Origin of the sequence: Leptotrichia sp. HMT-225, from assembly GCF_030644325.1 — a bacterium.
Classification (GTDB): Bacteria; Fusobacteriota; Fusobacteriia; order Fusobacteriales; family Leptotrichiaceae; genus Leptotrichia; species Leptotrichia massiliensis.
This window is the reverse complement of the sequence record NZ_CP130323.1, coordinates 1,441,782-1,557,124: the sequence shown is the minus strand read 5'-3', so window position 1 is coordinate 1,557,124 and position 115,343 is coordinate 1,441,782. Positions and strand designations below refer to the sequence as shown.

Below are 115,343 nucleotides of genomic sequence, written 5' to 3'. Positions count from 1 at the left end.
TCTATTGATCCAAGCAATGGGTTTGTAAAAGCAATGGTTGGAGGAAAAAATTATAAAAAAGGTAATTTTAACCGTGCAATAAGTGCATTAAGACAGCCAGGATCATCTTACAAGCCAGTTGTTTATCTTGCGGCATTGCAAAAAAATATGGCGATGAACAGTGTTATGGAAGATTCCCCAGTAAAAATTGGAAACTGGAGTCCAAAGAATTATGATGGAGTTTTTAGAGACAGTATGACACTTGCTAAAGCGTTGGAAATTTCAAATAATATAATACCAGTAAAATTATTACAGCACGTTGGAATTAATGCTGCTGAAAAAGTGTGGCGAGATGCAGGAATTGTAGGAGGAGATTTTCCTAAAAACTATACATTGGCGCTTGGTTCAATTTCCACAAGACCAATAGATATGGCAATGTTTTACGCAGCACTTGCAAACGGAGGTTATCAGGTGGAACCTCAGTATATCTACAAAATTGAAAATAAATACGGTGAAGTTGTTTATGAAGCAAAACCAAAAATGAAAAAAGTTTACGATTCAAAAGATGTTGCAATCTTAACTTATATGCTTGAAAATGCTGTAAATTATGGAACTGGACAATCTGCAAAAGTATTTAAGGACGGACAGCTTATCCCAATGGCTGGAAAAACAGGAACAACTTCTGATTATGTTTCAGCGTGGTTTACAGGTTATACTCCAACTCTTGCGACTGTAGTATATGTTGGAAACGATGATAACAAGTCAATGGGAGTAGGAATGACCGGAGGAGCTGCGGCTGCACCAATTTGGAAAACTTATATGCAGACGGTAGTTGACTTGCCAAATTACAATGTTGGAGTTTTTGAATTTATAGATGATTATATTACAAGAAAAGATTTGACAACAAGAGATATTGATTTACAAATTGGATTACTGGACAGAGATGGAGTGAACAAGCGTACAGCATTGTTTAAGGCTGGAACAGAGCCAATTGAGTCGGAAGGTAAGTTTAGGAATGGGATCTTTTTCTAAAATTTTGTTATAAAAATTTAATATTTGAAACTACAAAAGATAGAGAATTAAAAATTAGTTCTCTATTTTTTTTGTAAATATAATTGACAATTTTCATTATATATTGTACAATAAATTGAACAAAGATTTAAAAGGAGTGAGAAATATGATAGCTACAAATTATTCTAATATTAGAAATAATTTTAAAAAGTATTGTGATAAGGCAACAAGAGATTATGAAACAATAATTGTAACTAGAAAAAATGATGAAAATGTGGTATTAATGAGTGAAGAAGAATACAATAATCTTATGGAAAATTTGTATATTATGTCTAATAAAGATTATTATAATGAATTATTGAAAAGCAAAAAGGAAGCAGAAACGGGGAAATTAGAAGTTCATGAGCTAATTGAGGAGGACTAAAGTGAATATTGTATGGACAAGTATAGCTTGGAAACAATATGTAGAAATGCAAGCTCAAGATAAAAAAGTTATAAAAAAGATAAATGAAATTATAAAAGATATTCAGAGAAATGGAAATGAAGGAATAGGTAAAGCAGAGGCTTTAAAGCATGAATTAAGTGGGTATTGGAGCAGAAGAATAACTGATAAGCACAGATTTATTTATAAATTGACTGAAAATGAAGTTATAATAATAGCTTGTGCTAATCATTACAAATAACTTTTTAAATTATTTTATGTAAAAGTAATAAAAAATATGATTTCAAATACAATTAATGTATAAGAGATCATATTTTTTGTTTATAAAAATTTATAAATTTTGATTAGGACATAAATAACAATTTAACTATAAATAATGCACCTAAAATAACCATTACCCATGAAACATGCCTTCTGTCTTCTTTTTTCGAGAATAAATTGTAAAATAGATTTATTAATACGTAAGATAAAATTCCTAGTGTTAATCCATCTCCGATACTATAAGTCAAAGCCATTGTTGTAATTGTAATGAAAGATGGAACACCTTCTAGAATATCGTGCAAGTCTATATTTTTAACTGAACTTAGCATTAAGTAACCAACGTAAATTAAGGCTGGAGCTGTAGCACATCCTGGTATTGAAATAAATATTGGTGAAAAAAACATTGATATTAAGAATAGGAAACCTGTCGTAATAGCAGTCCATCCTGTTCTTCCTCCTGCGATAACTCCTGTTGAGCTTTCTACATACGTTGTAACTGTTGAAACTCCAAGTGCGGCACCGGCTGTAGTTGCGATTGCATCTGCCATTAAAGCACGTCCTACGTTTGGTACGTTTCCATTTTCATCTAGCATATCTGCTTTTGAGCATACCCCTATCAATGTTCCGACAGTATCAAAGAAATCTACAAAGAGAAATGTACAAACTATAACAAATAAATTTCCAAATGTTTTAAAATCTGTAAATAGCTTAAAGTCTAATTTTCCCATAACAGGCATCATTGATTCATATTTAAAGACACCAGATGGCAAATAAATCCCTAATTCTTTTGCATGTGCAGGATTTATAAGAGCATATCCCCAAGCTAGAAGAGAACTTAAAACAATTCCATAAAGAATTGAGCCACGTACATTCTTTTTATCTAAAATTGCTATTAAAATTAATCCAATAAATGAAATAATAACGGCTGGAGAAAAATGCCCCATACTAACTTTTGTTGATTCATTTAAAACAATTAGTCCACTTCCTGAAAAACCGACAAATGCAATAAATACTCCGATTCCCCCAGTAACAGCGTGTTTCATATTTTCTGGAATGGAATTTACTACGGCTTCACGCACTTTAAAGAGCGTTAAGAAGATAAAGATAATTCCCTCACAAAATACTGCAGTCAGAGCAGTTTGCCAGCTAATACCGCCTTTTAGTACAACTGTAAATGCAAAAAATGCGTTTAATCCCATACCTGAAGCAAGGGCAAAAGGCAAGTTTGCGATAAGGCCCATAAGAAAACAGCCAAGTGCAGCGGAAAAACAAGTAGCTGTAACTAATGCACCTGCATCCATTCCTGTTTGTGATAAAATGTTTGGATTTACAGCAATTATGTACGCCATTGTAAGAAATGTTGTAATCCCTGCCATAATTTCCTTTTTCATATTGACATTTTCATTTGCTAGAAGCGGGAAAAGTCGTTTAAGCCCGCCTGTTTGTTGAACATTAGTGATGCCCATTTTGATTAATCAACTCCATTTCTATGTATTATTTATGTTGTTAGAAATATTATTCATCTTCATTCGATTTATTTTTAGCCTTTTCATCTTCTGTTTTATCTTTGTCAAAAGTCATAACAACTTTTTCAATTTTTTTATTTCTAACTCGCTGTGGCTTGAATACAACACCATTAATTGTAATTGGCTCAATATTTTCATTGTCTTCAGGAATATATCCTAAATTTTCAATTAAAATTCCACTCAAAGTGTCATAATATTTTGATTCAAGTTCAAAGTTAAAGTTATCATTCAAGTCATTTAACGAAACTTCTCCGCTAATTAAATATTTATTTCGTGACAATTGACGGATTGACAAGTCTTCATCATCAAATTCATCGGCAATATTTCCCATAACTTCTTCAATCAAGTCTTCAAGCGTAACAATTCCCGAAAAACCTCCGTATTCATCAATCAGTATAGTAATGTGCTTTTTCTCCAGCTGCATTTCGTTAAATAGTTCATTTACATTTTTTGTTTCAGGAACAAAATACGCTTCTTGCAGCAAATCAGCAACTTTTATGTTATCAAACCCTTTTTTGTAGGCTTCCATCATCAAGTCCTTGGTTAATAGCACACCAACAATATTGTCAGCTTCATTTTCATAAACAGGAATACGTGAATATTTTCCAATTTCCTTATTTTCAAAAAGTTCATGAATTGAGATATTTTTATCAATCAAAAATACTTTTGTTCTCGGAATCATTATTTCTCGTGCAATTTTTTCATCAAATTCAATAATATTTTCAATCATTTCCTGTTCAGCTTCATTTATAACACCGTGTTCCTTACCAACTTCCACAAGCGAACGCAGTTCCTCTTTAGAAACTTTTTCTTCAATATTGTCTTCTTTCATTTTCAAAATTGTAAGAACAAAATTTGTAGAAAATGTCAAAAATTTTACAAATGGAGAAAATAACCTTGAAATAAATACAACAACTCCGACTGATGATAAAGCAATCTTTTCTGAATTTCTAAGTGCAATTCTCTTTGGAATCAGTTCCCCAAAAACAAGAGTGATGTATGATAACAAAAAAGTTATTAAAATCATTGAAATTTGATTACTGTACGGAATATTCAAAGGTTGCAATGCACCAGATAAATATTGGGATAAACCAGTCGCTGCCGATGCTGATGCAAAAAAACCTGCCAAAGTAATCCCAACTTGAATAGTAGACAGGAATTTACTAGGTTCCTGCAGTAAATTGTCAAGTAAAATTGCTTTTTTATTTCCATCTTCAATTAATATTTTTAATTTATTTTTGTTTAACGAAACAATCGCCATTTCCGCACTCGAAAAGAAAGCGTTAATTCCCGTTAAAATTATTATTATTACAATCTGTAATAATAAACTGCCCTCAGACATTTTATTTTTCCTCCTAAATTTTTTAAATTTACTAACTTTTATAGTAACAAATTTTAAAACTGAATTTAAAAAATGTAACCATTTATTCAAACTCTAACTTTTTATTTTGTATTAATTTAAAGAGTTTAAGCATATTATAGCATATTTTTAAAAAATTTTAAAATTTTAATCTTAAATCTGTTTAATAGCTCATCTATATATTAAATAATAGAAAATTACAAAATTTCTTCAAAAACATACTTCTGAACTTTCATTCCTAATCTTTCATAAAATCTAACAGCTCCAGTATTCTTAGCCCAAGCATCCAATGTTAAATTGTAACAGCCTTCTTTTTTTGCAAAATCCAAAGCAAAATCGTATAATTTCTTTCCGATATTCTGCCCACGAGTGCTTTCATCAACACAAAGATCATCAATAAATAATGTCTTTATATCAGTTAGAATATTATGATTTGTTTGTTGCTCAAAAATACAGAAAATATATCCGATTACGTTATCATTTTCATCAGTTGCTACGAATATTGGCTTATTTGAATCATTTAACATTTCTGCTAATTCTTTTGCTGTGTATTTTTTTCCATTTGCCTTGAAAATGTCTGGACGACCTTCATGATGAACTAATAAAATTTGTTCCAGTAAATTTTCTATTTTTGGAATATCTTTTTCTTGTGCTAGTCTAATCTCTTTCATTGTAATAATTTTTCCTTTCATTTACATTTTTTTTTAATATTATTTCCTATTTAAATAGTGAATGTTTAATAAATTTTGAATTATATATCTTATCAAGGAATTAAAACTTCTTGTTCTTAAAATAGTTTCTATTTTTTAAATAGGGTTTAATAATGAAAACTCCATCAGTTTATTAAAATTTAAAAATTAGATATAATTTTATAATTATTTAATCAAAAGAAAAAGAGCAAGAATACATTCTCCTGAACGAGAAGCCTTACCCTTCTTATATAAATTCATCATTTCTTATTTTGTATCTTCGCAATAAAAATTACCATAACGGTCTCTGTAACATTTCTCTCCTCTTTCAGCTGCTTCTCTCTCTGCTTCTCTCCATTCATTTGGATTAAGCAGTTCACAACTAGAGATAGTCATAGCCAATATAACCAGCATAATAATCTTTTTCATAAATATTCATCTCCTTTTATATTGTCTTATCTAAGTTGAATATGTATTTCATTTTTTGTATTAATTAATTGTGTTCTTTTTATATTTTAATTATACAATATTTCAAGTTAAAATGCAATTTTTTTATATTTCTTCAAAAAATTTAATAGAAAATAAAATTATATCTAATACTAAATTCTATTTAAATAACGAATGTTTAATAAATTTTGAATTATATATCTTATTCAAGGAATTAAAACTTCTTGTTCTTAAAATAGTTTCTATTTTCTAAATAGGGTTTAATTAGGTTGTTTTATTTAATAATATCTTTTACTGCTTGCTCTGCTTTTTCTTTTTTTCGCAGGATTGCTCATTGCCGCAAATCCTGCACCTATGGCTAGACTACGACTTTTATTTGCCCAACTCCGAAACTCCTCCTTACAGTCGTCAAACAGTCGTAGTTGAACAAATAAAAGCTCCGTCGATTTATTAAATAATTATATTTTAATTATTACTCCTTTATTTATTGGAAAAGTTTGTAATAAAGAATATAAACCTTTATTGCAAGATAAAATTTCGTGGCAATGAGCAATCCTACAAAAATAAAAAATAAAAACTCCTATTATAAAGTTTCTAAAAATTTCTTTCCATTTTCAATTTGCATTTCAACATTTTTTATAGAGGTTCCACCAAATGAATTTCGTTTGTTTACGCAGTTTTCAATTGTGATTTCTGAAAGAATGTCATCTTTGAAAACGTCAGAAAATTTATGAAATTCTTCGAGTTTCATGTTGTCAATTGCGATTTTCTTATCTTCGCAGTAGGATACGATTTCTCCAACGATTTTATGTGCCTGTCTGAACGGAACGTTGTGTTTTGCAAGGTAATCGGCTACGTCTGTTGCGTTTAGGAATCCAGCTCGCATTGAAGCATAGATTTTTTTATTATTTACTGTTATTGTATCAAGCATTAGGTAGAAAATTTCGATGGATAATTTGATATTGTCAATAGAGTCAAAAATTCCTTCCTTGTCTTCCTGCATATCCTTATTATAAGCTAGTGGGAGTGCTTTCATTGTTGTTAAGATTCCCATAAGATTTCCGTAGATTCTGCCTGTTTTCCCTCTTACAAGTTCGGCAATGTCGGGATTTTTTTTCTGTGGCATAATTGAAGAGCCAGTTGCAAAGGCATCATCTAGATTTATAAATGAAAATTCGGATGTGCACCAGATAATAATTTCTTCTGAAAATCTTGATAAGTGCATTGAAATTACTGAAATAATCATTGCAAGCTCAATTATAAAATCTCTGTCGCTTACAGAATCAAGACTATTTTCCGTAGGCTTTGAAAATCCAAGTTCTTCTGCCACAAAATGTCTGTCAAGATTAAATGTAGTTCCAGCCAATGCCCCTGCTCCAAGTGGCATTTCATCACTTCTTTTGAGAAAGTCCTCAATTCTTGAAATATCCCTTTTAAACATTTGAAAGTAAGCCATCAGGTGATGAGAGAATAAAATCGGTTGAGCCCTTTGTAAATGAGTATATCCAGGAATAATAACATTTTTATATTTTTCAGCAAGTCCTAGCAGTACATTTTCCATTTTTACAAGCAAATTTGAGATTTCACGGGCTTCTTTTCGTACATACATTCGCACGTCAAGAGCCACCTGATCGTTTCGGCTTCTGGCAGTATGCAATTTCCCAGCCACAGCCCCGATAATCTGTGTCAACCTTTTCTCAATCGACATATGAATATCTTCATCTTCAATTCTAAACTCAAATTCTCCCTTTTCAATTTCATCCTTTATCTGAAGCAACCCATTTTCAATATCTTTTTGTTCATTTTCCGCAATAATCCCTTGTTTAGCAAGCATTCTACTATGTGCAATACTTCCTGTTATATCTTCCTCATACATTCTTTTATCAAATGTAATAGACGCATTAAATTTTTCTAACAATTTATTAGTTTCCTTATGAAATCGCCCTTCCCACATTTTTTTCATATTTTTCAGTCCTTTCTAAAAACATAATTTATTTGTATATTATATCAAATAAAACCTTATTTTTAAATAGTTTAGAAGTATAAATTAAAATTATGTATAAAAAAATTTTGGATAAAAAAACACAGTCAAAATAACTGTGATTTTATGAATTTTAAATACCTAATTCTTGTTTTAAAGCCTTTTGAAGAGTGTTTGAAAAATTTATATTATTTCTTTTTGCCATTTCATTTAGCCAGCTTGGAATTGATACATTTTTTCTTACGATTTGATTTTTGCTTTCTTTCACATATTTTTGCATATCTAAACTTACATATGATTTAAAACTTTGATTTGGAATATAAAATTCTTTTTCATCATTTCCAATCTTTATTTCAATATCGTCTATATTGCTGGCTTTAGGAAGTTCATTCTTATTTATAAAATCATCATATAAATAAGTCCCTATATAATCTTGAGCCATTTCCATTGCTTCCTCCAGTGTTTCTCCTTGAGTTGCACCATTGTCAAAATCTGGAAAAACAACTACAAAGCCACCTTCGCTGGCTTTGTGGAATATTGCTGGATATACTAGCATTTCGATACCTCCTGTTTTTTCTTTTTTAGAAACAAGGCTATTTTTTAAGCCCTGCTTGCGTTAAAATTGTATGTTCCATACCTTTTTTCAATTCTTTAGAATGATATGGAACTAAGGTTGTTCTGCCTGTACTTTGATTGAAAAATTTTCTATGAGAACCTTTACCGCCATTAATTTCAACAAAACCATTTCTCAATAAAAATTTAATCATTTCCTTTGGTTTCATTGGCATAGTATCACCTCAAATTCATTATACATAATATTGTGTAAAAAATCAATACTAAATTTTTAATAATCACTAATTTATATTATCGGACGTTTATGATTAATTGTATATTATAAAAACAAACAAACAATATTTATAATTAAATTTTATAATAATTTATACCAAAAAATTTTCTTCAAAAAATTAATAAACAAAATTTGATAAGAATATTGAAATTATGATATAATAGTTATAAGAAAATAAAATTTTAAATAAAAAATGGAGGAAAGAAATAAAATGAGTAAATATTTTGAAACTGTGGATTTTTGGGTTGAGAATTTATTGGATTCAACAGAAAGCTATACAATTGAAAGCAATGAAAAAGGGAAATTTGTAGATATAACGATTAATGTAATAAAAGATGATATGGGGAAAGTAATCGGGAAAAACGGAAGAATAATCACAGCACTTAGGGTTCTTATGTCTTCACTTGCAAAAAAAGATAGAAAAAGTGTAAAAATTGAAGTTAAGGAAATGTAATGAAAAAGAAGAGCTTTAAACTTAGAGTTTACTATTATGATACTGATAAAATGGGAGTTGTATACCATTCAAATTATCTAAAATGGATGGAAATGGCACGAACTGAATATTTTAGGGATGTTTTTCCATATAAGAATATGGAAGATATGGGATTTATTTTACCAGTAAAGACGCTAAATATTGAATATATTAATTCTGCAAAATACGATGAAGAAATCGAAATTTCTGTGAAAATTGAAGAAATAAACAATATTAAAATCAGATTTTCTTATGAAATGTACAATTCAGACGGAGTTTTAAAGGCAAAGGCTGAAACCGTAAATGTTTTTGTGGATGAAAATGGGAAATTGAAAAGAATTTCAAATGAGTTACTAGAAGAACTTATTAAATAACTTATTATTAAGAAGAAAAGAGGCTTTACAAATGAAAATAGCGATTGGAAATGATCATGCAGGGGTAGAATTTAAAAATAAAATGATGAAGGAGCTTAGAAGCAAGGGGTATGAAGTTATGAATGTCGGAACTGATACTTTAGATTCAATTGATTATCCTGATATTGCAAAAGAAGTTGGTGAAAAAGTTCTTGCTGTGGAAGTAGACTTTGGAATTTTAATCTGTGGAACTGGAATTGGAATTTCTATTGCTGCAAATAAAATAAAAGGAATTCGTGCGGCTCTTTGTCACAATGAATATACAGCAAAACTTTCAAGGCTTCATAATAATGCAAATATAATAGCGTTAGGAGCTAGAGTTTTAGGAGAAGATTTGGGATTAGCATGTGTTGAAGCGTTTGTAAATACAGAGTTTGAAGGTGGCAGACATGCTAAAAGAGTTGGGAAAATAGAATTATAATTTAGAAAATATCTTCAAAAATTCTAATTAAATTTATTACTAAATATTTATTAGACTTGTTCAGAAATTATTAGAATTTAATAAAATAAATATTATGAACCAAGGGGTCTTGACCCCTTATTAAAATAAAAAAACATTGAGTTTTTGAATACATCTATTTTAAAAAATATTTAAAAAATAAAATAAGGGAGTGATTTTTATGTCAACAATTTTTAAAAAGATAATAGATAAGGAAATACCAGCAAATATTGTATATGAAGATGAAGAGTTCTTGGCTTTTCATGATATAAATCCAGCGGCAAAAGTTCATGTGCTTGTAATTCCAAAAAAGGAAATTAAAAATTTGGATGCGGCGACTAAGGAAGATGTTTTACTGCTTGGTAAATTACAGTTGACTGTGGCAAAAGTGGCTAGAATTCTGGAATTAGATAAAGATGGTTATAGAGTTATAACTAACATTGGGGACAATGGTGGACAGGAAGTTTATCATATTCATTACCATATTTTAGGTGGAGAAAAATTACCAGTTACATTGAAATAGAAACAGTAAAATTTTCTAAAATTATGGAGGAAGTGCATGAAAAGCAGACTTTCTAAAATTGTAATTTTTGTCTTTCTTGTGGCAAATCTAGGAATGGCTGAATATATAAAAAAAGATAATGCTGTTTACTATAAGGATGAAATATGGCAGGCTGATGAGAATAAGGTAAATGATGCCGATTTTAAGACATTTGTAGAGCTGAATAGGATTTATGGGAAAGATAATAAAAATGTTTTTTATAGAGACGAAAAACTAGAAAATGCAGATTTTAAAACATTTCAGGCAGTTGGGGAAAATATTGGAAGAGATAAAGATAACTTTTATTGGTATAGCCAAAAAGTAAAAATAAATCCAAAAGATTTTAAATTTTATAAAAATAAGGATAAAATAGTATATTTTAGAAATAATGGTAAAATATATGATTTAGAAGGATTAGATGAACTTAATGGAATTAAAGATGTAGATACTTTTGAAGTACTGGATGATGAATATTCAAAAGATAAACATAATATTTATTATGATGGAGTAACTTTGTCTGATGTTGATATGGACACTTTTCAGATAATAATGCCAGATGCTTATGCAAAAGATAAAAACAAGGTGTACTATGGTTCAAGACCAATAAGGGAAGTGAATCCAAAAACAGTAAAAATTTTAAGTGAAATTTACTTGAAAGATGATAAAAGTGTATTTACAAAATATGGGAAAATTGAAAATGCTGATTTGGACAGTTTTGAAGTTTTAGGAGAAATGCATATTTACGCAAAAGATAATAAAAATGTTTATTTATTTGGGGAAATAATTAAAAAAGCAGATCCTAGAACTTTTGAAATAATTTCAGAAATAGCTTTTGCAACATATTCAAAAGATAAAGAAAAAGTTTATATTTCTGGAATGGAAATAAAAGGAGCAGATTCAAAAACATTTGAAAAATTAGAAAAATCAACTTTTTACTCAAAAGATAAAAATAACTTGTACTATCAAGAAGTAAAAATTGATAAAATTAGAGATAATTTAGAAAATATGAGTGCTGGAGTGCTTGATATTATAAAAAATGGAAATAGAATTTATGCTAATGGAAATAGTCTTGATATAGAAAATCCAGAAAATTTTAAAATAATAAAAAATGATTATTACAGTGATCCAAATATAATTTATGGAAAAAACAACAAAAATATATACGTAATTATAGGAAATGGACAAAAAATTCGTAGTAAAGTAATAAAAGATGCGGACATAAATTCTTTTGAAATAATGGAAATTGGTGCATATTCACGAGATAAAAATAATATTTATTTTACGTATTCTGATGTTGTGAAAATAAAAGATGTAGACAAAGACAGTTTTACTATTGGAGAACATGGCTTTTCACATGATAAGAACAGTGTTTATTTTTATGGGAAAAAGATAGATGGAATCAGTCCAAAAGGCTTTAAGATTGTTGATTTAGCTGTTAATTCTGGGGATTCTGTAACATTTGCACTATTGACAGACAGTAAAAATTTATATAAATTTATTTATGAATTTGATACTGAAACGTATAAATTGAAAAATACAAAATTGGTTACTGTAACGAATGTAAAAGTAGATGCTCCGAGTTTTGAGATTGTTAAAGAAGACACGGGAAGTTATTATAGGGATAATGACAGCGTTTTTTATTATGATATGAATAAAAATGAACTAAGAAAAGTCGAAGGTAGTAATAGCAAAAGCTTTGTTGAAATGGATAATTTTTTTGCAAAGGATAATAAAAATGTCTATTATCTTGGGAAGCAAATTAGGAATATCAGCTCAGAAGGGTTTAAATTTGTTGGTCCAGATATTGCAAAAAATAAAAATGGTGTATATTTTTTGAAAGATGAAACTGGAGAAGGAGATTATGAGATAGTACCTTTAAATTTTGACAGCGCTTCATTTGATATAGCGAATAAGGGTACGAGTAATTATTTTAAAGATAAAAATGGGATTTATTATCTTGATTACGGTAAACTGTTAAATTCAGAATTAAAGGATGTGCAGAATGCCTTCATTAAACTCAAAGGAGCAGATATTCCAACATTTAAAGCATTTGGATATGGGTATTCCAAAGATAAGAATAGAGTTTATTGTGAATATAAAGAATTTAAAGGGGTGGATGTACCAAGTTTTACTGTCGTGCTAGAAGATGAAGGAGTTGTAGTTAAGGATAAAAATAGGACTTATGAAAATGAATGTGAGTAATAAGTAAAAATTATTTTGAGTTATATTTTGGTAAGATTGCTTTAAAACATAATTTAGAAATCATAATTATCCTGCTAAAATTCTTTTTAATTATCTGATTTAATTTTGAAAAGTTTTAAATATTTTTAAATGTTTTTTGATAAATTGTTTATAAAAGGAGTTGGAGGAAATTTTATGAAAAGCAAACTTTCTAAAATTGTAATTCTTGTCTTTCTTGTGGCAAATCTGGGAATAGCTGAATATATAAAAAAGGATAACGCTGTTTACTATAAGGATGAAACAGAGCAAGCTGATGAGAGAAAAGTAGAAAATGCGGATTTTAAGACATTTGTAAAATTAAATGATGTTTATGGGAAAGATGGGAAAAGTGTTTTTTATCTTGATAAGAAGTTAATAGATGCTGATGTTAAGACTTTTCAGGTAATTGGGGAAGTCAATGGGAAAGATAAAAAATATATTTACAATTATGATGAAAAAATGGAGATAAATCCGAAAGATTTCAAACTTTATAAAAATAAGGACAAACTTTTGTATCTTAGAAATAATGGCAAATTGTATATTGGAGGAAGTTTTCTTGAAGTTGAATATGTTCAGGATTTGAATAGTTTTGAGGTAATTGATCAAGGTTATTCAAAGGACAAGTATAATATTTATTATGCTGGAACGCCGATATATGATGTTGATAAAAGCACATTTCAGATAATAATGCCTGATTATTACGCAAAAGACAAGAATAATGTGTACAGTGGCTCTGATAAAATAAAAGATGTGAATCCTGATACGATAAAAATATTAAATCAGGTTTATTTGAAGGATGATAAAAATGTATTTCTGAATTTTGGACAGAAGATAAAAAATGCCGATACGGCTACTTTTGAAGTAATAGGAGAAAATGGAGCTTATGGAAAAGATAAAAATAATGTCTACTATCTTGGTGAAAAAATAAAAGGAGCTGATGCAAAATCTTTTGAAGTCATTTTAGAGCCTAGCGATCTTGTTCAAATGTATTCAAAAGATAAAAATGGTATCTTTATTGGAGGCCGAAAAATAAAAGAGGCTGATTTGAAAACTTTTGAAAGGCTTTCTGGAACAACTTATTATTCAAAGGATAGAAATAATCTTTACTATCGGGAATTGAAAATTGATAAAATTGATAAGAAAAATCTTAAAATTTTGTATTCTGGTGGAATTGACGTGGTAAAAAATGGGAATAGAATTTTTTCAGAAGGGGAAAAACTGAATATAAAAAGTCCAGAAACTTTTGAAATAATTTTGAGCAAGTATTATAACGTTCCAAATTTAATTTACGGAAAAGACGATAAAAATGTGTATGTAATTTCAAAATCAACAAAATTTGATGAAACTTATTCAAGCAAAATAATAAAAAATGCAGATGCAAATTCTTTTGAAGTAATGAAAAATAATATGTATACAAAAGATAAAAATAATATTTATTTTACACGAAATGATGTTGTAAAGTTGGAAGGTGCTGACAAAGATAGTTTTGTTATTCAAGAAAATGAGAACGATTTTTCTTACGATAAAAATAGTGTATATTTTATGGGGAAAAAAATAAATGGAATAAGTTCTAGTGAGTTTAGAATTATAGATTTGAATAACAGAAATGAATCTTTTTATTTCCTGACTGACAATAAAAATTTATATAAATTGATTACTATTTTTGATGAAGATAGTGGTAAAATTGTAAAAACTAAGTTAGTTACCATAGAAAATCCAAAAGTGGATACTAAAAGTTTTGAAGTGATAAATAAAAACTTTGATACTTATTATAGAGATAAAGATACTGTTTATTATTATGATGCGGATTTTGGCAAAGAATTGAAAAAACTGGAAGCGGCTGACAATAACAGTTTTGTAAGTTTGGAAGCAGACTTTGGAAAAGATAACAGGAATATTTATTATAATGGAAATAAATTGGAAGGCGTAAATTCTGATGGATTTGAAATTTTAGATGAAAACGCTATAATTTTTAAAAATAAAAATAATGTATACTTTTTGAAAGCTGAAAATGAAGAAAAAAAATATCAGCTTATATCTTTAAATTTTGACAGCAGTTCCTTTAAGCCTGTTCATAAACGCAGTGAATATTTTAAAGATAAAAACGGAATTTATTATTTTGATTATTCAAATTTGGAAAAATTGGACACCGAGAAAACTGAGGATATCCAAAATAAACTATTTTTTAAAATAGAAGGCGTAGATGTTCCGACATTCAGGGAACTTCAATTTGGATATTCAAAAGATAGGAATAGAGTGTATTGTAAAAATAAGGAAGTTAAAGGTGCAGATGCAGAAAGTTTTATTATATTTTATGCAGATGAGGGAGTTGTAGTTAAGGATAAAAATAGGACTTATGAAAATGATTGTGAGTGACAAGTAAAAATTATTTTATTTATATTTTAGTAAGACTGCTTTGAAAAAGAATTTAGAAATCATAATTATTCTACTAAAATTCTTTTTAATTATCTAGTTCAATTTTGAAGAGTTTTAAATATTTTTAAGCATTTTTTGAATAAATTATTTAGAAAAGGATTTGGAGGAATTTTTATGAAAACTAAATTTTTTAAAGTTATATTAGGGGTGTTTATTTTAGCAAATTTTGGAATGGCGGAATATGTGAAAAAGGATAATGAAATTTATTATAAATATGGTAAAGAAGATAATTCAGGATTTAAAGTTGAAAATGTGGATTTGAAAACATTTAAAATATTGAATGATAAATATGCGAAAGATGATAAAAGCGTTTATTTTTTAGGAAATAAATCTTTTGAAGATGTGGACAGTAAAACTTTTGAAGTGCTACCAGACAATTATTCAAAAGATAAAAATAATGTTTACAGTCCAATTAACGAATGGATTCAGAAAATAAACGGGGCAAATCCAAAAACAATAAAAGTTTTGAGTCAATATTATTCAAAAGATGATAAAAATGTATTTTATAATTCAGATAAAATTTTAAATGCAGACATAAATTCGTTTGTGGTTCTGGAGGGATACCATAGTCATGCAAAAGACAAAAATTCAGTCTATTATTCAGGAGAAAAAATTGAAGGTGCGAATCCAAAAACATTTAAGGTGATTTCAGACGGATCATATTCCAAAGATGATAAAAATGTGTATGCTGGATTAGACATTGTAAAAGGTGCAGATCCCCAAACTTTTAAGGAAGTTTCTGGAACAAATTATGCCAGAGATAAGAATAACCTGTATTATTACTTTGGAGATGTTAAAAATCTTGGGAAAATAAATGAAAAAGATTTTAAAGTTTTGGATAATGATTTGATTAAAAATGGAAATGAAATATTTTATTCTGGAGAAAAATTAGGTATAAAAAATCCTGAAGAATTTGAAATAATAAAAAATAATTCAAGTAATTCAAGTACGATTATTTATGGAAAAGATAATGAAAACATATATGCCATAACACCATACAAAGAAACTGGGTATCTTATAATAAAAAATGTTGATAAGGATACTTTTGAAGTAATGAAAGATAGCAATTATTCTAAAGATAAAAATAATATTTATTATACAAGAATGGATGTTATCCAATTACAAGATGTAGATAAAAATAGTTTTACTATTGTAGAAGATGAAGATTTTTCATATGATAAAAAAAATGTTTATTATAGAGGAAGAAAACTAAATGATATAAGCCCAAATGGCTTTAAAGTTGTAAGGCTTGTTAATAGACGAAATATACCACTTAATTTTTTGAGTGATAGTAAAAATATATATAAACTTGTTACAGTATATGATGAAAAAACTGATAAACTGAAAAGTGTAAAAGTAGTTGCAGTAAAAAATCCTAAAGTAGATTCTAAAACTTTTGAAATATTTGATTACTGGGAAAATTATTTCCGTGATAAAAATAATGTATATTATGAAAATGAATTGTATAAAATGGGCTTAAAAAAAATAGCAGGTGCAGACAGAAAAAGTTTTAAGGTTTTGAATGATGAATTTTCAAAAGACAAAAATAATGTTTATTATTATGGAAATAAAATAAACGGTGTAAGTCCAGATGGATTGGAGTTTGTTGGAAACAAATTTGTATTTAAAAATCATGAAGATTTTGTTTCTTTCATAAAAGATAAAAATAATGTTTATTATTTGAAAGGGAAAATTGGAAATGAAAAATATGAAATAATGCCTTTAAACTTTGACAGCAAGACCTTTAAATATTCTAATAACGGTTTTTATGAATTAATTAATTCAAATTATACTGGTTATTTTCAGGATAAAAATGGAGTTTATTATTTTAATGGATTAGCTAAATTAACTCCAAATAATATTTTATCTAAAGTTGAAAATGCTGATATTCCATCATTTGTACAATATATGGCAGGTTATGCAAAAGATACAAATAAAGTATATTGTGGAACTAAGGAAGTTAAAGGTGCAGATGTTGAAAGCTTTGCAGCATTTACTATAGATGGTGAAGATATAATAAAAGATAAAAATAAAATTTATAAATACACAGACAGTTGTGAACAATAATTAAACATAAATATTTTAAATTATACAGAAATCCCTCTAAAATTGAGCTTTATGAATTGAATAGATTGGGATTTTTGTACTTTTAAATAAGTAGAAAGCGGAAAATATAAAATGAGAGATGTAATAGCAAGTCCAGATAACAAATTTTATAAATTGTTAAAAAAACTGGATAAAAAGAAGTATCGTGATGAAAACAGTATTTTTAAGGCTGAAGGGGAAAAGTTTCTGAATGAGAATATTAATTTTAATAAAATTATTGTGAAGGAATCGAAATTTGAATATTTTGATGAAAGATATGAGATTGCTAAGCATGATAATTTAACGATTTTGAAAGATAATCTGTTTGATGAGGTTTCAACGCAGGAAAATAGTCAAGGGATAATTTTTTTATATTCTAAAAATTTGAATACAATTGAGGATATAAAGGGAGATGTGGTAATTTTAGATGATATTCAGGATCCAGGAAACGCTGGAACAATCATCAGAACAATGATTGCTGCAAATTTCCAAAATTTAATTTTGACAAAAGGTTCTGTAGATGTCTATAACCCAAAGACAGTACGTGCCACAATGAGTGGAATTTTCAAGTTAAATATAATTTATGAAACACCTGAAAAAATTGTGGAATTTTTGAATAATAAAAATTATTTAAAAATAGCGACTGCTTTACACGAAGATTCTATTTCCTATGAAAAAATAGAATTATGCGAAAATAATGCGTTTATTTTTGGACACGAAGGTGGCGGAGTGTCTGAATATCTGATAGAAAATTCTGATATAAAGGCGATTATTCCAATTTATGGGAATATAGAATCATTGAATGTGAGTGTAGCGACAGGGATTTTTCTTTATAAGATGAGGGAGAAATTACAAGGCTTATAAAAATTGTGGAGATAATAATATGAGTGAAATTTTGTGATTATGAAAATTAATATAAATATTAATATAGTTCGAAAAACTACATAAGGGGTGGAAAATAATGGAGAATAATATACAAATATTTGAAGGTAAAAAAATTAGGTCTGTTTGGGATAATGAAAAGGAAGAATGGTATTTTTCTGTTGTCGATGTTGTAGGAGCATTAACGGATAGTGTAAATACTAGAGATTATTGGTATAAAATGAAAAAAAGAATGACAGATGAGGAAAAAAGTGAATTGTCGACAATTTGTCGACAGTTGAAGTTAAAAGCACCTGATGGAAAAATGAGATTAACAGATGTTGCTGATATACAAGGAATTTTCCGAATTATTCAGTCAATTCCGTCTCCTAAGGCAGAACCATTTAAAATGTGGTTGGCACAAGTGGGAAAAGACAGAATAGATGAAATTACAGATCCAGAACTAACTATTGATAGGGCATTGGAAACATATTTGAAAAAAGGATATTCAAAAGAATGGATAAATCAGAGATTACAGGCTATTCAAGTTAGAAAGGAATTGACAGATGCTTGGCAAGAGCATGGAGTAAAAAAGGGAATAGAATATGCAATTCTTACAGATGAAATTTCAAAGGCATGGTCTGGGATGGCAACTAGAGAATATAAAGATTTAAAAGGATTAAAAAAAGAGAATTTAAGGGATAATATGTCAACTTTGGAACTTGTACTTAATATGCTTGCAGAAGCTACAACAACAGAATTAACTAATATTCATAATCCAAATGGCTTGGAAGAAAATAAAAAAGTTGCAAAACGAGGTGGAACAATAGCAGGAAATACTAGAAAAGAGATTGAAGCAGATACTGGAAAATCGGTTATTACAGCTAAAAATGCAGTAGATTTTTCTAAATTGATTGAGGATGTAGTAAAAGATATTCCTGATATAGTTAAAAATTCTAAAGATGAAGAAAAAAGCGAGGAGTGAATTAAATATGGCTTCAAGTAAAGAATATTTAAATTTTGTATTGGAACAGTTGTCGGAAGTGGAAAATATTAGATATAGAGCAATGATGGGAGAATATATTCTTTATTATAGGGAAAAAGTTATTGGTGGGATTTATGATGACAGGTTTCTTGTAAAGGCTGTAAAATTGGCAAAAGAGCTTATGCCGAATGCTTTGCATGAAATTCCTTATGAGGGGGCAAAGGAAATGTTGCTTGTTGATGATGTTGAAAATAAAGAGTTTTTGAAGAATTTATTTGAAGCAATGTATGATGAACTTCCTGTTTTTAAGAAAAAAAAGAAATAATAGAAAGGTAAAATAGAAATGTCGAAAAAAGAAATGTTTAAAATTGGATCACATGTGGGAATGAGTGGGAAAGATATGCTTTTGGGATCAGTTAAGGAAGCGGTTTCTTATGGCTCGAATACTTTTATGATTTATACTGGAGCACCGCAGAATACACGGAGAAAGCCGATTGATGAGCTGAATATTGAGGCTGGGCTTAAACTTATGAAGGAGAATAATATTGATATTGATGATATTGTTGTGCATGCTCCTTATATAATTAATCTTGGGAATGCTGTAAAGCCTGAAACTTTTGAGATTGCAGTGCAGTTTTTGAGAACGGAGATTGAAAGGACAGATGCTATTGGAGCGAAGAGAATTGTTCTTCATCCAGGTGCTCATGTTGGGGAAGGTGAAGAAGTTGGGATTAATAAGATTATTGAAGGATTGAATGAAGTTTTGACAAAAGATCAGAAAACAACTGTGGCACTTGAGACGATGGCTGGAAAAGGTACAGAATGTGGAAGAAGTTTTGAAGAAATTGCAAAAATTATTGACGGTGTAAAATTAAAGGATAAACTGACAGTATGTTTTGATACTTGCCACGTTCACGACGCTGGATATGATATTGTAAACGATTTTGAAGGAGTTATTGAAGAGTTTGACAAAATTGTAGGAATTGATAGAATTTCGGTAATTCATTTGAATGATAGTAAGAATGTATGTGGTGCACATAAAGATAGACACGAAAATATAGGATTTGGAAACATTGGCTTTGAAGTGTTAAATAAAATTGCACATTTTGAAAAATTTTCTCATTTGCCAAAAATTCTAGAAACACCTTATGTGGCTTTGAGTGATGATAAAAAGGCTAAGAAAGTTCCGCCGTATAAATTTGAAATTGAGATGTTGCGAGCTGGGAAGTTTAACAAAGATGTGATGGAGAAAATCAAAAATCAGTAAATTCTATTGGAATATGAAAGGAATTGATGCATGATAAAAAAAGGATTATTTTTATTGTTTTTGTTATTTTTGGTTTCGTGTGGTAATAAAGAAGAAAAAATATATGAAAAAGAATTAATGAATATTGAAGTTAGCGGGTACGATAATTCTAAACAATTTAGCGAGAGTGATGTAAAAGAGATAAAAAAGATGCTTCGGAAAAAATTTGACAATTTAGAATTAATAGCCGTAACAAAAGATGGACGATTTTTTATAAGAAAAAACATAATCGATGGTAAAAATAAAGAATTAACAGGAAAAGAAGTTACAATTGATAGAGTAGATATTATTGATACCATTGGAGAATGGTGTGAAGAAAAAGGTATAGAGTTTAAATTTATAATTAATCAATTTTATGATAAAAAACAGAATAAAGAAATTAGTCGTTCGATTTATTATTCTCATATTTTACAAATCAAATACGAAGACGAAGATTATAAAAAAGCACTTAAAGAAGGGTTTTCTCAATATTCAAGAGCTACAAGATTTTAGAATAGAAAATAATTTTTTAAATAAATAAAAAAATAGTAAAGTTTATATAAGATATGATAAATATACAGAAAGAAGTGATAAAAATGCTAAAAGATAAAGAATTAACAAAAAAGGAAATGTTTGAAATATTTAACAGAAGATATGCGTGCAAAAAATATGATAAGACAAAAGTTGTTTCAGATGAAGATTTTATGGCAATTATTGAGGCAGGGCGACTTTCTCCTAGTTCATTTGGACTTGAGCCTTGGAAATTTATTCTTGTGAAAAATGAGGAAATGCTGAATGATATGAGAGAGTTTGCTTGGGGAGCGATTAACAGCTTGAATGGGGCGAGCCATATTGTTATGGTGCTAGCTAGAAAAGGTGTTACTGGTGATAGCGGGTATTTTGAAAAAATTGGGAAGGAAATAAAAAATATTTCTGATGAAAATTTGAAGATTAGAAAAGAATTCTTTACAAAATTTCAAAAAGAGCATTTTAAGTTGCTGGAAAGTGAAAGAGCATTATTTGACTGGGCTTCAAAACAGACTTACATTGCAATGGTAAATATGATGAATATGGCTGCGGCTCTTGGGATTGACAGCTGTGCAATTGAAGGATTTAATAAAGAAATGGCTGAAAAATACTTCTCTGAAAAAGGTGTCTTTGATTTGAAGGAATATGGAATTTCGTATTTTGTAAGTTTTGGGTATAGAGATGAGGATATTACTCCGAAAACTAGAAGAGAACTGTCGGAAGTTTATGAGTTTGTTGAGTAGTTTTCGAATACTTGAATTTTGAATATACTCAAATTAATTTATTACAGAAAGAGGATTTTTATGAAAAAAATTTTTGTAATTATATTGCTGGTAACGGTATTTTCGTGTGGTAATAAAAATAATCAACATGAAAATAAAAATAAACCAAATAATACATCTGAACAGACGAGTCAAAAGCAAGAAAGTTCAGAACAGATATCAGAAGGAACGAAGAAAAAAAGAATAGAAGCAGAAACAACTTATGAAAACGATTTAATGAAAGTTAAGGTCGATGGAGGTCCTGAATATAAACAATTAAGTGATAAAGATGTGACTGAAATAAAGCAGATTATCCAAAAAAAATTTAAAAATTCAGTAATAACTGCTGTAACAAACGATGGACGTTTTTTTATAGTGCAAGCAGTTAATGATCCTACAAATAAAGAAGAAACTGCTAAGGAAATTATTATTGATAGAGTTGATATTATTGAGACTATTGGGAAATGGTGTAAAGATAAAGGAACAAAATATAAATTTGTAATTGTTCAGTTTTTTGATTTGGATAAGAAAGAACGGATTAGCGAGTCCATATATTATTCATATATTTTAGAAAACCTTTATGAAAAGGAAGAATACAAGCAGGCAATAAGTGATGCTTTTGATAAATATAAAAGAGCTATAAGATATTAAAATAGAAATTATTTTTCCAAAAAAGTGTATTTGAATTGAAGAAATATAGAGTTTCAGTGATGGTAAGTTTTGGGTATAGGGCTGAAGAACAACTTAAAAAATTAAGAAAACTGCCTAAAAAATTTTTGAAAATAATAAAAAATAAAAGAATTTAAGTAAAAAAGATAAATCAATAAAATTTATTACAATATCATAAAATCAAATTGTTGCACAATACTTTATTTTATTATATAATATACAAAGAATAACAAAATAGATAGGAGAAAAAAGAAAAAAATGTCAAATAGTGATAATAAAAGAGTAAGAGTTAGAATAGCACCGTCTCCAACTGGAGATCCACACGTAGGAACTGCCTACATTGGACTATTTAATTATGCGTTTGCAAAACATAATGGTGGAGATTTTATTTTAAGAATAGAAGATACGGATAGAACCAGATTCTCGGGAGATTCAGAACAGCAAATTTTTGATGCGATGAAATGGCTTGGGCTAAATTATGATGAGGGTCCGGATGTTGGGGGAGAAGCAGGACCTTATAGACAGTCGGAAAGATTTTCGATTTATAAGGATTATGCTAAACAATTGGTGGAAAAAGGGGAAGCATATTATTGTTTTTGTACTGCTGAAAGATTGCAGAAATTAAGAGAAAGACAGGCGGCTATGAAACAAGCACCAGGATATGACGGGCATTGCAGAAACTTGTCAAAAGAAGAAGTGGAAGCAAAATTAGCGGCTGGTGAGCCTTATGTTATTAGACTTAAAATGCCTTACGAAGGTGAAACTGTTGTAAATGATGGATTAAGAGGAGAAATTAGATTTGAAAACAGTAAAATTGACGATCAAGTTTTATTAAAATCTGATGGATTCCCAACTTATCATTTGGCAAATATTGTTGATGATCATTTGATGGGGATAACTCACGTTATAAGAGCGGAAGAGTGGATTTCTTCTACGCCTAAGCATATTCAATTATACAAAGCATTTGGATGGGATGAGCCAAAATGGTATCACATGCCACTTTTGAGAAATGCTGACAAAACTAAAATTTCAAAAAGAAAAAATCCAGTTTCATTGAACTATTATAAAGAAGAAGGTTACTTAAAAGAAGGATTACTAAACTTCCTTGCACTTATGGGATGGAGCTTTGGAGAAAACAAGGAAATTTTTACTATTGATGAAATGATTCAAAATTTCTCATTTGATAAAATTTCTCTTGGAGGGCCTGTATTTGACTTAGTTAAATTAGGATGGGTAAACAATCATCACATGAGATTAAAGGATCTGGATGAATTGACAAAATTGGCTATTCCATATTTTGTGCAAGCTGGTTATTATGAAAATGAAAACTTGTCAGCTGAAGAATTTTCAAAATTAAAAAGAATTGTGGAAATTACAAGGGAAGGTTCACAAACATTAAAGGAATTACCAGTAAATGCAGCAATTTATTTTGAAGATAAATTTGAATTGCCAATAATTGAGGAAGGAATGAATAAAAAAGAAAGAAAATCAATCGAAAAACTGACTTCTTCACTTGAAACAGAAACTGGTAAAAAATCTATCCAAATGTTTATTGAAAAAATCAATAAATTAAATGAAGAAATTTCAGAAGATGAAGCAAAACAAATCCTGCACGAACTGCAAGATGAAATTGGAGAAGGTCCAGCAGCAGTATTAATGCCACTTAGGGCAGTTATTACAGGAAAAGCTAGAGGAGCGGATTTGTACACGGTAATCGCAGTTATTGGGAAAGAAAGAACGTTGGCTAGAATAAATAATATTTTGAATAAATAATATTTTTAAAGGGAATTACTAATATGTAGTTCTCTTTTTTGTATTAATTTTTTTAACTATTTTTTAAAATTTTATGGAAATTTTATTTCTTATGTGGTATAATTATATTAATTAAGAAATAAAAGATAAGGGGTGATAGTTATGGCTACAAGCAGTTTTTTCAAAAATTTAGAATTGAATAAGGAAGCGGCTGAAGAGCTGATTAAAATGATGGAAGAAGGATTTACTGTAAATAAAAATGAAGATTTGAAATGCGAGGAAGCTGATATAGAAGAAATAGGTAAAAAATTTAAATTGAGAAAAAAAGGGGAAATAGCAATTGAAGAGAATGAGATTACAGGAGTTATTGAATAAATATGACGAACTAGATGTTATAAAAGAATTAAAAAAATTTAAAAGTATCTCAGTTTATCCTAAAAATGATATTGAGATATTTTTACAAGAAAAATCTATTAGATTCGAAAAATCATGTGTTTCTACAACCCATTTAATATTTGATGATAATATTGAAGAAATGTTAGGATATTTTACAATTGCAAATAGAAGTTTAATTCTTTCAAAAGAAGAATTGAATGTGCTTTCAAAAACACAGCAAAAGAAACTGAGTAATAGCGGAAGTATATTAAGAAATGGTGATTTGATGACAAGTAGTTTTTTGTTGGGACAACTTGGGAAAAATTATTCAGATGATATTTTGAAAAAAATTACAGGAAAAGATTTACTAACTTCGGCATATAATTTGTTATTGAAGATAAAGGAATTGATAAATACTAAATATGTCTGGTTGGAATGTCAGAATGAATCTAGATTAATTAATTTTTATAGAGATTTTGGATTTAAACTTTTGGAGCATATTATTTCTGATGAAGGATTGAAAGTAATGATAATGGAACTTAAATGAAGTATATTGAATTTATTTTTAAGATTAAATGGATAAATTATAAAAATTTAAAAAAGTGATGTATAGAGTTTTAAACTTTTAGATATCGCTTTTTTTATTTTATTTATATTCAAATTTATAATAAATATTTTTTTCTTTAATAAAATAAACTTTTTAGTTTTAATGAACTGGCGGAGGTTTTATAATTTAACTAGAATAATCCATAATTATTTAAGTTGAATTGTAAGAAGTTTTTTAGTATAATTAGGTTACCAAAAGTTTCATTTACGAAAGGGGGAAAATTATGTTAAAAAGAGCAAAAAAATTATATGAAAAATATAAAAAGACAAATATTACAGCAGAAGATTTGAAAAAGGCTGGAAAGTTGAAAAATAATTTAGGAGCAGCTGCATCAAAGTTTGGACTTCTTGTGAGAATGTTGCAAGCGGACAAAAGAGGGGAATTTAAGATTCCAACGATGGATAAGGTAAAAATTATTGGAGCGATTATTTATGTGATTTCGACAATTGATGCAGTGCCTGATATTTTGCCGATTATTGGGTTTGGTGATGATATAGGTGTTGTGGCGTATGTGATTTCAAAGCTGGGAAGTTTGATTTCTGAATATGAAAAATTTGAGCTTCAGAAGAAAAGGGAAGAGAAGGACAGAAATGTAGATTGGGATAATCTAAGGGTTGTAAATGAAGATTAGAAGTGGAGAAATATGAAAAAAGAAAATTTTTTGAGGCAGTTTCCGAAAGAAATGGAGTATTTGGCTAGTAAATTGTATAATTCTTATGAAGTGGCAAAGGAATATGAGATTATGAGCTTTACTGAGGAGTTTTATACGCCGAATTTTTGGAAGAAGCTGGGGAAAAGGATGGATGGACTTAATGTTATTTGTGATGGAGTTTTTGCGGATAGTGATAGACGGCAAATTGCATTTGTGCCTGATAGTTTTATAGCTGGAAATAGAGATGTTTATGATAATTTTGCAAAAAATGGCAAAAGTTTGGTACAAGATGATGAAAAAATTGAAGATTATGCGGACTTTAATAATGAGTTTAATGAGAATAGTTTTCAATTTTCAAATAAATTGTTAAAAATATCAATAGATTCAAGATTTCGTGAATATCTTCATAAGGATTTTTTAGGAAGCCTTATGGGACTTAATATAAAAAGGGAGCTTATGGGAGACTTGATTTTGGAAAATGAGGGCAGGAAAATATCAGGTTATATTCCAGTGTCAGAAAAAATTACGAATTATATTATTTCGGAATTAAAGCAAATTGGAAAAGCGTCTTGTGAAATTGAAATTATTGACACAAAAAATAAAAATATTCTTCCGCAATATAAATATGATAATAAGTTAATCACAGTTCCCTCCAAGCGTCTGGACAGCATCATTTCAACGATTACAAATTTATCTCGGACAAAAGTAATTGAGCCGATTGAAAAAGGAAAGGTTCTAGTTGATTATGTGGAAGAAAAGGATAAATCTAAAATGCTTGAAATTGGGAGTTTGATTACGATTAGAGGGTTTGGAAAATATAAGTTGTTTTTGGATAAGGGCGAAACAAAAAAGGGGAAAGAACGGATACTTGTGAAGAAATACATTTAGAATTCAATAAAAATAAATATTCTGAAGCAAAGGGTCTTGACCACTTGTGGAAACATAAAAACTCAGGTTATCGAACATGTCTATTATTTATAACTTGGTTTAAATGTTTTAAAATAGAGAATGTTCTAAATAAAAGAAAGAAGGTAGAAAAATGAAAGATGTTACACCAAAAAGTAATTTTGAAATATTGATAAGATGTCTTGTAATAGCAATTGGAATTGTGGCAGTAATTGCATTTCTGAAATTAGCACTTTCGGTATTTTTATCAGTTGCAGGTTGGATAATTCCGATTGCGTTGATATTATTTTTGTATGAAAAATTTAAAGAAAAATAGTTTTTTTAAAAAATTTTTATCAAATTGATAATTAAATAATTCTAGAGTTTAAAATATGTAACTTTTAGATTTGAAAAAGTATTATTATAAAAAATAGAAAAGGAATGAAAAGATGGAAAGAAGTGAAATAAAACAGGAATATAAATGGAATTTATCGGATGTTTATGAAAATTATTCAGCTTGGGAGAAGGATTTTGAGAAAGTTAGTGATCTGAAAAAAGAATTGGCTGGATTTAAAGGGAAATTTGGGAATGAAGGGAAGTTATTAGAGTTTTTTCAGAAGCAGGAGGAAATGGATAAGATTTCTTATAAATTGTATCGTTATCCTCAGCTTGCGAGGGATTTGAACTCATCGGATAAGGAGGCTGTGGAGCATTTGCAGAAGGTGCAGTTTTTATTTGCAGAGATTTCTACTGAATTGTCCTGGGTAAATTCAGAACTGGTTGATAATCGTGAGAATATTGAAAAATGGATTGAAAAAAAAGAATTTGATGATTATAGATTTGGTCTGAAAAATTTATTTAGGTTGCAAAAGCATATTCTGGAAGAAAAGGAAAGTAAACTGCTGTCGTATTACAGCTCATTCTTTTCAGCACCGAGAAGCATTTATTCGGAAGTTACGGTTACGGATGTGGAATGGCCTCAAGTTACGCTTAGTTCTGGAGAAAAAGTGGATGTAACGCCTGCCAATTATTCTAAAATTTTGTCTACAAATAGAAATCAGGAAGATAGAAAACTGATGTTTCAGACATTTTACACAATTTATGAAAAGAAAAAAAATACAATTGCTGCAATTTATAACTCAATTTTGCAAAAAGGGATTGCTTCAAAGAAAGCCTACAATTACGATTCATTTTTGTTAAGCCATCTGGAGAGTGACAATATTCCAGAAGAAATTTACTTAAATCTTGTAAATACAGCAAAAAATAATACAAAACCATTGCAAAGATATTTAAAATTGAGAAAGAAAATTTTAGGACTTGAAAAATACTATAATTTTGACGGCTCAATTAACCTAATAGAATTTGACAAGGAATATGAGTATGATGATGCGAAGGAAATAGTGTTAAATTCAGTTGCTCCGCTTGGGAAAGATTACGTAGAAAAAATGAAAAAAGCCATTTCAGAAGGCTGGCTGGATGTATTTGAGGCGAAAGGGAAAAGAACGGGAGCGTATTCTGCTGGAGTTTACGGAGTTCACCCATATATGCTTCTAAATTACAACAAGACTTTAGACAGCGTATTTACATTGGCACACGAACTGGGACATACTTTGCACACTCTTTACTCAGATGAAAATCAGCCTTTCTCGATGGCAGACTACACAATTTTCGTAGCGGAAGTGGCTTCCACATTTAACGAAAGATTACTGCTTGACTATATGCTGGAAAATACCAATGATCCAAAAGAAAGAATCGCACTATTGGAGCAGGAAATTGGAAATATTGTTGGAACATTCTATTTTCAGGCATTGCTAGCAGATTATGAATATCAGGCACACAAGCTGGCAGAAGCTGGAGAGCCAATCACAGCGGAAGTTTTGAGCAAAATAATGGAAGACTTGTTTGATAAATATTACGGCGACATAATAGAAAAAGATGATTTAATCTATATTTTCTGGGCAAGAGTTCCACACTTTTTCAACTCGCCATTTTACGTGTATCAATACGCCACTTGCTTTGCCTCATCAGCAATTTTATATGAAAAAATGATAAATTCAAGTGATGAAACCGAGAAAAAACAAACACTAGACAAATACATTCAATTATTAAGCTCAGGAGGAAATGACTTCCCAATGGAACAGCTTAAAAAGGCAGGAGTTGACTTGTCAAAAATTGAAACAATCGAGGCTGTGGCAAAACAGTTTGATTTGCTGTTAGATAAATTAGAAGTGGAAATTGGGAAGTTATAGAAAAATATTGAAATATAAAATAACTTGCACCAAAACTTAAAATGTTGTATAATAAAAATATAAAAAAACACATAAATAGTTAATACATGAAATGGAATGATAATTTGATATAGAAAAAAACTATATAAAAGGAGATGGTGTATTTATGAAAAAAATTATTATGTTGGTTATACTTGCCATGACTGTTGTTGGATGTGAACTGTTTGATTCAGAAAGATGGGCGAGAATTCATCGTGAAGATGCTGAAAGAGGAGTGAAATGTTATAAGGAATATAATGGATATGTATACTGTAAGGATAGAGAGGGAAATAGGACATACTAATAAATAATAAACTTATATATGAAGGGCAGATACTTCTTGTTTTGGGAGAATGTATTTTGCTCTTTTTCTTTTAGTTAAATAATTGTATTTTTTAATTAATTTTCTAATTAATACCTAAACCCCTTTTGAAAATAGGAATAAATTTTTATAATAGAATTGTTTGATAATTAACTCATAATCATTCAACTAAATTATTTTTTATTATTTTTTGGATATTTTATTAATAAATATTTTTTCATATTACTATGTTTTTTCTTTTTTATTTTCGTAGGATTGCTCATTGCCGCAAATCCTACAACCTATGGCTAGTCTACGACATTTTTCTGTACTGACAAAAAACTCGCTATGCTCAGACAGTTTTGCCAGCACAGAAAAATGCTCCGACGGATTAATTTATACTAAAATCTATTTAAAAAGTAAAAATTATGTTTTAATCATTTGAAAATATTAAGTTTTATCCTTTAATTAGAAAAATTTGTAATAAATTCGTTGTTTAAATGGAATTTAGTATTATAATGAAATTTAGTACAAAATCAATTGTGTTTTCAACATTAATAATATTGGCGTATTGTATTGACAATGTAATTAAAAATTGATACAATGAAGAAAAAAAGGAGGTATTTGTTATGGCAAATGCAAATTTAAGTATTAGAGTTGATAAAGAAACAAAAGAAAAAGCGAACGAATTATTTAACAAATTTGGCTTGACAATGACAACTGCAGTAAATATGTTCTTAAAAACTGCAATTAGAGAAAATAGAATCCCTTTTGAATTGAAATTGGAAGAAGAGCCAAATGAAGTGACTTTAGAAGCAATGAGAGAAGCTGATAGAATTGCAAGAGATGATAGTGTAAAAGGATATGACAGCATAGAGGAGTTGAGAGAGGCACTTGGTGTATAAAGTTAAATTTACAGGACAATTCAAGAAAGAATTGAAATTAGCCAAAAAGCAAGGAAAAGATATTAATAAATTATTTAAAATCGTTGATATTTTAGCTCAAAAGAAAGTATTAGACATTAAATATAAAGATCATGCATTAATCAGTAATTACAAAGGATTCAGAGAATGCCATATAGAACCTGATTGGCTATTAATATATAAATATTATGATGACATTTTAGTATTATCTTTATCTCGTTTAGGTTCACACTCAGAACTGTTTTAGTATGGTTCTGAAATTTGAAAAATATTAAATAAGCAAAATTTCGTTAAAGGAAAAATAACTAAATACAAATGTATTTCTTTCGCCATAATTTTTATAATGATAAAACTTATTTATGTAAAAATAACTTTTGTTTGCGAAAGTGAGCGTAGTTTCTACGAAGCGAGTTTTATTTTTTCTTTATAAGAAAGTTTTGCGTAAAGCGGGGTTGTAAGGGCATGGCGTTTGATGCCCTTACGTTAAAAAATATATAAATAAAATAAGAAAAAACATTTATTAATAATAATATTTATAAATAAAATTATAAAAGTCTTTAAGATGAATAATTAAGAATTTTAGCAAAACTATCAAATTGATTTATAGAATTTTATTTCTATTTTAAAAATCGGGTTTTGTATTACAAAAAAATATGGTATAATTAATATGAAAAAGATTGAAAGAGAAGGTGATTTTGATGAAAAAAATTTTTAATAAAAAGATTGGTGTTTTGATTTTTTCTTTGGTATGTGCGGGATTGGCAAACGCTGCACCTGTAAGAAGTGAGAATGAAGCTTTGAGACTTGTGCAAAATTCAATAGCTAAGCATAAATTTGGTGGTAGTCAAGGGACAAAATGCATGAGATTTTATATTGATGAAACTGATGAGGAATTTGAAATTGATGTGCGAAGCAATAATGCGAAATGTGGTGGAGATTCGAATGTTGAGCCACGTTTGTTCAGTTATACTGTAAATAAGAGAACTGGTAAACTTGCAACAGATAACTTTGATTATGCTAACAGTTTAGGGTTGGAATGGGACGGAAGCTATAATCCGATAGATTAATTGTAATTGTATTTAAAAAAAGAGTTGTCTAAATTGTTAAACTGGCAACTCTAATTTTTTTTGCTAATTTTATATTTCAATTCTTTTAGTGATATTGAGTTTACTTTTAGCAAATCTTTATAAACGTTATTCAGGTGCTTAATCGCAGTTTTGTCAGTTGTTTTTATGCAAGTTTCGTGATTTAGCATAAATCCTGTGTCGGTAAAGTTTAAGGAACCTAAAAATGCAATTTTATTGTCAATTATGTAGATTTTGCTGTGAAGATCGTAGTTCTTGCTTAAAATATGAATATTAAAATTATCACGCAATGAATAGTAAAATTCGTTGTTTTTTATTGCTGTTCTTAGAAAAAATGTAAAAATTCCTAGAAAAATTGTTAAAACTAAAAGGTTGTTTTTTGTAATTGGAAATACAGACTTTGTAAAGGAAATATCAAAAAGAAATAGTGTAAAAATTTCTAGTGCTGCAACCGACAAAATTAAATAGAGTATTGTTAGTATAATTTTTCCAAAGAGAAGAATGAATTTTCCAAAACCTAGTATTGAATGATATTTAAATAAGTTTTTTCGTAAAAAAGGATAAATTTTTTCATTATCTTTTGAAACGATATTTACCTGCACGTCTTTATTTAATGAACTAAAAATATCTTCAGTTATCATATCCCCACTTAAAAAGGGAGAGATTACCGTGATTGATTTCTTGGCTTTTTGGATTGCGTTTCGTACACTAATTCCAGCCTTTTTTCCAACATAGATATCACAGGAAATTCCTTCTAAGAAAGGTTGCTCAGCTTTTGGAATATTTTTTGTTCTTGTAGTTTTTTTCGTTGTGTAGTTAGTTCGTTTTGTCGTCTTTTTTTTCATCATTTTCTTTTGTATCAGGACTTTTTAAAAAGTCAGAAATCTCCTTCATTGTTCGGTTATCTTTTAAAATACTCGTGTGAGTAGTGTTATTAATAATTTTAAAATTATCAGATTCCATTTTTGCAGTTTCCAAAGGCACCATTCCATCGTCCTTTCCACGAATAATCATTGAATACAGCGGATTATTTGTCTTGTTTCCAATCAGAATCATATAATCGTAATTAGGCTCGCCAAGCTGATTTACAAAACTATCCTTTTTTGTGCTAAATTGTGGGACGACTTTTCCAAGCATAAATGGAAGTTTGTCTACAAATGGAACATCTGCTAGATGGCTTCCGTGCGATGGTGGAGAAATAAATACAACTTTTCCTAAATTTTCAAGAGGATTTTCCTTTAAATAATATCGTAAAATTCCAGTTCCCATCGAGTGTGCCACAAAATTAATCTTTATATTTTTTTGTACATTTTCATCATTTTTTTTATCTTTTCGTTTACCATTTTCGTCAATTTCATAATACTGATTTTCTATTTTTCTATGTAGATTCTCTGCATAAATTTGCCCATTAATATCCTCAATATTCGGCTTTATATAATGTTCAACAATCTCTTCAGCAGTTTCCTTAGTGGTAGGATACTGAATATTGATAATCCTGTAATCATTTTTAAATTTTTGTGCGATACTTTCCATATCTGAACTTTTCCCATAAATCCCATGAAGAAGTACTATAAAATCCTGATTTTTCCGAGATTTATCATCTTTTTCATAATATGTCTTGATTTTATATTCATGGTAAAGAAGTCCACCAACAACATTTTGAGTTGCAACTGCTCCACCTATTGTAATTATTGATCCAATTAATATATTTTTTGCTATTTTATTCATTTTATTTCCTTTATCTATTTTTATTTAAGTTGTAAAATTCAAAAATTCCCATTTCCCCAAGTTTTGCGACATATTCATCAATTTCTTCGATATATTCTGAAATTTTTTGTCCCTGTCCACCAGTTGCGATAACGTAAGCGTTTGGAAAGGAATTTTTGTATTGTAAAATCAATTCTTTTATTGCACCAACATTTCCGTAAAAGATACCGGCATTTATTTGTGAAATTGTATTTATTCCCAAAACTGTTTCAGGTTCGGTAAATTCGATTTTTGGCAAGGCAGCGGTATTGCTAAACAAGGCATTTATTGAAAGTGTGATTCCTGGAAGAATGCAGCCACCCATATAAGTGAAATCTTTTATCATGTCAAAAGTTGTGGCTGTACCAAAATCAATTATTAAAAGTTCCTTTTCTGGATACAGTTTTTTTGCGGCCAAAATGTCTACAATTCTGTCTGCACCAAGACCACGCTCCATATTTGGCAAAATTTTTATTTCATTTTCTACATTGTCAAGTGTTACAAACATTGGATTAATGTTAAAATATTTTTTTCCAAGCCTTGTAAAATTTTCGTTAATATTTGGAACAACTGATGAAATAACAATATTTTTAATATCTGAAATTTCTAAATTGCTGTTTTTTGCAAATTCCTTTAACATTACAAAAAGAGTATCTTCGGTAAATTCCAGATGTGTCGGTATTCTGAAAGTTGCTAGAATATCGCTATTTTCATTATAAAAAATTGGTATAATATGTGTATTTCCAATATCAAATCCTAAAATCATTATTTTTCCTTTCTGTTAGTGAGTTTATTAAAAGATTAAATTCAAAATCTTGTCTAACTTTAAATATATAAAGATATTTTTTTATTTTACAAACAGCTTGATATAAGCAACAATTGATAAAATAACACCTATAATCGCTTCTCCACTCATTAATCCATTAGAAATTAAAAGCAGGTTTGAGTGAGATTTTTGTGAAATTCTGTTTCCAAAAAAACTTGCAAGTCCGCCTAAAAATACAGTTGAAGTTAAATAAAACGGTACATAGATTCCAATTCCAAAAGTTAAAACTGGTAAATTTAACAGGCTTAAAAGCAGTCCCGCTGCAAGTCCAATAAAGAAAATATTCAAAAAAGGAATTCCGTTTATTACTGTTGCCACAATTGAGGCTTGTAATGCTATTAAATCCGTATTTTCTACTGGACCGATAGTTTTATAAACTTTGAAAAATACAAAAAACAAGAATGTTATTACAAAAGAACTTACGATTGAGCCGATTAATTCGCCAAAAAGCTGTTCTGATGGATTTACTTTCATTTTATATCCTGATTTAAAGTCGTTTAGAATATCGCCAGAAAGACCGCATGCGACAGCTATAATGCAAGCCAGTAAAAATAGCGTCAGAGTGTTTAAGTTTGTAGAAAATTTTATTCCGCCAATGTTTAATCCATTTAACATTTTATTTAAAAACGAAATTACTAGAATTGTGATTATGGCGTAAATTTCCATTGGATTAACTCCAGTCTTTCCAGTCGAATAACCTGCGATTATCGTGCATAAAATAGAGATTAGTACTAAAACTAATGCAAGAAATATTGGAAGTTTATAAATAAAAATTATTATAATTATTGAAACGGCTGATAAAATAAATAATTTGGTAATGATACTTCTATTTTCTGAATTATTCTTTGATTTATTTGAAAAAATAATTTTTAAAATTACAGCAATTCCAATTCCAATCATAAATCCCATTCCAAAACTATTTTTCATAATGGGAAAATCAGCAATTTTAAACATTTTTGCAAGCGGTTCTCCAACAAAAATTACAGCAGCGCCACCTAAAAACCAGACAAATGTATTTAAAAATCCAAGCACATACCCGATCCCAACTAAAAGAGGCGATACGTAAAAGCTGAAAGGCACATTTTTTAGTGAAACTAATGCTGGAATAATAGGAGCTTTTCCTTTTGTAAAGCTAAAATCACGAAAAAGAGCCACAATTGAGCTAAATAACGTTCCAAATGAAACATAATGAAAACTCGCAGTATTTTTACCAGAATTTACAAGATTGTAAGCCGCTTCCCCAATTGGAAATTCCAAATCTTCTTCTTCAATTAATTTTGAACGAAAAATGTAGGACAAAAATGAACCTGTAATGCTTCCAATCAAAATTGTGATAAAAAGCAGCCGCTGATTTATGTCTGTTAATTTTCCGCCTAAAATAATGTAGGCTGGAACTGTAAAGGCAACTCCTCCCGCCACCATTGAACCAGCACTCATAATGGTATGTGTAATTGTAATTTCCTTGTTATTCGTCTTTTTAAAGAATTTTAGCGCCATCATTGATAAAAGTGTAACCATTATCGTTGGCCATGGTAATGCCCCAAATTTAAGCACGATATAAAAAGAGCTGGCAGATACAAGTATTGCTCCAATAATTCCAATTAAAATTGATTCAAATGTTATATTTAATCCATTGATTTTGTTGTTGTTTTTATTTGTTTTTGATGCTCTCTTTTTTGCCATTAAGTTTCCTCCTCATTTTGTTATTAAATTTTACTTCATTTTTGGGGTGTTTGTCAATGGAATTTTCTTTTATTGTTTGTTAAATTTGGAAAGAAAAAAGCTAAAATAAAAATTTTGATATAAATATCTAACACACAGTTTAACATAACTTGGAAATTTTAAAAGAATTATAAGAGAATTAATATTGAAAATTTTAAGAAAAAATTGTAAAATTATATAAAGTGTATTAATTTATAAAATAAAGAGAGAGAGGATTAATAATGAAGAAGTATTCAAAAATATTATTTTTAATAACAGCCTTAGGAATGATTGCTAGTTGTACAGTAGCACCGCTTACTGGGAGAAGGCAGCTTAAACTTGTGAGTGATGAAAGTGTAGCCTCAAGTTCAGTTTCAGCTTATAGACAACTTATACAGCAGGCAAATGCAAAAGGATTGTTAGCAAACAACACAGCGGATGGACAGAGATTAAGAAGAATCGGTGGAAGAATTTCATCAGCAGTAGAACAGTATTTGAATGAAAATGGAATGTCAAACAAAGTTTCAAATCTGCAATGGGAATTTAATTTAATAAAAACAAATGAGGTAAATGCCTTTGCTATGCCAGGGGGTAAAATTGCTTTTTATACTGGAATATTACCAGTTTTAAGTACTGATGCAGGAATTGCATTTGTAATGGGGCATGAAATTGGGCATGTTATTGGAGGGCACCATGCTGAAGCTTCAAGCAACAAAGCTCTTGCTGGAATTGCTGCTACTGTGACAGATGCTGTAACGGGTGGAAATGGAGTATCTTCCCTTGTTTCAGGTGGACTTTCGATTACTCTTTTAAAATTTAATAGAACTCAGGAATATGAAGCAGATAAATATGGAATGATATTTATGGCAATGGCTGGATATAATCCATCTGAAGCGATTACAGCTCTTGAGAGAATGGATTCGCTAGGAACAGGAAAAGGAGCAGAAATATTATCAACACATCCATCTGGAAAAAACAGAATTGAAGCAGCTAGAAAATTTTTACCTGAAGCAATGAAATATTACAAGGCAAGATAAATTGAAATAATAAAAAATGTATGAAAGGAAATGTAGTGGAAAATAAGATAAGCATAGCTCCAATGGTGGATAGGACGGATAAGAATTTTAGAAATTTTGTGAGAATGATAAATAATGATGTTTTGCTGTATACTGAAATGATAACTGCACAAGCAATTTTAAATGGAGATTTAGATTATATTTTGGGGTTTAATGAAATTGAGCATCCTATTGTTTTGCAAATTGCAGCAACTAATCCAAAAGAGGCGTATGAAGCCATAAAAATTGCTGAAAAATATAATTATGATGAAATAAATCTAAATGTTGGTTGTCCGTCTGACAGAGTTTCTGGAAATATGATGGGTGCTTATCTTATGGCATTTCCAGAAGAAGTTGCAAATATTGTTAGAGCAATGAAAGATGCAACAAGTAAGCCAATTTCGATAAAGCATAGAATTGGGATTGATGGGAAAAATATATTGCCTGATAGCTTTGAACGTACGTTGCTCGATAAATATGAAGATATGATGGACTTTATCAACATTACTAGAAGAGCTGGTGTAAACAAATATATAATTCATGCAAGAATAGCGATATTGGCAGGACTTGATCCAAAACAAAACAGAACTATTCCACCGCTTAGATATGATGAAGTTTACCGTGTAAAAAATGAAAATCCAGATTTACATATAGAAATTAATGGGGGAATAAAAACAATCGAAGAAATTGACAATCATTTAAAGTATGTGGATTCCGTAATGTTAGGGCGTGAAATTTATGACAATCCTATGATTTTAACTGAATTTGGAAAATATTATGGAAAAGAAATAAATATTACTCGTAAAGAAATTATTGAAAAAATGATTTATTATGTTGAAAACATTGAAAAACAATCTCTTCGACCTCATTTGTTCCTAATGCATACTCATGGATTATTTCACAACGTACGTGGTAGTAAGGCTTGGAAAATAGCTATTAATGAGCCAAAAGCGAATTCTGATACATTAAGAGAACTGTTGAAAGGAATAGAAAATTTTTAACAAAATAGAAATTAACATAATTTTCTTTTTATTTATATTTCATATAAAGGAGCACGTCTCATAAGGTAAGAAAAATTTAAAATCATAAATTTTATATTTAATTTAATAACAAAAAAATTTTCACTTATGAGACCTCTTTTTAAGTTTAATAATAGCTACTCAAACAACTCATTAATTTTCTGAATCAAATAATTCACATCATTTTTTTCTAAAAATTCAACAATACTCGTTCCCACAATCACTCCATCCGCATATTTTCTCATGGTATTCACATTGTCATTAGTTTTTATCCCAAAACCTAATGAAACTGGCAAGTCTGAAACTTCTCTTATTTCATTAATAAAAGATTCTAAACGTGGCAAATCAACTTGTTTTGAACCTGTAACTCCAAGAGAACCAATTGCATAAATGAAGCCGTCACCTTGAGAAATAATTTTTTTCATTCTGCTTCCAGAAGTAACGCTTACAAGAGGGATAAGAGCGATATTGTTTTCTCTTAGTTTTTCCGACATTTCAAAGGCTTCTTCGTAAGGCAAGTCTGGAATGATTATACCTTTAATGTTAGCTTCGCAGCATTTTTTGATAAATTCGTCAATTCCATAAGCAAATATTAAGTTGTAGTAAATTAAAAAAATTAAAGGTTTTGAAATATCGTTTTTTATTTCTGTTAGTAAATCAAATACAGTGTCAGTAGTAACTCCAGCTTCTGAAGCAAGAAATGAAGAGTGTGAAATCAATTTTCCATCGGCTAGGGGGTCAGAGTAGGGAATTCCGATTTCAAGCATATCAAGAGCTGTATTATCCAAATTTTGTAAAAATTGTTTTGTAAAATCAACACTTGGATAGCCTGCGACAATATAACCAATGTTTACTTTTTCTTTTTCTCTAAAAATATCAATAATTTTCTTATCTAATTTTTTTTCACTCATTTTCCAAACCTCCATTTAACTCATAAATTCCATTTTTTCCGCCAGTTTCCTTATCTTTTAACACAGAAAAAACAGTGTGCATATCTTTATCTCCACGTCCAGAAACGTTTACGACGATAGTTTCTCTTTTGTCTTTAGAAAGTGCAGGACATAATTTTTCAAGATAGGCTAACGCATGGGAACTCTCAATTGCTGGAATAATACCTTCTTTTCTTGTAACAAGCATTAGCGCCTTCATTGCCTCATCATCAGTAATTGGTGCGTAAGTTGCCCTTTCTGTATCAAATAGATGTGAATGTTCAGGACCTACTCCCGGATAATCAAGTCCAGCTGAAATTGAGTGAACTGGACTTATTTGTCCGTATTTGTTTTGAAGAACATAAGTTTTCATTCCGTGGATAATTCCAGGTTTTCCAAGTGTCAATGTGGCAGCGTGCATATCTGTGTCAATTCCGTATCCTCCAGCTTCAACTCCATAAAGTTTTGTTGAGCTGTCTTCCAAAAATGCACTAAAAATACCAATAGCATTACTTCCGCCACCAACACAGGCAATCACGTGATCAGCATGCTTTCTAAGTTCCTCTAGCTGTGCTTTTGCTTCGTAACCGATAATTGACTGAAAATCACGCACGATAGTCGGATATGGATGAGGCCCTACAACAGATCCGATTACATAAAACACAGTTTCTATCTCTGCAACCCAAGACTGAATAGCCGCAGTTGTCGCTTCCTTCAAGGTTTTAAGCCCGTCTTCAATCGAAATAACTCTCGCTCCCAAAAGCTCCATTCTAAAAACATTTAATTTTTGCCGTTCAATGTCAACAGCTCCCATGTAAACGTCACACTCCAAACCTAATAGAGCGGCCGCAGTAGCAGTAGCAACTCCGTGCTGTCCAGCCCCAGTTTCAGCAATAACTTTCTTCTTCCCCATTTTTTTAGCAAGTAAAACCTGCCCAAGCGCATTATTAATTTTATGAGCACCAGTATGGTTCAAGTCTTCTCTTTTCAAGTAAATATCGTGGTTATAATGATCACTTAAGTTTTTTGCATAATAAAGCGGAGTTTCACGTCCAACATAATTTTTTAGCAAATTATCAAATTCTTGAAAAAATTCCTTGTCATTCTTCAGCTTTTCATATTCGGTTTCCAGTTCCGATAGAGCAAACATCGCAGTTTCAGGTACAAATTGTCCACCAAATTGCCCAAAATATGCCTTTTCATTAAAATGTTTATTTTCCATATTTTTTCCTTTCGTATTCATCTTTTAAAATTATTATTATTTCTTTTTTACCAAATTTACAATATTTTCAACTAATTTTTTATTTTTTCTATTATTAACTTCAACTTTGCTGTTTATATCCAAAATGGCAGGCTTGTACTCAAGCGCTTTTTGAATATTCTCAATCGACAGCCCTCCAGCCAGTACAAATGAATACTTATCTAATTTTTTTAAAATACTCCAATCAAAGACAATTCCATTTCCCCCACGATTTTCTCCTTTTGCGTCAAATAGAGGGTATTCAATATATGGCTTGTAGTCAGCAATATTCGGAAGTTCATCAGTCACTCCAAAAACTTTCCAAATTTCTGTCTTAGGCGGAAAATTTTTACGTTTTCTAAAGCAGCTTTTCTCATAAAGTTTTTCCAATTTTTTCGTAAGCTCCACACAATATTCCACCGATTCATCTCCATGCAGCTGCACAATATCAATATCTGTTTCTTCCACAATTTTTACAACATTCTCAATCATCGCATTTACAAACACTCCTACAGTTTTTTTCCCATGCCTGTGTGCAATCCGTGTAATTTTAGCCGCAAGTTCACTATCCACTTGCCTTTGACTTTCTGCAAAAATACATCCAAAATAGTCAATATCCAAAGTTTTCAATTCATTAATTTCAGTAATGCTCCTAATTCCACAAACCTTTAATTTAGTAGTATTTTCTATGAAATTATCAGTTGCCACATTATTTTCTTTTTTCTCCAATTTTTTTCCTTCCATAAATTTATTTTATCAAATTCTAAATAAGCCCTTTCATAAGTGCCTCTCCGATTAGCAGCCCATCCACGTTCAATTTTTCTGCATACTTCACATCTTCTTTTGACAAAAATCCACTTTCACTTACGATAGTCAAATTGTTAAAAACATCGCTTGGAATTTCATTTATCAATTTTTCCGTAGTTTTAATATCAACTTCAAAAGTATTCAAATTTCGGTTATTTATCCCCAAAATCTCCAAATTCGGAATCTTCAAAGCTCTTCTTATTTCCTCTTCATCATGAGTTTCCACCAGAACATCCATTTCTAAATCCTGTGCCAGCTTATGAAGTTCCAAAAGCGTCTTATCATCCAGCATTCTCACAATCAGTAAAATTGCCGAAGCCCCCAAAAATTTAGCATGAGCCACTTGAAACGGAGTATAAATAAAATCCTTTCTCAAAATCGGCATTTCTGGAAATTTTTCCCTTACAATTTTTATAAAATCATTTTCCCCTTTAAAATATTCCTTTTCTGTCAATATCGAAAAAGCTGTAACTCCTTTATCCACATAATTTTGTGCCTGTTTTAACAAATCAAAATCATCGTTTGCAATTTTTCCCTTCGATGGAGAAGCCCTCTTAATTTCCCCAATAATCTGAATTCCTTTTTGATTAAGTGCCTTTTTTAAAGATGGTTGCTTAAAAGACTTTAATTCTTCTTCAAGCTGTATATCTCTTTTAATTTTTATTTTTTCTAAAATATCCATATTTCTCCTTTCGTAGTTTAAAAACTTAATATTGTATTAACAATTTGATTTATTAAATTAGTAGAGAGTATTGTGAAAATAACGAAAATTACTATATTTACTAAAAAAATTATTATTTTTAACCTAATTTTGTATTTTTTCTTTTTTTCTTCATCTTCAATTTTATTTATTTTTTTAAACTTTATAGAGCAAAAATACATAGTTGTTATTTTAAATAATAACCAAATTAATGGAATATTGAAAAAAATATTATCAAATATACTCTCAATAACATAAAGAGGTAGTATTATATATACTAGTATTGAAAATTTGAAGAAAAATATAAATAATAGTATTATTTCTGGGATTATAAAATACCTCAAACATTTTTCTTTATATAAAGTTTTTATCATATTCGCACCATTCTTTCTAAAAATTTTAATTTATAAATATTTTTAACTTTTTTAGTCTTTCAATAAAAAATCAATAATATTCAAATGTTTTATCCCATTTCTTGACATATCAAATCTATCCATAGAAATTACATATTTTGGATAATTATCATTAATTTTTTCAAATGGTAAAAATTCCCTTTTTATAGTATCTTCAGAAGCAAGTAAATATGCTACCTGAATATAAATTTTCTCATTATTTGTTTTTGTACAGACAAAATCTATTTCTAAATTATTCAATTTTCCGATTTTTATGTTATAGCCTTTTCGCAATAATTCCATATATACAATATTTTCAAAAATTTGATTTATATCTCTTTCGTTTGTTTCTAAAATTGCTTCTCTTATTCCATGGTCTGCAATATAATATTTTTCACTCACATTTAGAACTTCTTTACCTTGTATTTCATAACGAGGGACTTTGTGAATCAAAAATGCGTTTTCACAGGCTTTTATGTAATTTAGCACAGTATCTACTGCGACTTTTCTATTTTCGCTTTTAAAATATTTTGAAATTGAATTTGCAGAAAATGTATTCCCAATGTTCATTACGATGTAATTGATAATTCGCTCTAATAATTCAGTATTTCTTATATTGCTTCTTTGAGTAATATCTTTTAATATTATTGATGAATATATATCTTTTAAATATTGCATGCTTGATTCCACTTCATAATTCAAATTATGTAAAAATGGCATCCCACCTAGTTTGACATACTTTTCAAACATTTCTTCTTTTGAAATATTTTTATTTATATTTTGGTATATTGAGCAAAACTCTTTAAATGAAAAAGGGTAAATTTCAACTTCAACGTATCTTCCTGCAAGGTAAGTTGCAAGTTCTCCCGATAACAGTTTAGCGTTGGAACCTGTTATATAAATATCAAATTGCTTATCTTCTGTTCTTAATGAATTTATACACTTTTCCCATTCTTTTACTTCCTGAATTTCATCCAAAAATAGATAACATTTTTCTTCAACATTTTCTGCTTTTTCCAATATATATTCATTCAATGTATCCGCATAGCAAAGATGTTTATTTCTTAAATTTTCAAAATTGATATAAATAAATTGATTTTCGTCAACACCGTTTTTTTTCAATTCTTTCATAATCAATTTTAACATTACAGATTTACCGCTTCTCCTTATTCCTGTCAAAACTTTAATAATATCTTTATCTATAAAGGGTTTAATTTTTTCAAAATAAATTTTTCTTTCTATCATAAAATCACCTCTATAAATATTTTATCATACTTACAACTAATAAAAAAGATATTTTTTAAATTTTTATCAGTTATAATCTATAAAAAATATAAACTAATAGTTTTATCAATTATATCCAAAAAATTATTTTGTGATTTTCACATAATCTTTATAAAACTCATAAACCTTCCCACTTTCAATTGCTTCTAAAACCATATCCTTTGCTTTTGCAGGGTGATCTACCACATCCGCAGTATAAAGTGCGAACATTGCATTCAATACAACAATATCAAATTTTGCTGATTTTTCTTCACCTTTTAAGATTTTTACCAAAATTTCAGCATTTTCCTCTGGAGTTCCGCCTTCAATTTCAGAATGAAAAGCCCGTTTAAAGCCAAAACTTTCAGGAGATACTGTATATTCGAAAATTTGTTCATCTTTTACTTCAATAATTTTAGTGTCATCACAAATTGTTATTTCATCAAGCCCATCATTTCCACGAACAGCTAATGCATGTTTTCTTCCCAGTAATTGTAATGTTTCAGCGTATAATCTGTGTACAGGCTCGTGGTAAAGTCCAACCAATTGGTATTTCAATTTTGTGTTTGGATGAAGCAGTGGACCTAAAATGTTAAATACTGTTCTTATTCCAAGACGTCTTCTAACTTCTCGAACTTCTCCAACTAATTTGTGGAAAAATGGGGCATGAAAGAAAGCAAGATTTTTTACGTGCAGTTTTTCAATTTGATTTGCAAGTGAGTTTTCAAGCGGTACTCCTAGTTTATCAAGCACATCACTGCTTCCACTTTTACTTGAGATTGCACGGTTTCCGTGTTTTGCTACATTTACTCCCATTGCTCCTAGAATAAATGCGACAGCTGTTGAAATATTTATCGTCTTGAATCCATCACCGCCAGTCCCGCAAACATCAATCATATCAGAATCATCTTCAAAAGTTGTACTGTATTCCAGAATATTTTTCACAAATGCTGTAAGCGATTCAGGATAAAGGCTTTTTTCTGAAATTAGTACAAGCAAGGCTCCAAGTTGTACAATGTCATAATTTTTACTGTCAATAATTTTACAGATTTCACGAAAATCAGTATCTGTCAATGCAATATTTTCCTGTAATTTTTTTAAATATTTATTCATATCTATAAAGTTTCCTTTCTCGTTAGTATTTTTAGAATTTTCATCATTTTGCAAAGTTTCTGAAACTTCAATATTCAAGAAGTTTCGTATCATATTTTTTCCATATTCAGTAAAAATTGATTCTGGATGGAACTGTATTCCAAAAATATTTTTACTTTTGTGTTCCACAGCCATCGCAACCCCATCTTCAGACTTTGCCGTAACTTCAAGATCTTCTGGAATATCGTCAACATAAAGTGAATGATATCTCATAACTTTAAATTTTTTTGGCAAGTTTTTAAATAATACAGAATTCTCAGATAAAACTGTAATTTCTGAAGTTTTACCATGTAATGGGTTTTCAAGCCTTTTTATTTCCCCGCCAAAATTCATTCCAATTGCCTGATGCCCAAGACAAATTCCTAAAATTGGAATATTCCCCAGTTCATCAGTATTATTTAAAATTTCTAGGCAAATTCCACTGTCCTTTGGATGTTTTGGACCTGGAGAAAAAATTATTTTACTAGGATTCATTTTTTTTATATCATCAATTGTTATTGCATCATTTCTAACAGTAATAACTTCATCATCAGTCATTTCCTTCAAATATTGCTCAACATTAAATACAAACGAATCATAATTGTCAATCATTAAAATCATTTATTTCACATCCTTTCCACTTTTATTTTCATTGTTTTTATTTTTTTCTTCATTACAGAATTTTTTAAAAATGTTTAGCACAGAAGCTCTTTTATGGCAAATTTCATCATATTCCTTTTCTTTTACAGAATCAAACACAATTCCTGCTCCAGCCTGAATAAATACATTTCGAACCTCATCAACTTCATTTAAGTCATAATTTTTATTTTCAAAAAATGCAGTACGAATAATAATCGCAAGCTGGACATCCCCGTTAAATCTTAAAAATCCAATTCCGCCAGCATAAACATTTCTTTTAAATTTCTCCAGTTCTGAAATGATTTGCATAGCACGAATTTTTGGTGATCCAGAAAGCGTTCCCGCTGGAAGAGCCTGAGCAATAACTTCAAATATCGAAACATCTTTTCGCTTTTTCCCATAAACATCCGTCACAATGTGCATTACATGCTCATAATTCTTAATATGCATAAGATTTTTTACAACGACTGAGCCACTTTCTGCAAATTTCCCAATATCATTTCGAGCCAAGTCAACAAGCATCCTATGTTCAGCACATTCCTTTTCATCATTTAATAAGTCTTTTGCTAAAAATGCATCTTCGTTGGCATCTTTTCCTCTGGGACGAGTTCCAGCGATAGGAGCGATATAAATATTATCTGATGAAATATCAACCAGTATTTCTGGACTAGAACCAACAATGTCCCCATATTTCGTAGGAAAATGGTACATATACGGACTCGGATTTGCCTTTGACAATTTTTCATAAAAATCAAGAGAATCCATATTTGATGTAAGTTTTAACTGCTCACTTAGAACAACTTGAAAAATATCTCCAGACTTAATATATTCCTTCACTTTTTCAATAATTTCATAATAATGTAATTTTTCTTCTTCAAAATCTGTTTTTATATCATAGAATAAATCAGAATCATTAGATTTTTCAGAAATTTTATCATTTAAAAAACTAAAATATTTTTCTTCATCTCCATAAAAGGAAAATTCTTTACTAGTCTTTGAATAGTGTAAATATGCCTTTGCATTGGCAAAAATAAACTGTGGAAATTTAAACTGCTCTTTTTCAATTTTTCCAATTTTTTCAAAAAAATGTATTGACTCATAAGCAAATGTCCCAAAAAGTCCTGCAAAAGGGGAAAGTTTTTTCTGTTTTACAAAAGAATTGTATATTTTTTTTAATGAGTCATAGCTGTATTCATTAGAATCGAAATATTCACAGTCAATCCCAATAATAACTTGCCTTTCATCTTCAGCAAAATAGGAATTGCTAAATTTTTTTCTGATAATAGAATAGTAATAAGTAGGTTTATTTGTTAACATAAAATATCTCACTTTCTATATTATTGTATTTCTCATTTAAATAATAGAAATCAGAAAATTCATTTTTACAAGATTATACTATTATACAATCTGTGTAAATATTAATTAAAATATTCTTTAATTAAATTTTGCTTATTTAGTATTTTTAAAATGTAAAAACTACAACTTAAATATGATAATCTTTATAACTTAATATAGATGTCGTGATTTTTTTGGAATGAAAACGATTGTTTGAGCGTTAGCGAGTTTCGTTTTCGTAGTAATCCAGATTTATCCAAATAATAAATGTTTTGACTACTTTCCCAAATAAAATTTGGGAATATTTCAAAAAAATGCTTAGACGAGTCAGGGATAGTGCGTAGCATTTTCGCTATTCTCTTTAATATGTCATTATTTAAATAACTGTTATTGCGAAATAAAGGGAAATGGCGACTGATTTCCCTTGCTTATATAAAAAGAAAAAACATAGAATTATGAAAAACATTTATTAATAATAAGCAGTTTTCATAATTTGAATAAAAATTCCTAATATGGATACTTAAAAATTAGATTTAATTTTTTTTATAAGATTATAAAATTAATTGTTATAGAATTTTATTTCTATTTTCTAAATGAGGTTTAGTGTTAGTTGAAATTTATAATAAAAAAATTCTCTTAAATCGTTTTACCGACTAAGAGAATTGTATAAAATAAAAGCATTGATTTTGTTTCACCAATGCTTTTCTCACAATATTTAATAATAGTAATTACAATAAATTTCAACATAGCTGGCAAAAAAATATTAAATTGTATTTAATTTTTTCCACCAAGTCCAAGTTTGTCTAATCATTGTAATCACTCCTTAAAATTTTCATTTGTTATTTTATTTTACAAATAATATATCACAAAAAATGTATTTTGTAAAATATATTTTATTAATTTAACCATAACTTTCGCTAATGATTAATTTGTACTTGCTGTTCCGTTTTCTTCCTGTAATTTTTTGTCATCCCATATTTTAAAGAATGGATAGTAAATAGCCGCTGTTATAAAGAAGTTCACTACTTGTATGGCTGTCCCTGTCCAATGATTCGTTGCAAGGAAACCAGAAATAAAAGGAGGCGTTGTCCAAGGCAAGGCGACTCCAGTTACTTTTGCAACTAATCCTGAGTACATAGCTAGATAAGTAACCATTACTGTAACTAAAGGAGCCAATATAAACGGAATAATTAAAATAGGGTTCATAACTATTGGAAGTCCAAATAAAATAGGCTCGTTAATATTGAAAAATGCAGGACCAATTGCTAATTTACCAATTTCTTTAAGCTGTTTACTTTTAGAAAGGAAAAGCAGCATAATAGCAAGAGAGAAAGTAGTTCCAGAACCTCCCATATTATGGAAAATGTCAAAAAACTGAGTTGTAACTATATTTGGAAGAGGTTGTTGTGCACTAAGTGCAATTCTATTCTGATCCATTAATGTATCCAGTACAGGTCTTGCTATACCTCCTGTTACTAGGTTTGAACCATGTATTCCAGCAGTCCATAGTAAATTAGTTATGAAAGAAAGTCCCATCATTCCAAAGAAAGATCCTCCCAATGCTGTAAGCGGTTTAGTTAATACCATTTCAACAACCTTATGAATATTTCCAAATGGAGAAACTTCGAATGCAATTCTTATTATTAATGAAATTAGAATAACAAAAAATCCTGGAATTAATGCAGCAAATGATTTTGAAACTGCAGGCGGTACAGAATCAGGCATCTTAATAATAATGTTCTTTTTTACGATAAGGTTTACAATCTCTATTGCTAAAAGTGACATTATTATAGCTACAAATAAACCTCCACTTCCCATACTAGCTAATGGAATTCCGTTGTTATCAAAAGGTGTTACTAGTAAAAATGCCAAAACTCCTAAGATTGTACTCGAAATTTCATCTAATTTATAGTATTGAGCCAATTTGTATGAAATACCGACACATGCAATAAATCCTAATAAACTAAATGTTACACCAACAGGATAAGATAACCATTTTGCGATAATCTGTCCAGTTGCGTTATTTTTATAAAAGTCAGCTAATGCTGGTATTGGTAAGTTTCCTAAAATCAAAAATACAGATCCTGCAATAATAATGGTAATGTAATAACCATTCCGTCTTTAACTGCTGCCAAGTGTCTCTGCTTAGCCACTTTTACAGCAACTGGCATTAATTTTTCTTCTAAAAATTGTGTAAATTTGTCCATAATGCTTGCCATTTTAATTCCTCCTAAATAATAATTGTTTGAAATTTTAATTTTTAGTTGTAAAAATATTCTATATTTTATCTAAAATAATATTCAATTTCATTTAATGAATAAAGTGTTTGTCGTATATAAAACGAATAGATGATGTAATTAATATGTTAATTTTAAAAATATTTATCAAAATAATTTATAAGAATAAATTATTAAAGTAATAAAATGATATGGATAACTATAAAGTTTCAAATTAATCTTTAACTTTCTCAAAATTAGACTAGTAAAGTCAAAAAATTAAAGTTTAATATTAAAGTGGTTTTTCTATATTCCAAACAGAATTAAAATAAGTTGTTTTAAAGCTAAATACTAATATTTCAAGATTAATATAAGTACTTAAAAATAAAAAATATTAGCATTTAAACTTTAAACAAAAAATATACTATTATAATATAATATTTTAAAGTAAATTTAGTGCTTGATCTAATACTTTAGCACCATTCATCATTCCATAATCAACCATATTAATTACATCTATGTTAATGTTATTTTCTTCAGCAATTTTTTTAGCTTCTGGTAAAGCGTATTTTACTTGTGGTCCTAATAAAACAACATCAGCTTTTGCAAATTCTTCTTTTGCTTTATCAAGTGGCTCTGCCCAAATTTCTACTTCAATTCCTCTTTTTTCAGCTTCTGCTTTCATTTTGTTTACTAATAGGCTAGTAGACATTCCTGCTGCACAACATAATAAGATTTTTTTCATTTCTAATCATCCTTCCTTATTTCTTAAAGTTTTTATTGTTCTATACTTCATTGTTTTATCAAATCAATGAGATTAACTTTTATATCCATAGTATACCATTAATTTTCTATAAGTCAAATTTTATAAAAAAACCATTATTTTTCGTCTATATTTTGTTTTAAATATAATCAAAATAAGTCTTTATAAATCTAAAAATAAAATAAACGATAAAATCATATTTAGTTTTTCGTTTAGTTTTTAGGCAAATATTTTAAAAAAAATAAAATTTTATATATTTTTTTATAAAAATTTAGTAAATTTTATAATACTCTCTGAATTTTGAAAATATTGAATATAGATTTTAAAATCATAAAAGTTTTTTTCCATAACTTGTGTATGTTTTAAAGTAAGAATTTCATTAAAATAACCATCATCGACTATTATTCTGAGTTCCTTTTCTAAATGATTTTGTCTTAGAATATTTGCTACATCTAACTGAAGAAAAAAAGATGTGATATATTTTCTCTTAATGTTAATAATTTCCAATTCATTTCTGAAATTAGTTTTTGAAAATTGTGCCAAGTCAAGCAACAAAACTTTTTTTAACTGCTTTTCTATATTGTTTTTAAATTGCTTTTTTGTAAAAATAACATTTGTATAAACATAATCGTAATTTTTCTTCAAAATATACTTTTTTATCAATTCATAAGTAGCGTGAAAATCTTTTACATCATTTTTTATCAAGTCCATAATGCTGTTTATATGCTGAACAAGCTCCTTGTTTTTCTCTTCAGAAGATTTACTGTTATCAATTATCTTAAAACGAATTTTTTCCACTTTATTATTTACATGTTCTCCAACCTTAATTTTTTTATAGACAACCTTAATGTCAGAAAAAAGATTTATAGTTTCAATCGCTTTTTTTAAAACCTGTTTTTCAAAGTCAAAAAAACGTTCATATTTATCCCCAGTATCAAACATTTCTTTTAGTCTTTCTAACGTAATTACAGTATCATTATTATAGTTTTTATCAGAAATTAAATAAGTATAAAAATTATAAGTAGCCTCGTCTCCCATAAAAACTAGAAAATCAAATCTAAGAAGTGAGAATAAAGTATTATTTTTTCGAGCATTTTGAATTTCTCTTGCAAATTGAAATTCAATTTTGGAATAAACAATATTGTAAGACACCAAAATTGGAAATCGTCCATAAAGTACAATTTTATCATTACTAAAAATTGAGAACTCCAGCTTTTTCACTTGTAAATTATCCAAAAATTTTTTTAATTGCTCAAATGTAGAAAATTTAAGCACCTCTAATATTTCATTTAAATCAACATCTTGTAAAATAGTCGCTTTCTTAAATTTTTCCAGCAACTTATATTCCATAAAAAGAAACTTTAAAAAATATTTTTCTTTTTTATTCAATACCTTTGAAAATGAAATTTTTATTTTTTTATTTTCTAAAAAATGTTTGTTAATTGGTGCATAAATATCCATAATGTGATTTTTCTCCTTTAATAAAGATTTTGTGAAATATTTTATTATAATTTATATTTTTTTAAAATTTTCAATATATATTATACACGAAAAAATGTATAATTGTAAATCGTTTATTTTCATAGAATATCGGATTTATGCTTTAATTAATAATAAAATTAATAAAAATAGACGAAAAATGAATTAAAAATATGAAAAATTGACATATAGGGAAACGTGTGTTATAACAAAATTAAGAAGAAATTTTAATATAAAATTTGATAAAACAAAAAATAATCATTTAGGAGGAATTACCATGGCTGAAGAAGTATTGGATATTGAAATGATTGCGATGACATTAATTGGACACGCAGGGGAAACTAAAAGTTTGGCTTATCAGGCTATGAATGCGGCGAAGGCAGGGATGTTTGATGAAGCGGAAGAATTTATGAAGCAGTCTACTGAGCAAATGCTGAAGGCACATGAATTACAGACAGATTTGATTGTAAGGGAAGCTGGAGGAGAAAAACTTGATGTTGGATTAATTATGGTACATTCACAGGATCACTTGATGACAGCAATTTTGTTTAAGGAGCTGGCAAAGGAATTTATCGAAGTGTACAAAAGATTAGAACAAAAATAGTTTTGGATTGAATTTTGAAATATATTAACAGGGCAATTACGTATAAAAATGTTATTTTATGTGTGAGTGTCCTGTATTCATAATAAAGGGATTTAGATTAAGCCTTGTTGAATAACAAAGTTATTAAAGACTTTTTTTACAAGGGATAAAAACCAATATTCCAAAATAATTAAATATAACTTTTTTAAATGGGAAAGTATTAATTAGAAGGCAATAATAATGAAGTAAAAATTGAAAAATGATGTACTAATGAAATTTGATAAATTTTTAAAAAATGCTGTCTTACAAATAAAATTTAGGAGGATGAAAATGATAAATAAAGGATTTCCAGAAGGATTTCTGTGGGGAGGAGCGGTTGCTGCTCATCAGCTTGAAGGTGGATGGAATGAAGGTGGAAAAGGACCAAGCACAGCGGATGTAATGACTGCTGGAGCACATGGAGTTCCCAGAGAAATTACTGATGGAATAATAGAAGGAAAAAATTATCCAAATCATGAAGCAATAGACTTTTATCATAGATATAAGGAAGATGTGGCATTGTTTGCGGAAATGGGATTTAAATGTTTTAGAACTTCTATTGGATGGAGCAGAATTTTTCCTAATGGAGATGACGAACAGCCAAATGAGACAGGACTGCAATTTTATGATGATTTGTTTGATGAATTATTAAAATATGGAATTGAGCCTGTAATTACATTGTCGCACTTTGAAATTCCGTATAATCTTGTAAAAAATTATGGTGGATTTAGAAGCAGAAAAGTAATTGATTTTTTTGAAAAGTTTGCAATTACCGTTTTTGAAAGATATAAAAATAAAGTAAAATACTGGATGACATTTAATGAAATCAATAATCAGGCTTCAAATCTTGATGTTGATATATTTGCATTCACTTGTTCTGGAGTTACTTACAAAGATGGCGAAAACCGTGAGGAAACAATGTATCAAGTTGTTCATAATGAATTTGTGGCAAGTGCAAGAGCTGTTAGAGCTGGTAAAAAAATAAATCCTAATTTTGAAATTGGATGTATGGTTGCGTTTGTACCTATTTATCCATATTCATGCAATCCTGACGATATGATGAAATCTGTAGAAGAAATGCATAAGAGATGGCACTTTCTTGATATTCATGTAAGAGGGGAGTATCCTGCCTACACTAAGAAAATGTGGGAAAGAAAAGGATTTAACATACATATTGAGCCGCAGGATCTGATTGACTTGAAGGAAGGAACTGTTGATTATATTGGATTTAGCTATTATATGTCGTCAGTTGACAAGGCAGATAAATCAGATGTGGAAAGTGGGGACAAATTAGTCGGAAGTGTTAAAAACCCATACATAAAAGAATCTGACTGGGGCTGGCCAATTGATCCTGTTGGACTTCGATACTCTCTTAACATAATGTACGAAAAATACAACAAGCCTTTATTTATTGTAGAAAATGGTTTTGGAGCAATTGACGTAAAGGATGAAAAAGGCGAAGTTCACGATGATTATAGAATTGATTATTTAAGAAGACACATTGAAGAAATGCAGAAAGCGATTGAAATTGATGGTGTGGAACTTTTGGGATATACTCCTTGGGGATGTATTGACTTAGTTTCATTCACAACTGGAGAAATGAAAAAACGATACGGATTTATTTATGTGGATAAAAATAACGATGGAAGCGGAACGCTGGAAAGAAGTAAAAAAGACTCATTTTACTGGTATAAAAAAGTAATTGAAAGCAATGGAAAGGAATTGTAAAAAGGATAATTATTATGATGAAAATAGGAATTATTGGAAATGGAAAAAGTGCAAACAGATATCATCTGCCATTTTTACTGCAGAGAAAAGATAAAATAAAAGTTAAGACTATTGTTACAAATAATTTGGAAAATAAGACTTGGGAGCGAATAGAAGGGATTAATTATACTGATAAAATTGAAGAACTGTATAATGATCCTGAAATTGATCTGGTTGTTATTTGCCTAAGATCTGACTTGCATTATAAATACGCTAAAAAAGTGCTGGAACATGGAAAAAATTGCCTTGTGGAAAAGCCTTTTGTTGAAACATTGGAAGAAGCACAGGAGTTATTTAGGTTAGCTAAGGAAAAAGGGCTAATTGTGCAGCCTTATCACAATAGAAGATTTGACAGCGATTTCTTGACCACAATGAAAGTGATTGAAAGCGGGAAATTAGGAGAAATTTTAGAAATTGAGTCTAATTATGATTATTACAGGGCAGAAGTGCCTGAAAATGTGAAGGAATATGATGGTAAACAGGCAAATACATTTTTATATGGGCATGGGACGCATGTCTTGGATCAGATAATTTCACGATATAGTAACCCTGATAAAGTTCATTATGATGTAAGGCAGCTTCTTGGGACAAATCGGATGAATGACTATTATGATATAGATTTGTTTTATGAAAGAGAAAATGGTAAAAGTTTAAAAGTAAGTTTAAAAGGAAGCTATTTTAGAATAAAACCTAGAGCATCATTTATTGTATATGGAACTAAAGGGTGCTTTATAAAAGAAACAGAAGACAGGCAGGAAGAACATTTGAAGTTGTTTTATATGCCAGATAATGAAGATTTTGGGATAGATTTGCCAAAACATTATGGGACGTTAATTTATTATGATAATAATGGAAATTATCATGAAGAAAAAGTTATTTCTGAAAAAGGTGATTATGGCAGAGTTTATGATGATTTATATGAGGCAATAAAAAATGGGAAAGAAAAAACTGTTAAGGATAAAGAAATACTTTGCCAGATAAAAATTTTGGAAGAGGGAAGTAAGGATTTGAAATAGTTTTTTTATAGAAAAGAGGGAGTTTTAATTTTTCCCTCTATTTTTATTTGTACCAAAGTTTTTAAAGTTATACCAAACCTCATTTAAATAACGAATTTATTACAAATTTTTCTAATTAAAGGATATAAACTTAATATTTTCAAATGGTTAAAACATAATTTTCACTTTTTAAATAGATTCTAGTATAAATTAATCCGTCGGAGCATTTTTCTGTGCTAGCAAAACTGTCTGAGCATAGCGAGTTTTTTGTCAGTGCAGAAAAATGTCGTAGACTAGCCATAGGTTGTAGGATTTGCGGCAATGAGCAATCCTACGAAAATAAAAAAGAAAAAACATAGTAATGTGAAAAAATATTTATTAATAAAATGTCCAAAAAATAATAAAAAATAATTTAGTTGAATGATTATGAATTAATTATCAAACAACTCTATTATAAAAATTTATTCCTATTTTCAAAATGGGGCTTAGTATTAAATATAGTAGTTATGATTATTTAATTTTATTCAAGCATATAAAAAAATTATTATTCAAAGAAAAGTTTGCAAATGGCATTAAAATTTGTTATCATAAATTTAAAGAAAATATAGTAATTCTAGTTTGAAATGAGAAATCCATTGGTTATATATTTTTAATCTTATTTTTAGGTGGATTGACTATAAATATTGAAATTCAAGGGAGAGATAGTGGTGGAAAATATTATTTCTATGAATGATATGAAAAAAGAGGAGATTCTTGATATTTTAGAGCTGGCAAAGAAGATTGAGGGGTGTTCGGAAGAAGAGAAGTTGAAGTTTCTGCATGGAAAGATTATTTCGACTTTATTTTTTGAGCCGAGTACACGTACTAAGATGTCGTTTGAGTCGGCTGCAATGCGTCTTGGTGCAAATGTTTTATCATTACCCCCTGTGGAGCAGTCGTCTGTAAAAAAAGGGGAATCCTTTAGAGATACAATAAAAATGGTGGAAGCATATTCAGACGTAATAGTTGTAAGACACCCTTTTGATGGAGCAGCTCAGCTTGCCTCAGAAACTTCACAAAAACCTGTAATTAATGCAGGAGATGGCTCTAATCAGCACCCTAGCCAGACTTTACTCGATTTGTACACAATTCTGGAGGAAAAAGGGACACTTGAAAATTTACAAATTGCATTTGTTGGGGATTTGAAGTATGGAAGGACAGTTCATTCGTTGGTAAAGGCACTTACGCATTTTAAACCGGTAATTTATTTTGTAGCACCACAAATTTTGCAAATGCCAGATTATTTATTGGAAGATCTGAAAAAAAATGGGATAAAGTATGAAATTTTAGAGGATTTCAGGGATTGTCTTGATAAAATTGACGTTTTTTACATGACTCGGATTCAGAAGGAAAGATTTCCAGATATTGAAGATTATGAGAAAGTAAGGGGTATTTATGTTATAAACCGTGAAAATATCGAAGGAAAATGTAAAGATGATATGATAATTTTGCATCCTTTGCCAAGAGTAGACGAAATTGATACAAATTTAGACAACACAAAATATGCTTTATATTTTAAACAGGCTAAAAATGGGATTCCTGTAAGACAGGCAATGATGATGGCTGTTTTGAAAAAAGATAAGGAGTTTTTTTTGTAAATTTATTATTTTGAAATAGAAAATTTATGTTCAGGAAAGGAAAAGATTATGTCTGAAGGAAGAGAATTAATGATACGGGCAATAAAAAATGGAATTGTAATAGATCACATCCCGTCAGAAAAAGTTTTTGCAATTGTGGAAATTTTAAAATTAAAGGAATATAACGAAAGAATCACAGTCGCAACAAATATGCCAAGCAGTTCACTTAGGAGAAAAGGGATTATAAAGATTGAGGAAAAAATATTAGAAGAAAAGGAATTAAACAATATTTCACTGCTAGCTCCAAATGTTACAATAAACATAATTGATAATTATGAAGTTGTAGAAAAGTCAAAATTAGAAAAATTGGATAAAGTTATCGGACTTATGAAATGTGATAATCCGAAATGTATTTCGAATCATGAAAATGTTGAAACAAAATTTATTCGTATAAAAGAAAACACTGAAAATTTAAATGAGAATAATTTAGAAGAAAAAGAAAAATATAAATGCTTTTATTGTGAAAAAGTAATTTTGGAAGATGAAATACAAATTCAATAATTTAATTTTAAATACACCGTAAAGTAGTGTTAATAAGTATTTTCAATAATGCTATGTTTTTAGTCTAATTACAATAACTAGATTTGTTTAAAACAACACAAAAGATAAGAAAAAAATTATTAATCAAAGTAATTTAAAATAGTTGATTTGAAGAAAGCGAGGATATTTAATGCCTAAAATTATTATAGAATCAAAAATATCTTTAAATGGTAGGGAAGATAATTTCAAATTAAGAATAAATGATGAAGGAAATATAGAAGTAAAATCTAATGGAAAAACAGAAATTGATGTAGATTATGGAGAACAAACACTCCAAATATATAATAATTTATTTGCAAAAACGCCTAAAAAAATTATAAATGTGGAATCAGATAATCAAAAATATAAAATTACACTTCATTATAAAGCATGGGGAATTGTAACTTTTTTAAATATTATAATGATATTGTCGATATTTGTTTTTGCAGCAATTCCATTTTTTACAGCATTTATAATAGTTATAACAAATTTTTTGATTTTAATTTTTATGGGAATATTTGAAATAAGGGAAATTAAAAGAAAGGATAATGAATAAATGAGTAAAATTGATGAGAGAGCAAAAGAAAGAATATTTGTTGCATTGGATTACGATAATATGGAAGGTGCAAAGAAGCTAGTTGAAGAGTTGGGAGATAATATTTCGATGTACAAAGTTGGGCTGGAAAGTTATCTTAATACAGATGGGAAACTGGTGGATTATCTTCACGAAAAAGGGAAAAAGGTGTTTTTGGACTTGAAGTTTCATGATATTACAAATACTGTGAAAATGGCTTGTGCAAATGCTATTAAAAAAAATGTATTTATGTTTAATATTCATTGTTCAAATGGAAGCAAAACTATGAAGGAAGTTGCTGAATTGGTAAAAGAAAGTAAATCAGAAAGTCTTCTGATTGGAGTAACAATTTTGACAAACTTGGGAGAAAATGACATTTTTGAAATGTTTAAAAGTGAGCTGAAATTGGAGGAAATTGTACTAAATCTTGCCAAAATTGCCAGAAATAGTGGAATGCACGGAATCGTATGTTCGCCACAGGAGGCAAAAGATGTGAAGGAGAAACTGGGGAAGGATTTTATGACAGTCTGTCCAGGTGTACGTCCTAAATTTACACTAAATGCTGATGGAAAAAGTAACGATGATCAGACACGGATTATGACACCGGCAGAGGCGATAAAACAAGGAGTGGATTTTCTTGTAGTTGGGCGTCCAATAACTAAGGCTGAAAACCCTCTGGAAAGTGCAAAATTAGTTTTGGAAGAAATTTCAGAAGCACTATAAAGCTTAAATCTTTTTAGATAAAAAATAAAAATAATAAAAAAATATAAAATCTGTAACAGAATTAATGAAATTCAAAGAAAGCTGTATTAAAATAAGGAGTATTAAATTTATAAAAATAAAGGAGAAAGTTATGAAAAAAAAAGTATTACTATTACTATTAGTATTGGGAATTTTAGGAGCATATCAACTGGGGTATAGTGAAAACCTAGACACAAAAGCTGAAGAAGCTCCAAAGGTAGAAATGAAACAAAACCAGACAGAATCTGAGGAAACAGAATCAGATCAAACAGCAAAAAATGAAGAAGAACCTCAGACAGCAGTAGCACCAATTCAAAAAGAGGCGCAAAAGGCTAAAAAACTTACACCAGCACAAGAAAAAAGATTAGAAGCAAAAGCTAAAAAAAATAAAGAAAAAAATATGTCATTGGATGAAAAACTAGATTTACAAATTTTGAAAATGGAAAGATTGTTAAAAAGTTTGGAAGGTAGATAAAAAATAAATTAATTGATGAATTTGGGAGTAAAAATGGCAAAAAATAAAATTACTATTTTAAAAAATGGGATAGATGTTTTTGGAAAAAAAATTGAAATTTTGATAAATGGCGAAATTATTCAAAAAATTTCTGAAAATATTGATGAAAGCCGATTTGAAAATAATGAAAATACAAAAATTATTGATATTGAAGGAAAATTAGTAATGCCAGGAGTTATTGATGTGCATACACATATGAGAGAGCCAGGAATTACGTACAAAGAGGATTTTACAACAGGTTCACGTGCGTGTGCCAAAGCTGGTATTACGACTTTTTACGATATGCCCAATACGATTCCTACTACTACAACATTGGAAAATTTACTGGAAAAGAAAAAGTTGGCGAGTGAAAAGGCAATTGTGAATTTTGGATTTCATTTTGGTGGAAGCAAAAATGATAATGTTGAAGAAATAAAAAAAGTTCTAAGTAGTGGTGAAGCAAATACAGTAAAAATTTTTATGAATGTAACAACTGGGGAAATGCTTATTGAAGATGATGAAATATTGAAAAAAGTATTTAAAAACTCTAAGTTGGTGCTAGTTCACGCTGAGAATGAAATGATTGATAAGGCAATAGAATTAAATAAAAATTGTGGAAAAGGGCTTTATGTTTGTCATATCCCATCAGAGAATGAATTGAAAAAAGTTATAAACGCCAAAAAAAATAATGAATTGAATACAAAAGAACATCCAATTTATGCTGAAGTTACTCCCCATCATTTATTTTTAAATACTGAAATTCGTGAAAGTACAGAACGAAATAAAATGCTTTTGAGAATGAAACCTGAACTAAGGGAAAAATCTGACAATGAATTTTTGTGGGAAGCAATAAATCGTGGAGAAATTGACACAATTGGAACAGATCATGCTCCACATTTGATAAGCGAAAAGCTGGAAAAAATTACATTTGGAATGCCAGGAGTTGAAACTTCGCTTGCACTTATGATTAACGCTTTTAATGAAGGAAAAATATCGCTTGAAATGATTCAGAAATTAATGTGCGAAAATCCTGCAAAAATAATGAAAATCGAAAAAAGAGGAAAATTAGAGGAAGGTTTTTTTGCTGATATAATTGTTGTTGATACCCAAAAAGAATGGATTGTTGCTGTAGATGATACAATTGAGTCAAAATGTGGATGGACTCCTTATGAAAATTGGAAATTGAAAGGGAAAAATACATTGACAATTGTAAATGGTGAGATTGTTTATAAAAATGGAAAAATTAATGATATTCATAAAGGAAAAGAAATTGATTTTTCAAAGTAAACAGTTTACCGTTATACTGATAATTGTTAAGAAATAAAACAAAAAATCAAAATTTGAAAGGAAATGGAATATGGCTAATTTAACACTGGAAGAAAAAGTGGCAAAGGCATTGTTTGATGTGAAAGCAGTAAAAATAAATGTGGGAGAGCCTTTTACGTTTGCGTCTGGAATAAAAAGTCCAATTTATTGTGATAACCGTTATGTATTAGGATTTTCAGACGAGAGAGACACGATTGTAGAAGCGTTTGTTGAAAGAATTGACAAAAATGTGGATGTGATTGTAGGAGTTGCAACTGCTGGAATACCTTGGGCTGCATTTATTGCTGACAGAATGAAAAAACCACTTGCGTATGTTAGAAATAAACCAAAAGATCATGGTGCAGGAAAACAGATTGAAGGTGCAGAAGTCAAGGGGAAAAAAGTCGTTGTAATTGAAGATTTGATTACAACTGGAAAAAGCAGCCTTATTGCAGTTGATGTACTTCAAAAGGAAGAAGTGAAGGAACTGGAAGTAAAATCAATTTTTTCTTATGGATTTGACAGTGCAAAGGAAAATTATGCAAAATATAGTTGTAAATTCAGTTCACTTTCAAATTTTGATGTTTTAATAAAATTACTAGCTCAAAGTGATTATTTGACACAGGATGAGGCGAAAATCGCTTTGGAATGGAGTAAAAATCCTGAAAAATGGGGAAGATAAAAAACAAAAAAAAGAAAGAAAGAAGGAATGGATATGAAAAAAATAGTATCAATTGTTATAGGACTAGTTTTGATGTTGACAGTAGTGGGTTGTCAAAATGGAAAGAAAGCTGCTGAAAATGATGTAAAAGACTCAATGCAAGCACTTCAAAAAGGAGACTTTTCTAAATTAAATTACGATAAGGAATCAATTGAAGCACTAGAAATATTTGGTGGTGCATATAAAAAAATAACTTATAAAATTAACAAAACAACAGAAGAAAGCAAAGATAAGGTTCTTGTAAATATTACTATGAAATATCCTGATCTGTCAGAAGCAGGAAAAATATTTAAAGATAAAATAATAAAAGTCGCAGAACAACTGGCTGGAAAATCAGATGCTGAAGTAGAAGAAAAAAGTAAACAATTTTTAAGAGAAGCAATAAATGAAAAGTTAAATGATCCTAACTTAAAATATCTAGAAGAAACATTTGATATGGTATATGTAAAACAAGATGGTAATTGGGAGTTAGAAAACAATAATCCACAGTTTAATAAAGTAATGTCATTTAATTATCAAATGTAAAAAAAAGTTCATACTTTTACAACTAAAAATATACTATAAAATAACAGTAAAAAAAATTCTGTAAAAAATACTTGCTTTTTTAATTTTTTATGGTATAATATTTACTGTAAAAGATAGATATAATTTTTTAGGAGGAATATATTATGGACAATAATAAATTTAATGAAGAATCAAAAGAAGAATTGGAAAGAGAAATTCAGGAATTAAAACGTCAAAAAGAAATTAGGGAGCTGCAAAGACAAAAAGAAGAACTTCAAAAGACAATGTTGGATAGCGTAGGAGGAAGTAAGACTACAGAAAAGAATGAAAATACTGATAAAAAAGTTCAAAAAGATAAGCAAAATGAATATAGTTCATATGAAGGAACAAACTTTTTTTCAAATAAAAAGAAAATTATAATTTTATTTGCTGCAATTTCATTAGTTACTATTGCCGCAGGAACTGGAATTTTTTTCTTAAATTCAAATAATAAAAAGAAAAAATCAAGTTTTAAGAGTGACTCAGTAGCTAGCGTATTTCAAGGTCAAACTATGGCAAGTGTGACAACTCCAAAAGTACAAACAGATCAAATGAGTGGAAAAGAAGCAGCTGAAGCTATTTTTAAGGAAGCTATTGGAATTTTTCAGAGAGGAGAATATGCTTCTCAAATTACGGATAAAGATGCTCTTGAAGCAACAAATGCATTTAGTGAAGCATATAAAAAAATAACTTATACGATAAATAATGTAACAGAAAATGGGGATAAAGTTATTTTAAATGTAACGCTAAAATCTCCTGATTTGTCAGAAATACGAACACTTCTTAATCAAAAAGCAGAAAAAGAAGCACAACAAATGAAAGGAAAATCCGTAACAGAAGAGGAGATGAATCATAAAATTTTTGAATGGATGAAGGAATTAATTGATCAAAAAGTGAAAGATCCTAATTTAAAATATATGGAAGAAACCTTTGACGTGCCATATACAAAAATAAATGGTGAATGGACAGCTCCTGATAAAATGGATTCTAAGTTTAATAAACTTATGACATTTAATTTGGATATGTAAAAAATAACTATAACAGTATAAAGCTTACTGTTGACTAGTATTGTTAATTTTTAGGAGGATATTATGGATGATAACCAATTTGGTGAAAATATGAAGGAGCAGCTGGAAAGAGAAATAGAGGAATTAAAACGCCAAAAGGAAATCATAGATTTAAAAAAGCAGAAAGAAGAACTTGAAAAAACTGTATTTGGTGGATTAGGTGGAGCAGCTGAAAAACAAGAAACGGAACCTAAACAGATAGAAGAAGAGTCTCAGGAAGAAGAAATAGTTGAAGAAAAGTATATTTCAAATAAAATGACTACAATTCTAGCAGCATTAGTTGCAGTAGCAATAGTTATTGTTGGATCTGGAATCTTTTACTTGAGAAGTCAAAATAAGAAAAAAAGAGAGAGTTTAAAAAAAGAAATGGCAACAGTATCAAAGAAAGAAAATATAATAGCTGTAACAGAACCTCAAAACAATCCAACGACTCAAGAACAGACTACGGAATTACCAAAAGTTGAGCCAAAAACAGATGATGGGGAAGTCCAAAAATCAGATGGAAAATTAACTGTACAAAATCCAGTGACAGTAAAAAAAGGTAGTTATTGTATAAATCCAAATCCTGCTGAATCTGCATTTGGTACTGATACAGTTGATGATTCATTTGCTGAGCATGGATATATGGCTGATATTGCCTTTGAGAATTGTGTAATTAACAGTGGAGGCTCTGTAAAAAATACAGGACCTGTAACAATCACAGTTAGCTTAGCAGAAGAAAAAAATTACGATGCAGTAATGAATAGAAATAAATGGTATCTGGAAAATGGACAGATTAATAGAATAAGTGGACGAGACAGTAGCTTTTTATACTTTAATGGCTGGTTAATGTATAAACAAAGTAATTAATATTAATACAGGGGTAGTATAATTATTACCCTTGTTTTATTTTTTTAAAATCAAAAAAGAAAAGTAAAAAAAATTTTGTATAGCAATTGACTTTTTTATTAAAATAATCTATAATTTGATAGAACTTTTATGTAAATAAATCATAATTTTAGATACTTAAATACTATAACAGGTGTAAAGTTCAGTAAAGGAGTAAAAATTGAAAAAGATACAATTTATAATAATCCCTATAATATTATCCTTTGGATTAATAATATCTTCGGCATTAATTTCAAATGCTATGAATAAAGCGAATAAGGATGAAAACAGAATTACGGTAAAGGGAGTCGCTGAACGTAGAATAAAAGCAGATAAGGCACTTATAAACATCGTTATTACTCAAAAGTCTGATAATCTGGATGAATTGAAAAAACAAATATCAGACAGGGAAACGTTGGTAACTGATTTAATTAAAAGCCTTAAAATTGACACAAATGAATATAGTATAGGAAATCTGCGTATTCAGCCTAATTATCTAGAAAATGCATTAAATACAAAACAATCATCTTCAAATTCTACAGCAATGTTACCAGCTGTTAAAATTTCTAGTTATGATGGAATTGAAACAATTTCAATAGTTACAAAAAATATTGATAAGGCAGAAGAGTTTTATGAAAAATTATCAGAACTTAAACTTGAAAGTAACAATATAGAAATAAATATGCCTGAATATTTTATAACAAATATTGAAAGATACAAAAAGGATTTAGTTGTCGATGCTTCAAGAAATGCTGAAATAAGAGCAATTGAAATGTTAAAAGTAAATAACAATGAAATTGGTGGGCTAAAAAATATTAGTCAAGGACAGTTTGAAATGCTTGAAGATACAGAAGATGTAAGAAGAATCAATGAAAATGAGGCTAATCAAATTTATAAAAAGTTAAGAGTAGTAGTAACTGCAACTTATTTGATAAAATATTAGATGTAGAATTTAAAGCTATGATCGTTCTATTATAGTTATGAAAAATAATAGGTTAAAAAATAAATTATAAATAAAGTAAAAATTTAGGAGGAAAAAATTAATGAAACCAGCAGCAGAATTAAGACAAGGAAGTACATATAGAAAGGACAACATCCCATATTTAATATTAAAAGCTGAAAGACATCAGTCAACATCAGGAAAAAGACAAAGAGCAGCAGAAGTAAAATTTAAAACAAAAGAATTAATTTCTGGAAAAATTCAGGAAATTACAGTTTTGGCAACAGAACTTATGGATGACATCATTCTTGACAGAAATCAAATGCAATTTTTATATGAAATTGATGGGGAATATAACTTCATGGATCAGGAAACTTTTGAGCAAATTACTTTGTCAACTGAGGATTTGGGAGATGCGGTAAACTTTTTGGAAGAAGAAATGATTATACAAGTGTTAATGTACGAAGGAACTCCAGTTGGTGTAGAATTACCAAATACTGTAGTTAGAGAAGTAACTTATACAGAGCCAGGACTAAAAGGAGATACAATCGGACGTGCAACAAAACCTGCCACAGTATCAACAGGTTACACTTTACAAGTACCTTTGTTTGTAGCAATTGGAGATAAAATCAAAATTGACACAAGAACTGGTGAATACATCGAAAGAGCAAATTAATAAAAATTTAAAATTAGGAATATAATAATAAAAATACAGCTATCGCAAACCGGTAGCTTTTTTTGAAAAAATAAGAAAAAATTAAATATAAATTAAAAATAAGAAAAGAGGTAAATTTAATGAAAAATGATAAAATAAAAAGAGTTGAAGAAATGGAAAAAATTATGGATAAATCAGCAGATATTTTTAGGAAACTGAATATAGTGTTGGATAAGCTGGAAGAAAATTTGTCAGATTATAAAAAGCTGGATGAATATTACAGCAGTGAAAATTGGTTTTTAGATGTAGAAGATTTTAATAACGGTGTTTTGCCACAAGACTTGAAATGTGGAGTTTTGAGCGAAGACGGAGCTTATAATTTGTTTGGGGAAAATCATGAGCTGGCAATTAAGATGGTGGAGATTGCAGCGAAGATGTTGAGAAGATAGTCAAAAATATAGGAATTATCTCAGAGAGTTAAAAATAAAAGTAAACGGATATTGAAATGTTTAGAAAGGAAAAATGTGAATGGAGAAAATTGTATTTAAGACGGATTTTGAAATTTTGAAAAGAAAACTCATAAAAGTATTTATATTCATAGTGATTTTATGTTTATGGATGTTTGTTCCAAATATTCAAAATTTCCCAGTAGATGAAAGTTCTATTCATTTAAAAATTATTATTTTTCCAATTTTAAATGCAATATTTATATTGCTTTTTGAAGTACTAAAGAGAAAGGCTCAAATAATAGAAAGCAATATCTTTATGTTAGCAGCTATATTTAATTACAGCGTATTTGTTAATAGAATTCAAATAATTATTTTTATATTTAGTTATTTATTTTTATACATTTCTTATTATTCTATGATAAAAATAGTTGTTGAGGATAAAAATGTAAAATTTTATGAATTTGGGATAAGGAAAGCTAATTTGAACTTTATGGAAAAGGAAGTCGTTTTGGAGGAAGTTTCATATGAAAGATTTGCAGGAAGGCATCCTAGAAGAACTGTTATAGTTGAAGTTTTAAGAGCTTTTAAAAAAGTAAAATATTTTGGAAGGCGAATGGTTTTACAGGAAAGTACGGATTGGTTGAGTTTTGAGGACAAGGAAAAATTGAGGAAAATAATTAGTGAGAGTATTGTTTTGGAATTTAAATTTTAGATTGTGAAAGATAGACAAAATGAACACAGAAATTTATGAAAAGTCATTTTTTGAAAAGAAAATTGTAATAAAAAATGAAATAATTTATTATTTTGAAGATGATGATTTGAAAGAAGCTATTTATGTTGAAAAATTTGATAAAAGAGTTATTGAAACAGAGTATGTAAATAAAGAAGGATTTAGTCTTTTTTTGGAAATTATCACACCAGAACCAAATTATAAAATTAGAGATAAAAATAAGTATAAAGAGTTAATAAAATATAAAAAATTGAAATTTTTAGATGGAAAAGAAATAGATGTAAGTGAACTGGATGATTATGAGTTCAAAAAGTTGGCAGATTATATCGAAAGTTTGAAAACAAAAAGGCTGATTTTAGATGAGCAGAAGTTTCATATGAAAGATGAATTGATAAATGAGTGGATTTGGAATTATGATTCAAGAAAAATAAGTAGAGAAAAGCTTCAAGAGAAATACGATGAGCAGATAGAAGACAATGAGGCACGAGAAAAATTTTTATCAAATTATGAGAAAAAAGTTTTTAAAATTAGAAAAGCTGAACTTTTAGACGATTTTAAAAAGAATTCTGGATTTGTAAATTTTTTAAACCTATCGTTTACAGAAGTATTTTATTATGTTTTAACATTGGGAATTCTTGCATATGTAAAATTTTTAAATCCAGTTATGGTAGTAATAATTCTTTTTATAATAATTGTAAAATTTCTTATTAAAAAAAATAATTTGAGAAAAAAGTTGGAAGCATTGATTTACAGCATAACTTTTTATCAAGATAAAATAGTTATAGATACTGGAGATTACATTAACAGAATAAAAGTTGAGGAAATTATAAGTATGGCAGTGGATAAAGCGAGCAAATATAATTTGGAGTTTAGAATATCTAAGAAAAGAGAGGAGATACGCTGTAATTTTGGTATAAATTTTACAAAAATGGTAGATTATGAATTGATTAAGAGTGAACAGAAGAAATTTTTGGAAATTTTGGAGGAAATACCGAAATGGTGTGTTATGAATAATATTGAATTTAAAATAGAAAATTAAAAGATCAAGGGGTTGATTGAGATGAAAAATAGAACAGTAAAAAGGATAATTTTTGTATTTTTAATTTTTGGAATATTTTCTTGTTTTAAAAAGGGGCAGATAAGTGAGGAAATTGATATAAATAAGCATGAAAATACGATTTTGGTAGCATCATTTAATGCATTACGGCTTGGAGAGAAACAAAAAGATTATCGGACATTTGCACAGATTTTGGCAAAGTTTGATTTAATCGGGCTGGAAGAGGTTATGAATGAGAAGGGAGTTAAAAAAACGCAAGCATATTTGGAAAAGCTGACTAGTGAGAAGTGGGATTATATTATTTCGGAAAATTCTGTAGGAAGTGAAAACTATCGTGAATATTTTGCATTTATTTATAGGAAAAGCAAATTTTCTGAGGCAAGAGGGCTTGGATTTTATAAGGAAAAGGATGAGAATGAGTTTATGAGAGAGCCGTATGGTGCTTATTTTAAGGCTGGAAACTTTGATTTTGTATATATCATTGCACATTCGGTTTTTGGTGATAAGGAAAAGCAGAGACTGCTTGAGGCGGCAAATTATGTAAATGTTTATGAATATTTTTCTAAATTGACAGATGAGGATGATATAATTATCGCTGGGGATTTTAATACGCCTGCTGACAATATGGCTTTTAAAAATATGGCTGATAAATATAACGTCAAGTATATTTTAAATCCTGAAGAAAATTTGACCACACTTTCGGATAGTAAACTTGTAAGTTCTTATGATAATTTTTTCATAAATTTTGAAAAAACAAAAGAATTTATTGGAAATTTTGGAGTTTATAACTTTATAAAAAATAATAACTATGCTATAATAAAGAAATATGTGTCAGATCATTTGTTGATATTTTCAGAATATTCAACATTGGAGGATTTAGATTAAATAGATTTATTAAAGTTAAAAATTTATTTTGTTAAGGAAGAAATATTATTAAGTAAACTGAAACTGTTGAGAAAATCTAAAAAAATATCAATGAAAAAGAAAGGAAATAAATGAAAGAAAAAGCATTAAATAGAAAATTGGTTTATAAAAAGGTTATTAATATTGGATTACCTGTGGCAATTGAAAATATGATTTACGCACTTATGAACTTTGTTGATATGTTTATGGTGGGGAAAGAGATTGTGGCACTTGGGCTGGGGACAGTTGCTGTTGCAGGATTGGGGTTTGCAAATCAGATGTTTATGATTTTTATGACTTCACTTTTTGGGATGAATAGTGGCGGTGGAATTTTGGCGGCTCAGTATTTTGGGAACAAGGATTACAAAAATCTGAAAAAATGTCTTGGGATAACGATAATTGTTGGATTTTTATTTTCGCTGCTATTTCTTTTCGCAGGATTGTTTACCCCAAAACTTGTAATTTCAGTATTCACAAATGATAAAAAAGTTATAGAAATAGGGGCTTCGTATTTACAAATTGTAGCGTGGACTTATCCACTTGTGGGAGTTGGTTTTGCCTTTAATATGCAGCTTCGTGCAATAGGGAAAACCAAATATTCATTTTACTCAAGTGTAATAGGGCTTTTGATAAATGTAGCCATAAACTATATGTTGATTTTTGGACATTTTGGATTTCCTGCGATGGGAGTACGTGGTGCTGCAGTTGCAACAGTTATTGCGAGAATTATAAGTACTTTTTATATAATTTATATAATTTACAAGTTAAAATTGCCAATTGCAGGGAAAATGAACGAATTATTTGATTTGTCGATGGAATTTTTTGTAAAAGTTATGAAAATATCGCTTCCTGTTTTTATTCACGAAATATTGTGGGTACTTGGTGCAAGTATGTATGTAATGATTTTTGGAAGAATGGGAACAAATTTTGCGGCTGCAGTTCAGGTTGTAAAATCAATTAGCAGTCTTGTATTGACATTGTTGTTTGGACTTTCGAGTGCAACTTCGGCTATAATTGGTAACGAGATTGGTGCTGGAAGGGAAGAAAATGCTTACGACTATTCGATAATTTTATTAAAGGTGGCTGTTATTTCAGGAATTATTATTGGAGCAATTGTCTTTATTTTCAGTCCATTTATCCTGCAGCATGTAAATGAAAAAAGTTATCCGTTAGCAAAAGAGGTTGTAAAGGCAGAGGTATTTGTAATTTTTGTAAAAGCAATAAGTTTACAGCTGTTAGTTGGAATTTTACGTTCAGGAGGGGATACGCTCTGGACAATGTTTGTGGACTTGATTCCGCTTTGGTTTGTTGCTATCCCAATAACATATTTCTTTGGATTACATTTAGGATTTCCAGTTGTAATTGTGTATTTACTTTCATGCAGTGATGAAGTTATAAAAATATTTCCGTGTGTATGGAGATTAAAGAGCAAGAAGTGGATAAATAATCTAGTAAATTAGAGATTTTATAAAAATGAAATATTTAAAAAGGAAAGTAGTTAAAAATAAAAGAATATGGTTAAGTTGTGAATAAAAAAGAAATTTAAGACAGTGAGGGAGAATAAATTAATGAATTCAAGAAGAAAAAAGTATTTACTAATTGGTATTTTAACAGCCTTTACAATTTCATGTTCTACAATAAAAACTCCTCCACTTGGAGTAAATTATGAAGGTCCATTGCGAGATAGTGATAATGTTGAGTTTCATTATGATTTGACTTATCTAGATAAGGATGGGAATATTAGGTATGACAGGAAGATTTGGGAGGCGACTTATAAGGTTGTGGATGAGGCTAAGGATTATCTGATTGTAGAGATGTTTTTGTTTAATGATATTTATAATAAGGATAAGGAGCATTTTCCAGAGTTTGCTAAGGAATATACGAGAAGGCTTATTAAAAAGAAGATGGAAAATCCTGATTTGAAGGTATATGTACTTTCAGATGAGAATAATAATTTGTATGGGGCTTTTGAGCATCCGTTTATTACGGATATGAAAAATGCTGGGATTGATGTTATAATGGTGGATATTTTTAAGTTGAAAGACACGTTTCCTTGGTACTCGCCAATATGGAGAACATTGATTGCACCTCATGGGAATCCGCAGGGGAAAGGATGGATTGGGAACTTTTACGGGCCTATGTGGCCTAAATTGACTTTGAGGAATTTGTTGAGGGCATTGAATGTAAAGGCGGATCACAGAAAAATATTTTTAAATGAGGAAAATGTTGTAGTTTCAAGTGCTAATATTCACGATCCTAGCTATTTTCATGAAAACGTAGCAATATCGGCTAATGGAGAAATTACAAAGGATGTTTTGCACGGATTACAGCTTGTGGCTGAATTTTCAGATGGGAAAATCGATGTAACTGAGAAGCAGGAGAATAAAATAAATAACAGACAAATTGGAAATTTAACAGATAGTCAGATAAGTGAGACAAATAATTTTTCTGAAAGTGAAACTGAAAAGCAAGTTAAAGAAATTGAAAATAAGAAAAAAGAATTTGTGGAAGAGGAAACAAGAAGATTTGAACAAACTAGAGAACTTCCTGAAAAAAGTCAAAATTCTGAAAATGAAAATCAGAAAAATGGAGATACAATTACCAGATTTGATGATGAAAATAATAAATATCAATTGCAGTTTGTGACAGAGGCAAAAATTGGGGAACATTTGGACAAAGATATTGATGGTGCGAGAGCTGGAGATGAAATACTTATGGGAATGTATTTTCTTGCTGACAAGGGAGTCGTTGACAGGCTTATAAAGGCTGCAAACCGTGGAGTGAAAGTTCGGATTATTTTTGACAGGAGCAGGGATGCCTTTGGAATGAGTACAAATGGGCTACCTAACAAACCTGTTTCTAAGAAATTGAAGAAAAAAACTAAAAATAAAATAGAAGTGAAATGGTATTTTACGAATAATGAGCAATATCACACAAAGATAACACTAATCAAAAAAACAGATGGCAATGTTATAATACACACAGGTTCGGCTAATTTAATCAAAAAAAATATACGTGGTTATATAATGGATGCTAATTTTAGAATTTTGACAAATAAAAATTCCAAGTTAACAAAGGATATTTATACATATTTTGATAGATTATGGGAAAATAAGGATGGCTTATTTACTATAAACTTTGATGATGAGCCAACTACTAAGGCGAGCACAGATTTTATGTATAAGATATTGGATGCAACACAATTAGGATCCTTTTAGATATAAAAATTGGTCAAAAAATTTTATTAAATTAAAAAATTATAAAATAAAAAGAATTTGAAAGAGAGGAATGAGCAGCAAATGAAGAGAAAAATAATGTTGGCAATGGTAATTTTAGCTATTGGGATGATGTCGGTTTCTTGTTTTAAAAAGAAAAAGGATAAGAAGAAAGATAATCAGCAGACACAACAGCAGCAACAAAACAAGGATATCAATACGGATATATTTAATCTTGGAGGACAGGCACAAGGAAATCCTGACATAAAAAACTTAACTCCTGAGGAGCAGCAACATTTAATCAACAATCAAATTGATCCAGTAAAAGTTTCAGAAGCATTGACAAAAGCTCAAAACGGAGATAAAGAATCAATTATGTCACTTGCACAGCTTTATTACAATTTAAAAGATACAGATAAAGTGAAACAAATTTTACAATATGGTGTAGACAAAAACTATCCTGAAGCAATTTATAATTTAGCTGTCCTTTATAAAGAAGAAGGAAATACTGCAGAAGCAAACAAATTAATTGCGAGACTTCCTAAAGGGTCTGGAACAAATGCTGGCGGACATCAAATGCGTCAAATAAAAATGCGTCCTGGTGCAGAAGCATATAATAGAGGTGTTGACTTAATAAAAGCAAAAAGATATAAAGAGGCAAAGGCAGAGTTTGAAAAAGCGTATAATGCAGGAATAAAAGAGGCAGATATACGTGTAGCACTTTTAAATAAAGAACTTAAAAATGATTCAGAAGCAGTAAAATGGTTCCAAAAGGCTGCAAATCGTGGTGTAAAGGAAGCTAATTATGAAATTGGAGCAATTTTGTATGATGGTGGAAAACAAACTGAATCACGTCCATACCTGTTAAAAGCATATAATGCTGGAAATAAAGGGCTTGCTATGCCAATTGCAATGTCGTATCATCAACAAAATAATATGACAGAAGCTTTGAAATGGTATAAAATAGCTGCTAAAAATGGAGATAAAAATGCTGCGGCTACTATTGAAAGAATCGAAAAGGGCGGAGTAGTTGAAGAAAAGAAAAATGATAAACAGCCAAAAACATTCCTAGGAAACGGGAACTCGTCTCAAAGCTTGACAGAAAGCACTCTTAATGACGTAAAAAGTAAAAGTAAAGCAGAAGAAGCTTCAAAAGTTGAAATTAAAGCTGAAAAACCAAGTACAACTAAACAGCAACAACCTGCACAAACAGTGAAATCTGATGAAAAATCTTCAGATGTAAATATTGATGAAATTATGAAGAAAAAAGCAGCAGAATACAATAAATAAAAATATAGGAAATAAAAATTTTTAAATATTGACATTTGTAAAAAAATATTATATACTTGTTTTATAATAAAGTTATTTGAAAATCAAACTTAAAGTTATAATACAATTTAATAAACTTATCAAGAGAGATACTAGGGAACGGCCCGTTTGAGTATCCAGCAACCTGTAATTACAAGGTGCTAAGTCCGGCATATGAATGCGAAGATAAGAATTTTTTCTCTTCCTTTCTAGGAAGAGTTTTTTTTTAAAAAATCAAAAATATTTTATGCATTGAAATTGAAATTATAAGTTTTAAAATTGATTATTGTAAGTTATGTTTGTAGAAATAAAAAAATTAGGAGGAAAGAAAATGGCAAAAAAAATTTATTTTACATCGGAATTTGTATCACCAGGACATCCAGATAAAATTTGTGATCAAATTTCAGATTCAATATTAGATGCTTGTCTTGCAGATGATGAAAGTTCAAGAGTAGCGTGTGAAACTTTTGCAACTACTGGACTTGTAGTTGTTGGGGGAGAAATTACTACTAAGACTTATGTGGATGTGCAGAAGATTGTCAGAGATAAAATTTATGAAATTGGATACCGTCCGGGAATGGGGTTTGATTCTGATTGCGGTGTGTTAAATACTATTCATTCTCAGTCACCTGACATTTCGATGGGAGTCGATACAGGTGGAGCTGGAGATCAGGGGATTATGTTTGGAGGAGCAGTTAATGAAACTGAAGAATTAATGCCTTTGGCACTTGTGTTATCACGTGGTATTATACAAAAATTAACTGAAATTACAAGAAATGGAACACTAGCCTGGGCAAGACCAGACGCAAAATCTCAAGTTACATTGGCGTATGATGAAAACGGAAAATTATTGAATGTTGACACAGTTGTACTTTCTGTACAGCATAACGAAGATGTTACAAACGAACAAATTGAAAAGGATTTGAAAGAGCTTGTGATAAAACCTGTGTTGGAAAAATATAACTTGAATATTGAAAATGTGAGAAAATTTCATATTAATCCAACTGGAAGATTTGTAATAGGAGGGCCTCACGGAGATTCTGGACTTACTGGAAGAAAAATTATAATTGATACTTATGGTGGATACTTTAGACATGGTGGAGGAGCCTTTTCTGGAAAAGATCCATCGAAAGTTGACAGATCGGCAGCTTATGCGGCAAGATGGATTGCCAAAAATATTGTTGCGGCAGGTTTTGCTACAAAATGTGAAGTTCAGTTATCTTATGCGATAGGTGTCGTTGAACCTGTGTCAATTCGTGTAGAGACATTTGGAACTGGAACAGTTGAAGAAACAAGAATTGAAGAGGCTGTTGCAAAATTATTTGACTTAACACCAAATGGAATTCAAAAATCATTAAACTTGAGAAAACCATCATTTAGATACCAAGATTTAGCGGCATTTGGACATATTGGAAGAACTGATATTGATTTACCTTGGGAAAAGCTAGATAAAGTTGAAGGATTGAAAGAAGAATTGGGAAAATAATTCAAAAATAGGGAGTGAATAAGTCACTCCCTTTAACTTTTTATTCATCGGAATATTTTTCAAAAGCCTTTTCAAATCCAATTGTATACATATCAAAAAAGAAATTTATATTTTTTTCAGGAATATTGCCTAACGCTTTCATCACATCTTTTGCAAAATGAACAGGACTGTCACCTCTTGCAGTTACCATCTTTCCATCAATTACTGATTCTGCTTTCACAAAATTTTCAGAATTTGTATAATTTTCATTATCCTTTATTTCAGCAAGATTGTTTACAGTATGTTTGCAATCATTTAGGAGTCCATTAGTTGCAAGGAAATAAGCAGCATCACAAATTGCCCCAACAACTTTATTTGGATTATTTTTAAATTTTTTAACAAGTTCAATAAGTGTGTAGTTTGTTTCAAAACTCTGGTTTCTCCAAGTTTTTCCTCCAATTAAAATCAATCCGTCAGTATTGTCTTCTGTGATTTCTTCTAAGGTCATGTCAGGCAGCATTTTTAAATTACCCATTGATATTTTAATATCCTTATCAGTTGAAGCATAACTGACTGAATAATTTTGAGTTATATTTTCTTCATTTAATGCTGAAGCTAGAAATGCAGTTTCCCAGTCTGCAAATTCATCTAAAATTAAAAAAACTATATTTTTCATTATCATTTTGTCCTTTCTTAGTTGTAATCAATTTTCTATTTTAAAACCAAATAAAATTATTTCGTTTTTAATAGTTTAATTTTAAAAAGTTTTAAAAGAATTGAAAATATTATAAATTATAATACAAAGAAAGTCAAATTTTTAATTTTTTCCATTTTCTTATTTTTGTTCTGAAAGTTTTAAAAGGAGCGACTGTATTTATATGAATCCATTTCCAGATTGGCCAGTTGCTTGGTGTGGAAGAAGCCCATTGTCGTTGATTTTGGTCAAATAACTCCTTTTCTGTGTAAATTTCAATTAAATCAGTTATTTTTTTTACGGTTATATTAAATTCTGCAATTAATTTTTTTATTGAATAATTTTCATACTTTTTATAAAATGATTTATAAAGCCTACCTAAATTATTCCATTTGTAATTTTCTGAAGGAGTAATAACTGTTTCGTCATTTTTATTTTTCTCTTCCCATAAAAGTATTAAATTCATCCATCCCAGCTGGTAAGCAATCATTTGAGCAGGACTTCTATCCACTTCTTTTACAAAAGTATCTTTATTTTCATCAGTAATTTCTGAAAATTCATTAATAAATAATACCGCTCTTTTATTTATTTCATCTATCAATTCTTTTTTACTTGAATATCCTTGCATAATTTTCTCCCTATTTTTTAACAGGCTGTCTTATCACTGTCTTCATCTTATTCACATCTGCCTTTCTTGGATCGCTCAAATAAATTTCATGATGATATCTTTTTTCTGTTAATTCTATATTATATCCATTATTTTGTGCAAATTCATTCATTCTTTGGATAGTTTCAGTTTCATCATTGTAGCTTCCTGTATGCATACATTGTACACAAAGTCCTTCGTTATAGCTGAAAAATTCAACTTTTGAAAAATCTTTTTTCTTTTTTTCAGTAGCATACTTTATAGCCCATTCCACATCTTCCTTTTTAATAAAATCAGGGATTCTAATTAAAGAAATCCAGTTAAATAATTTCTTGTTTAGCAGATAATTTTCATGCTTTACATTTTCCTGCCACCAAAGTCCTTCTAGTGGCGGAACAACATATTCAAAAAATCCTTCAATTTTGTATTCTGTTTTATAGCTCATCTTAAGAGTGTAGGCAACTCCATATAGCATTTCAACTGCTTTCTGATACTCGCCATCTTTTTCGTTGGGATTTCCTTTTCCTCGCACTGCTATAAAATTCATTTTAGGGATTTCTATAATTTCAGGTTTTTCTGACGGTCTATAAAATTTTTTAAATTCCTTCTTAAAATCAAATGCCATAACTATAATCTCCTAGTTATTATTTTATGCTGATATAAATGTGAATTTCTGTATTTTCATAATCATTACCTGCTATATATTCTTCAAAATCATATGTATAGCTTCTATTATCCGAAAAATCGTCAGCCAATTCTTCCCAAAATTTATTCCAAAACTCTCCAACTGCCTTTTCAGGATTTCCGATAACTATAAATTTTGCATATTTTCCCTCTGGAATTTGTATTTTTATCATATTTTCAGGGATTCTCTCTACTGTATCCTTTACTTCACAACCTGTAAGGCAGTCATACTCAAATCCATTTTCGTTACTGTAGTTATAGTAAACACCTATAGCATTATCATTTATTCTGTTTTCTATATTTTTAGCACCTTTTTCAGAATACAGTTTTTTCCATAAATTTGAAATTTTTTCATACATTGTTTCATCATTTTTCACTCTTGTTTTAAATCCAAAAAGAGTTTTTTCTTTAATTTCTACTATTTCATATTTCATAATTATACCACCTTTATCAATTTATTTGTATTGTTTTAAAAATTCTTCAGTTGGTTCTATAATCTGTATAACATCTATCAGAAGATTATCAGGACCTTCAAAAATAAAATGCCTCTGTCCCCATTCCTCATTTTGTATTTCTAGCAATATGTTCATATTTTTATCTTCTGAAATCCTTTCATATATTTTATCAACATCTTCAACTTCAAAATTTAATATAATTCCTTTGGATTGTTGCCTGAATCCTTCTGGAATTGTTTCATGATTTTTATCTATAATTGCTATCTCAAAGTTATTCTCATGTTTCAAACTGATATACCAATCGCTGACAAATGTTTCTTTAAAATTAAAATACTTTTTTATAAAATTTCCTGTCACCTCTATGTTATTACTTAAAATTACAGGATAAAAACTATTTAACATAAAAGTTCCTCCTCTTTAAAATTTTCTATAGATATTATAATACAAAAAATATGACATCAGTATGTCATATTTATAATAATATTATTTATTTTTTATCATTATTTTTAATCCTATAAAAAATGAAAATCAAAATAATCAAATCTTTTAAAAATAATTTTTCTTCATTTTTACGATTTTTTCAAACAAAATTTTCTTTATTCTCTCTGGCTCTTCTATCTTCAAATGTTCTCCAAAAGATAGAAGATAGCCGTAAACCCATTCATTTTCGGGATATTCCATTATAATTTCAAAATTGCCATTTTCCATTTTGTTTATACTCTCTTCAGAAAATTCATCATAGACACGGTATGCTTGTGATTTATCTATTTCAACTATGATTTTTATAGTTTCTACCGTACTTTTCTTGTTATCTATTTCAAAGTCTTTGCTTGTTTTTTCAAAATATTCGTTTGTTAAAGTCAGATTTTTAATTCTTGTTATTTTAAATTGACGAATATCATTTTTTTTGTGGCAATAGGCAAATAAGTACCATGCTTTTTCTTTAAACCATAAATTTAAAGGGTCTGCTGTTCTTTCATAATGTTCGCCTTTTGTATTAAAATAGTTAAATTTTATGGTTTGTTTGGTTAATATTGCCTCTTTAATTTTTTCAAATAAAGTGCTATCATCGCAATTATATCTTGAAAAGTCTATTTTTATCCAGTTGTCTGACTTTTTGTCAAAAATAGTGCTTAATTTTGAAAGAGTTTTATTGTTATTAGGATAATTAGTAGCGTTTAAGCTTTGAAGTGCATAAAGTATTTCATTTTGCTCGTTTTGTGAAAGTAGCGATTTATTTATTACATAGTTATCCATTAGCTTTATTCCGCCAGATTTTCCCCTTTGAAAATATACTGGAATACCAGCAGAAGAGAGAATGTCAATATCTCTATAGATTGTTCTGACTGATACTTCAAAATGTTCGGCAAGTTCTTTTGCAGTAATAGTCTTTTTTTCAAGTAATAAATAAACAATTTCAAATAATCTGCTGATTTTCATAATATTTTTACTCCTCTTTATATTACTTAGTTTTTATAAATTAAACAGAAATTTTTTATTTTGATAAAAATATTTTTGGTGTTTGAATTATTTTATCAAACTAAAGAAAAAATGAGGAAGAAGCCCCAAGCTCACACTTGAAAAAATAATCCATAGTCCCGACACAGTTTCTACAATCTTTCCTGACAGATTCTTTTTCAAAAATTTTATCATAAAATATATCGAAACTATCAATATTACAAGCAATGTTAATCCGCTGAATAAAAAATATTTTTCATAAGTATGGGCAAGCCCAAGAATAACAAAAAAATATTCAATAACAAAAAGTAGGCTTAAAACAACCACAGCCTTTTTTCTTCCCCAAAGTTTGCTATATGTTTGCACTCCATGTTCCTCTTCATCAGCTCTTCTCGTTTTTCTTCCTATTTCCAGTACGATTCCATTTAAATAATTTAATGCAAAAAGAGGAATTAATGCAAAATCAATATTATGTCTATACCGTTGTAATATAAAAACGTCAAAAATATTTTTTGGTACAATGTATTGTGTAGCTTCTACAATAAAAAGAGTAATGAATACCATTATTACAACGTGGGAGAGAGCATAAATCAAAATTCTTTTTGTAAGCCATTTTTTTATAAAAAATTCTTTTGCCATTAAGAACATATAAATCCATACAAATATCATAAAATAAATAATTTCAGGATCTATAACGTGTGCAAGCATTATTTGTATTATAACAGTTACAATTCCTGTTTTTCCTAATGTTTTTAAGGAAATTATACCTCTTTGAACAGGACGGTAAGACCGATATTTTAAATCTTCTTCATAATCCTTAAATTCATCTGTAATTCTCAGCTGAAAGAAAAACATGAATATTATGATAAATAAAGGAAGTAGTTTATACCAGATCATTGGTACTTTATCAATTTCTTTATCCCAGAGCAGTGACACTCTATTGACTTCTTTTGACAAAATTGGCGTTATAATTTTTGAATTATATAATAATCCTGTGTAAATATATCCTGACAAAGTAAAAATCAATACGAAAAAAGAGTTTTTTCCTAATGGAAACCGTTCATTTAAGTATATTTTGAAGTTTTTTATATTTTGGGTTATTGATTTTTTTGAATTTATATTACTTTCGTTCATTTTTATTTTCTCCTCTTACAATATTTATTTTACTGGCAATAAAACTCAATCATTGAAAGTAAATATCCAGTATTATCATCTACATTTGTTTCTTCAAGAAAATCTTTAATTTTGTATCTTAATATTAATTTTTTTTCATTATATCGTTCAGATTTTGTGTTATCTATTACCATTACAGGACTTCCTGCACTTGCGAAAGCATCAAGAAATCCTAATGCGAGGTCAAAAAACATTCCTTTTGCCTTAGCACGTGTATAAGTTTGATATTTCTTATCCAGATGTGATAAATCCGCTCCGTTTTCTTTTGCCGAACGATAAAACATTTTTAAAGTATCTCTATTGTATGATGAAAATAATTTTAATCCCTCCTGAATTAATTCTTTTGCTTCTGTTTTCATAAAATTTCCTTTCTGAATTTAAATTTTTAAATTTTTTTAACTATCTCTTCCAGCCTTTTATAATCGGTCTTACTGTTATGTCTTTTGTCCATAGGAATTTCAGTTTCAATTATTTTAAATATTCCAAATTTTTCTTTTAGTTCGTTAATTTCACTATCCTCAGATAAATTTCCTTTAAATTCAGGGTTTCTTTCAACAATTAGATACAGTTTATTATTTTTAGAAGTAAGAACTGATTTTTTCACGTTTTTGCAAAATGAAAAGCCAGTTTCTACAGTAAAAGGATAATAAATGTTTTCTTCAATCTGTATTCGCCCTTTAACTCTTCCTAGCAGTATAAGTTGACCTTTTTTGTTAATATATCCCATATCTCCTGTTCTGTGCCAGTTTTCATCAGAATTTTTTTCAATATTTAAGTAACCATCAACTACGTTTTCACCCCTTACAAGTATTTCGCCCTTGATTTCTGAAATTTTATTTTTTTCAGGCGTTTTTTCTAATTCTTCTATTTTAAGTTCTATTTCATTAACAATTTTTCCAGCGAGAAGTCCATCACCATTTTTCATATTTTCAATATCTTCTTCTGTTATGTCTTCAAAATTTAATACTGAAATGGGTTCAGCCTCTGACGCTCCATACAAGGCTATAATTTTAGCATTTGCAAAAACTTCTTTAATCTTTTTCATAAGGCTGTAAAAGACAGGTGCTCCACCTGTGTATACCTTTTGAACATTTTCAAGCATTATTTTTTCATCTTTGCAAAATTTCACGATGTTTTCAAATATTGCAGGAGGCAAGATGATGTTTTGTATATTATTTTCTGTTATTTGCTTAACAATGTTCCCAAAATCTGACTCGACAGGTTTTCGCCAGTTCAAGTCAGGAATAAAGGTAGTTGTTCCTGTTGCCATATGTGAAAGAAGAAATATCGGAAATGAAGAATAAACAGCTGTTTCTTTTTCAAATTTTAGATTTTTTTCAAGTACATTGTGCTGTCCAAGTAAAAATTCATGCGCTCTCATAATAATTTTTGGAAAGCCTGTACTCCCGCTTGTAAAACTGATAAGAGCAGGTGTATTTCCGTCAATTTTTTCGTTTTGAATTTTTTTCTGATTTTTATTTTTTTCATATATCGAAAGTTTTTCAGAATGTTCCATCATTTTAATATAATTAATTTTTTTGCCAATTTTTCTGATTCCCTTTAAAAAGAATCCTTTTAAAAGTGTTTTTCCGCTTCCAATTATTCCGTCAGGAGAAATCATTTCACAGCATTTATTTATATGCTCAATACCAGCATACGGATCAATAAACACAGCTTGCAGTCCCATTTTAAATATTGCAGTCAGAATAAGATAAAATTCTATGCCAATGGGGACAAAAACAACGATTTTATTTCCTTTTTCAAATCCTTTTTGTATCAAATAACTGCAAATTTCATCTGATTTTGTATCAATTTGAGTAAAAGTAATCTTATTTGCTGTCTTTAAATCAAATAATGCTGTATTGTCTGGATATTGTTTTCTCAAATCTTTAATTTTGTCAATTATTGTCATTCTACACCGCCTTTTATTTAAAGCTCCTTTATAAACAGGGCATATCTTCTTAACTCATCTCCTAAAAGTGAGCCGATATTTTTTGATATATTTTTTTCATGCATCAAGGCATAAATCACATTTTTATAGCCTGAATGTTCCGCTTCCTTCACAAGTTCATCTATCAGAATATACCCCATGCCTTTTCCATTGTATCTAGGAGAAATTGCAATCGTTTTAAGAATCATAGTTTCTACTTTTTCTTTGTATTGAAGTTCGGCATAATCAGGTATTCCAAATACGTAGCCAATTAATTCGTCTTTTAAATAAAGCATTTTAAAAAATTTTTTTACAATTTTATCTTCATAGCTCATATACATTTTCAAAAATATTTCTCTATCCAATTCAGAATAAAGAAAATTATTTTTAAATGCCTCAATTGTCAAGTCGTAAACTTTATTCAGCACAGTGATTAAATCTTCATTTTCTGCAGATTTTACTGTTATATCCTTATAGTAGTCAAATTTTTTCAACTTTTCAATTTTTTTAGATAAATGTCCCCTTTGAACAGGATTCATATTTTCCATTACTGTTGAAATATAATAGGCAAGAGGCTTAAAGCCAAGTTTTTCAAAGAGTTCCACATAATAGTCTTCATTCCAAGGTTCCATAAGAAATGGCGAACGATGTCCTTTGTCAGTAACATAACGATATGTATTCCAAGTAGTTCCATTTAAAGGGCCTATTATTGTTTCTATTCCTTCTTTTTTAAGACTTTCAAAAATTTCATTAAATATTTCTGTTTCATTTTTTCGATATTTTTCCAAAATATTTACATTGCCAATATATGATGTTGCCTTTCCATTGTAATTAGGACGATTGTGCCATAAATTAAGACTTCCAGCTTTTTCGTGTTCATTATAAAAAACAATAATTTCAGATGGATGTTCTATTTGTATTTTTGGAATTTCATTTTGTGAAATGTTATTTTCCGTAATATATTTTTCTAAATAGTTTTTATTTATTTGGTTATTTTCTGTTATTATGTATCGCTTGATTTTCATTTTTAAATTTTCTCCTTTTGACAATTTTATAGCATTCCAATTCCTAATAGCAGTATAGAACAGATAAAAACTATTCCAGAAGCTATAAATACTTTTGTTTCTCCGCTAAGCTCCTTTTCCTTTTCAATAATATAAAAAACCTTCATACTTGTTTCATAAATAAATATTCCGACAAATATAAAAACTACTATTCCAATTAGCATTTTAAAATCCCAAATTCTTGACAAGGCAAGATAATTTATTATAAAGAAAATTAGTGCTTTTCCAATACTTCCCATCAGAAAATTCATCCTAAATGTTTCCCGTTTTACATTTCCAGCGTTATCTCTTATTAAATTTATAATTCCAAAATGCAGCGAAAAAGTAAATATATAAATAAGATACATTTTATTTTTATCAAGTATAATGCTCATAGCAAGCCAGATTGCTGTTGAAAATGCTATTGTCAGAAGGCCCTTGAGAGAATCTTTTACTTGCCCTCTTACCTTGGGCGTGAAATGATAATAGCCAAGATACATTATTAGCGGTGGAATAAGCCATTTTATTCCTCCAATTATCATAACGATGTAAAGAAAAAATAAACTTGCAGTTTGTGCAACTCTTGTAAGCGTAGTCTTTTTTCTATTCAATATTATAATTATAAGAAGTATCATTATTACCCAAAATTTATACATCAGCTCCTGTGCTGTCAAATATAAATTTAATCTTAGAAATAGATACACAAAAAGCGGCACAAAAAGATTATCCAGACCATTCCATGAAATAACTTCAAGAATCATTGTAAGAATACTTAGCAGAAGAGAAACAAGCACAATGTTTATACTTCCGATATTACTGAAAAACAGAAAGAAGTTTATACATATGAAGTATGTTGTCAGAAAGAATGTTACCGAGCCTTCTATCGACTTTGTTCCAAATCCCGTATTAAATTTATACTTGCTGTAAAATTCCCCTATAAGAGCCGCAAAGGCATCAGAAAGCATAAGAATTATAAGCGGAAGGGCGTACATTACCTTATTATCACTTGAAACAAGCCATAATCCCAAAATACTCATAATAAAGTATATATCCCCTAAAGTCTTCCTGTTTTTTGTTTCCAGTACTTTTTTAAATCCTGTCACTTTATTTTTTACAATTCGTATAGAAACAAGTAGTATAAGAAATACTATCCCAAGTATTACAACCGAACTTTTTCTTTCAAAGATAAAAGGAAGTGTCAGCCCACCAATTCCTGAGCCTATATGCAGAATCTTCCTTATAAATTCCGAATTAAGTTTTTCACTTTTTTCAAGCTTGTTAAGCAGAAGGAAAAAGAGTATAAAAGCCGCCAGAACAAATATCATTTTAATTATTTCCATTTTTTATCACCTTTTCCACTACAAAATCCGTATAGAAAAATGTCATATCCTTTTCATGAAGCTTCCTATCCAGCTCCTTCATCCTTTCATATTTTTTTCCGTTTACATTTTTTTCTTTTCCAGTAACTGCTATTTCGCTATCCGTCTTTTTATAATCAAGTTTTTCTGAATTTCTTTCAACTATTAAGTTCCAATATGCCAGTAAGGCATTATTTTCAGCATTGTCGTAAATTTTTTCCATTAATTTACTGTAATTTTCAGCTGACATATATTCAAATATATCACTTAAATTAAATTTATTTATTTTAAAATCAATCTGATCCAGATATTCTTCGACTGAACTCTGTAAAATTTCTACCTTATGAAGATTTCTTCTGATTTTATCAAAATTTTCTTTTCTAAGAAAATAAGGAAGACAATCCTTACGGTAATTTCCTGTCAGAATATAGTTAATATAGGGATTCTCATATGGATTTAGCTCACAGAGGGCGTATCTGCTTCTTTCCTTCATTTCTTCAGAAATATTTTTTTCTGCATATCTGAAAAATTCCTTATCCCTTCCCAGTTTCCCAACTATGTATTTTGAAAAGAACAGCTTAAACATCAGTTTCCATCTGAAATTGTTCCAGTGGTTATCATAATATTCAATTCTTTCCTGCCTGGATTTTTTTTCAAGAAGTTTTTCTATCCTTTTTTTACTATGCACAAAAGGAAGTATCTTTTCCCTAAAAATTTTAAAAAACTTTTCAAATTTTCCGGCATGTATTATTCCCTTTTGAATCGCTTCCTTATTAAAATCCCAGTATTCCTTCACTTCTTTATCAAGATTTTCTTTTATCCTGTCATATATTTCAATTCTTTTATCAGATTTCATTACTCCCATGAACTCAAGCATTTCTTCATAGGACAGGCTGTTAAAAACTTCCTTTTTCAGTTTTGCAAGTGCTATCTGAGGAAAACTTATATCAAGTGCCACCACTTTTTTGGGATTTTCTGCAAGCATGGAAAACACATTATCTCCCGCAGACAGTATCCCAAAGCATATATCATTTTCCTGTATATTAAGACTTTCGAGCAAAACCTCTGTATCTTCCCAGCATTGAGAATACCTTATCAAAGAAAAATCAACCCTGTTTTCTTTTACTTCGCTTTTCATCTATAACTTCCTCCAAATTTATCTGTATAAAAATTTTAATCTGTTTTTTCTAATTTTATATTTCATCCAATTTTTTTATTATTCCTGTACTTCCATCAAACTGGACAAAATCCCCTGTTTTTAAAGCAGTTGTTGCTCCCTGCACTCCAACTATGGCAGGTATATTCATTTCACGTGAAATAATTGCACTGTGAGACAAGAGACTCCCCTTTTCTACTATAAGCCCCTTTAACAAAGGAAAAACCATAACCCAGCTAGGATCCGTAGATTTTGTAACGACAATATCTCCATCTTCAACTTCTGTATTCATAGGATTTAATACAATTTTTACTTTCCCCTTGACTACTCCTTTACTGCATCCTGTTCCTCTAAGAATATTTTTATCTTCCTGTTCATTTCCTGTTAAATCTTCATAATGAAAGTTTTCCCCTAAAAATCCTCTCGTTAAAAATCTGTCAGGAAGGACAGCTCCTTCTTCATATTCCTTATATTTTTCCTTTCTTAAATCTATCAGCTTTTTTAAGTCTGTATCAATTAGTGCACCGTCTATCAGTCCAAAAATTTCATCTATTGTCAGATAAAATACATCCCTTTCATGAACTATTATATTTTCTTCCTTCAGATAGACTCCCATTTTTTTCATAATTTTTCTGACCATGCCAAAAACCTTTGTCCTTTCATATCGCAGGTTTTCCCTTAATCGAATAAACTTTTTTGCATAGGATATTGTTTTTTTCAGTATAAATTTTTTCAACGGACTGATTTTCAGATTTTCATATATCTTTTTCTGTTCCTCCGAAATGTTCCTTTTACTGTGTTCCGCCGATTCCTTTGTCATTGAAATTGAATATATCATCCTGATTAGAAATAACGGATCTTCCCTCAATGTCAATGCTTCAAGTTTCAGCTCATGTACTGTCCTGTCTCCAAATTTTTCCATATATTCTTCCAGTAATATATTAAATTCTTTATTTCCAATTAAATTTTCAATACTGACATCTGTTGCAGTTTTTGCAATTATCCTTTTTATTTCATTCTGTAAATCTTTATCCTTTTTTATTATACTGCTCATTTTCATAATATATTTTGAAGGCTCGACACTTATCATGTCATTTCCTTCCTGAGCAATAAGAATATTATGTACTTCTTCAAAATTTTCCTTTATATATTTTTCTGCTACTTTTTTTGAAAGACCGAACCAAACCATTACAAGAAAATCATTTATAATAGGTATTTCCCAGTTTTTTAAAAATTTATTTTCAAGAAACTTGTAATATTTTTTTAAGTCCTTTACGCTTTTTTCCTCCAGACTGCTATTTTTTCCATTAAGATTTTCATCTATGAGCTTATAAAACTTTTTAGCCTTGTTCTCAATCAAAAACATATTTAAAAACAATGTTCCTCCTGCTTTCAGCTTTTCAATCCTGTTTCTGAATTTTTCCCACGAAGACATTTTTTCTTCCGCTTCCAGAAGATTTTCCTTTATATCTTCTTCAGACAGTTCCTTTTTCACTCCCATCATCTGCTCCATAAATTTGCTATTATTACGTGAATTAGGAAACAGCATGAGAAGTTTGTACCAGTTTATCAGATTATAGTAAACTCTTCCCTTCAGTAATCCAAGCATATTGTCATATACAACCTGATAGCTTTCAACAACCTTCGGAGGTACTCCCGTAATTTCTGAAAATCTTTTATATACGTCAGAGTAGGCTTTTCTTATAAAGCTGAAGGTAAGAGGAAGTGTAATTTCAGGATAGCTTTCTACAATATTACTGTTGTCCCATATTATTGTATTTGATGTTTTTTCATTTGATTTTTCTAATGTAGTTACAGGTCTTGACTGCAATATATAAAGTTTCCCCTTTTCAAATGCCCATTCCATATCCTGAGGTTTTCCATAATATTTTTCAATATTTATAATATTTTCTCCAAGCTCCTGTACTTCACTGTCGTTTAACACTTCATCTTCAATATTTATTTCTTCTGCCTTTATTTTCTTATTTTCAAAATCTAAAACCTGTCTTATTTTTTTTGTTCTTATTTCCTTTTTAATTTCTTTCGTTTTTTTATTATATATAAACAGATCTCCATTTTCATCTCCATCAACTATACTTGTTCCCAGCCCATAAGTTCCTGAAATTACTATTTCATCATAATGTCCATTTACGGGATTTACGCTGAATCCGACTCCGGCCTTTTCAGAATTTACCATTTCCTGAATTATTACTGCCGGAACATTTATTTCATTGTTTATTTTTCCTTCTTTTCTATATTTCATGACATGTGAGGAAAAGGAAGAAATCCATACTTCCTTCACTTTTTCCATTATATTTTCTTTTTTTATATATAGATATGTTTCAAACTGACCTGCAAATGAAAAATTGCTGCTGTCTTCTTCTATTGACGAAGATCTCACAGCATAGTAACTTTCTTCATTTAGTACATTTTCAATTTCTTTTTCAAATTCTCCCCTAATTTTATGATTTTTTATAATTCTAATTATATTTTCAATTTTTCTTTCGGTATTTCCGCTAAATACAGCATCCCAATCCTTAATTTCATCATTATTTCCTGCTTCTTGGTTATGTTTTTCAATTTCTTTTAGTATAATTTCCTTAAAATATCTGTTAGTAATGACTGAAAAATGCGGGACATTAAATCCATTGGCAGCAAGTTCAAGCAAATTTTGAGCCTTTTTACCTATTTTTTCCTCAAATACTGTATTTTCATTATGATTTTTTAATTTATCAATATTATAAATATATTTCATAAATTTGTTTTCCTTTACTAAAGAATGTGTTTGTTTTATATTATACCTCATTATGATTAATTTTAAAACTTTTTTCATAAAAAAAGTTGCCCTTAGTAGAGCAATCTTTATTCAAAAATTTGTAAATTTAAAGTCATAAAAACTTAATAAATTTTAAGTTTCGAGAAGAATGTCAATTTGAAATGACTATAAAATATTTTTATTTTTTAAAATACAGGGAATCCTTGCCCAGCATATTTTTCTTCAATGAACTTCTTAACTTTTTCAGAAGTCATAGCTTTTGTCAAATCTTGTATTTTTTTACTATTTTTGTTATCTTCTCTTGCCACAAGGCTTACAGCGTATTTACCATTTGCATTTTTTTCAATAAATAAGGCATCTTTTACGTGAACTCCAATTTTTAGCATATGTGACGGCCAGTTAAATGCCAAGTCAGCTTCTTGGTATGCTTGCACTAGTGATGGAATAGGAACTGCCATAAATTTGAAATTTTTCTTCGTGTTAATAACATCATTCAAATTATAAAGTCCATCTTTTGGTTTCAACTCAATTAAACCTTCATTTGCAAGTATTCTCAAAGCTCTATCCTGATTTGTCACATCATTTGGAATAGCAACTTTTGCTCCATTTGGAATTTCTACCTTATTTTTGTATTTTTTTGAATAAAAACCTACATAAACATCATAAATCCCTTTAACTTTTACAAGTTTTCCGTTATTTTTCTTATTAAAAACTTGCATAAATGGCTCATGCTGGTGAAAATTTGCATCAAAGTCTTTGGCATTTAAACCAACATTTGCAGTAACATAATCTGTTAATACAGTAATTTTTACATCATAACCTTCCTTTTTCAAGTCTTCAGCTGCTATTTTCACAATTTCATCCATCGGATATCCAGCCGCAGCAATTCTGATTACATTATCCTTTTTTAAATTTATTCCAACAAATGCTAAAACTAGCACACATATTACAGCTAATGAAATTAATAATTTTTTTGACATTAGTAAATTCTCCTTTTCTTATCTAAATTTTTTGATATTCTGTTTCCAATAATCTGTATTGAAAATACAATGATTATCATTATTGTTACAACCCTATATACAAGGGCATAGTTGTATTCATTATATCCATATCGCATTGCATAGTCGCCAATTCCGCCTCCACCAACAACTCCCATTACAGTAGAGTATGAGATAAAGCTGATAATTGCTGAAGTTAAACCAAGCACAAGGCTGCTTCTCGCTTCAACAAGCAAAAAATGCCATACAATCTGAAATACACTTGCCTTCATTGACAAAGCCGCATCAATTATTCCGCTATTCACATCATAAAAGGACTGTTCTGTAAATCTCGCATACAGAGCCACAGCTACAAAGCAAATTGGAAAACTTGCAGGAAACAGTCCAAAAGCAGTACCAAAAATTAACCGTGTGAGAGGTATTAATATAACTACAAATATTAAAAACGGGAAACTTCTAACTACATTTATATAAATGTTGCATGGAATATTTATAAACTTATTTTCCTTAATACTGCCTTTATCAGTCAAAAATACCACGGCTCCTAAAGGGATTCCCAAAAATACTGCACATATTGTAGGAATGAGAACCATTATAAAAGTGTCATTTATTGCAATTAATAATTCAGTATCTATCATTTTAGAACCTCCCTCACATAATCGGCATAACTTTTGTTTGATTTTTCATAATCCTTCTGATTAACATTGAAAATATCTGTAATTTTACCTTTTTCAATAATAGCCACCCTGCTGCATAGCCTTTTTACAACTTCCAGTTCGTGAGTAACAACTAAAATGGTCGTTCCATATTTTTTATTTATTTCCTCAAACAAGTCAAGTATTTCATCTTTTACAGATTTATCCAAAGAAGCCGTAACTTCATCGCAAAGTAGTAATTGCGGATTTGTCACTAACGCACGGGCAATAGCTACTCTCTGCCTTTCGCCGCCACTAAGAGAAGCAATAAATGATTCTTTCCTGTCAGACAGCCCGACAAATTTTAAAACTTCCTCAACTTTTTCAGCTGAAAACTTTTTCTTTAAAATCAACGGAAGAGCAACATTATCAAAGACATTTTTGTTATACAAAAGATTAAATTCCTGAAAAATATAAGCAACTTCAGTATTATTTGCAATATTAACTTCTCCTTTATCAGCCTTCAAAATCCCTTGAATAATTCTCAAAATTGTTGATTTTCCACTTCCTGACTGCCCAATTAATCCAAAGATTTCCCCTTTGTTAATCTTCAAATTTATTTTCAAATCAAAATTAGCATAATTTTTTTCAATATCTTTAAGTTTTACCATCTCACCTCCAATTATTTTTGTATTTAATCTTAAAATGAAATAACTTCAAAATTATATCACAATTTTTAAAATAAGGGAATATTGTTTGGAAAAAAAGTGAATTCTGCTTTAAGGAACAGAAATAATTAAAATTAATTGATTTTTTTTGATATTTTCAGCGTTTTCTATTTTTTAGGGGAACAAAAATTAAAAACAAATATTTCCTTGAATTTATATTTGAGATTAGATATAATTTGTTTAGAAAAGATAGTTTAGAATTAAATTTAAAAGAAATAACTTAAAATTAGGTTTAGAAGTTTAAAAAAAGTATTGTTTTAGGAGATTGGCTATGAAGAAGGTTAGAGTTACAATTTCGGATTTTATGAATGAAATTATAAAAAGTGATTCGGAGTATTTTAAAATACCCGTAGGAAGAATAGGGAACATAATTTTTAAATATTATATGGACAAAAATTTGAATAAAGTCGAATTGGGGAACTTTTCAGGAGAAGTCCTGCAGTTTAACTTGAATAAAAATAATGATGAAATTTTTATGGATACTTTTGTTAGAAGCAGAGTTGAAACTGAGGCTGAATATTGGAGAAATATAATTTTTACGTATATTAATAATTTACGATATAGACGTGAAGAAATATTATTTGAAAAGATTTTTAGGAAAATTAAGGAAGGAATGCAGGGTAAGAGAAAAATAAAAATAAAATATCACAAATATATAAGGTTAGTAAATCCGTATTTTGTAAAAGTGGCAGATGATGAAAATAGATCTTACTTGTTCTGCTACTGTGAAAAAAATAATGACTATAGGAATTACAGAATTTCAGAAATAGAAGAAGTATGGTTTACAAATGAAAATATTGAAATAAAAGATAAAAAATATATTGATGATGTGTATAAAAATTTTGATCCATTTTTATCGTATAAGAACACAGTTAAAGTTGAATTTACAGAAAAAGGAGTGGAATTATATGAAAAAGTTTTGACAAACAGACCTAGACTTTTAAATAAGAAGGATGGAATTTATACCTTTGAATGTGATAACAAACTTGCATTGGTATATTTTGCACAATTTTTTTCAAATGTAAAAATCTTAGAACCAATTGAATTACAGGAAAAATTAAAAAATGAACTTAAAAGGACAATAGAAATATATGAAAATAAGGAGGAAAAAAATGTTTAGATTAAGAGGGAGCAGAAGAAGAAAAACAGAGGAAATTATCAAAAAATTTTTAAAAAGTTATGCTCAAAATGAAAAAAGTGAAAATAAAAAGGATTTGAGAAACTGGTTAATTCATGAATTGCAAAATGAACTAGTGGTGAAGAAGCCAGAGGAAATAGAAAAAATGGCTGATGAACTTATGGCAGGAGTTGAAATTTATTTTGACAAGAAAAAGGAAGTCGAAAAATATCAAAAAGCTGGGATAAGCAGCAGTGATTATGTGGGAGATGTAATACTTAATAAGATTACGGAAGATGCGAAAAATGCAGAAGTTGTGGATAGACAGCAAATTATTGGGAATATGAAGGAAAACAGTGAGATTTTAGCAAATTACAACGAGGCAATGATATATGAGGCAGCCGCAATAAACGATCCGCAAATAGTAGCAAATACATTGAGTGCAAGTAGAGCAAATACCTATGTTGACAATGTAAATACAACTATAGGCAAGGCAAATGAGGAAATTTTGTCAGCACTTACAACTAAAACTGGAGAAATAAGCCAAAATCCTAATTTAGATGGATTTATATTTGAAGAACGTCATGCTGGAACGTTCAATATAGATGCGGCAGTTAAAGAAAAAAATTACTATGCAAAGGCACTAAAGCCGGAAATAGGCGAAACTTATGGAAAAAATTCGATTGACATGACAATAGAAGATTCTAGCAAGATTGTAAGAAAATATCAGGCAAAAGCCTATAAAAATGCGAATGAAACTGCAAAATCATTTTACGATAGGCAGCAAGGCTACAAATATAAATTTCAGTCAAAATTAGTTCCATCAGATCAGACTGGAGATATTCCAAATTCAGTAGATAAAGTGAAATTTGGAGAAGTGGAAAGTAAAAATATAAGCAAGGAAGAAATAAAAAATATTCAGGAAAAATACCAGTCTGGCGACAAAGAAGCAGTAAAATTCAGTTTTGAAAAAGATGTAGACGCTCTTGCAATAAGCAAACAACTAGGAAAACAGGCTGTAATTAATGGAACTATGGGAATTGGTATCGGAATGGCTTTGGATGTTGGAACAAAACTTGTTTCTGGTGAAGAAGTGGAAGTTGCTGAAGTAATCGAGGCTGGAGTGAAGACTGGAACTTCAATGGGACTTTCAACAGCAATTGCAGGTGGAATAAGAGTTGCAGTTGAAAAAAATATTGTACCAAAAGTTCTTACAGGAGTTTTAGCAAATAATAATATTGTTGGAGCAGTAGCGGCTTCTTCAATGGATATTATAGGAACAGCGTTTAAATTAGGTTCAGGTGAAATAAGTCTAGGTGAAGCGACAAAAAGAGTTGGAACATCAGTAGGCTCTGCTTATGGAGCAATTATTGCCTCAAGTTGGGGATATGGTGCTGCAATGGCTGCAATAGTTGGATTAGGAACAATAGGAGCTGTTGGAACTATAATAGGAGTTGGAGTTGCTCTTGCAGCTGGTGCTGTTTGTGGAATAGCTGGAAGTAAAGTTGGTGGAGCAATAGCCAAAGGAATAGGAGAAATATCCAAACCAATAGTCAATGGAGCAGTTGAAATAGTTAAGGCTGGAGTAAATGTTGTAAAAAGCGTTGCAAAAGGAGCATGGGAAGGAGTGAAAGCAGTAGGAACAGCAGTAGTTTCAGGTGTAAAAGCAGTAGGAAGTGCCGTAAGTTCAGTATTTGGTGCAGCGGGAAGTTTTATTGGAGGGCTGTTTGGTTGGTAAAAATAATAGTATCATTTTAAAATTGAAGTTAAAAAATTCTAATTACACTTTGTAATGTTAGGTTTATTTAGTTTTTATCAGTTTAATTTTAGATGAGTTCGAGCATATTTATAAAAAAATGAAATAAATAAAAAATCAGGAGGAAAAATGGAAACAAATTTATCAAAGTATTTAAGGGCAAGAAGACCTATAATTTGGGTACACAGCGGAGATTACAAGGAAGTTGACACAATTGTAACAGAAGCAACTAAAAAATATGAAAATAAGGCGATTTTTGAATATAGGGCCTTTGGAGCTGTAAATTTTGAAACGAAGGTTAAAAGTGATGAAATTGTGGATTTGTATAGTTTTTTAAATATTCTGTTTTCGGAAGGTGTGAAAACGAATGTATTCTTGATAATTAAAAATGCGGAAGAGGAAATGAAAGATGCTAGAAATATTGCATTTATAAAGAAAATAGCAGAAACTAGATATTCAAATTCAGATTATAATTTTACAGTGATTGTTGTAACAGAAGCAGAAACAGTGCCGAAGGATTTGGAAAAATTTACTTCAATACTCGATATACCAAACATGACAAAAGACGAGATTGAAAAATATATTTGGAACTTTGCTAAGGAAAATAAAGTGAATGTGGATAAAAAAGATGTTGGAGAAGTGGCGATTTCCTTAAAAGGGCTGACAAAACTGGAAATAGATCACGTGCTTAATATGATAATTGAATCTAAAAATAATATTTCAATTTCGGGAAGAGATATAATCATTCGTGAAAAAGGGCAAATAATTAAAAAATCTTCAATTTTGGAAATTATTGATTTTAAGGAAAAAATTGAAGAAATTGGTGGACTTGAAGGGCTGAAAGAATGGTTAAGTTCTAAAGCACAGGTATTTAGAAGACTGGATGAAGCCAAGAAATTTGGAGTGGATACGCCAAAAGGAGTACTGCTTGTAGGAATGCCAGGCTGTGGTAAAAGTTTGGCAGCAAAAGCAAGTGCAAGATTGTTTAATGTTCCATTATTAAGGCTGGATATAGGAAGACTTTTGGGAAAATATGTTGGAGAATCAGAATACAATATGAGAGTAGCATTAAAAACAGCCGAATCAATAAGTCCATGTATTTTATGGATAGATGAAATAGAAAAAGCCTTTGCAGGAATAGATCAAAACGGTGGAGCAAGCGACATAACAAAACGTTTATTTGGACAATTCCTGACTTGGTTACAGGAAAAAGAAAACACAGTATTCGTAGTAGCAACAGCCAACGATATAACAGCCTTTCCACCAGAATTTCTAAGAAAAGGGCGATTTGATGAAGTATTTTTCATAGATTTTCCGAATGAGGAAGAAAGAGAAAGAATATTTGAAATTCACCTTGAAAAAAGAGGAAAAATGTCAGATTATATAGATTTAAAGGAACTGGCAGAAGAAACAGAAGGCTACTGCGGTGCTGATATAGAAGAAATTGTTAAAAACGCAGTTGAAAATAAATTTATACTAGAAACTGAAAATGAAGAAGAAAAGAAAATTACAACAAATAATTTATTAGAAGCAACTAAAAGTATAGATTCTTTATCAAATATTTTATCTGATAAAATAGATGTTTTGAAAAAAAGCTATAAAAAATTCAAAATAAAATCAGCTTCTCAAAAAATAAAAAATGGTAAAAGAATAGCTGGAAGACCGACATTCAAAGATATGGTTATAGTAAATGGAGGAAAATACACGCCATCATTTTTTAACGAAGAAAGAGAAGTTTGCAATTTAGAAGTTTGTAAATATCAGACAACACAAGATATGTGGATGGAAGTAATGGAAAACAATCCGTCTTATTTTAAAGGTGGAAGACGTCCAGTTGAGAATGTATCTTGGTGGGATGCTTTGGAGTTTTGTAATAAATTAAGTCAAAAATATGGATTAAAACCAGTATACGATTTAAGTCGAAAAGAAGAAGAAATATTAAGAATACATCAATCAAATAGTAAAACAGAATATCCAAATGTAGCAGATTTTAGAAAAACTGAAGGATTTAGATTGCCAACAGAAGTAGAATGGGAATGGTTTGCAAGAGGAGGAGAAATTGCTATGCAAGATGGGACATTTAATTATGACTATTCGGGTAGTAACAATTTAGATGAAGTTGCTTGGCATCGTGGAAATTCGGGAGGACAAACTCATGATGTAGGAACGAAAAAACCAAATCAATTGGGGATTTATGATTGTAGTGGAAATGTATATGAATGGTGTTATGATACAGATGGAGATGGATATATATCTGAAAAAACTTCATATATATATGATGAAATAGAAGGCAATAGAAGAGTGAAAGGAGGTTCAGTCGAATGGATTGAGGATTCTTTAGAAGAATATGAAATATCTTATCGAGGTAGTAATACATGTGATGGTTCATCATCTATGTTTGGTTTCCGTATTGTTAGAACAATTTAGTTTTTATAATTTTTACTTTTTTAGATTTTGAAATAGGGGGGATTTTGGCTGAAAAGGGAAAGAAAATAAAGGAAGTGATGGGGAGGAGGTTTTGGGATTTATTAAAAAAAATTTAAAAATGTGGTTGACAAAAAGTAATAAAAGTGTTATAAATAATATGCGGATCGTACTATATCAATGATTTCTTAAATAGAAGTCGATATAGGCTGAAATTATAATTTAAATTAATATAAAGGCTCTCTATTTGGAGGGCTTTTCTGATATTTTGGAAAGGAGATTTTTTGTGGATCAGCCATTTAAAAAGTTCAAAGAGCAGGAAATGATTATATCAAGCAGAATGAGCATTGATAAAGATACAATTTCTATTTTGAAAAGATTTAATTACTATTCTATTATAAATTTTTATAAAGCTCCTTTTTTAGAAAAAAATAAAAATTTGAGGGGAAAAGATAAATATATTGAAAATTTTAAATTTAAGTATTTAAAAAGTCTTCATGATTTTGATAGGGAATTGAGAATTTTATTTTTTGATAATTTGACATTGCTTGAAAGTTTTTTCAAAACAGCTATTTCTTATTATTTCTCTGAAACAAATGGAATTTTGAAAAAAAATTCGTATCTTCTTTTAGAGAATTACAATGCTGGAAAGAAAAATTCAAATATTCTTAAAATTTCAATGGTAGTGAATACGTTGAAAAAGATAAAAAAAGATAATGAAAAAATGATAATAAGACATTATAACACTACAAAAGATAATATTCCTTTTTGGATTATAATTCACTATTTAACTTTTGGAGATATTAGCAAACTATATTCTTGTTTACATAAAAATGTATATGATAAAATTTGCGATCATTTTAAAAATTTGTATAAAGAAGAATATGGTAATCTTCCAAATATAACTCATTCATTTGTAAGAACTTATTTAGTTGCTAGCTCTCATTTTAGAAATGTTGCTGCCCATAACGAAAGGTTATACGAATTTTCTTCGAGAGAAACTGTTAATATAAAAAGAGTTAGTGATATGACATCAAACAGAAATCAAAAACTCTTTACGATTTATGAAGGATTAAAATTATTTCTTTCTAAAGAAGAATTTGATGCACTAACAGAAAAATTAAAATTGATTATCAAAACTTTAGAAGATAAATTAGAAAATATTATAAATATAAATGATATTTTATCGAGAATGGATTTTCCAAATGATTGGCATAAAAATTAACTTTTGTCAAAAAATAAAGAATGTAGTTGACAAAATATTTAACGTATATTATAATTTATTTACATTAAAGCCTTATTTATTTAAGGAAAGAATGGTAATAAAAGATTAAGAGCCTTATTCATTAAGGACTACCGAAGGTATATCCAAAAGATATGCCTATTTTTTTTATAAAATGTCAAGGACAAGAAATGGGAAAAATTTTCAAAATTTCCTTGCAAAATAAAATAAAATATGATAAACTATTTTAGTAATTAAATTAGAAGTAGAAACATTGTTTCTCACCTTTCCATCAATATATTTAGGTTTTGGATTGATTTTCCAAATAAAAGTAGAATGTTTTATTCTATTTTCAAGATGAGTTGGGTATTAGTTATTTGATATTTTATAATGAAATAAGTATTTTTGTTATGATAATTTTGTTGTGAAATTTATTTATATAATAACTATTGAGCAAGGTTTCTTATATCTTGTTTTTTTATTGTAAAAAAATTAGGAGGTGTTTTTTATAAGAGGAAATAACCGATCTGATGAGCCAAGAATGAATGAGCGAATTAGGGCAAGAGAAATTAGAGTTGTTGGTGATGATGGAGAACAGTTTGGAGTAATGTCAGCTAGAGATGCGTTAGCACTTGCGGCAGAAAAAGAATTGGACTTAGTTGAAATTTCACCAAATGCAACACCGCCTGTATGCAAAATTATGGACTATGGAAAATTCAAGTATGAGAAAACGAAGAAAGACAAGGAAAATAAGAAAAAACAAAAAAATGTCGTTATTAAAGAGATTAGAATTAAACCTCATATTGACGAGCATGATAAAGAAACAAAAATTTCTCAAATTGAAAAATTTATAGCCAAGGAGCATAAGGTAAAAGTCAGCCTAAGACTTACAGGTAGAGAAAGATTACATGCAGAATCTGCTATTAAAGTATTAGACGAGTTTGCAAGCCATTTTGAAGAAACTGCAACAGTTGAGAAAAAATACGGAAAAGAACAGGTTCAAAAATTTATTTTATTATCGCCTAAAAAATAAAGGCAAAATTTAAAAAAGTGAAAAGTGATTTAGGAGGAAAGAAAATGCCAAAAATGAAAACACATAAAGGAACAAAAAAAAGAGTTAAAGTTACAGGAAGTGGAAAAATTTCTATAAGACACTCAGGAAAGAGCCATATCTTAACTAAAAAGACTCATAAAAGAAAGAAACGTCTAGGACAAGACGCAATCGCTCCAAAAGGTGCTGAAAGAAAAATCAAAAAAGCATTGGCTGGACAAGAAGGAAGATAGTTTAAGTAATTACTTTAAAATCATTTTAAAAAAAGCAATTTAACAAATTTATTACTTTTATTTAAAAGTGAAGTTAAAAAAAGCAGTTTAGAATAAGAATTAACCGCTTTTTATAAAAAACCAAAATTAAAAATTGACAAAAGTTAGTTCTGAATATTAAATATAAAGAACAAAAAACGGCTAAAATATCAAGGAGGAAAGAAGATGCCAAGAGTAAAAACAGGAATAGTTAGAAGAAAAAGACATAAAAAAGTTTTAAAAGAAGCAAAAGGTTATAGAGGAGCCATAAAAACAAATTATAAAAAGGCTAATGAAGCAGTTAAAAAAGCTATGGCTTACGCAACTGAACATAGAAAATTGAAAAAAAGAAAAATGCGTGAATTATGGATTATCAGAATTAACGCTGCTGCAAGATTAAATGGAATTTCTTATTCAAGATTAATGAACGGACTTAAAAAAGCTGGAATTGAACTTGACAGAAAAGTTTTAGCAGACTTAGCATTAAATAACCCTGCTGAATTTACAAAATTAGTAGAAAAAGTTAAATAGAAATAAATAACAAATCAATACTCAAATGGTAATTTTTTAATTTAAAATAAACTATTTGAGTATTAATTTTTTTAACTTATAATAAAATAGATATTAAAAAATTGTAATAAAAAAAATCTAAATAAATTAGATTTGATTAGAAAGGCTATACTTGTAAACCTTGTAAAAAAAATAAAGTTTGGATTATGAGATAGCCCTTTTTATATAGGGAAATTAAATAAATAATGTTTTTTTGGGCTATCTCATAAAATGGTCTTTTATTCAAAAAAACAAATTTCCCTATATAGCCAAATGATTGTTAATTATTAATTAACTCTCTTTTGACATTACTATTATAACATGAAAGTTAAAAAAGTCAATACTATAAATTAAATATTTTTAAAAAAATTTTGAATTTTTTGGAAAATATATATTTTTAATTCTTGAGAAGGAATTTAAATAAATTTAAATTATGTTTGAAATTATTGAAAATCGAGGTAAAATAAAGTTTAAGAGAAGCTGTTTAGTGTTTGTGTATTTTTTTAACAATTATTTTGGAAAAGAAATTAATAATGGAGGAAGATTATGACAAAAGATGTTGAATTTGGAATAAAAGAGCAACTGATCACTAAAGAAGAAATTCAGAAAAGATTAAAAGAATTAGGAGAACAAATTACAGAAGATTTTAAAAACGAAAATGAACCGCTTATAGTTGTTGGGCTTTTAAGAGGATCTATTGTATTTATGGCTGATTTGATAAGAGAAATAAGATTACCACTTGAAATCGACTTTATTGAGGCTTCTAGCTATGGAGAAGGAACGCAGACTTCTAGAGAAGTTAAGATTCTGAAAGATTTAAGAAGTACAATTAGCGGGAAAAATGTGTTAGTTGTAGAAGATATTATTGATTCAGGATTTACGCTGAAAAAAATATTACAACTTTTAGGAAGCAGAAATCCTAAGAAAGTATCATTGTGTACATTGCTGGATAAACCTGAAAGAAGAGAAGTTGAAATTGATGTGCAGTATATAGGTTTTGAAATTCCAAATGAATTTGTTGTGGGATACGGACTTGATTTTAATGAAATTTACAGAAACCTTGAGTATGTAGGAATAGCTGAACCATCGGTTTTTGAATAATTTATAATAGTTCTAGGATACATTAAATAAGGAGAAAGATTGAAAAGAAATAAAGAAAAATATCAAAATAAAAATAAATATTTTGAAAATGAAAATCATAAGGCTAAAAAAAAATATGGACAGAATTTTTTGAATGACAGCAATTTGTCAGATGAAATTTTAGACATAGCAAATATTGATGAGGAAACAGAAGTTTTGGAAATAGGACCAGGATTGGGATTTTTGACAGAAAAATTGATTGAAAATTCTAAATTTTTGACTGCTTTTGAGATAGATGATGATTTGATACCGTTTTTGGCTAAAAAATTTGAAAACAAGCAAAATTTTAAATTGATTCATCAGGATTTTATGGAAGCAGATTTGGAAAAATTTTTTGAAAATAGAAAAAATGTCAAAGTTGTGGCAAATATTCCGTATTACATAACTTCGCCGATTATTAACAAACTTTTGGAATATCGTGAGAATATTGATGAAATTTATTTGATGGTGCAAAAGGAAGTGGCAGAGCGAATTGCCTCCCAGCCTCATAGCAAAAATATGAGTCTGCTTACGCACGCAGTTCAATTTTACGCTGAAGCAGAATATCTGTTTACTGTGCCGAAAGAAAAATTTGATCCTGTTCCAAAAGTTGACTCAGCATTTTTAGGAATAAAAATTTTGAAAGATAAAAGATATGAAAGCCAGATTTCAGAAGAAAAATATTTTAAATATTTAAAAGAAGCCTTTTCCAATAAGCGAAAGAGTATTGCCAACAATTTAACAAAATTAGGATTTTCAAAGGATGTAGTTGGAGCTGCACTAGAAAAAGTTGTAAAGACAAGACTTGCACGGACTGAAGAGTTTTCTGTTCAGGAATTTATTAATTTTATTGAAATTTTGGAAAAATAAATTAATGGTAATTTTATTTTATAAAATTCTAGTTTAAAACAAGAGCAGAATATTAGTAAAATATTAAGTAAATTCATGATAATTTGTAAATGAAAAGGCTTGGAATTATAACACTCCAAGCCATTCTCTTTTTTCTAGAATTTCTATTTCGATATTTTTTTCCTTTAATGTTTCGATTGCGTTATCCATATCATTTAAAAGATAAGAATTTGTGAGAATTTTTATTAAACCGTTCTGATTGTCAAGAGTTCTTACATTTCCTAAGCCATCGTATGCTTCTATGATTTTATTGATAAAGTCGATATGTTCTTTTTTTGTTTGAATAATGTATTCCCAGCTTTTCATCTCTTTTTCATTCTTGTTCATATTTTTATCCTTTCTTTTAAAACTTATCTAAGTATGAATATTTTCCATTAGAGTCTTTCCAGCCTAATATTTTTTCCAAATTTACATTTTGTGTTGATTGAACTATACGTTTTTTTATATCAGGATTATTTTTTACAAGCTGTGCAATTAAGTCTTTGGTTTCACGGCGTTTGCTGGAAGTCTTTTCAGCAGCTACTGTACAGCCGCAGTTCATTGGCAGGATTCCATTATTTCGTACCCATTTTATAATTGCTTTTTCTTCTACATAAAATAATGGACGAATTAATTCTATCTCAAAATTATCGGACTTTAGTTTTGGTAGCATTGTTTCAAATTTTCCCATATAAAACATGCTCATTAGAGTGGTTTCGATAACATCGTCAAAATGATGCCCAAGTGCTAGTTTGTTGCACCCAAGCGAAGTTGCTTTTGTATAAAGGCTTCCACGACGCATTTTGGCACACATATAGCAAGGATAGTCTTTTGCAATCTTTTCTGCAATTTCAAAAATATTATCATTATAAATCTCACACGGAATATTCAGATGTTCTAGATTTTTTTTCAAATTATTCAGGTTGGCAGGATTAAATCCAGGATTCATTGAAATAAATACCAGTTCAAAATTAGTTCTGCTGGCTCTTTTCAGCTCCTGAAACAGTTTTGAAAGCAAAAGGCTGTCTTTACCTCCAGAAATAGCAACTGCAATCCTGTCACCATCTTTTACCATTTCAAATTCTTTTAAAGCTTTGACAAAAGGCGTCCAAAGTGCTGAACGGTATTTCTTCTGAATGCTTTTTTCAATAGTTTCTAGCGACTGAAGCGGAACAGACGGTAAAATTGTTTCACAGGTTGCACTTCCGAGAGATGTAGAAGCAATGTTGTCAGTATTTATTTTATTATTTATTGTATTTTCATTATCGAAATCATTTTCGATGTTTTCTAAATTCATTAATTTGTAACTCCTTTTAAAATTTTTATCTTTATAGACTGTATCAAGTTTTTAGGAGATTGTCAAGAACAAAATACACAACGCTAGATGACCCAAACTTTACAAATAAAATAGAAAATAGAAATTAAAACTTTGGTTGTGATATCACAATCAAGGAGAGAATATTTAGGAGAAAACTTTTGTATTAAATATAAACAATTATTCAAATTACCTAATTATAATTATACATTTTTAAAAGAAAATTATAATAATTATTTGTTTGGGATATAGTTAAATTTAATCTAAAGTATACATTTAAAATTATAAAAACACGTAATTTGAATTAGGGCGTATCTGAAAACTCTTTAAATAATAAATTTTTAACAAATTTTTTCAAAATCAAAAATAATAAACACTGTTTTTATCGCAATTTAAATAATTTATAAAATCAAAAAACCATTAAAAATAACATCGATTTTGAGTTTTCAGATACAACTTAGTTAAGTATTAAATAAACTTAAATATATTATGTTATATTATGAATTGATTGAAATACGATAAATGTTATTTTATATAACAATTTTTAATTTTTTTATTAAATAAAATTAATGTTATAAGAAATATCAAAAAAAAACAAAGAATAAAACAAAAAAAGTTGATTTTTTTATATTTTTTTGATAAAATATATTATAATCTAAAAATTGTAATCAATATAAATAAGATATGGCTGTTTAATAAGATAATTTATAGTATATAACTAATTTATAGGAACTTTAGGTTAAGTTAATGAAAGGTAAGGGAATATTGAAATATAATATTATAGAAAAAACAAAAAGGAGAGAAAAATGACTAATAATCTAAGAAAAGTGAAAAAGGATTTATGTTCTTTTGCTAAAAAGTATAAAAATTTCAAATATACAGATTCTGCATTATTTGCATTTTTATTGACAGGGCTTATTACAGTCAAAAATAATTCATTTGCAAAAACAAAAGATACATCAATTAAGACCCAAGAAAATAAAATCACAACTTCAATAAAAGAAATAAAAAGCAAAGTTAGTGAAACTAGAAAAGAAAATAATAAATTAATAAAAAATGTTAATCTAGAACTAATTCAATTAATGGAGCAAGGAGATCATGTTGTAAAATCCCCTTGGAGCTCATGGCAATATGGGGCAAATTTTTTCTATAATGATTGGAAGGGTACATATAAAGGATTAGGAGATAAAGAAGAAAAATATATACTAAATTCAAAATTAAATAGAGGTCAATGGTGGGAAAGAAATGTATCTCCAAGTAGCAAAATGTATGATAGAGTAGCAATTTCTCAAGATCCTCTTTCAACATCTACAAAATCAAGAAAAAATGCAGGAGAAGTGTATGGTCTTGTGGGAACGGTACCTATACCTGATCCAGGAGTACCTATTATTATTCAGCCAAGAATAAATGTAGCAATACCAAATATTCCTAACCTAAATATAAATCCTAGAGCTATTAACCCTAATCCTAATTTTACTATACCTGAAATAGAAACAGTAACGTTTGATCCAATTTCAGTAGCTGCAATAAGACCAAATGTATTCCAGCCACCTAGGCTTACTGAACTTTCGGTAGGATTTTCACAGGATTCAGTAGGACCAGGGTTTTATGGGGATCCAAATGCAATAGTAAATCAAAGTAATGCAGTAGCAAATGCTTCAGGAACAGATATAACAATAGATGATAGAGGTTTTACTGTAAATGGAGCTTTTACTTATGAAGGTGAAAGAGGAGTTATTAATGCAACTCAAAAGCTTGAATCTAGAGGAACTGTTAATGGAAGATGGGAAAATAAGGATTCAAGAGTTGCAAGTGGAGCATATCCAAACGGAACAAATATATTTAATAATTTACAATATCTAAATGATAATGGTTATGGATATGGAAATAGACCAGGATATAAATTAGACGATACATCTGGAGCTGGAATAACGGCTGTATCACCACAAACAGTCTTTAATATTACCCAATATCAATTTAAAAACCCTACTAATAATTCAGCACTTAATAGAGCACAACAACCACTTCCAACAACTATAACTGGAACATGGACATTAAGAAATAACACACAAACTCCTTTTGGAAGAACAGAAGGAGCAGCGAATGGTTGGGCAGGTCAAGCTGGGACTGCTAGAAAAACAGCTAATACTGTAAGATTTATCAGTTTAAATCCTACAGGAGCAGGAGCAGGAGGAAGTACGGCATTTGGTCCTGTAACAGTCGAATTTGAAGGAGAATTGAATCTATATGGAAGAAATATAAGGGATGTTATTGGTTCATCAGTAAATGGTGTGTTTCATGGTAAGGCTGGACGTCCACATTTAACAATAGGAATGGAAGTTCAGACATTAGCAGGTCAAGCAGCAGTCCTAATTAATAAAGGAGAACTTAATCTTGAGAAAGAAAGTGCAAAAAATGATGGAAATGCAAGCTATCTTATAGGAATGACTGCGATGGTGGAAGGTTATACAGAATATGCACCTACTAATAATATGATACCTGGATATGGTGGTCCTGTACCTATAACATATAGACCTTGGGCTTCAGAAATGAGAAACCAAGGGAAGATTAATGTTAAAAGTGTCAACAGTATAGGAATAGATTTTGCTGAATTTGGATTTAATAAATATGCAGACAGCCAAGATTTTAGAGTAAGTTCAGCAAATCACAATGAGGATGCTAATAAATATAATAAATATAAACATAAGTCTTATGATGAAAAAGGTTCTTTGAATATGTATGTTAAGACAGGAAAGATTTATATTAGCAGTGTTGACACAAATTCAGATCCTACAAATGTAGAAGGTAGTTATGGTATAAGAATACCAAATGTATTTGCCAAGGGGATATCACAAGCAGGAACTGTAGCACCTGCAGATTTTGTACATGGTTCAGGAAATTTAGTACCAGCAAATCATTTGGGAACATCACACTATGATGAAGATGGTATTTATTATGATGAAACAATAATTGATGGAAAACAAGGAATGGTTAATGTAGGAGGAAAGCATAATGTTGGAGTATCAATATCCAAAAATATAACTGGTTCAGGAATGTATGCGATAGCAAATCCATATCAGGAAAATACTGTAACATTGCCAGCAAGTTCAGGATTTACATCTCCTATTAAATACGGTACAGGGCATGTAAGTGTGTATAACTATCAGAAAGGTATTGGTTATGATGGTGATGGGTTAGAAGCCAAAGATGCAGCTTCTGCGGCAAGTATAGACAATACTGGAAGATATGATGCTGCAACATCTACTACTGAAGACCCTATCGGAAATATATATAATTTAAATATTACAGTAGATGGAATTGAAAATGTTGGATTACTTAGAAATTCAGATTATATGGCAGGAGAATATTCAAGTACTGCAAGAAGTTTGGCTGAAAAAGATTTTAGAATTACAGATGGACATATTGAAAGTATAGATTTTTCTAACACAGCAGATGGTGGAACATTATTTAGGACTGACAGATATGGAATAAATTTAATAAGAAATTTGACAGTTAATCCTGGTAATGCAAGTGCTGCTGCCAATAGATATAATATTGTTATGCTGTCGAATATTGCCACTCAATCAAGAAACGCTAATGCTCCAGCGATTTTCCAAATCAATGAAAATGATACAGTATTACCTAAGGTGAAAAATACAGGAAATATTACAGTAAATGGTGGAAAACAAAATGTAATAGGGCTTATGGCATATCAAGGAGCTAAAGCAGAAATTGAAGGAAATTTGAAAATAGGAGATAAAGCTTCAAATAGTGAATCTAAAACATCATTTGGGTTAGTAGTTAGTGGTAAATCAGCTAAGTATAATGCAGGTAATACGGCACAAACTTTCTGGGAGCTAGATGCTAGTGGTAATGATGTTACAAGCCAGTATGTAGGTAGCAAGACTTATTCTGAGGCGACAAGTAAGGGGAATATTGATATTTACGGAGAAAAATCAATAGGGATATATAATAACGCTGGAAAATATACAATGAATGGTGGAACTATAAAGGTTGAAGGTAAAAGTGCTATAGGGGTATATGCTATAGCAGAAAGAAAAAAAGATGGTGCAATAATAAAAAATGCAGAAGTATCATTAAATAAAGATGCAGCCAATCTATTAAATCCAGGAAAAGTGGAAGTTGAAGGAGAAGGTGCAGTTACTCTTTATGCCGTAGATGGAGCAGATATTGGACTTACAGATATGGATTTATCAATAACAGGAAACAAAGCTTTATTATTTTATAGTGAAACTAAAGGAAAAAAAGCAGACTCATTTGGAAATCTAGTATTAGATCCAATAACTGGATTGCCTACAGAAGATAAGTCCCAACTTATACTTCGTGGAAATTCAACTGCTACAATAAATCCTGGAGCAACAGCCTTTTATGTGAAAATAAATGGAGCAGGTTCAAGTCCTCTAAATGATGTAGTTCACTCATCTTCTACAGGAAATATTACAGTAAACTTGAAAGAAAATTCAACACTTATAGTAGCAGAAGGAAAAGGTGGAAATACAGGAGGAGAATTGCTTTCAAATCTTACATCAACAGGAAGTACACACATAATACCAGTATATACAGGGGTAGCAGGAGGTTCATATATTCCTTATAAAGCTACAAGATTACCTCTTACTATAGATCAAAATGTAAATCTTGATAACCCTATTGACGCATATTTAAAATCTGAATTTAGTTCATCAAGTATTACAGTAAATGCAGGAAAAAGTATCACAGGATCAGGAGCAATTACATCTCCGATAAAGCTTGCTAAAAAATCTAAAGTAGCTATAGCTCAAAAAAATAGTACAACAGGAGTACAAAGAAATGATGTAATACTTACAAACAATGGAACAATAAGTCTTACAGGTATAGGAATGGCAGGAATTGTTGGAGAATATTCAGAAATCTATAATAATAGCGTATTAAATACAATAGGAGATGATTCTACGGGTATTATTACTTCAAATGGTGGAATTGCAACAAATAATGGAAGCATTACAGTAGGAAATAATGGAGTAGGAATAGCTGGAATAAACTATCTTGGAGTAGGAGATGCCACGTATACTGGAGGACAGCCTACTACAGGAAATGGAAGCATAGAAATTGTTCATAATGGAAGTATTAACTCTATAGGAACTGGAGTTTCTTCAATTGGAATACTTGCTAAAGATGTGGATACAAGTGCTGCTGGTAATACAGTAACAGCTACATCACCTGTAAGCATAACGCTAAAAAATGGTTCTTCAATTGATGTGTCGGCAGCTCCAGATTCTATCGGAGTTTACTCAGATGCTTTATATAGAGGAAGTGTAGCTAAAATATCAGATAATGGAGCTAATATAACAATAGGAACTGATGGAGTGGGATTACTTGCTAAGGGAACAGAGATAAATGCAACTGCAGGAAATATAATAGCTGCTAATAATGCAAGAGCTCAAGGAATATTTACTGATTCAGATGTAGTAAGTTTTAAAAATATGACATTACTTGGAGATGGCTCGATAGGTATTCATAACTATGGAGTGAATACTCTTTATCCAACAAACCAAGGACGTAATTATGTAAATATAACTAATGGAGGAACTATTACATTAGGAAACTCTGCAAGTATAAATAATCCAAGTATTGGAATGTATACAAAATATGGAAATATAAATCATCAAGGAACAATAAATGGTGGAAATAACGTAATTGGAATACTTTCTGACACTCCTTATGCTGTAAACAATAATGGTACAATTTCATTTGGAGATGGTGCAATTGGAATTTACAAAAAGCAAGGAAGTACAACTCTTACTTCAGGAAGTAGCATAACTGTTGGAAATGGTGCAATTGGAGTAGTTTCAAATAATGGAAGCCATATAGAAAATAATTCTGCAAATATAAATATAGGAAACAGTTCGTTTGGATTTGCTGTTTTGGGTAATGGTACAAATACTTATATAAGTAATCCTGGTTCAAATCTAAATATGGGTTCAAATAGTGTTTATCTATATAAGGCTGGTCCAGGAAATGCAACTACATACACTACTGTAAGAACTGGAGGAAACAATAATGCTGCTCTTTATGCAACAGGAGCAGGAGCTGTTATTAATAATTATGGAGTTATAGATTATTCAGCTGGAGTAGGAAATGTAGGAGCTTACGCTGAAGCAGGAGCGTCTATTAATAATTATGGAGAAATTACAATAGGACATTCTGTGATCAAGCAAGGAGAAGAAGCATATTCAATTGGTATGGCAACTAAAGGTGGAACTATAAGAAACGTAAACAAAATTAATGTTACGGGAGATTATTCTATAGGAATGTTTGCTCAAGGAGCAGGATCAAGAGCGATAAATGATGGAATAATTGATATAAGTTCATCAAAAAATGGATATGGAATGTACATAGATGGAAATGGTGCAGAAGGAATAAATAATAATTTAATAAAAACATCTGGTACAGGAAATACTGCAATTGGAATAGCAGTATTAAATAATGGAACATTTACAAACAACGGAACAGTTGATATAAATCTTGCTAATTCTACAGGAATTTATTTAAGAAATGCTATTATTAAAAACTATGGAACAATTAATATATCAGGAGCAGGTTCTGTAGGGGTAAGAAGTAAAACAGGAAAATATCAAGATGCTTCAGGGAATATAACCTCAGTAAATTCAACAAATTTAGGAAATGCAGTAAATGCAGCTCAAGGTTCGTACGATCTTATTACTGAATCGGCTAGTGATCCTTCTGTAACAAGAGGAAACTCTGCGATAATAGCAAATGAAGATGAAAATGGAAATATTATAAGAAAAGCGTATGTAAATGGCGTGGAAGTACCTATTCATGATTTAACGGCTCTTACACCAGATGTAGGAAATTACGCATTCTCAAATGTGGGTATTTATGTTGATACATTAGGAAGAACATCGCCTATTAATTGGGTAGATGGATATAATCCTTTAGTAGACAATGATCTTATAATTGGAACGGAAGTAACAGAATTAACAACTGCTAAAGCAATAAGAGTGGGGAGTGATATAATAACACCATTCTTAAGATCAGGATACCAAATTCCAACATCATTAAATATACGTTCTGCAGCACTGACATGGGTAGCAACACCTACGCTTGATCCATATACAGATGAGCCTACAGCAGTTACAATGACAAAACTTGCATATACAGACTTTGTACCTAAAACAGAAAATGCTTGGAATTTTGCTGATGGATTGGAACAAAGATATGGTGTAGAAGCAGTAGGAACAAGAGAGAAAAAATTATTTGACAAGTTAAATAGCATAGGTCAAAATGAACAAGTATTACTAACACAGGCTTATGATGAAATGATGGGACATCAATATGGAAATACTCAGCAAAGAATTAATTCAACTGGAAGTATGCTTGACAAGGAATTTAAACATCTTAAAAAAGATTGGAGAAATCCGTCTAAACAAAATAATAAGATTAAAGTCTTTGGTATGAGAGACGAATATAAATCAGATACAGCGGGAATCATAGATTATACAAGTAATTCTTACGGATTTGCGTATGTTCACGAAGATGAAAGAATTAAGATGGGTAATTCAAGTGGATGGTATGCAGGAGCTGTAACAAATAGATTTAAGTTTAAAGATATTGGAAAATCAAAAGAGAATCAGACTATGCTTAAAGCGGGAGTATTTAAGACAATGTCACCGAAAAAAGATTACAATGGTGCATTGCAATGGACAATCGGTGGAGATGTATTTGCCGGTATTAATGAAATGAAACGTAGATATCTTGTAGTAGATGAAATATTCCAGGCAAAATCTGACTATCATTCTTATGGAGCGGCAGTTAAGACAGATTTAGGATATGACATAAGAATGAGCGAGAGAACACATTTGCGTCCTTACGGAGCATTAAAGATGGAATATGGAAGATTCAACAATATCAAGGAAGATAACGGGGAAATGAGACTAGAAGTAAAAGGAAACGATTATTTTTCAGTAAAACCAGAAGTTGGAGTTGAATTTAGATATGTACAGCCGTTAGCGGTAAGAACAAATTTATCTGTAGGCTTGACAGCGTCTTATGAGAATGAACTAGGAAAAGTTGGAGAAGTAAACAATAAAGGAAGAGTAAGATATACGACGGCAGACTGGTTTAAGATAAGAGGGGAAAAAGATGACAGACGTGGGAATGGTAAATTTGACTTGAATATCGGAGTAGACAATACAAGATTTGGAGTTACGGTAAATGGAGGATATGACACTAAGGGTAACAATGTAAGAGGTGGAATAGGATTTAGAGCTATTTACTAATAGTTAATAAATGTATTGTAATTTTTCTAAGAGTGGAAATTATTCCACTCTTTAATTTACGTATATAAACATTATCCGAAAATACAAATAAAATTTTATGATATATCTAATAAATTTTAGAAAAAAGTATATTTTTAATTTATAGCAAGATTATTTTAAAATTTAGAAGTAAAAGTATAATAACAAGGTAAGTTATAAATTTAAATCACATAATAATTTTGAGGTTGATTTTTTAGTCGTTTAGTATACTAAAAGGTTTAAAAATGAAAGGGATAAAGAATATGACAAATAATTTACAAAAAATTAAGCAAGACCTATGTTCATTTGCAAAAAGAGCAAAAGATTTTAAATATACAGATTCTGCATTGTTTATGTTTTTATTAACAGGATTTGTTATGACAAGAAATAATCTATTTTCGTCAGCGACAAATAAAGATATCGAGATTCAAAAAGAAGAAGTGTCTACATCAATTAAAAATATACATCAGAATTTTAGTGAAATAAGAAAACAAAATGATAAATTAATAAAAGATGCAAATTTAGAAATAATTCAGTTAATGGAACAAGGAGATTATGTAATAAAGAGTCCTTGGAGTAGTTGGCAATATGGTTTAAATTATTTTTACAATAATTGGGATGGATCTTATAAAGGCCGTGGAGATAAGAAGGCAAAATATCCTTATGAAGGTGTATACAAAAGAGGTGAATGGTGGGAAAGAAATGTCTCGCCTTATGGGGATTCGTATAAAAGATTACTTGCTAATAGTGGACTTCATTCAGATCCTAGTTCATCACTTAGCAATAGAAGAAATGAACTTGAATACGGTTTAGTTGGAACAGTTCCTGTACCAGATGCAGGAGTACCATTTATAATTGAACCTGTTATAAACATAAATACTCCAACATTGCCTAATTTAAATATAAATCCCACAATAATACAGCCAAATGTAACTTTTTCAATTCCGTCAGTAAAAACAATTAGCTTTGATGAAATAAAAGTAAATAAACTTGAACCTAATGTATTTGAACCACCAGCTTTGAATGAAGTATCTACAGGATTTGCACAAGGTCAGGAAATAGGATTAAATACGAATCAGAATTATATTGTTTCTAATAGTACAGTTAATTTAATAGATGATGTTAATATAAAAATACAAGACACAGGATACTCTGGAACAGGTCAGTTTAGCTGGGATGGACATAGTGATAATAGAAGTAGAACCAACAGACCTGCTGACGGAGGAGTCCATGGAACAACTTCATCGGCATATAGTTATTTACACACACCAAATACGATAGTTCCAAGTGAATATTCACAAAGTGCAACGAGTCCTGGATTAGGATTTCTAGATGATTCAATCACAAGAACAGATAGAAAATTCCCTATAAATACAAACTGGAGACCTGTGACAGACCCTCATTATGAAAGAAGGAATGCTTCATCTCAACAAGTGTTTTTAAATGTCTTAACTGATGGTTATAATTTAGGAGGAGCAGGAAAAACTTTAACATTTGAAAATCATACTAGTGAGCCTTTGACTAATAATTCAAATAGGCTAGAAAGAACAAACACGTTAAGGGTAATAAGTGTAAACCATGCGTATGGAAGCGTGAACAGGACAGTTGAATTTAATCTTGAGGCAGACTTGAAAATTTCAGGAAGAGATGGATATTTAGATAAGATGCTTACTCCGAATCCTAAAAATTCAGGGCATTCTCCGCATATGACAATTGGTATAGAACATCAGGCCTATGGATCAATAGCGGCAAGAGCCATAAATAAAGGGACTATGACTTTAGAAAAAATAAGTGCAAAAACTGGTGGACTTGCAAGTAATGTTGTGGGTATGACTGCAATGGTCGAAGACTATGGTGATTACGGACATAGATTAAGCCCAGATGATCCTAATGCAAATGCTGGAATACCTAATGGATGGTATCTAAAAGACGGAGATTCTGACGCATCTCCAACTCCTGTTACAAGTCCAAAATGGAAATACAGAAGGCAGGCTCCTTGGGAATCTACTCTTGAAAATAGAGGTACAATAAAAGTAGATGCAATCGACAGTATCGGTATGGATTTTGCTGAATATACTTTTAGGGCAGATATCGCAGGAACAAGCTATAAATCAGATAATATATCTGGACCGATTCCAAATCCTAGAGGAAATATTCCTGCTTATAACAACAAAGGTTCATTAAATATTTATGCAAGAGTTGGAGATATTGAATTGAACAGTGAAGATCCAGATGCTTCCGTAAATGCAGTATATTCTGGAATACAAGGAAGTTATGGATTAAGAGTGCCAAATATTTTCAAAACAGCTGACAATTCACAAGTTTACTATGATGAAACAGTAATTGACGGTACTTTGAACAGTCCGACGTCAAAAGGTATTGTTGTAAATGGAAGTCATAACGTTGGAGTTTCTATTTCAAAATTAATAACAGGCTCTGAAAGAGTGCGTCAATATCAATCTGGAGGAATACCAGGATTAACGCCAGCCGATGGTGCAAAGCCTTATTTAGTAGCAAGAGCAAATACAGACCCTATTGGAAATATATACAATCTTAATATAGTTGTAAACGGTACTGAAAATGTTGGATTGCTTAGAAAATCTGATTATATGCAAGGAAGCAAATATGATATTGGTGGATTTATGCCAGGACTGGCAAGATCAAAAAATGATTTTGTAATAACGGATTCACATATTAATTCAATAGATTTTACGAAAGATGCTAAAGGTGGAGCACTATTCAGAACAGATAAATATGGAATTGATTTAGCAAAAACTAATTTTACTGTAACAGCAATGGAAAACAGAAATAAGGATGCCAATGACAATGATTTATACAATATTGTAATGCTAGCAAATGGAAGTATAAATAGTGTTGTTGCAGGGGCACCCGCTGAGGACAATCTTGATGCGAATAAGCCTGTAAAAGTAAAAAATACTGCTGCAATAACAATAGGAAGCACAGCTAATACTGGATACAATATGCTTGGAATGATGGCATATAAAGGTGGAGAATTTGAAAATGATGCAGATATTACTTTAAATACAAAAAATTCAATTGGACTGGTTATAGAAGGAGAAGCTGAAAGAAGCGGAGTAAAAAAAGAAAGTAAAGGGGAAAGTACAAGCAGCACTATAAAAGTAACTGGAGATGGATCTATTGCTGTTTATAACAATGGAAGAACTTATGCAATGACAGGTGGAGAAATTAATATTTCAGGAAAGAAAAATGTGGGAGTGTATGCAGCGGGAGTTCCGACATATGATCATTTGGGCAATATAACTGGTTATTCAAACCTTGCTACGACAACATTAAATAACGGTACATTGAAGGTTTCAGGGAAAGGCTCAGTTGGATTATATGCTAATGGTGGTTCTGACATAAAGCTGAATAATATGACAAATATGGAAGTAGAGGAAAATGCACTATTATTTTATGGTATAAAACATAATACGGATTATTCTCAATTGGAACTTGTAGGAAATAATACTGTAACTATAAAAAACGGTGGGTATGCCTTTTACTTTAAAAATGAAAATTTACTTGACCGTCTGGTAAAAACTGGAAGTACAGGTAAAATATACTTAACTTTGGAAGATGGAGCAACATTGAGCGTTATTGAAGGAGATGGAGTAACGCCTTTATTACTAACAAATGTTTCGCCTGTATCCGCAAATAATACTGGAGATTATGAAATTGAACCAGGAATTGTTATAAGAGGCACTTCTGGAGATTACACAACAACAAAATCAACTAAAGTAAATCTTCAGATGGATATGGATGCAAACTTGGATGACAAAAATGACAGATACTTAAATTCTGAATTTGTATCTTCAAGTGTTACTTTAAGAGCTGGAAAAACAATAAGTGGTTCAGGAGTATTAACAACTGCTGATGTCAATGCTGAAAAAGTTAAAAAATCAAAAGTTGCCATTGCTCAGACAAATTCAGAAGATTTAAGAAATAAAGTCAAACTTACGAATGATGGTACTATTAACCTGACTGGAACTGGAATGGCTGGAATTGTAGGGCAATTTGCAGAAATATATAACAATAGCATCTTAAAAACAACTGGACAAGATTCAACTGCAATAATAGGTTCAAATGGTGCTTTGGCACAAAATGGTGCTGCTGGTACTATAGAAATTGGAAATGGTGGAGTTGGAATAGCAGGAATAAATTATCTTGGAGTTACAGATATACCTAGAGGGACACCTCCAACAAACGGAAACAGAGGAATAGATATTGTAAATAAAGGAAGTATAAAATCAGTAGGAAATGGAGCGGCTATAGGAATATTAGCTGTGGATGATGAAAGTCAAAATATTGTTGGAGCATTTGGTCCTAATTCGATTTTATTAGATAGCGGATCTTCAATAGATGTATCTTCTGGAACAGGTGGAATTGGAGTATATTCTCAAATCAAAAATCGTTCAACAAAAACTGGGTTAATCACAGATAATGGTTCAACAATTAAAATAGGAACTAACGGAGTAGGTATCTATGCAGATGGAACTGTTATAAGTGCAACTAATGGTGGAATTATAGAAACTGTAAATGGAGCAACTGGAAAAGGAATATATACAAATGAATCTGTTACTTCAAATAAAACTATAAAATTATTAGGAGATAAGTCGATAGGAATACATGTATATGGCAATTCACCAGTAAATATAACTAATAGTGGAGATATAACTGTAGGGAACTCTCTTGATAAAAATAATCCAAGTATTGCAATCTATGCTCCAAATGCAGGAAGTATTAATCATTTGGGTGGAACAATAACTCTTGGAAATAAATCTTTAGGATTATATTCAGAGAACGGAACAGTAACATCTTCTGCTCCGATATTAGTAGGAAATGAAGGATTAGGGATATATAAAAAATCTGGAACTGCAACATTGAATGGTAAAATGGAAGTAGGAAATTCAGCTGTAGGAGTATTTGGAGATAACAATGCAACTATTGTAAATAATTCTTCAGATATGAACATAGGAGACAGTTCATTTGGATTTGCAATTTTAGGTAATGGAGTCAATAATTATATAGGAAATCCAGGATCAGCAATAAATCTTGGGACAGAAAGTGTATATCTTTACAAAGCAGGACCTCTTGGAACACTGACAAGTGAAACATCTGTAAATCTAAAAGCAGGAGCTGGAAGAAGCACAGGATTTTATGCTGTAAATGGTGGGACAATAACTAACAGAGGACAAGTGAATTTTGCGAACGGAGTTGGAAGTGTAGGAGCTTATTCTGAAAGTTCTGGTACAGTTTACAATGAAGGAACAATAACAGTAGGTGGCTCAGACATTCTACAAAATTATTACTCAATCGGTATGGCATCAAAAAATGGCGGTAAAATTGTAAATAATGCAGGAAGTACGATAAATGTGACAGGTACTTATGGTATAGGGATGTTTGCCGATGGTGCAGGATCAAGAGCCGAAAATTATGGAACAATAAATTTAGAGTCTGCTGGAGAATTTAGAGGTGCTTATGGAATGTATATAAATAACCATGCAACAGGGTATGTTGGACCTTCTGGAGTTATAAAATCTGGAAGATATGGTTCAAATACAGATAAGAGCGACTTGATAGGAATAGCAGTATTAAATGGTGCAACACTTGAAAATCATGGAATAATCGATATAGACGCAAGAAATTCTTATGGAATATATATAAGAAATGGTATTATAAAAAATTATGGAACTATTAATATTTCTGGAACAGGTTCAATAGGATTAAGATATAAGAATGCAACTGATGAAAATGGTAATCCTCTGAATCCCACAGATATACAGAATGCAGTAAATTTAGGAAATGGAGCGACTGCACACAGAGAAGATCCAAATATTAACAATAATGTTGGAACATCAGCAGGAAGTACGAGAATATCGCCTACTGGAGTGGTAACTATTAATGGAAATATTGTATCTGTTCATGATTTAACTTCAGAAATAAGTCCATTAACAGGAAATTATGGATTCTCAAATGTAGGAATTTACGTAGACACATTGGGAAGAACAAATCCAATTAACTGGGTAGACGGTTTTAATCCTAGTTTAGAAAATGATTTGATAATAGGGGCAGAAGCAGCAGAATTGTCAACAAGTAAAGCAATTAAAATAGGTAGAAATGTATTGGGACCTTATATAACACCATATATGCAAATGTCAGGACCGACACCACAAATATTAAATGCAATATCTGGATCCCTTACTTGGAATGTAAAACCACTAGCTGGACCAAGTGGCTATCCTGAAGAAGCGATAATGGCAAAAATTCCATATACTGATTTTGTTCTTAAAACAGAAAATGCTTGGAACTTTACTGATGGACTTGAACAAAGATACGGTGTAGAAGGTATTGGAACAAGAGAAAAATTGTTATTTAACAAATTGAATAGCATAGGTAAAAATGAACAATCGCTGTTAACACAAGCTTTTGATGAAATGATGGGACATCAATATGGAAATACTCAGCAAAGAATTAATTCAACTGGAAGTATGCTGGACAAGGAATTTAAACATCTAAAAAAAGATTGGAGAAATCCGTCTAAACAAAATAATAAGATTAAAGTATTTGGTATGAGAGATGAATATAAATCAGATACAGCGGGAATCATAGATTATACAAGTAATTCTTACGGATTTGCGTATGT

106 protein-coding genes and 1 riboswitch (2 of these 107 cut by a window edge) are annotated in these 115,343 nt (G+C 29.7%); of the genes, 65 read left to right on the top strand and 41 right to left on the bottom strand.

Annotated features, from left to right (window positions below):
- From QU666_RS07625 to QU666_RS07615, 3 genes are all read left to right on the top strand, one after another.
- Nucleotides 1-1,011, top strand: partial view of a transglycosylase domain-containing protein gene (locus QU666_RS07625; RefSeq protein WP_036069725.1) — the end only. 1,035 nt of this gene lie to the left of the window's left edge; the window shows 1,011 of its 2,046 coding nt (coding positions 1,036-2,046); the start codon falls outside the window, past its left edge; it ends in the stop codon at nucleotides 1,009-1,011.
- Nucleotides 1,012-1,156: 145 nt separating this feature from the next.
- Nucleotides 1,157-1,414, top strand: a complete 258-nt coding sequence (locus QU666_RS07620; RefSeq protein WP_021768110.1) for a type II toxin-antitoxin system Phd/YefM family antitoxin — start codon at nucleotides 1,157-1,159, stop codon at nucleotides 1,412-1,414.
- Nucleotide 1,415: 1 nt separating this feature from the next.
- Nucleotides 1,416-1,673, top strand: coding sequence for a Txe/YoeB family addiction module toxin (locus QU666_RS07615; RefSeq protein WP_021768111.1), 258 nt, complete (start codon nucleotides 1,416-1,418; stop codon nucleotides 1,671-1,673).
- Nucleotides 1,674-1,776: 103 nt separating this feature from the next.
- On the opposite strand, the gene QU666_RS07610 is transcribed toward QU666_RS07615, so the two are convergent.
- From QU666_RS07610 to QU666_RS07580, 7 genes are all read right to left on the bottom strand, one after another.
- On the bottom strand, nucleotides 1,777-3,159 hold the full coding sequence (locus tag QU666_RS07610) for an NCS2 family permease (RefSeq protein WP_021768112.1): 1,383 nt from the start codon (nucleotides 3,157-3,159) through the stop codon (nucleotides 1,777-1,779).
- A 49-nt stretch (nucleotides 3,160-3,208) separates the two neighbouring features.
- Nucleotides 3,209-4,561, bottom strand: a complete 1,353-nt coding sequence (locus QU666_RS07605) for a hemolysin family protein (protein WP_036069727.1) — start codon at nucleotides 4,559-4,561, stop codon at nucleotides 3,209-3,211.
- 215 nt (nucleotides 4,562-4,776) lie between these two features.
- Nucleotides 4,777-5,250 carry a GNAT family N-acetyltransferase gene (locus QU666_RS07600; RefSeq protein WP_036069747.1) on the bottom strand — a complete coding sequence of 158 codons (474 nt, stop codon included), beginning with the start codon at nucleotides 5,248-5,250 and terminating at the stop codon, nucleotides 4,777-4,779.
- 285 nt (nucleotides 5,251-5,535) lie between these two features.
- Nucleotides 5,536-5,697 carry a hypothetical protein gene (locus QU666_RS07595; protein WP_021768115.1) on the bottom strand — a complete coding sequence of 54 codons (162 nt, stop codon included), beginning with the start codon at nucleotides 5,695-5,697 and terminating at the stop codon, nucleotides 5,536-5,538.
- Between the two features lie 601 nt (nucleotides 5,698-6,298).
- Complete coding sequence (gene argH / locus QU666_RS07590) at nucleotides 6,299-7,678, bottom strand: argininosuccinate lyase (protein ID WP_021768116.1); 1,380 nt, start codon at nucleotides 7,676-7,678, stop codon at nucleotides 6,299-6,301.
- Between the two features lie 151 nt (nucleotides 7,679-7,829).
- Complete coding sequence (locus tag QU666_RS07585; protein ID WP_021768117.1) at nucleotides 7,830-8,252, bottom strand: type II toxin-antitoxin system HicB family antitoxin; 423 nt, start codon at nucleotides 8,250-8,252, stop codon at nucleotides 7,830-7,832.
- A 37-nt stretch (nucleotides 8,253-8,289) separates the two neighbouring features.
- Nucleotides 8,290-8,484, bottom strand: coding sequence for a type II toxin-antitoxin system HicA family toxin (locus QU666_RS07580; RefSeq protein ID WP_021768118.1), 195 nt, complete (start codon nucleotides 8,482-8,484; stop codon nucleotides 8,290-8,292).
- 270 nt (nucleotides 8,485-8,754) lie between these two features.
- Here QU666_RS07580 and QU666_RS07575 point away from each other — a divergent pair, with 270 nt between their 5' ends.
- From QU666_RS07575 to QU666_RS07470, 22 genes are all read left to right on the top strand, one after another.
- Complete coding sequence (locus QU666_RS07575) at nucleotides 8,755-8,997, top strand: KH domain-containing protein (protein ID WP_036069730.1); 243 nt, start codon at nucleotides 8,755-8,757, stop codon at nucleotides 8,995-8,997.
- On the top strand, nucleotides 8,997-9,389 hold the full coding sequence (locus QU666_RS07570; protein WP_021768120.1) for a thioesterase family protein: 393 nt from the start codon (nucleotides 8,997-8,999) through the stop codon (nucleotides 9,387-9,389). Before QU666_RS07575 ends, QU666_RS07570 begins: the two co-directional genes overlap by 1 nt.
- Before the next feature lie 31 nt (nucleotides 9,390-9,420).
- Entirely contained in the window at nucleotides 9,421-9,849 is a 429-nt protein-coding gene (gene rpiB / locus QU666_RS07565; protein ID WP_021768121.1) for a ribose 5-phosphate isomerase B, read from the top strand.
- Nucleotides 9,850-10,048: 199 nt separating this feature from the next.
- Nucleotides 10,049-10,390, top strand: a complete 342-nt coding sequence (locus tag QU666_RS07560; protein WP_021768122.1) for a histidine triad nucleotide-binding protein — start codon at nucleotides 10,049-10,051, stop codon at nucleotides 10,388-10,390.
- A 36-nt stretch (nucleotides 10,391-10,426) separates the two neighbouring features.
- Nucleotides 10,427-12,610, top strand: coding sequence for a DKNYY domain-containing protein (locus tag QU666_RS07555; protein ID WP_021768123.1), 2,184 nt, complete (start codon nucleotides 10,427-10,429; stop codon nucleotides 12,608-12,610).
- Between the two features lie 174 nt (nucleotides 12,611-12,784).
- Nucleotides 12,785-15,004 carry a DKNYY domain-containing protein gene (locus tag QU666_RS07550; RefSeq protein WP_036069734.1) on the top strand — a complete coding sequence of 740 codons (2,220 nt, stop codon included), beginning with the start codon at nucleotides 12,785-12,787 and terminating at the stop codon, nucleotides 15,002-15,004.
- Between the two features lie 174 nt (nucleotides 15,005-15,178).
- Complete coding sequence (locus tag QU666_RS07545; RefSeq protein WP_036069737.1) at nucleotides 15,179-17,131, top strand: DKNYY domain-containing protein; 1,953 nt, start codon at nucleotides 15,179-15,181, stop codon at nucleotides 17,129-17,131.
- Between the two features lie 111 nt (nucleotides 17,132-17,242).
- A complete protein-coding gene (locus QU666_RS07540) occupies nucleotides 17,243-18,013 on the top strand; it encodes an RNA methyltransferase (protein ID WP_021768126.1) in 771 nt (256 codons plus the stop codon).
- Nucleotides 18,014-18,110: 97 nt separating this feature from the next.
- Entirely contained in the window at nucleotides 18,111-18,995 is an 885-nt protein-coding gene (locus QU666_RS07535; RefSeq protein WP_021768127.1) for a BRO family protein, read from the top strand.
- Nucleotides 18,996-19,002: 7 nt separating this feature from the next.
- The gene (locus tag QU666_RS07530; protein WP_036069739.1) at nucleotides 19,003-19,320 is read left to right on the top strand and encodes a TfoX/Sxy family protein; all 318 of its coding nucleotides are present in this window, start codon (nucleotides 19,003-19,005) and stop codon (nucleotides 19,318-19,320) included.
- A gap of 18 nt (nucleotides 19,321-19,338) precedes the next feature.
- Entirely contained in the window at nucleotides 19,339-20,262 is a 924-nt protein-coding gene (locus tag QU666_RS07525; RefSeq protein WP_021768129.1) for a deoxyribonuclease IV, read from the top strand.
- A 30-nt stretch (nucleotides 20,263-20,292) separates the two neighbouring features.
- Nucleotides 20,293-20,793, top strand: coding sequence for a hypothetical protein (locus tag QU666_RS07520; protein WP_021768130.1), 501 nt, complete (start codon nucleotides 20,293-20,295; stop codon nucleotides 20,791-20,793).
- 83 nt (nucleotides 20,794-20,876) lie between these two features.
- A complete protein-coding gene (locus tag QU666_RS07515) occupies nucleotides 20,877-21,551 on the top strand; it encodes an NAD(P)H-dependent oxidoreductase (protein WP_036069740.1) in 675 nt (224 codons plus the stop codon).
- 60 nt (nucleotides 21,552-21,611) lie between these two features.
- Nucleotides 21,612-22,220, top strand: coding sequence for a hypothetical protein (locus QU666_RS07510; RefSeq protein ID WP_021768132.1), 609 nt, complete (start codon nucleotides 21,612-21,614; stop codon nucleotides 22,218-22,220).
- Between the two features lie 276 nt (nucleotides 22,221-22,496).
- Nucleotides 22,497-24,011: a glutamate--tRNA ligase gene (gene gltX / locus QU666_RS07505; RefSeq protein ID WP_021768134.1), complete on the top strand. Its 1,515-nt coding sequence runs from the start codon at nucleotides 22,497-22,499 to the stop codon at nucleotides 24,009-24,011.
- Nucleotides 24,012-24,152: 141 nt separating this feature from the next.
- Nucleotides 24,153-24,365, top strand: coding sequence for a hypothetical protein (locus QU666_RS07500; protein ID WP_021768135.1), 213 nt, complete (start codon nucleotides 24,153-24,155; stop codon nucleotides 24,363-24,365).
- On the top strand, nucleotides 24,340-24,912 hold the full coding sequence (locus tag QU666_RS07495; RefSeq protein WP_021768136.1) for a hypothetical protein: 573 nt from the start codon (nucleotides 24,340-24,342) through the stop codon (nucleotides 24,910-24,912). Before QU666_RS07500 ends, QU666_RS07495 begins: the two co-directional genes overlap by 26 nt.
- 283 nt (nucleotides 24,913-25,195) lie before the next feature.
- Nucleotides 25,196-25,603 carry a YkvA family protein gene (locus QU666_RS07490; protein WP_021768739.1) on the top strand — a complete coding sequence of 136 codons (408 nt, stop codon included), beginning with the start codon at nucleotides 25,196-25,198 and terminating at the stop codon, nucleotides 25,601-25,603.
- A gap of 12 nt (nucleotides 25,604-25,615) precedes the next feature.
- Nucleotides 25,616-26,512 (top strand): YlmH/Sll1252 family protein, encoded by an 897-nt coding sequence (locus QU666_RS07485; protein ID WP_021768740.1) that lies wholly within the window; start codon nucleotides 25,616-25,618, stop codon nucleotides 26,510-26,512.
- 151 nt (nucleotides 26,513-26,663) lie between these two features.
- Nucleotides 26,664-26,846 (top strand): hypothetical protein, encoded by a 183-nt coding sequence (locus QU666_RS07480; RefSeq protein ID WP_006804301.1) that lies wholly within the window; start codon nucleotides 26,664-26,666, stop codon nucleotides 26,844-26,846.
- 112 nt (nucleotides 26,847-26,958) lie between these two features.
- Nucleotides 26,959-28,758: an oligoendopeptidase F gene (pepF, locus tag QU666_RS07475; RefSeq protein ID WP_021768741.1), complete on the top strand. Its 1,800-nt coding sequence runs from the start codon at nucleotides 26,959-26,961 to the stop codon at nucleotides 28,756-28,758.
- 160 nt (nucleotides 28,759-28,918) lie between these two features.
- The gene (locus QU666_RS07470; RefSeq protein ID WP_198012112.1) at nucleotides 28,919-29,080 is read left to right on the top strand and encodes a hypothetical protein; all 162 of its coding nucleotides are present in this window, start codon (nucleotides 28,919-28,921) and stop codon (nucleotides 29,078-29,080) included.
- A gap of 243 nt (nucleotides 29,081-29,323) precedes the next feature.
- On the opposite strand, the gene QU666_RS07465 is transcribed toward QU666_RS07470, so the two are convergent.
- On the bottom strand, nucleotides 29,324-29,449 hold the full coding sequence (locus QU666_RS07465; RefSeq protein WP_304984795.1) for a hypothetical protein: 126 nt from the start codon (nucleotides 29,447-29,449) through the stop codon (nucleotides 29,324-29,326).
- A 257-nt stretch (nucleotides 29,450-29,706) separates the two neighbouring features.
- On the opposite strand from QU666_RS07465, the gene QU666_RS07460 reads away from it, so the two are divergent.
- The 3 genes from QU666_RS07460 (at nucleotide 29,707) to QU666_RS07450 (ending at nucleotide 31,067) form a co-directional block, all read left to right on the top strand.
- Nucleotides 29,707-29,982 (top strand): type II toxin-antitoxin system RelB/DinJ family antitoxin, encoded by a 276-nt coding sequence (locus QU666_RS07460; RefSeq protein ID WP_006804298.1) that lies wholly within the window; start codon nucleotides 29,707-29,709, stop codon nucleotides 29,980-29,982.
- On the top strand, nucleotides 29,975-30,247 hold the full coding sequence (locus QU666_RS07455) for a type II toxin-antitoxin system YafQ family toxin (protein WP_021768416.1): 273 nt from the start codon (nucleotides 29,975-29,977) through the stop codon (nucleotides 30,245-30,247). Before QU666_RS07460 ends, QU666_RS07455 begins: the two co-directional genes overlap by 8 nt.
- 451 nt (nucleotides 30,248-30,698) lie before the next feature.
- Nucleotides 30,699-31,067 carry a hypothetical protein gene (locus tag QU666_RS07450; RefSeq protein WP_021768417.1) on the top strand — a complete coding sequence of 123 codons (369 nt, stop codon included), beginning with the start codon at nucleotides 30,699-30,701 and terminating at the stop codon, nucleotides 31,065-31,067.
- A gap of 50 nt (nucleotides 31,068-31,117) precedes the next feature.
- Here the strand turns inward: QU666_RS07450 and QU666_RS07445 are convergent, their stop codons facing one another.
- From QU666_RS07445 to QU666_RS07430, 4 genes are all read right to left on the bottom strand, one after another.
- Entirely contained in the window at nucleotides 31,118-31,933 is an 816-nt protein-coding gene (locus tag QU666_RS07445) for a phospholipase D-like domain-containing protein (RefSeq protein ID WP_021768418.1), read from the bottom strand.
- A complete protein-coding gene (locus tag QU666_RS07440) occupies nucleotides 31,902-32,813 on the bottom strand; it encodes a triacylglycerol lipase (protein ID WP_021768419.1) in 912 nt (303 codons plus the stop codon). The genes QU666_RS07445 and QU666_RS07440 overlap by 32 nt, the downstream gene beginning before the upstream one ends.
- Nucleotides 32,814-32,823: 10 nt before the next feature.
- Nucleotides 32,824-33,597 carry a type III pantothenate kinase gene (locus tag QU666_RS07435; protein ID WP_021768420.1) on the bottom strand — a complete coding sequence of 258 codons (774 nt, stop codon included), beginning with the start codon at nucleotides 33,595-33,597 and terminating at the stop codon, nucleotides 32,824-32,826.
- A gap of 81 nt (nucleotides 33,598-33,678) precedes the next feature.
- Complete coding sequence (locus QU666_RS07430; RefSeq protein WP_021768421.1) at nucleotides 33,679-35,340, bottom strand: OPT/YSL family transporter; 1,662 nt, start codon at nucleotides 35,338-35,340, stop codon at nucleotides 33,679-33,681.
- A 260-nt stretch (nucleotides 35,341-35,600) separates the two neighbouring features.
- Here QU666_RS07430 and QU666_RS07425 point away from each other — a divergent pair, with 260 nt between their 5' ends.
- The gene (locus QU666_RS07425) at nucleotides 35,601-36,395 is read left to right on the top strand and encodes a M48 family metallopeptidase (protein WP_021768422.1); all 795 of its coding nucleotides are present in this window, start codon (nucleotides 35,601-35,603) and stop codon (nucleotides 36,393-36,395) included.
- Between the two features lie 20 nt (nucleotides 36,396-36,415).
- Nucleotides 36,416-37,414 (top strand): tRNA dihydrouridine(20/20a) synthase DusA, encoded by a 999-nt coding sequence (gene dusA / locus QU666_RS07420; protein WP_021768423.1) that lies wholly within the window; start codon nucleotides 36,416-36,418, stop codon nucleotides 37,412-37,414.
- Nucleotides 37,415-37,569: 155 nt separating this feature from the next.
- On the opposite strand, the gene trpA is transcribed toward dusA, so the two are convergent.
- The 11 genes from trpA to QU666_RS07365 form a co-directional block, all read right to left on the bottom strand.
- Complete coding sequence (trpA, locus tag QU666_RS07415; protein WP_036069971.1) at nucleotides 37,570-38,343, bottom strand: tryptophan synthase subunit alpha; 774 nt, start codon at nucleotides 38,341-38,343, stop codon at nucleotides 37,570-37,572.
- The gene (gene trpB, locus QU666_RS07410) at nucleotides 38,336-39,583 is read right to left on the bottom strand and encodes a tryptophan synthase subunit beta (protein WP_036069973.1); all 1,248 of its coding nucleotides are present in this window, start codon (nucleotides 39,581-39,583) and stop codon (nucleotides 38,336-38,338) included. Before trpB ends, trpA begins: the two co-directional genes overlap by 8 nt.
- Nucleotides 39,584-39,619: 36 nt before the next feature.
- The gene (locus QU666_RS07405) at nucleotides 39,620-40,345 is read right to left on the bottom strand and encodes a phosphoribosylanthranilate isomerase (protein ID WP_021768426.1); all 726 of its coding nucleotides are present in this window, start codon (nucleotides 40,343-40,345) and stop codon (nucleotides 39,620-39,622) included.
- Between the two features lie 19 nt (nucleotides 40,346-40,364).
- Nucleotides 40,365-41,090 (bottom strand): indole-3-glycerol phosphate synthase TrpC, encoded by a 726-nt coding sequence (gene trpC, locus QU666_RS07400; RefSeq protein ID WP_021768427.1) that lies wholly within the window; start codon nucleotides 41,088-41,090, stop codon nucleotides 40,365-40,367.
- 443 nt (nucleotides 41,091-41,533) lie between these two features.
- A complete protein-coding gene (locus QU666_RS07395) occupies nucleotides 41,534-42,745 on the bottom strand; it encodes an ATP-binding protein (RefSeq protein ID WP_304984794.1) in 1,212 nt (403 codons plus the stop codon).
- Nucleotides 42,746-42,868: 123 nt separating this feature from the next.
- The gene (gene trpD, locus QU666_RS07390) at nucleotides 42,869-44,515 is read right to left on the bottom strand and encodes an anthranilate phosphoribosyltransferase (RefSeq protein ID WP_021768977.1); all 1,647 of its coding nucleotides are present in this window, start codon (nucleotides 44,513-44,515) and stop codon (nucleotides 42,869-42,871) included.
- Nucleotides 44,516-45,850, bottom strand: coding sequence for an anthranilate synthase component I family protein (locus tag QU666_RS07385; protein WP_021768976.1), 1,335 nt, complete (start codon nucleotides 45,848-45,850; stop codon nucleotides 44,516-44,518).
- Between the two features lie 942 nt (nucleotides 45,851-46,792).
- On the bottom strand, nucleotides 46,793-47,941 hold the full coding sequence (locus QU666_RS07380) for a PTS sugar transporter subunit IIC (RefSeq protein WP_021768975.1): 1,149 nt from the start codon (nucleotides 47,939-47,941) through the stop codon (nucleotides 46,793-46,795).
- Nucleotides 47,938-48,087, bottom strand: coding sequence for a hypothetical protein (locus tag QU666_RS07375; protein ID WP_021768974.1), 150 nt, complete (start codon nucleotides 48,085-48,087; stop codon nucleotides 47,938-47,940). The genes QU666_RS07380 and QU666_RS07375 overlap by 4 nt, the downstream gene beginning before the upstream one ends.
- Nucleotides 48,088-48,526: 439 nt before the next feature.
- On the bottom strand, nucleotides 48,527-48,829 hold the full coding sequence (locus QU666_RS07370; protein WP_021768746.1) for a PTS sugar transporter subunit IIB: 303 nt from the start codon (nucleotides 48,827-48,829) through the stop codon (nucleotides 48,527-48,529).
- A gap of 279 nt (nucleotides 48,830-49,108) precedes the next feature.
- On the bottom strand, nucleotides 49,109-50,308 hold the full coding sequence (locus tag QU666_RS07365) for a replication initiation protein (protein WP_021768812.1): 1,200 nt from the start codon (nucleotides 50,306-50,308) through the stop codon (nucleotides 49,109-49,111).
- 295 nt (nucleotides 50,309-50,603) lie between these two features.
- Between QU666_RS07365 and QU666_RS07360 the strand changes: the two genes are divergently transcribed.
- The 24 genes from QU666_RS07360 to metK all read left to right on the top strand — a co-directional run bounded on the left by QU666_RS07360 (nucleotide 50,604) and on the right by metK (nucleotide 72,959).
- Nucleotides 50,604-50,930 (top strand): PTS lactose/cellobiose transporter subunit IIA, encoded by a 327-nt coding sequence (locus tag QU666_RS07360; RefSeq protein ID WP_036070009.1) that lies wholly within the window; start codon nucleotides 50,604-50,606, stop codon nucleotides 50,928-50,930.
- Between the two features lie 303 nt (nucleotides 50,931-51,233).
- Entirely contained in the window at nucleotides 51,234-52,676 is a 1,443-nt protein-coding gene (locus QU666_RS07355; RefSeq protein ID WP_198012109.1) for a 6-phospho-beta-glucosidase, read from the top strand.
- 14 nt (nucleotides 52,677-52,690) lie between these two features.
- Nucleotides 52,691-53,731, top strand: coding sequence for a Gfo/Idh/MocA family oxidoreductase (locus tag QU666_RS07350; RefSeq protein WP_021768477.1), 1,041 nt, complete (start codon nucleotides 52,691-52,693; stop codon nucleotides 53,729-53,731).
- 212 nt (nucleotides 53,732-53,943) lie between these two features.
- A complete protein-coding gene (locus tag QU666_RS07345) occupies nucleotides 53,944-54,069 on the top strand; it encodes a hypothetical protein (protein ID WP_006806133.1) in 126 nt (41 codons plus the stop codon).
- A 348-nt stretch (nucleotides 54,070-54,417) separates the two neighbouring features.
- The gene (pyrB, locus tag QU666_RS07340) at nucleotides 54,418-55,347 is read left to right on the top strand and encodes an aspartate carbamoyltransferase (protein WP_036071355.1); all 930 of its coding nucleotides are present in this window, start codon (nucleotides 54,418-54,420) and stop codon (nucleotides 55,345-55,347) included.
- A gap of 48 nt (nucleotides 55,348-55,395) precedes the next feature.
- On the top strand, nucleotides 55,396-55,887 hold the full coding sequence (locus QU666_RS07335) for an aspartate carbamoyltransferase regulatory subunit (RefSeq protein ID WP_021769670.1): 492 nt from the start codon (nucleotides 55,396-55,398) through the stop codon (nucleotides 55,885-55,887).
- Nucleotides 55,888-56,056: 169 nt separating this feature from the next.
- The gene (locus QU666_RS07330; RefSeq protein WP_021769669.1) at nucleotides 56,057-56,461 is read left to right on the top strand and encodes a hypothetical protein; all 405 of its coding nucleotides are present in this window, start codon (nucleotides 56,057-56,059) and stop codon (nucleotides 56,459-56,461) included.
- Nucleotides 56,462-57,202, top strand: a complete 741-nt coding sequence (gene pyrF / locus QU666_RS07325) for an orotidine-5'-phosphate decarboxylase (RefSeq protein WP_021769668.1) — start codon at nucleotides 56,462-56,464, stop codon at nucleotides 57,200-57,202. It begins immediately after the preceding gene.
- A 130-nt stretch (nucleotides 57,203-57,332) separates the two neighbouring features.
- Nucleotides 57,333-57,695 (top strand): hypothetical protein, encoded by a 363-nt coding sequence (locus tag QU666_RS07320; RefSeq protein WP_036071346.1) that lies wholly within the window; start codon nucleotides 57,333-57,335, stop codon nucleotides 57,693-57,695.
- Between the two features lie 33 nt (nucleotides 57,696-57,728).
- Nucleotides 57,729-59,000: a dihydroorotase family protein gene (locus QU666_RS07315; RefSeq protein ID WP_036071352.1), complete on the top strand. Its 1,272-nt coding sequence runs from the start codon at nucleotides 57,729-57,731 to the stop codon at nucleotides 58,998-59,000.
- A 70-nt stretch (nucleotides 59,001-59,070) separates the two neighbouring features.
- The gene (gene pyrE, locus QU666_RS07310; protein ID WP_021769665.1) at nucleotides 59,071-59,700 is read left to right on the top strand and encodes an orotate phosphoribosyltransferase; all 630 of its coding nucleotides are present in this window, start codon (nucleotides 59,071-59,073) and stop codon (nucleotides 59,698-59,700) included.
- A gap of 33 nt (nucleotides 59,701-59,733) precedes the next feature.
- Complete coding sequence (locus tag QU666_RS07305) at nucleotides 59,734-60,264, top strand: hypothetical protein (RefSeq protein ID WP_036071344.1); 531 nt, start codon at nucleotides 59,734-59,736, stop codon at nucleotides 60,262-60,264.
- A 143-nt stretch (nucleotides 60,265-60,407) separates the two neighbouring features.
- Entirely contained in the window at nucleotides 60,408-61,310 is a 903-nt protein-coding gene (locus tag QU666_RS07300; RefSeq protein WP_021769663.1) for a hypothetical protein, read from the top strand.
- A gap of 63 nt (nucleotides 61,311-61,373) precedes the next feature.
- Nucleotides 61,374-62,198 (top strand): hypothetical protein, encoded by an 825-nt coding sequence (locus QU666_RS07295; protein WP_021769662.1) that lies wholly within the window; start codon nucleotides 61,374-61,376, stop codon nucleotides 62,196-62,198.
- A gap of 199 nt (nucleotides 62,199-62,397) precedes the next feature.
- A complete protein-coding gene (locus QU666_RS07290) occupies nucleotides 62,398-63,159 on the top strand; it encodes an SIMPL domain-containing protein (RefSeq protein ID WP_036071342.1) in 762 nt (253 codons plus the stop codon).
- Between the two features lie 100 nt (nucleotides 63,160-63,259).
- The gene (gene efp / locus QU666_RS07285; RefSeq protein ID WP_021769660.1) at nucleotides 63,260-63,832 is read left to right on the top strand and encodes an elongation factor P; all 573 of its coding nucleotides are present in this window, start codon (nucleotides 63,260-63,262) and stop codon (nucleotides 63,830-63,832) included.
- A 119-nt stretch (nucleotides 63,833-63,951) separates the two neighbouring features.
- Complete coding sequence (locus tag QU666_RS07280; protein ID WP_021769659.1) at nucleotides 63,952-64,260, top strand: DUF4298 domain-containing protein; 309 nt, start codon at nucleotides 63,952-63,954, stop codon at nucleotides 64,258-64,260.
- A 79-nt stretch (nucleotides 64,261-64,339) separates the two neighbouring features.
- Entirely contained in the window at nucleotides 64,340-64,972 is a 633-nt protein-coding gene (locus QU666_RS07275; protein ID WP_021769658.1) for a hypothetical protein, read from the top strand.
- Between the two features lie 19 nt (nucleotides 64,973-64,991).
- Nucleotides 64,992-66,029: a hypothetical protein gene (locus tag QU666_RS07270; protein ID WP_021769657.1), complete on the top strand. Its 1,038-nt coding sequence runs from the start codon at nucleotides 64,992-64,994 to the stop codon at nucleotides 66,027-66,029.
- Nucleotides 66,030-66,050: 21 nt separating this feature from the next.
- The gene (locus QU666_RS07265; protein WP_021769656.1) at nucleotides 66,051-66,932 is read left to right on the top strand and encodes an endonuclease/exonuclease/phosphatase family protein; all 882 of its coding nucleotides are present in this window, start codon (nucleotides 66,051-66,053) and stop codon (nucleotides 66,930-66,932) included.
- Nucleotides 66,933-67,042: 110 nt separating this feature from the next.
- The gene (locus tag QU666_RS07260) at nucleotides 67,043-68,410 is read left to right on the top strand and encodes an MATE family efflux transporter (RefSeq protein WP_021769655.1); all 1,368 of its coding nucleotides are present in this window, start codon (nucleotides 67,043-67,045) and stop codon (nucleotides 68,408-68,410) included.
- A 108-nt stretch (nucleotides 68,411-68,518) separates the two neighbouring features.
- Nucleotides 68,519-70,168 carry a phospholipase D family protein gene (locus tag QU666_RS07255; protein ID WP_021769654.1) on the top strand — a complete coding sequence of 550 codons (1,650 nt, stop codon included), beginning with the start codon at nucleotides 68,519-68,521 and terminating at the stop codon, nucleotides 70,166-70,168.
- 81 nt (nucleotides 70,169-70,249) lie between these two features.
- Nucleotides 70,250-71,455 carry a lipopolysaccharide assembly protein LapB gene (locus QU666_RS07250; RefSeq protein ID WP_021769653.1) on the top strand — a complete coding sequence of 402 codons (1,206 nt, stop codon included), beginning with the start codon at nucleotides 70,250-70,252 and terminating at the stop codon, nucleotides 71,453-71,455.
- A gap of 113 nt (nucleotides 71,456-71,568) precedes the next feature.
- Nucleotides 71,569-71,666, top strand: a riboswitch (SAM riboswitch).
- A gap of 138 nt (nucleotides 71,667-71,804) precedes the next feature.
- On the top strand, nucleotides 71,805-72,959 hold the full coding sequence (gene metK / locus QU666_RS07245; RefSeq protein ID WP_036071340.1) for a methionine adenosyltransferase: 1,155 nt from the start codon (nucleotides 71,805-71,807) through the stop codon (nucleotides 72,957-72,959).
- Between the two features lie 40 nt (nucleotides 72,960-72,999).
- On the opposite strand, the gene QU666_RS07240 is transcribed toward metK, so the two are convergent.
- From QU666_RS07240 to QU666_RS07165, 16 genes are all read right to left on the bottom strand, one after another.
- Nucleotides 73,000-73,614, bottom strand: a complete 615-nt coding sequence (locus QU666_RS07240; RefSeq protein WP_036071338.1) for a DJ-1/PfpI family protein — start codon at nucleotides 73,612-73,614, stop codon at nucleotides 73,000-73,002.
- A 133-nt stretch (nucleotides 73,615-73,747) separates the two neighbouring features.
- The gene (locus QU666_RS07235) at nucleotides 73,748-74,260 is read right to left on the bottom strand and encodes a ClbS/DfsB family four-helix bundle protein (protein WP_021769650.1); all 513 of its coding nucleotides are present in this window, start codon (nucleotides 74,258-74,260) and stop codon (nucleotides 73,748-73,750) included.
- Nucleotides 74,261-74,270: 10 nt separating this feature from the next.
- Nucleotides 74,271-74,903 (bottom strand): GyrI-like domain-containing protein, encoded by a 633-nt coding sequence (locus QU666_RS07230; protein WP_021769649.1) that lies wholly within the window; start codon nucleotides 74,901-74,903, stop codon nucleotides 74,271-74,273.
- A 19-nt stretch (nucleotides 74,904-74,922) separates the two neighbouring features.
- Nucleotides 74,923-75,396, bottom strand: coding sequence for a GyrI-like domain-containing protein (locus QU666_RS07225; RefSeq protein WP_021769648.1), 474 nt, complete (start codon nucleotides 75,394-75,396; stop codon nucleotides 74,923-74,925).
- Between the two features lie 21 nt (nucleotides 75,397-75,417).
- Complete coding sequence (locus tag QU666_RS07220) at nucleotides 75,418-75,819, bottom strand: VOC family protein (protein WP_021769647.1); 402 nt, start codon at nucleotides 75,817-75,819, stop codon at nucleotides 75,418-75,420.
- A gap of 144 nt (nucleotides 75,820-75,963) precedes the next feature.
- Entirely contained in the window at nucleotides 75,964-76,857 is an 894-nt protein-coding gene (locus tag QU666_RS07215) for a YafY family protein (RefSeq protein ID WP_021770313.1), read from the bottom strand.
- Nucleotides 76,858-76,944: 87 nt separating this feature from the next.
- Nucleotides 76,945-78,009, bottom strand: a complete 1,065-nt coding sequence (locus QU666_RS07210) for a UbiA family prenyltransferase (RefSeq protein ID WP_021770312.1) — start codon at nucleotides 78,007-78,009, stop codon at nucleotides 76,945-76,947.
- A gap of 29 nt (nucleotides 78,010-78,038) precedes the next feature.
- Nucleotides 78,039-78,407 (bottom strand): hypothetical protein, encoded by a 369-nt coding sequence (locus QU666_RS07205; protein WP_021770311.1) that lies wholly within the window; start codon nucleotides 78,405-78,407, stop codon nucleotides 78,039-78,041.
- Between the two features lie 26 nt (nucleotides 78,408-78,433).
- Complete coding sequence (locus tag QU666_RS07200) at nucleotides 78,434-79,960, bottom strand: AMP-binding protein (protein WP_021770310.1); 1,527 nt, start codon at nucleotides 79,958-79,960, stop codon at nucleotides 78,434-78,436.
- A 17-nt stretch (nucleotides 79,961-79,977) separates the two neighbouring features.
- Nucleotides 79,978-81,003, bottom strand: coding sequence for a GNAT family N-acetyltransferase (locus tag QU666_RS07195; RefSeq protein WP_021770309.1), 1,026 nt, complete (start codon nucleotides 81,001-81,003; stop codon nucleotides 79,978-79,980).
- A 26-nt stretch (nucleotides 81,004-81,029) separates the two neighbouring features.
- On the bottom strand, nucleotides 81,030-82,361 hold the full coding sequence (locus QU666_RS07190; protein WP_021770308.1) for a diacylglycerol/polyprenol kinase family protein: 1,332 nt from the start codon (nucleotides 82,359-82,361) through the stop codon (nucleotides 81,030-81,032).
- Complete coding sequence (locus tag QU666_RS07185) at nucleotides 82,348-83,517, bottom strand: DUF3419 family protein (protein WP_021770307.1); 1,170 nt, start codon at nucleotides 83,515-83,517, stop codon at nucleotides 82,348-82,350. The genes QU666_RS07190 and QU666_RS07185 overlap by 14 nt, the downstream gene beginning before the upstream one ends.
- 55 nt (nucleotides 83,518-83,572) lie before the next feature.
- Nucleotides 83,573-86,290: a PEP/pyruvate-binding domain-containing protein gene (locus tag QU666_RS07180; RefSeq protein ID WP_036072060.1), complete on the bottom strand. Its 2,718-nt coding sequence runs from the start codon at nucleotides 86,288-86,290 to the stop codon at nucleotides 83,573-83,575.
- A gap of 206 nt (nucleotides 86,291-86,496) precedes the next feature.
- Nucleotides 86,497-87,291, bottom strand: coding sequence for a MetQ/NlpA family ABC transporter substrate-binding protein (locus tag QU666_RS07175; protein ID WP_021770305.1), 795 nt, complete (start codon nucleotides 87,289-87,291; stop codon nucleotides 86,497-86,499).
- Complete coding sequence (locus QU666_RS07170) at nucleotides 87,291-87,947, bottom strand: methionine ABC transporter permease (RefSeq protein WP_021770304.1); 657 nt, start codon at nucleotides 87,945-87,947, stop codon at nucleotides 87,291-87,293. Before QU666_RS07170 ends, QU666_RS07175 begins: the two co-directional genes overlap by 1 nt.
- On the bottom strand, nucleotides 87,944-88,615 hold the full coding sequence (locus QU666_RS07165) for an ATP-binding cassette domain-containing protein (RefSeq protein ID WP_021770303.1): 672 nt from the start codon (nucleotides 88,613-88,615) through the stop codon (nucleotides 87,944-87,946). The genes QU666_RS07170 and QU666_RS07165 overlap by 4 nt, the downstream gene beginning before the upstream one ends.
- Nucleotides 88,616-88,943: 328 nt before the next feature.
- On the opposite strand from QU666_RS07165, the gene QU666_RS07160 reads away from it, so the two are divergent.
- The 9 genes from QU666_RS07160 to rsmA all read left to right on the top strand — a co-directional run bounded on the left by QU666_RS07160 (nucleotide 88,944) and on the right by rsmA (nucleotide 99,031).
- Nucleotides 88,944-89,792: a WYL domain-containing protein gene (locus tag QU666_RS07160; protein ID WP_021770302.1), complete on the top strand. Its 849-nt coding sequence runs from the start codon at nucleotides 88,944-88,946 to the stop codon at nucleotides 89,790-89,792.
- The gene (locus QU666_RS07155) at nucleotides 89,785-91,527 is read left to right on the top strand and encodes a hypothetical protein (protein ID WP_036072058.1); all 1,743 of its coding nucleotides are present in this window, start codon (nucleotides 89,785-89,787) and stop codon (nucleotides 91,525-91,527) included. The genes QU666_RS07160 and QU666_RS07155 overlap by 8 nt, the downstream gene beginning before the upstream one ends.
- Before the next feature lie 147 nt (nucleotides 91,528-91,674).
- Nucleotides 91,675-93,972 carry an SUMF1/EgtB/PvdO family nonheme iron enzyme gene (locus QU666_RS07150; RefSeq protein WP_021770300.1) on the top strand — a complete coding sequence of 766 codons (2,298 nt, stop codon included), beginning with the start codon at nucleotides 91,675-91,677 and terminating at the stop codon, nucleotides 93,970-93,972.
- A 283-nt stretch (nucleotides 93,973-94,255) separates the two neighbouring features.
- On the top strand, nucleotides 94,256-95,194 hold the full coding sequence (locus QU666_RS07145; protein ID WP_021770299.1) for an Abi family protein: 939 nt from the start codon (nucleotides 94,256-94,258) through the stop codon (nucleotides 95,192-95,194).
- A gap of 538 nt (nucleotides 95,195-95,732) precedes the next feature.
- On the top strand, nucleotides 95,733-96,224 hold the full coding sequence (gene infC / locus QU666_RS07140; protein ID WP_006804285.1) for a translation initiation factor IF-3: 492 nt from the start codon (nucleotides 95,733-95,735) through the stop codon (nucleotides 96,222-96,224).
- A 44-nt stretch (nucleotides 96,225-96,268) separates the two neighbouring features.
- Nucleotides 96,269-96,475, top strand: a complete 207-nt coding sequence (gene rpmI / locus QU666_RS07135; protein ID WP_026746377.1) for a 50S ribosomal protein L35 — start codon at nucleotides 96,269-96,271, stop codon at nucleotides 96,473-96,475.
- A 204-nt stretch (nucleotides 96,476-96,679) separates the two neighbouring features.
- Nucleotides 96,680-97,024, top strand: a complete 345-nt coding sequence (gene rplT, locus QU666_RS07130) for a 50S ribosomal protein L20 (protein WP_021770297.1) — start codon at nucleotides 96,680-96,682, stop codon at nucleotides 97,022-97,024.
- 564 nt (nucleotides 97,025-97,588) lie between these two features.
- On the top strand, nucleotides 97,589-98,143 hold the full coding sequence (hpt, locus tag QU666_RS07125; RefSeq protein WP_021770296.1) for a hypoxanthine phosphoribosyltransferase: 555 nt from the start codon (nucleotides 97,589-97,591) through the stop codon (nucleotides 98,141-98,143).
- 39 nt (nucleotides 98,144-98,182) lie between these two features.
- Nucleotides 98,183-99,031 (top strand): 16S rRNA (adenine(1518)-N(6)/adenine(1519)-N(6))-dimethyltransferase RsmA, encoded by an 849-nt coding sequence (rsmA, locus tag QU666_RS07120; RefSeq protein WP_021770295.1) that lies wholly within the window; start codon nucleotides 98,183-98,185, stop codon nucleotides 99,029-99,031.
- A 105-nt stretch (nucleotides 99,032-99,136) separates the two neighbouring features.
- Here rsmA and QU666_RS07115 read toward each other — a convergent pair whose 3' ends face one another.
- Nucleotides 99,137-99,397, bottom strand: a complete 261-nt coding sequence (locus QU666_RS07115) for a DUF4911 domain-containing protein (protein ID WP_021770294.1) — start codon at nucleotides 99,395-99,397, stop codon at nucleotides 99,137-99,139.
- Nucleotides 99,398-99,413: 16 nt separating this feature from the next.
- Nucleotides 99,414-100,346 carry an ATP-binding protein gene (locus QU666_RS07110; RefSeq protein ID WP_021770293.1) on the bottom strand — a complete coding sequence of 311 codons (933 nt, stop codon included), beginning with the start codon at nucleotides 100,344-100,346 and terminating at the stop codon, nucleotides 99,414-99,416.
- Nucleotides 100,347-101,170: 824 nt separating this feature from the next.
- Here QU666_RS07110 and QU666_RS07105 point away from each other — a divergent pair.
- Nucleotides 101,171-108,661 (top strand): autotransporter-associated N-terminal domain-containing protein, encoded by a 7,491-nt coding sequence (locus QU666_RS07105; RefSeq protein WP_304984793.1) that lies wholly within the window; start codon nucleotides 101,171-101,173, stop codon nucleotides 108,659-108,661.
- 263 nt (nucleotides 108,662-108,924) lie between these two features.
- A protein-coding gene (locus QU666_RS07100; RefSeq protein ID WP_304984792.1) for an autotransporter-associated N-terminal domain-containing protein crosses the window boundary here: on the top strand, nucleotides 108,925-115,343 show its 5' portion. The gene runs 751 nt beyond the window's last position; 6,419 of the gene's 7,170 nt are visible here — the first part of the coding sequence; it begins with the start codon at nucleotides 108,925-108,927; its stop codon lies off the right edge, out of view.

Coding starts and splice junctions, on each gene's coding strand:
- QU666_RS07175 (WP_021770305.1), bottom strand. CDS start 87,291: ATGTCAAAAAAATTATTAATTTCATTAGCTGTAATATGTGTGCTAGTT.
- QU666_RS07115 (WP_021770294.1), bottom strand. CDS start 99,397: ATGAACAAGAATGAAAAAGAGATGAAAAGCTGGGAATACATTATTCAA.
- trpB (WP_036069973.1), bottom strand. CDS start 39,583: ATGGAAAATAAACATTTTAATGAAAAGGCATATTTTGGGCAATTTGGT.
- QU666_RS07560 (WP_021768122.1), top strand. CDS start 10,049: ATGTCAACAATTTTTAAAAAGATAATAGATAAGGAAATACCAGCAAAT.
- QU666_RS07490 (WP_021768739.1), top strand. CDS start 25,196: ATGTTAAAAAGAGCAAAAAAATTATATGAAAAATATAAAAAGACAAAT.
- QU666_RS07205 (WP_021770311.1), bottom strand. CDS start 78,407: ATGAAAACAGAAGCAAAAGAATTAATTCAGGAGGGATTAAAATTATTT.
- QU666_RS07485 (WP_021768740.1), top strand. CDS start 25,616: ATGAAAAAAGAAAATTTTTTGAGGCAGTTTCCGAAAGAAATGGAGTAT.
- QU666_RS07220 (WP_021769647.1), bottom strand. CDS start 75,819: ATGTTAAATAGTTTTTATCCTGTAATTTTAAGTAATAACATAGAGGTG.
- QU666_RS07585 (WP_021768117.1), bottom strand. CDS start 8,252: ATGCTAGTATATCCAGCAATATTCCACAAAGCCAGCGAAGGTGGCTTT.
- QU666_RS07395 (WP_304984794.1), bottom strand. CDS start 42,745: ATGATAGAAAGAAAAATTTATTTTGAAAAAATTAAACCCTTTATAGAT.
- QU666_RS07190 (WP_021770308.1), bottom strand. CDS start 82,361: ATGGAAATAATTAAAATGATATTTGTTCTGGCGGCTTTTATACTCTTT.
- QU666_RS07160 (WP_021770302.1), top strand. CDS start 88,944: ATGAAGAAGGTTAGAGTTACAATTTCGGATTTTATGAATGAAATTATA.
- dusA (WP_021768423.1), top strand. CDS start 36,416: ATGAAAGGAAATGTAGTGGAAAATAAGATAAGCATAGCTCCAATGGTG.
- QU666_RS07330 (WP_021769669.1), top strand. CDS start 56,057: ATGCCTAAAATTATTATAGAATCAAAAATATCTTTAAATGGTAGGGAA.
- QU666_RS07540 (WP_021768126.1), top strand. CDS start 17,243: ATGAGAGATGTAATAGCAAGTCCAGATAACAAATTTTATAAATTGTTA.
- QU666_RS07275 (WP_021769658.1), top strand. CDS start 64,340: ATGGAGAAAATTGTATTTAAGACGGATTTTGAAATTTTGAAAAGAAAA.
- QU666_RS07520 (WP_021768130.1), top strand. CDS start 20,293: ATGATAAAAAAAGGATTATTTTTATTGTTTTTGTTATTTTTGGTTTCG.
- QU666_RS07305 (WP_036071344.1), top strand. CDS start 59,734: ATGAAAAAAATAGTATCAATTGTTATAGGACTAGTTTTGATGTTGACA.
- QU666_RS07460 (WP_006804298.1), top strand. CDS start 29,707: ATGGCAAATGCAAATTTAAGTATTAGAGTTGATAAAGAAACAAAAGAA.
- trpC (WP_021768427.1), bottom strand. CDS start 41,090: ATGGATATTTTAGAAAAAATAAAAATTAAAAGAGATATACAGCTTGAA.
- QU666_RS07150 (WP_021770300.1), top strand. CDS start 91,675: ATGGAAACAAATTTATCAAAGTATTTAAGGGCAAGAAGACCTATAATT.
- QU666_RS07320 (WP_036071346.1), top strand. CDS start 57,333: ATGAAAAAAAAAGTATTACTATTACTATTAGTATTGGGAATTTTAGGA.
- gltX (WP_021768134.1), top strand. CDS start 22,497: ATGTCAAATAGTGATAATAAAAGAGTAAGAGTTAGAATAGCACCGTCT.
- QU666_RS07210 (WP_021770312.1), bottom strand. CDS start 78,009: ATGAACGAAAGTAATATAAATTCAAAAAAATCAATAACCCAAAATATA.
- QU666_RS07260 (WP_021769655.1), top strand. CDS start 67,043: ATGAAAGAAAAAGCATTAAATAGAAAATTGGTTTATAAAAAGGTTATT.
- QU666_RS07575 (WP_036069730.1), top strand. CDS start 8,755: ATGAGTAAATATTTTGAAACTGTGGATTTTTGGGTTGAGAATTTATTG.
- metK (WP_036071340.1), top strand. CDS start 71,805: ATGGCAAAAAAAATTTATTTTACATCGGAATTTGTATCACCAGGACAT.
- QU666_RS07165 (WP_021770303.1), bottom strand. CDS start 88,615: ATGGTAAAACTTAAAGATATTGAAAAAAATTATGCTAATTTTGATTTG.
- QU666_RS07315 (WP_036071352.1), top strand. CDS start 57,729: ATGGCAAAAAATAAAATTACTATTTTAAAAAATGGGATAGATGTTTTT.
- QU666_RS07350 (WP_021768477.1), top strand. CDS start 52,691: ATGATGAAAATAGGAATTATTGGAAATGGAAAAAGTGCAAACAGATAT.
- QU666_RS07510 (WP_021768132.1), top strand. CDS start 21,612: ATGAAAAAAATTTTTGTAATTATATTGCTGGTAACGGTATTTTCGTGT.
- QU666_RS07595 (WP_021768115.1), bottom strand. CDS start 5,697: ATGAAAAAGATTATTATGCTGGTTATATTGGCTATGACTATCTCTAGT.
- QU666_RS07365 (WP_021768812.1), bottom strand. CDS start 50,308: ATGGATATTTATGCACCAATTAACAAACATTTTTTAGAAAATAAAAAA.
- rpmI (WP_026746377.1), top strand. CDS start 96,269: ATGCCAAAAATGAAAACACATAAAGGAACAAAAAAAAGAGTTAAAGTT.
- QU666_RS07375 (WP_021768974.1), bottom strand. CDS start 48,087: ATGGCAAGCATTATGGACAAATTTACACAATTTTTAGAAGAAAAATTA.
- QU666_RS07355 (WP_198012109.1), top strand. CDS start 51,234: ATGAAAATGATAAATAAAGGATTTCCAGAAGGATTTCTGTGGGGAGGA.
- QU666_RS07470 (WP_198012112.1), top strand. CDS start 28,919: ATGTTGGTTATACTTGCCATGACTGTTGTTGGATGTGAACTGTTTGAT.
- pyrE (WP_021769665.1), top strand. CDS start 59,071: ATGGCTAATTTAACACTGGAAGAAAAAGTGGCAAAGGCATTGTTTGAT.
- QU666_RS07450 (WP_021768417.1), top strand. CDS start 30,699: ATGAAAAAAATTTTTAATAAAAAGATTGGTGTTTTGATTTTTTCTTTG.
- QU666_RS07270 (WP_021769657.1), top strand. CDS start 64,992: ATGAACACAGAAATTTATGAAAAGTCATTTTTTGAAAAGAAAATTGTA.
- rplT (WP_021770297.1), top strand. CDS start 96,680: ATGCCAAGAGTAAAAACAGGAATAGTTAGAAGAAAAAGACATAAAAAA.
- QU666_RS07545 (WP_036069737.1), top strand. CDS start 15,179: ATGAAAACTAAATTTTTTAAAGTTATATTAGGGGTGTTTATTTTAGCA.
- QU666_RS07105 (WP_304984793.1), top strand. CDS start 101,171: ATGACTAATAATCTAAGAAAAGTGAAAAAGGATTTATGTTCTTTTGCT.
- QU666_RS07385 (WP_021768976.1), bottom strand. CDS start 45,850: ATGTTAACAAATAAACCTACTTATTACTATTCTATTATCAGAAAAAAA.
- QU666_RS07405 (WP_021768426.1), bottom strand. CDS start 40,345: ATGGAAGGAAAAAAATTGGAGAAAAAAGAAAATAATGTGGCAACTGAT.
- QU666_RS07240 (WP_036071338.1), bottom strand. CDS start 73,614: ATGAAAAATATAGTTTTTTTAATTTTAGATGAATTTGCAGACTGGGAA.
- argH (WP_021768116.1), bottom strand. CDS start 7,678: ATGAAAAAAATGTGGGAAGGGCGATTTCATAAGGAAACTAATAAATTG.
- QU666_RS07185 (WP_021770307.1), bottom strand. CDS start 83,517: ATGAAAAGCGAAGTAAAAGAAAACAGGGTTGATTTTTCTTTGATAAGG.
- QU666_RS07195 (WP_021770309.1), bottom strand. CDS start 81,003: ATGAAAATCAAGCGATACATAATAACAGAAAATAACCAAATAAATAAA.
- efp (WP_021769660.1), top strand. CDS start 63,260: ATGAAACCAGCAGCAGAATTAAGACAAGGAAGTACATATAGAAAGGAC.
- QU666_RS07215 (WP_021770313.1), bottom strand. CDS start 76,857: ATGAAAATCAGCAGATTATTTGAAATTGTTTATTTATTACTTGAAAAA.
- QU666_RS07155 (WP_036072058.1), top strand. CDS start 89,785: ATGTTTAGATTAAGAGGGAGCAGAAGAAGAAAAACAGAGGAAATTATC.
- QU666_RS07605 (WP_036069727.1), bottom strand. CDS start 4,561: ATGTCTGAGGGCAGTTTATTATTACAGATTGTAATAATAATAATTTTA.
- QU666_RS07440 (WP_021768419.1), bottom strand. CDS start 32,813: ATGAATAAAATAGCAAAAAATATATTAATTGGATCAATAATTACAATA.
- QU666_RS07225 (WP_021769648.1), bottom strand. CDS start 75,396: ATGAAATATGAAATAGTAGAAATTAAAGAAAAAACTCTTTTTGGATTT.
- QU666_RS07230 (WP_021769649.1), bottom strand. CDS start 74,903: ATGGCATTTGATTTTAAGAAGGAATTTAAAAAATTTTATAGACCGTCA.
- QU666_RS07445 (WP_021768418.1), bottom strand. CDS start 31,933: ATGATGAAAAAAAAGACGACAAAACGAACTAACTACACAACGAAAAAA.
- QU666_RS07500 (WP_021768135.1), top strand. CDS start 24,153: ATGGCTACAAGCAGTTTTTTCAAAAATTTAGAATTGAATAAGGAAGCG.
- QU666_RS07265 (WP_021769656.1), top strand. CDS start 66,051: ATGAAAAATAGAACAGTAAAAAGGATAATTTTTGTATTTTTAATTTTT.
- trpD (WP_021768977.1), bottom strand. CDS start 44,515: ATGATTTTAATGATTGACAATTATGATTCGTTTGTATTTAATGTTGAG.
- QU666_RS07295 (WP_021769662.1), top strand. CDS start 61,374: ATGGATGATAACCAATTTGGTGAAAATATGAAGGAGCAGCTGGAAAGA.
- QU666_RS07360 (WP_036070009.1), top strand. CDS start 50,604: ATGGCTGAAGAAGTATTGGATATTGAAATGATTGCGATGACATTAATT.
- QU666_RS07255 (WP_021769654.1), top strand. CDS start 68,519: ATGAATTCAAGAAGAAAAAAGTATTTACTAATTGGTATTTTAACAGCC.
- QU666_RS07515 (WP_036069740.1), top strand. CDS start 20,877: ATGCTAAAAGATAAAGAATTAACAAAAAAGGAAATGTTTGAAATATTT.
- pepF (WP_021768741.1), top strand. CDS start 26,959: ATGGAAAGAAGTGAAATAAAACAGGAATATAAATGGAATTTATCGGAT.
- QU666_RS07370 (WP_021768746.1), bottom strand. CDS start 48,829: ATGAAAAAAATCTTATTATGTTGTGCAGCAGGAATGTCTACTAGCCTA.
- QU666_RS07250 (WP_021769653.1), top strand. CDS start 70,250: ATGAAGAGAAAAATAATGTTGGCAATGGTAATTTTAGCTATTGGGATG.
- QU666_RS07335 (WP_021769670.1), top strand. CDS start 55,396: ATGTCTGAAGGAAGAGAATTAATGATACGGGCAATAAAAAATGGAATT.
- infC (WP_006804285.1), top strand. CDS start 95,733: ATGAATGAGCGAATTAGGGCAAGAGAAATTAGAGTTGTTGGTGATGAT.
- QU666_RS07180 (WP_036072060.1), bottom strand. CDS start 86,290: ATGAAATATATTTATAATATTGATAAATTAAAAAATCATAATGAAAAT.
- QU666_RS07480 (WP_006804301.1), top strand. CDS start 26,664: ATGAAAGATGTTACACCAAAAAGTAATTTTGAAATATTGATAAGATGT.
- QU666_RS07280 (WP_021769659.1), top strand. CDS start 63,952: ATGAAAAATGATAAAATAAAAAGAGTTGAAGAAATGGAAAAAATTATG.
- rpiB (WP_021768121.1), top strand. CDS start 9,421: ATGAAAATAGCGATTGGAAATGATCATGCAGGGGTAGAATTTAAAAAT.
- QU666_RS07620 (WP_021768110.1), top strand. CDS start 1,157: ATGATAGCTACAAATTATTCTAATATTAGAAATAATTTTAAAAAGTAT.
- QU666_RS07495 (WP_021768136.1), top strand. CDS start 24,340: ATGAGATTACAGGAGTTATTGAATAAATATGACGAACTAGATGTTATA.
- QU666_RS07430 (WP_021768421.1), bottom strand. CDS start 35,340: ATGGCAAAAAAGAGAGCATCAAAAACAAATAAAAACAACAACAAAATC.
- QU666_RS07600 (WP_036069747.1), bottom strand. CDS start 5,250: ATGAAAGAGATTAGACTAGCACAAGAAAAAGATATTCCAAAAATAGAA.
- QU666_RS07550 (WP_036069734.1), top strand. CDS start 12,785: ATGAAAAGCAAACTTTCTAAAATTGTAATTCTTGTCTTTCTTGTGGCA.
- trpA (WP_036069971.1), bottom strand. CDS start 38,343: ATGAGTGAAAAAAAATTAGATAAGAAAATTATTGATATTTTTAGAGAA.
- QU666_RS07425 (WP_021768422.1), top strand. CDS start 35,601: ATGAAGAAGTATTCAAAAATATTATTTTTAATAACAGCCTTAGGAATG.
- QU666_RS07530 (WP_036069739.1), top strand. CDS start 19,003: ATGGCTTCAAGTAAAGAATATTTAAATTTTGTATTGGAACAGTTGTCG.
- QU666_RS07300 (WP_021769663.1), top strand. CDS start 60,408: ATGGACAATAATAAATTTAATGAAGAATCAAAAGAAGAATTGGAAAGA.
- QU666_RS07580 (WP_021768118.1), bottom strand. CDS start 8,484: ATGCCAATGAAACCAAAGGAAATGATTAAATTTTTATTGAGAAATGGT.
- QU666_RS07610 (WP_021768112.1), bottom strand. CDS start 3,159: ATGGGCATCACTAATGTTCAACAAACAGGCGGGCTTAAACGACTTTTC.
- QU666_RS07555 (WP_021768123.1), top strand. CDS start 10,427: ATGAAAAGCAGACTTTCTAAAATTGTAATTTTTGTCTTTCTTGTGGCA.
- QU666_RS07235 (WP_021769650.1), bottom strand. CDS start 74,260: ATGCAAGGATATTCAAGTAAAAAAGAATTGATAGATGAAATAAATAAA.
- QU666_RS07110 (WP_021770293.1), bottom strand. CDS start 100,346: ATGAATTTAGAAAACATCGAAAATGATTTCGATAATGAAAATACAATA.
- hpt (WP_021770296.1), top strand. CDS start 97,589: ATGACAAAAGATGTTGAATTTGGAATAAAAGAGCAACTGATCACTAAA.
- QU666_RS07525 (WP_021768129.1), top strand. CDS start 19,339: ATGTCGAAAAAAGAAATGTTTAAAATTGGATCACATGTGGGAATGAGT.
- QU666_RS07435 (WP_021768420.1), bottom strand. CDS start 33,597: ATGATTTTAGGATTTGATATTGGAAATACACATATTATACCAATTTTT.
- QU666_RS07200 (WP_021770310.1), bottom strand. CDS start 79,960: ATGACAATAATTGACAAAATTAAAGATTTGAGAAAACAATATCCAGAC.
- QU666_RS07570 (WP_021768120.1), top strand. CDS start 8,997: ATGAAAAAGAAGAGCTTTAAACTTAGAGTTTACTATTATGATACTGAT.
- QU666_RS07170 (WP_021770304.1), bottom strand. CDS start 87,947: ATGATAGATACTGAATTATTAATTGCAATAAATGACACTTTTATAATG.
- pyrF (WP_021769668.1), top strand. CDS start 56,462: ATGAGTAAAATTGATGAGAGAGCAAAAGAAAGAATATTTGTTGCATTG.
- QU666_RS07535 (WP_021768127.1), top strand. CDS start 18,111: ATGGAGAATAATATACAAATATTTGAAGGTAAAAAAATTAGGTCTGTT.